Below are 112,379 nucleotides of genomic sequence, written 5' to 3' on the forward strand. Positions count from 1 at the left end.
AGCTGAGTGAGATCGGGTGCTTCGAAAGCCACCGAAGGATATGGCAAATCGGAGCCGACAGAGGGCTGCCGGCCGTGGTCGCTTTTGAGGATGATGTCCAACTGTCCGATGTGACGGCCGATGTCATTCAATCTCTGGTCCAGAACGCCGACAAATTCGACTACGTCAAGCTCGACTATTGGCCGCGCGTGCGCCGGTTCGGCCCCAGCAGGGACATTGGTGGCGTGGCGGTGCGCGAGATATTGGAGATGGTTGCCAGTGCGGCGGCATATGTCGTGTCGCAGCAAGGATGCCGCAAACTGCTGGAATGGTCCGAGGAATACTCGGACCATCTGGATGACTTTCTGACCATTCCGCGCCCGGATTGGGCCATGTATCAATGTTTTCCAGCCGTGTGTGTCCAGGCGGTTCAGTCGCAGTTGGACACTCAGGCCGTCATCAAGACTAGCGAACGCGAGCAGGACGTTCGCATCAACAGCGGGCTGGACAAGGGGCCGACCTGGTTCCGGGTGGCGCGCGAGCTGAAGGCTGCGGGCCGCAAGCTGTACTGGCGGGCAGGCGGACAGTCCCGGCTTTTGAAACGGGGCGGCTATGTCGGTCTGGTTCCGTGCGCGGACGATCTTGATGTCTGAACTCTTAAGGCCGGTCCGGGTCGTGCCTCTGAAAATTCGCTTGTTTTGCGTGCGCATAAACGGCTGTGTGCTCAATTTAGTTTGCAAAACTCTCGGAATGAGATTGCACTGCGAGGATGCTCGAGGTGGTATGAGGTCTCGCCGTGGCTCAGACGATTTTTGAAAAATACGGCGTGTTCAAAACGATAAGCTGGATCGTGATGTCGTTTTATGAAATGGCATTGAAGTCCGACGAGATCGGCGACTAGTTCGAAGACATCGACATGCCGCGCCTGATCGACCACCAGACTAAGTTCGTGTCCTCGTTGGTTGGAGGCTCGGCCTCGTTCAGCGATGACCGGATCGAGGTGGTCCACCGCCACCTGAGAATCAGTCATTCGGATTTCGACGCGATGGCGGCATTGTTCGGGCAGGCCCTGTCGATGCATGGCATGTCGTATGAAGATTTGGATGCTGCCCTTGCCGCCATTGAGAGCAAGCGGGGGGATCATCGTCGCCCGGCATGAGTATCCAGGCCATCAACGAGCAACTGTTGCGGGCCATCGGAGTCGGCGTTGCCGTATTGCGGGCGTCGGATCTGACCTTCATCTTCCACAACGGGCCTTTTGCCGAATGGTTCGGAACGCCGGCCGTCGGCCAGACCTTGCCGGACCTGCTGCCCGATCTGGACAGGCGCGAACTGGATAATGTCAAGCAATCATTACTGCGCTATTTGGCCGAGCTGAAAATCAAGCGCAACCGCCGGACGCCGGTTTTCGCCGTCTCGGTGTCGCTGGCCAACGGGATGGACGAGCAGATTCTGGTGGTCGAATGCCAGAACATCACCCGCATCCGCGAGCTGGAAAGCATGATCGACAGCTATTCGACTATGGTCGAGCGCAACACGCGCGAGTTGGAGTGCGCAAAGGAGCGGGTCGAGCGGTTGCTGCTGAACCTGATGCCGCGATCCGTCTACGAGGAGTTCAAGACCTTCGGCGTGGTGACACCGCAGCTGTTCGATCAGGTGTCGGTGGTGATGCTGGACTTCGTCGGGTTCACCGATTTTGCGGCCCGGACCGACCCCACGGTCACGTTGAGCGAGCTGAATGACATCTTCACCGCCTTTGACCGGATCGTCGAGCAATTCGGCTGCGAGCGGATCAAGACGATCGGCGATGCCTACCTGGCGCTGTCGGGAATGCCGGACGCAACGCCCGATAACGCGACGGCGGTGGCGCATTGCGCGGTGCGGTTTCTGCGATATCTCGACCGGCGCAACGAAAGCCACCCGCATAAATGTCAGGCGCGCATAGGCCTGGGCATCGGTCCGCCGGTCGGGTCGGTCGTGGGAGTGCAGAAATACGTCTAAGATGTCTTCGGGCCGGCGGTGAACATCGCATCACGGCTTCAGGTTTTTGCCAATCCCATGCACATCGTCGCGCCGGAAGAGATGAAATACGCCCTGATCGACGAATTCCAGATCGCCGATCTCGGGGCGGTCGAAATCAAGGGCATGGGGCGGATGGATCTGATCAATGTCAGTTCGCGGCTGAATGTATCCCGGTGCAGCCGGATGCCGTGATCATTCGTCCGGCGGCACCAGCCCTAGACCGCGCAGATAGATGCCAATCCCGGTTTCCAGAAGGTCCTCGGGCGGGAAGGGCGAGGACGCGCCCGTGTTGCGGGCATAGAGTTCGACCACGCCGTGGCTCATGGCCCAGATATGCGCGCTGAACATCGAGGCGGGTGGGCGTTTCTCGGGTGGGATGTGTTGTGACAGGTCGGCGGCTGACTGTTCAAGTACGGATTTCGCACGGTTTGCGGCCATCGCCAGCTCGGGCGTGCGGTTCAGGGATATGCCGCTTTCGAACATCGCGATGTAGTGACCGGGATGCTTGCGGGCAAAGGCCAGATAGGCCCGGCCGGTCGCCTCGAACGCGGCAAGCGCCGACGGCTGCCCCTTGTCATAGGCGTGTTGCATCAGGTCGGCGAACATCTCGAAGCCCTGGCGCGCGGCCTCGGCGATCAGGTCTTCGCGCCCGTGATAGTGGCGATAGACAGCGGCCGGCGTCACCCCGGCGGTCTTGGCGGCCTCGGACAGGGTAAAGCCGGTCGGGCCCTTTTCCTCGATCAGGGACAGGGCCGCCTCGATCAGCGCCTGCTTGAGGTTCCCGTGGTGATAGCCGCGCTTGGTCATACCGGCCTCGAATGCCTGTGTTTCTTTTGTCTTTTGCCTAATGGGTATATGGTGTCGATCGGCAGGAATCCACCGCTGCGGCATGGCCGCGCGGGTCGTCATGCATCCCAGATTTCCGGCCCCCCGCAGATCAGGGGGTCTGGGGTGCCGACGGTGTCGAGATCTTTTTCGTCATGGTCCAACCCCGCCAGAACCGTTCGGATCGCGGCCAGCCGGGCGCGCTTTTTGTCGTCCGCGCGGATGATGGTCCAGGGGCAGTGGTTGAAATGCGATCGGGTCAGAGTTTCGTGGATGGATTGGGTGTAGTCCTCCCACTTGCCAAGGCCGGCGATGTCGATGGGGCTGAGCTTCCAGTATTTCAGCGGGTCGTTTTCGCGGTCAAGAAAGCGCCTGAGTTGTTCGGCCCGACCAACGTTCAGCCAGAACTTGAATAGGCGGATGCCGTCGTTGACCAGACCTTCCTCCAACCCCGGAAGCTGTCTAAAGAAGCGCTCTCGCTCGTCCGGGGTGCAAAAGCCAAAGACGTTTTCGACCACGCCGCGGTTGTACCAGCTGCGGTCAAAAAAAACGAGCTCTCCGGCCGAGGGCAGGTGCGGAATGTAGCGCTGGAAATACCACTGGCTGCGTTCGGCATCCGACGGTTTGCTGAGCGCCACGACCCTTGCGCCGCGCGGATTGAGATTTTCGCGGAACCGTTTGATGGTTCCTCCCTTGCCCGCGGCGTCGCGCCCTTCGAAGATGATGGCGACACGTTGACCGGTTTCCTTGACCCAGGCCTGCAGCTTGACCAGTTCAATCTGCAGCGCGTCCATCTGCCGGTCATAGTCCTTACGCTTCATCTTCTGTCGGTAGGGGTAGGTTGGAGACAGGATGTCGCCGCGGCCAGCATTCTCGATCGCCTCGCGGACATCTTTGGGTGCGGACTTGCGGTAATAGTCGTTGATTGCCCCTTTTTGGGTTCCGGTCATGAAGCGCCTCGTAACACTGTTCACAGGTCACTATGGCTTGCTGGCCGGGCTAACGCAAACCGGCACGGTGCGCTGCCCGCTCGATGGCTGCGGCCACCTCGGACGCGGCGACGACCTGTGGCATGTGGCCGATGCCCTGCAGTTCGATCAACTCGGCGCCCGGTATCCGATCGCGCAGGCGCCGCGAGTGCCAGTCCAGCCCCACGGTGGTATCGGCAGTGCCGTGGACGATCTCGGTCGGGGCCGAAATTTCAGGATAGCGCGGTTCGAGTCTCGTGACTTCATCCAGCAAGTTGGCGCGCTGTTTGGCATTGGCGTGCATGGATGCGCGGCGCAATGTCAGACCGGGACCGAAATGCTGGGCATAGCCTGCAGGCGTTTTTTGTGGGGCAAACACGGTACCCAGCGCTTTTTCGACATACCACTCCGGCCCGAAAGCGGTAATCAAAGGCAGGAGCACTGCGCTGCCCCAGGCCGTCGATGAGACGCCATTGAACGAATCCAGCGGGGTTTCCCATGGCACCGCTGCCGGGGCGATCAGGACCAGAGCCAAAATATCTTCCGGTCGCGTCACCGCCCAGGCAAGGGCGACCGAACCGCCATAGCTTTGCCCCGCGACGATGGGTTTGTCAGCCCCCAACCGGGCCGCGGCCCTTTGCAGGATGTCCGCCTGTTCGACGATGGTTTCGCCGGCAGGATTGAAGCTTTGCGAATATCCAAGGCCGGGTCGGTCGAACACGATGACACGAAAAGACCTGGCCAGTATCGGTGCCAGCACAAAGGTCATGTCGCGGGTGTTGCCGCTGGAGCCATGTATCAGCACGACGTCAGGCCCCTGACCCATGACCACCGCATGGACGGCGATACCGTCGATGTCCAAGATTTGCCCCTCGGGCGGGAAGTCGGCCAGGGCTCGGGATTCCCGCTGGGCCGCAAGCCAGAGGGTCACCGCCGCCAGCGTTGCCGCGGCCGCGGTGAACAGTATCAGCGCCTTAACGGCCAATTTCGTTCATGTCGAACGGGGTGGTCTGGTAGATCTCGTTGATCCAGTTCCCGTACAGAAGATGCGCGTGGCTGCGCCAGCGGTTCTGCGGAGTCCGGCTGGGATCGTCGTCGGGGTAATAGTTGATCGGAACGTTGATCGGCGTGCCGTTGGCGACGTCGCGGTCATATTCCTGTTTCAGTGTGTCGCTGTCGTATTCGAAATGGTTGAAGATATACAGAGCCCTGTGTGCGGGGTCCTCGACCAGGCAGGGGCCGACCTCGTCACTGCCCAACAGGGTGGTCAGGCCGGGGGCGGCGTCGATCTCGCCCTGTCGCACCTCGGTCCAGCGGCTGACGGGGATCACGCAGTCATCCGAGAAGCCGCGCAGAAACGGCGAGGCAGGCGCAAGGTTGCGATGCCGGAAACAGCCGAAAGCCTTGGACGGAAGCATATGCTTTCGGACCCCGTGGAAGTGGTAGATCATCGCCATCCCGCCCCAGCAGACGCCAAATGTGGAATGCACGTTGGTCTGGGTCCAGTCGAACACCTCAGTCAGTTCATCCCAATAGGTTACGTCGGTGAAATCCAGATGTTCGATCGGGGCGCCGGTGATGATCAGCCCGTCGAATTTCTGGTCCTTGACCTCCTGGAAAGGGCGATAGAACTCTTCCATGTGCTCGGCGGCGGTGTTCTTGGTCTGATGTTCGGTCATCCGGATCAGCGACAGTTCGATCTGAAGCGGGGTTGCCCCGATCAGCCGCGCGAACTGGTTTTCCGTCTGGATCTTCTTCGGCATCAGGTTCAGCAGCCCGATCTTCAGCGGCCGGATGTCCTGCCGCATGGCCTGATCCTCGGCCATGACCATGACGCCTTCCTTGGTCAGGACGTCAAAGGCGGGCAGGTCAGAGGGGATCTTGATGGGCATGGCTCAAACTTCTGGTTGGTCCGGTGAGAGGCTCTAGTTAGGACGCGGCCCGGCGGGCCTCAAGGGTGCGTTCGATCAACTCGTCGAAATCACCGGCATCGCGTACCTGTCCGATCTGGTCGGCAGTGACGGCCACGCCCCAGTTTTCCGCCATCGCCCGATACCGCGGTTGGCGATGCGCAAGCGCCTGGGCATAGGTCCAGCGGATGAAGTCATCGGGGTTCACGTCAGCCTCGGCGCAGCCGTGCCGATCCAGGTAGTCCCGCCAGACGCGCGTTAGGAATTCGGCCTGGTAGGACATGGGCTTGGGGGCCTTGTCAAAGCGACGGATCAATTCGGCGGTGTGCGCGTCGTCGCCCTTGATCCAGATCATCAGCGTATGGTGCGACAGTTCCGACAGCACGCGATCCGCCGGGTCATCGGGATCGACCCATTCACAGATCGACCCGCCCGTATCGCAGATGAAATGCGGATAACCGTACAACCGCTGCGCGCGGTCGATGAAATATTCGGTGTCCAGCAGGGCGTGGATCTCGGCCAGCCGGAACTGTTCCTGCCGGCGCCGGTATTCGGGCATGGGCAGGCCGCCCAGGTCCGGGTTTCCGGGCTTGCCCAGATAGGCGGACACGGGGGTCAGATTCTCGAACGAGATATTCGAGCCGATATAGATGGAATCGGTCAGCAGCAGATCGCGCAGAAACGGCACCTTCATCGCCTCGGCCTTGGCGTTGTCGGTGATGTATTCTCCCATATAGCGTGTACCGATCCGGTAATCGATCGAGTAATGAAACCAATCGCCGGATTCGCGCAGGATATTCGAGACATAGGTCTTGCCCAGCCCCGACATCCCGAAAAACAGCACCTTCTTTCGTGCAGCCTCGCGCCATTCCCGTGCCGAGCCGTAGATCATGTTCCGCCGTCCCTTGTTTTGCCCTAGCTAGAACGCAGGGCGCGCGGCGTCAATCGCGCCGCCCGGATCGACTGAGGATCGTCAAGCCTAAGGCAAGAACGCCGAACCCCAGATAGGCGTTGGGCGGAAGGGCCTCGTTTCGGACCAGGGCGCCAAGCGTGATCGCCACCGGAGGGATGATGAGCGTCACCAGCAACAGATTGCCGCTGCCCGCCGCCGCGAGGATGCGGTAATACAGCAAATAGGCGCCGGCCGTTGCCACCACGGCGAAATAGCCGATGGCCAGCCACGTCTCGGCGGGCAGGAACAGGACGGGCGGGCCGTCAACGACCATCATGACTGGCAGCATGAAAACCGTAGAGGCGGTCAACATACCAGCAGCCGAGACTTGCGGCGGCAACCCGGACAGGTGAAGCCGCGCCCAGACCGCCGCCATCGCATAGGATACCGCGCCGGCCAGAATCGCCAGTTGCCCCATGCTCTGCAGGTCAAAGCGAAGCAGACTGCCGATGCCAATCGTGATGGAGACGCCGGCGAATCCGAGGATCACCCCGATCAGGCGGGTCGCCGAAACCCTCTCGTCGGGAAAGAACATCGCGGCGGCCAGAACTCCGAAGATGGCCGTGGCTGCGTTCAGAATTGAGGTCAGGCCGGTATCCACATGAAGCTGGCCCCAGGCCATCAGGGTGAAGGGTAGGGCATTATTCAGCAGCCCCATGACCAGGAATGCGCGCCAGACCCGCCAGCTGGTCGGCACGGGCAGCCGCTGGATCAGGACTACGGCCCAAAGAGCCAGCGCCGCCCAGAAAACCCGGTGAAACACGGCGGTGATTACCGGAACCGAATCCAGTGCGATTCGGATCGCAAGGAAGGACCCGCCCCAGATCAGGCCCAGCAGCACGAGTTCGGCCCCGGAGCTGGGTGAGAGTGTTTTTTGTCGTGTCATACCGGCATTTTCCACACTAGAGCCGGGCAAACGACCCGGATCATGCGAAAAACCCCGCCACTTGGGCGGGGTTCATGTTTTCAACCATTTGGCGGTCTTCAGTTCAGCGCATAGGTGATCTGGAAACCGACACTCCAGGCGCTGTTGCCTTCGAATGTGGCGCGCGCACCGGGGCCCGCGCCGTCGGCGATCGCATCACCCAGATCCGTATAGCGGACCCCGGCCGATATCTTGGCCTTCTCTATCGAGTAGGTGCCGCCCAAGCCGATGCTCCAGAACCCGTCGGTCGGGCCGAGGTTGGATACAGGCTCGTCAGTGGACGATTCATACCCAAGCGTCACGGCGCCCGAGAACTGCTCGTTGAACTGGTAGCCCAAGCCAAGCGAATAGGTCCAGGTCGGGTCGTCATAATCGACCAGTGGGTTCGCCGGCGGGTAGTTCGGCGGGTCATACACCGTCTGCGGCCAGTCCGCCCAGCGGACAGAACCAAACAGCAGGGTCTTTGGTGCAACACCGGTCTGGAAGTCCAGGTTAACCGACTGTGGCGAAACCACTTCGCTGGTGCTGTTTAGGCTTGCGACCGTGCCGGGCGGGATCGGCGGAACCGGGATCGGGTTCAACGACTCCGTTTGCGACAGATCATGCGAGATCTTCGAGTTGTAGGTCAGTGCGACACGCGCGGCGATTTCGGGTTTCTCCCACGCCACGCCGACCACGTAACCCAGTGCGGTATCGGCATCTGCGTCAACTTCGTATCCGGCTGCGGCCGGAACCGCGACATTGGCACTAAGGCGTTGAATCCGCAGGCCACCGATTGCACTGAATCCGCCGTCGAACTTGTACCGCAACAGAGCGGTGATCGCATCGGTATCCGCCTTCGCCCGTAGAACGTCGGTCCGGCCACCCGGGATCGGGTTCTGCGACAACGGATAACTAGCGCCATACGAGACATCCGCGGCAAACGGTTCGTCGTAGATCAACGCGAAGTCCAACCTTTCGTTGACCGCACGCTTATATGCCAAATGGGGCGTGAAGAAGTTGTTGGCCACCTCTCCCGAGTCCACCCCGAGCATCGTTCCGGTCACGCTGGGCGACGTGTAACCCAAGCGGAACTGGACCACCGATCCTTCTTCGAAGATGACGTTGATGCCTTGACCACTCCGGTCGATACCGCCTGCATGTACGGCTGTCGCTCCGACGCAAAGCGCGCACGCTTGTAGCATCGCTTTTTTCATGTGTTCCTCCCTTTTCACTATCCGGTGCCACGTCACTTTTGTGGTGAGTGCTTGTGGCGATGAATTCGATGAACCCTATTCACGCGGAGTTTAAAAAAACGTCAACCTATGACCGAACGTTAGTTGTTTTGTGTACCCCGATGCCGTGTTGCAGAATTGCTACGGCCTTCGGCTCGAACGTTTAGGAAAATACCGCCGAAAATCACGGCAGCTCCCAGCAGTGTCCAATGGTTGAGCGGTTCGCGATACAACAGCATCCCCACAACCGCGATCGTCGGCAGACGTGCAAAGTCGAACGGGACCACGACGCTGGCGGGCGCGATGGCCAGCGCGTTGGTGATGCAGAAATGCGCCAACAGCCCCGCCAGCCCGACCAGCAGCAGGAAGGGCGCTGTTTGCAGGGTCGGCGCCGCGATCTGCCCGTCGATACCCGATGCAGCAAGCCCCATGACCGCCTGCATGCTGGTCAACCAGAAGACGATGCAGCCAATGCTGGAAAACCGTGTCAGCTTTTTGGTCGAAATCGTTGTCAACGCAAAGAAAACAGCCGAGGCTGTCGCGGCCATCACTCCCGGCGAAATCGAGGTGGCGCCGGGGCGGGTCACGATCAGTACTCCGACAAACCCGATCACGGCCGACAGCGCGCGTGTCGGGGTCAGGCGCTCGCCTAGCAACAGGGGCGACAGCAGAATGACCCAGATCGGCTGCGTGAACTCCAGCGCGAAAACCTGCGCTAGAGGAATGACACTGACCGCGTAGAACCACAGGTTCTGGCCCGCGAAATGCACCGTGTTACGAACAAGATGCAGCCCGAACCGCCGGGTCGAAACTTGATGCCATTTTTGGGTCAGCGTCAGAATGGTGGCGACCACGATCACACCGACGACGCTGCGGTACATCATGATCTCGAACGTATCGTGGACGGCGCTCAGCTCGCGCCCCGCAACGGCCATAGAGGAAAACGACGCGATGGCGCCGGTCATCCACAGTGCCGTTTTGACCATCGTCCTTGCGTTCTCATTCATTCCGAATCCCTGCGCTATCGCCGGAGAAGCGAACCAGACACAGGCGGTTGGAACAACAACAAAAAAGCCGGGTCAGGGCCCGGCTCTTCGTGTCATTCCCATTCGATCGTGCCAGGAGGCTTGGATGTGATGTCATAGGTGCAGCGGTTGATGCCCTTGACCTCGTTGATGATCCGGGTGGCGGTTTCGCTTAGGAATTCGTGGCTGAACGGGTAGTAATCGGCCGTCATTCCATCGACAGATGTCACCGCCCGCAAGGCGCAGGCATAGTCATAGGTGCGCCCGTCGCCCATCACGCCGACCGTGCGCACCGGAAGGATCGCGACGAAGGCCTGCCAGATCTCGTCATACAGGCCATGTTTGCGGATCTGGTCGATATAGATCGCGTCGGCCTCGCGCAGGATTTGCAGCTTTTCGCGGGTGATCTCGCCCGGGCAGCGGATGGCCAGGCCCGGTCCGGGGAAGGGGTGGCGGCCGATGAAGCTGGGCGGCAGGCCCAGTTCACGGCCCAACGCGCGCACCTCGTCCTTGAACAGCTCGCGCAGCGGCTCGACCAGCTTCAGGCCCATCTTTTCGGGCAGGCCGCCGACGTTGTGATGCGATTTGATCGTGACTGACGGGCCACCGGAAAACGACACCGATTCAATGACATCTGGGTAGAGCGTGCCCTGGGCCAGAAACTCGGCGCCTTCGATTGTGTCGGCATGCTTCTGAAACACGTCGATGAACAGCTTGCCGATGATCTTGCGCTTCGTCTCGGGGTCCGAGACGCCCTCGAGCTCGCCCAGGAACAGCTCGCTTTCATCCGCGTGGATCAGTTGGATGTTGTAGTTGTCGCGGAACATCGAGACGACTTCCTGCGCCTCGTTCTTGCGCAGCAGACCGTGATCGACGAAAACGCAGGTCAGCTGGTCGCCGATCGCTTCGTGGATCAGAATCGCCGCGACCGAGCTGTCGACACCGCCCGATAGACCGCAGATCACCTTCTTGTCGCCGACCTGTTCGCGGATCTTGCGGATCATCTCGTCGCGATAGGCGCCCATGGTCCAGTCGCCCTTGAACCCGGCCAGTTTCACGAAATTCTCGTATAGTTTTGCGCCCTTGGGGGTGTGGTGCACCTCGGGGTGGAACTGAACGGCATAGAAATGGCGGTTGGTATCGGCGGTGATCGCAAAGGGCGCGTTGGGCGAGGTGCCGAACACCTCGAACCCCGGTGCGATTTGGCTGACATGGTCGCCGTGGCTCATCCAGACCTGTTCTTTGCCATCGGTGAACCAGCCCTCGAGCAGGTCGAGCTTGCCGCGCGGCGTCACGAAGGCCCGCCCGAACTCGGCGGTGCCGTGGCCGCTTTCGACCTTGCCTCCCAGCTGGTGCATCATGACCTGCTGGCCATAGCAGATGCCAAGGATCGGAACGCCATAGTCGAAGATCTCTTGCGGAACACGCGGCGAACCTTCGCGGGTTACGCTGTCCGGTCCGCCCGAAAAGATGATGGCGCGCGGGGCCATGTCACGCACGAAATCCATCGTGACGTTCTGGTAGGGGTGGATTTCGCAATAGACGTTCAACTCGCGCAGGCGGCGCGCGATCAGCTGCGTCACCTGGCTGCCGAAGTCGATGATCAGAAGGCGGTCATGGGATGTCTCGGTCATACCCGGCCTTTAGGTCGGAAGCCTTGCATGTGCAAGCGCCTTGACGTCATTTGGCGGGAAAGAGTGACGCGGAGCGCACCGAATGACCGAAATCACGCTTAGACCTGCTGTTGTGGGGGACACGGACTCCATTCGCGCATGTATCCGGGCCGCCTATGCGGACCAGGCGGCGCGGATTCCCGATCTGCCAGATGTCGCGGCCGGACTCGAGGACGACATTGCGCGGCATTCGGTCATCTTAGCGGTGGTGCAGGGCGAGATTTTGGGTGTGATCGTCTTCGGGCCCGTGGGGCAGGCGATGATGGTGTTCAACCTGGCGGTTTCGCCGGTTGCACAGGGGCAGGGGGTGGCTCGCAAGTTGCTGGCCCAGGCGGAAGCCCAGGCCATCAGGTCAGGGTGCGACCGGTTGAAGCTGACGACCCACCGCATGATGAAGGATACCTGCGCGATGTACCGGCATCTGGGCTGGAACGAGGTCGCCGCGCAGGGCAACAAGGTCTACTTTGGGAAACCCCTGTGATCCCCGAATGCGCCAGATTTGAGGGGTTGACCTGACGCACCATGTCGCTTTTTCCCCCAATGCGCCGGAAATCACATCTGATGGCGCGCTAGATTCCAGTAACACACATACCAACCTAAACAGTCACACGGGGTCATCTGATGGCAGAGGCAAACACCCGACGCAGAGCGCGCGGTGGCGGCGGCGCCGCCCGCCGGGCCGAACGCACGGCGGTTCGGATCGAAACGGCGAAATACATCGAGCGCAATATTCCGAACTTTGAGGTTCTGAACGACGAGGCGCTGGAGATCATCGAAACCAACGCGGAGACCGTGCTGGAAGAAGTCGGCGTCAATTTCGTCGACAACCCGGCGGCACTGGAACGCTGGCGCGACGCCGGGGCCGATGTGGACGGGGAACGGGTGCGCATCCCGCGGGGCCTTGCGCGCGAGTTGATCAAGACCGCGCCCAGCCAGTTCACGCAGCACGCCCGCAACCCCGAGAAATCGGTGGTGATCGGCGGGCGCAACCTGGTGTTGGCTCCGGTCTATGGACCGCCCTTCGTGCGCGATGCCAAAGGCGGGCGCCGCTATGCCACGATGGACGATTTCAACAAGTTCGTGAAACTGGCCTACATGTCCAAGTGGCTGCACCACTCGGGTGGCACCGTCTGCGAACCCACCGACATTCCGGTGAACAAGCGGCATCTCGACATGCTGATGGCGCATATGACGCTGTCCGACAAACCCTTCATGGGTTCGGTGACCGATCCCAGCCGGGCGCAGGATTCGGTTGAGATGTGCGAGATTCTGTTCGGCAAGGAGTTCGTGCAGGAAAACACCGTGATGACCTCGCTCACCAACATCAACTCGCCGATGACCTTCGACGACGTGATGATGGGGTCGCTGGAAGTCTATGCGCGCAACAACCAGGCCTGCATCATCTCGCCCTTCATCGTGGGCGGCGCGATGGCGCCGGTCTCGGTCGCGGGGACGCTGACCCAGGTGCTGGCCGAGGTTCTGGCCGGTGTGGCCTACAGCCAGATCATCCGTCCCGGCGCGCCTGCCATCTTTGGCGCTTTCGTGTCGTCGATCGACATGAACTCGGGCGCGCCGACCTTCGGCACTCCCGAAGCGTCGCTCATCACTTATGGTGCGGGCCAACTGGCGCGTCGTTTGAACCTTCCTTACCGCTCGGCCGGGTCGTTCTGCGGCTCGAAACTGCCGGACGCGCAGGCCGCATACGAAACCGCGAACTCGCTGAATACGGGCTTGCTGTCGGGCGTCAACTTCATGTTGCATGCCTGCGGCTGGCTGGAGGGCGGCCTGGTGGCGGATTTCGAGAAATTCGTGATGGATGCCGACCAGCTTGGCGTTCTGCACGCAATGGCCAAGGGCGTTGCATATGATGAGAACGCGCAGGCCATGGACGCAATCCGCGAGGTGGGGCCGGGCGGTCACTACTTGGGCTGTGCCCATACCCAGGCCAACTTCAAGGACGCGTTCTGGAAGACTGAGCTTCTGGACTACAAGCCCTTTGAAACCTGGGAAGAAGAGGGCGCGCGCGACACGCGCACTCTGGCCTCGGTCCGGGTCGAACATCTGCTGGCCCATTACCAGCAACCGCATCTCGACCCCGAGAAACTGGCCGCGCTGACCGCCTATGTCGAAGAAAAGAAAGCGTCGATGCCCGACGCCTTCTCCTGATTAGTGACAGGCCGGGGCGCGGCTGACCTGATATAGCTGCGCCTCGCCCGCCAGTGCGATCAAAATGTCCAGGTGACGGACCAGAGAATAGGCCGGATCGTTGATGCGCCGCCGTTCTTCCATCTCGCGCTCCAACTCCAACAGCCGTATCAGCGCCGCCCCCGAACCGGGCAGAGCGCCAAAACCCAGCACACGCTGCAAATGCCTGTTTCGGTCGTAATCCCGTGCCCCCAGTTTGGCCGCCCGAGCCAACAGGCGGGGACGGCGAAGGGATGTGATCATCGAGGTCAGGTCCTGCATCAGGCAATCCTTTGTTCTGTGTTGGATGCCTCACTGTTGCACAACCTAGGCGGGTGTTGCCTTGCTGGGGCTCTCTCCGAACGATGGTTTCACCACTGTTTATGATTTTGAATCAATTCTGGTTGGCGCCGTTGGTGGTTAACGAACGAGTAACGAAACCAACCCTAGTTAGATTTGGTTAACACTTTATCCAACGGCGGATACTGGCAGTTTGGTTTGTCGACGAGGGCGTACAACAATGGACAACATCATGGCTTCCACCGTTCCAACCTGGGTCCCCGAGGGCGCGCAGCGCTATCTGGCCCATACCGAAGCGGGGCGGTCGATCCGGGATCTTGCACGATCGGCCGGATGCCACGCGTCAACCATACTCAGGCAGATCCGACGCATCGAAATGCGGCGCGACGATCCGCTGGTCGATGCAGCATTGCAATCGCTTGCGCAAACCCATTTCGCCGACCAGAGTCGGCGGCAAGAGGCAGACGAAGAACCCACGCCGTGCGAATTGGCGGCCGAAGACGAGGAGTTCGACCGCGAGGCCCTTCGCGTGCTGCGCCGCCTGTGTGAAACCGGCGCTGTTCTGGCCGTTGCCGAGGACATGGACAAGGCCGTCGTGGTGCGCGATAGCGGGGCGGCCGGCGCGACCCGGACCGCCGTTGTCGATTGCAAGATCGCGCAGGCTCTGGCGTTGAAAGACTGGATCTCGTGCGACAATCCCGGACGGATCAGCCGCTATCGGATCACCCCGACAGGGCGAACGGCGCTGGGTCAGTTGATCGCGGATGCGGAAAACCGAGCCAGGGCAAGGGCGGAATTCGGCATGGCTGAGGCTCCGGCAGCGTTTCAGCATCGCAACGCGGCACGGCCGAGCCACGCCCCGCGCGCTCGTCGGATCCGCTACACTGCCGCCGAAAGCCCTCTGGTCGCTTTGGCGCGTCGGCGGGACCGGGATGGAAAGCCGTTTCTGGATGAAAGTCTGGTGCGCGCCGGCGAACGGCTGCGGGAAGATTTTGAGTTGGCTCAGTTGGGGCCACAGGTCACGCAGAACTGGGACAGGTTCCTGACCGGCGGCGGGCGCGTCGGGTTCGAGGGCGATGCGCCGGTTGCGCGGGGGTCCTCCGAGGCACGCGACCGCGTGGCCCGCGCGTTGTCGGATCTGGGGCCGGGGCTAAGCGATGTGGCCTTGCGCTGCTGCTGCTATCTGGAAGGGTTGGAACTGGCCGAGAAACGCATGGGCTGGTCGGCGCGCTCGGGCAAGATCGTGCTGCGGATCGCGCTCCAGCGGCTTAAGCGGCATTACGAAATGCAGGCGGAGAGCGACCGGCGGATCGGGTGATCTGCCGCGAACTTCATTGGTTTTGCTTGCGATAGCCGTCGTAGGTGATAGTCAGGGATTATGAATTTCACCCTCAGACAGCTGCAATACTTCCGCGCTGTGGCCGAGCAGCGCAACTTTGGCCGGGCTGCTCAGGTGTGTCACGTTTCTCAACCGGCACTATCGGTGCAGATCCGGGCGTTGGAAGACATCATGGGCGGGCCGCTATTTGAAAGGCGCGCCCGTGATGTTCTGCTGACGCCGTTGGGGCGCGATGCGCTTGAGCACGCACGGCGCATTTTGGGCGCGGCCGAACGGTTGGATCGGTTTGCGCGTGACAACTCCACCGGGCATCGCAGTCTGTCGGTCGGTTTGATCCCGACCGTCGCACCGTATCTGTTGCCGGGTGTCCTGGCTGGTCTGCGGTCAGCGGATGTGTCCCTGCGCGTGCAGGTGCGAGAGGCGCGCACCGAGCGGCTGCTGTCGATGCTGAAAGCGGGAGAGATCGACGTCGCCGTGCTGGCCCTGCCGGTGGGTTCGCGCGGCATGGACGAGGTGCCTCTGTTCGAGGATCGCTTTCTGCTTGCTGGCAGCGAGACACGCCTGAACAGCCTGACCGTCAGCCCCGACGCTCTGCGCCCGATCGACCTGAATGCAGCCCAGCTGATGCTTCTGGAAGACGGGCACTGCCTTACGGATCAGGCGCTTGAGGTGTGCGGTCAGGACCGGACCAGCGCCCATATCAACATGGGCGCATCGTCATTGGCCACGCTGTCGCGGTTGGTGGCCGAGGGGTTTGGCCTGACCCTGATCCCTGAGTTAGCGGCGCGTTCCGAGACCAAAGCCGTTCCGGGGCTGAAACTGCTGCGGTTCGGCGCCCCGGAGCCCGCTCGGCAGATCGGCCTTGTGCGGCGCGACTCGTCGGATGGGGCGGTGTGGTTCGATCAACTGGCCCAGGTGATCCGGCAGGTAGGCGAAAGCATCGTGTCAGAAACCCGGAACTAAAAAGGGCCCGCACTTGGCGAGCCCTTTGCATGGAGGCTGGTTGACGCCTCAGGCCATTTCGGGCTGCTGGGCTTTTTCCAGGTGCTTCATCAGGTTTTCGGGCGACGAAACGCCATAGGGGTCCTCGGGGCAGTTGTCCATCAGGCCGGGCTCTTCGAACCACGCCTCGACCACGCCATCTTTGATGATGGCGGCATAGCGCCACGACCGCATGCCAAAGCCCAGATTGGCCTTGTCGACCAGCATACCCATCTTGCGAGTGAACTCGCCCGACCCGTCGGGGATGACCTTGACGTTCTTCAGCCCCTGATCCTGTGCCCATTTGTTCATGACAAAGCTGTCATTGACTGACATGCAGTAGATCTCGTCGATGCCCTTGGCCTTGAACGCATCGTAGTTGTTCTCGAACCCAGGCAGTTGGTAGGTCGAGCAGGTGGGGGTGAACGCACCGGGCAGCGAGAACAGGATGACCCGCTTGCCTGCGAAGTAATCGGCCGTGGTCTTGTCTTCCCAGCGGAACGGGTTGGGCCCTTCGATCGAGTCGTCGCGCACGCGGGTGTGGAACGTCACGTCGGGTAGCTTGGCACCGGTTTTCATGGGCATCTCCTGTGATTCACATTTATTCGGCCCGTGGGTTAAAACGATTCCAAACCGGCTTCAACACGGGATGTGCTGCGTTTGCGAAAATCCTCTTGTATGCTGAAAACATGTCGAAATCAGCGTCGATCTCCTAGAAAATCGCGCTTGTATTCTGCATCTGCAAAACGCTGACGCATGGCAGCTATGCATGGCTGGCGTAATACATTCGACCGGTTTATGTTATGCACCAACCAAATTGACCTAAAGTCAGGAAACCGGCCCCGTGCGCGATCTGAAAATCCCTGAACAACGTCACCCGGAAAAGGCGCATAAGCCCGACAATGCGCAGCCGAAAAAGCCCAGCTGGATTCGGGTGAAAGCGCCCGGCGGCAAGGGCTATGCCGACACGCGCCGGATCATGCGCGACAACAACCTGGTCACCGTCTGCGAAGAGGCCGGATGCCCGAACGTGGGCGAATGCTGGAGCCAGGGCCATGCGACCATGATGATCATGGGCGAGATCTGCACCCGTGGCTGCACCTTCTGCAACATCGCCACCGGTCGCCCCGATGCGTTGGACGCGTTCGAACCGGGCCGGGTGGCACATGCGGTGGAAAAGCTGGGCCTGAACCATGTCGTCATCACCTCGGTTGACCGCGACGATCTGGCCGATGGTGGGGCCGAGCATTTCGCTCAGACCATCCGCGCGGTACGTCACCGCTCCCCCAAAACAACGATCGAAATCCTGACCCCGGATTTCCTGAAATGCGATCCGTCGGTTCTGGAAACCGTGGTCGCGGCCAAGCCGGACGTGTTCAACCACAATCTTGAAACCGTGCCGGGCCTGTACCCCGAGGTGCGCCCGGGCGCGCGCTATTTCCACTCACTGCGGCTGCTGCAGAGAGTCAAGGAATTGGACCCGTCGATCTTCACCAAGTCGGGTATCATGGTTGGTTTGGGCGAGAACGAACAGCAGGTGCGCCAGGTCATGGACGACATGCGCGCCGCCGACATAGATTTCCTGACCATCGGCCAGTATCTGCAGCCCACGCCGAAACACCACCGCGTGGACCGCTTTGTCACGCCCGAAGAGTTCGCGGCCTATGAAAAAGCCGCCTATGGCAAAGGGTTCCTGATGGTTTCGGCCACGCCGCTGACCCGCTCGTCGTACCATGCGGGCGATGATTTCGCGCGCCTGCGAGCAGCGCGACAGAAAAAGCTGGGGCAGGCGTGACGCCGCAAGCGCTGGCGCAACTGACTGCGCTGCGCCATGCGCTGCACCAACGGCCCGAGGTCTCGGGTGAAGAGTCTGAAACGGCCGCCTTCATCGCCGAGCAAATGCGTGGTGTGGGCGGCCGGCTTCTGACCGGAATCGGTGGGCACGGGGTCGCGGCCGTGTTCGACTCGGGCCAGCCGGGGCCGGCCGTGGGCATTCGATGTGAACTGGACGCGCTGCCGATTTTGGAGGTGCCGGGAAAACCCTATTGCTCGCAGATTCCGGGCAAAAGTCATCTGTGCGGCCATGACGGCCACATGGCCATGGTGCTGGGCGTAGCGCTGGACTTGGCGCAAACGCCGGTGTCGCGCGGTCGGGTCGTGCTGATCTTCCAGCCCGCCGAAGAGACCGGTCAGGGCGCACGCGATTTTCGGAACGACCCGCAATACGCTGAAATACAGCCCGATTTCCTGTTTTCCCTGCATAACCTGCCGGGGCTGGACCTGGGCGCGGTCGAACTGTGCTCTGGCCCGGCCAATTGCGCTTCACGCGGGATGCGGGTGCGGCTGACGGGCAAGACCTCGCACGCCGCGGCTCCGCAGGACGGCCTGTCGCCGGCCTCGGCCATGGCCGAGTTGATGCCGGCCTTGGCTGCCTTGGGGCCGGGCGGAGAGCTGACCGAGGATTACACGCTGACCACCGTTACCCACGCCCAACTAGGGGCCCCGACATTCGGCGTGGCGCCCGGCGAGGCCGAGATATGGGTGACGCTGCGCACCGTCTCGGACGCGCGCATGGCGCAACTGGTCGATCAGGCCGAGGCGCTGGTCCGCAACGCCGCCGCCGACGAGGGGCTGGGTGTTGAGATCACCTATGACGACGTGTTCGAGGCCTGCGTCAACCACCCGGAGGCCGTGCAGATCCTGGCTCAAGCCTGCGTACAGGCCGGGGTGCAACCGCGCCTGACCACCGCGCCGCAACGGTTCTCGGAGGATTTCGGGCAATTCGCCAAGGGGTCGAAAACCGGCATGTTCTGGCTGGGGGCCGGGGTTGACCATCCGCAACTGCACAACCCCGACTATGACTTCCCTGACGCGCTGATACCTGTCGGCGCGGGCATCTTTCTGGCGGCAATCCGTCAGGTGCTGGACGCGCCGGTCACGGGCTGAGCTTGCGCGGCTGGCTGGTTGCCCATTCGGGCCACCAGCCCATGTATTCGATAACCGCAATTAGCAGACACAACACGATTAGACCCAGTACCAGCTTGACCCGCTGGTCCGAGGGCGGATTGCGCGCCCAGCGGGACATTCGCAGAAGGTGGCGCAGGATCATGGGGCCTCGAATCCGCGGCGGGATCAGTCTTGGGTAAAGCGGACCTTGCCGATGAAGGGCAGGTTGCGGTTGCGTTGCGCATAGTCGATGCCATAGCCCACGACGAATTCGTCCGGGATCTCAAAGCCGATCCAATCGGCGCGGAAATCGACCTCGCGGCGGCTGGGTTTGTCCAGCAGGGCAATCGACTTGAGCCGTTTTGGCTGGCGGCTGCACAACAGGTTGGTGACGTGGTTCAGCGTGTGCCCCGTGTCGACGATATCTTCGACCACCAGCACGTCGCGTCCTTCAATTGCGCCGCGCAAGTCTTTGAGAATGCGCACTTCCCGGCTGCTTTCCATTGAATCGCCATAGGAGGACGCCTCAAGAAAATCGACCTCGATCGGCAGGTCCAGTTCGCGTACCAGGTCGGCGATGAACACGAAGCTGCCGCGTAGCAGGCCTACGACCACCAGCTTGTCGGTATCGCCGAATTCGCGAGTGATTTCGCGGCACAATTCCTCGATCCGTGCCGCGATGGCCTTGGCCGAGATCATCTCATCTATCACATATGCGCGCTGGCCCATGGCTGCCCCCTTGATCTTTGGCGCGCAACATACGACATGACGCGCCATTGTCACGTTTCAAATGCCCAGGTTGCCATGCCCACTCATTCGGAAACTCGCCACCTCCCATACAGCGCGCAGCAGGTGTATGATCTGGTCGCGGATGTGGCGAAATACCCCGAGTTTCTGCCTTGGTGTGCAGCCGCTCGGATCCGGAGGACCTATGCGGCGGGCGAGGCGCAGGTGATGGAGGCCGATCTGGTGATCTCGTTCAAGGTGTTCCGCGAACGGTTCGGCAGCCGGGTTACGCTGCACCCCGATCAAAGGAAGATCGACACCGAATACCTGGACGGCCCGTTCAAATACATGAAATCCGACTGGCATTTCGAGGACGCCCCCGAAGGCGGCTGCAACGTATCCTTCCACGTGGATTTCGAGTTCAAGAACGCCGTGTTGCAAGGCATCATCGGCGTGGTCTTCAACGAGGCGATGCACCGGATCGTGCGCGCCTTCGAACAACGCGCGGCCAGCCTCTACGGCTGAGGGTTTACCCGGCGCAGGCGTACGTTAGACTGCGCCGCATGACTGATTTCACAAGCGCTCTTTCCGAATTCGCCGCGGGTCCCGCGTCCACGACTGCGCAGGCTAGGATCGTCACGTCTTTGTCCGCGCTCGATTGGTTGGCGGTCGGGCGCGCAGGCGTCAACGAACCGGTCTCGCGCATCCTGCGGGAGATGGTGCTGGACGAAGGCGGGTCCGGACAGGCCACCCTGTTCGGCGGCGGGACCGCGCCGATGCGCGCTGTGGCTTTGGTCAACGGCACGGTGTCGCACGCGCTGGACTATGACGACACGCATTTCGCCCACATCGGCCACCCCTCGGTGGCGGTGTTTCCCGCCGCACTGGCCGTGGCCGAATGGCAGGACCAACCCATCGTCGATCTGCTGGAATCGGCCTTGGTGGGGATGGAGCTGTCCATCCGTGTCGGCCTTTGGCTGGGGCGCGGGCATTATCAGGTCGGGTTTCACCAGACCGCGACGGCGGGGGCGTTCGGAGCGGCCGTGGCAGCTGCCCGCCTGCTGGGATGCGATCCGGCGGCCATGCGCCGGATTCTGGGGCTGACCGCGACCCGGGCGGCGGGCCTCAAGGCGCAGTTTGGCACCATGGGCAAGCCTTACAATGCGGGGCAGGCTGCTTCGGTCGGGGTCGAGGCCGCGCTGCTGGTGCAGCGGGGGTTCGTTCCCAATCCCGACGCCCTGACCGGTCCGTTCGGGTTTGGCGCGACGCATCACGGTGCCGATGACACCGCTGCAGCTCTGTCGGGACTTGGGGATGAGTGGCTGATCGAAAGCGTCAGCCACAAGTTCCACGCCTGCTGCCACGGGCTGCACGCCGCGCTCGAGGCGGCGCGCGATCTGGACATCGCCGAACCCGAGGTGGCCGAGATCAAGATTCGCACCCATCCCCGTTGGATGAGCGTCTGCAATCAGACCGCGCCGACGACCGGGCTGGGCGCCAAATTCTCCTATCGGACGGTGATCGCGATGCAGGCGCTGGGATACGATACGGCCCTGCCTGAAAGTTACACGGACAAAGTCTGCGCCGATCCGCGCCTGCAATCGCTGCGCGACCGGATCACGGTCGAAGCGGATGAAACGCTGTCCGAGACTGAGGCCCGCTTGGCGCTGCTGCGGCGGGACGGGGCGCGGCGCGAGGCGACCCACGATCTGGCCGCGCCGATCTCGATTTCCGAACGCGAGGACCGGGTCCGTGACAAGGCCGCCAAACTGATCGGCGCGGACGAAGCGGATGCGATCTGGTCGATGCTGCGCACCGGCGGGCGCGCAGCGGATCTGGCAAAACGATTGGTTGACTAGACCACGCGCCAGTGCAGCGGGAAGCCGGGGTCGAACACGGTGACCGGGCCATCGCGCGTTTCGATCTTGTCGGGGTAGGTGATCGGTTCGCCCTTCTGCAGGGTGATGGTCTGATCGTTGACGGGCAGCCGGTAGAACCTGGGCCCGTTGACCGAGGTGAACCCTTCAAGCTTGTCCAGAGCACCCGCGCGGTCAAAGACCTCGGCCACCAGCGACATGGTGTTCGTGGCGGTGAAACACCCCGCGCAGCCGCAGGACGTCTCTTTGTTGGCGTCGGTATGCGGGGCGCTGTCAGTCCCCAGAAAGAACCGTTCGTCGCCCGAGGTCGCGGCATCGACCAGAGCCTTTCGGTGCTCTTCGCGTTTGGCGACGGGCAGGCAGTAGTAGTGCGGCTTGATCCCGCCCACAAGAATGTGGTTGCGGTTGATGATCAGGTGATGCGCGGTGATCGTTGCGCCAAGGTCGGTTTCGTTCGCGCGCACATACTCCACTCCGTCGCGGGTGGTGATATGCTCCATCACCACGCGCAGGCCCGGCGTGGCCTTGCGGATCGGGTCCAGAACGCGGTCGATGAACACCGCCTCGCGGTCGAAGATGTCAATCTCGGCATCGGTGACCTCGCCATGCACGCAGAGCGGCAGGCCGATCTCGGCCATCCGTTCCAGCACGGGGCGCACCCTGTCGAAATCCCGCACGCCCGAGGCCGAGTTGGTCGTGGCCCCTGCCGGGTACAGCTTGACCGCCTTGACCAGACCGCTGGCATGGGCCGCGGCCATGTCGTCGGGGTCGGTATCCTCGGTCAGGTACAGGGTCATCAACGGCTCAAAGCTCATGCCTTCGGGCAGGGCGGCCAGGATACGGTCGCGATAGGACGCGGCCTGAGCGCCGGTCACCACCGGGGGCACAAGATTGGGCATGATGATGGCCCGCGCGAAATGGCGGGCGGTTTCGGGCAGGACGGCCTGCAGCATGGCGCCATCGCGCAGATGCAGGTGCCAGTCATCGGGGCGGCGGAGCGTCAGAGTATCGGTCATGGCGCCGGGCTAGCACAGGTAGGCCGCACGGGAAAGTGACAACAAACCTTGCCAGACGACCAGATTGCCGCAAGTCCCGGAAAGATCACGGTCTTGACGCGCAGCGGCAGCCATGACCTGTTGTGCCAAGGGAGATAGAGACACATGAGCCAGCCAGATACCATCGACGCCGTTCAGAAGATGCTGGGCGAACAGGGCTATGTCTGTAGCCGCGCCCTGGCCACCGTGGTTTTCCTGTCGCTGAAACTGGGCCGGCCGCTGTTTCTGGAAGGTGAAGCGGGTGTCGGCAAGACCGAGATCGCTAAGGCCCTCGCCTCTGGACTTGGCCGCCGCCTGATCCGGCTGCAGTGCTATGAAGGGCTCGATGCGTCCTCGGCCGTCTATGAATGGAACTTTCCCGCGCAGATGGTGGCCATCCGCACCGCCGAGGCGGTCGGAGGGTCCGACCGGAAGGGTCTGCAGGAGGAACTGTTCAGCGGCGACTATCTGATCCGCCGCCCGCTGCTCGAGGCGATGGAGCCCGACCCGGCTGGCCCGCCGGTGCTGCTGATCGACGAGTTGGACCGCACCGACGAACCGTTCGAGGCCTTCCTGCTGGAGGCGCTGAGCGACTTCCAGGTAACCATCCCCGAGATCGGCACGATCAAGGCGCCCGAACCGCCCATCGTCATCGTCACGTCGAACCGCACGCGCGAGGTGCATGACGCGCTCAAGCGCCGCTGCCTGTACCACTGGGTCGACTACCCCGATTTCGACCGCGAGCTGGAGATCCTGCACGCCCGCGCGCCCGAGGCCGCCGAGGCGCTGAGCCGCGAAGTGGTGGCCTTTGTCCAGCACCTGCGCACCGAGGACCTGTTCAAGAAACCCGGCGTGGCCGAGACCATCGACTGGGCGAAATGCTTGCTGGCGCTGGACGTGATCAACCTCAGCCCCGAGGTGATCGGCGACACGCTGGGCGCGATCCTGAAATACCAGGACGACATCCAGAAACTGCAGGGCTCCGAGGCCAAGCGCATTCTGGATCAGGCCAAAGCCACGCTCGAACCGGTCTGATGTCGTCGCGGCGCCAAAACACTCCGGGGGCCTAGCGATGGCCGAACAGCTTCCGCTGGATATCCCGGTCGATCCGAAACTGGCGCAGAACATCACCCATTTCGCGCGCGCCTTGCGCAAAGCCGGGCTGCCGATCGGCCCGGGCCGCGTAGTCGACGCCATCCGCGCGGTGCAGGCGGCGGGCTTCACCCGCAAGCAGGATTTCTATTGGACCCTGCACGCCTGTTTCGTGAATCGGCCCGAGCATCGCACCGTGTTTGCCCAGATCTTCCGCCTGTACTGGCGCGATCCAAGGTATCTGGAGCATATGATGTCGATGATGCTGCCGGCCATTCGCGGAGTTCAGGAGGAACGCGCGGCCGAGGCCGGCGAAAAACGCGCGGCCGAGGCCTTGCTGGACGGTGTCGAACGGGACGAACCGAAAGGCGCGGAGCAAGAGGGCGAAAGCGAAATCGAGATTGACGCCACTCAGACCGCCTCGTCCGAGGAACGGCTGCGGTCGCTGGATTTCGAACAGATGAGCACCGCGGAAACCGCGCAGGCCAAGCGCATTCTGGCACGGTTGCAATTGCCTGTGGACCCGATCGCCTCGCGCCGTGGTCAAGCCAGCCATCTGGGTCGGCGGATCGACCGGGCGCGCACCTTGCGCGCGGCCATGCGCCAGGGCGGCGAACTGCGAGAGATCGCGCTGGTCCAACCGAAACCGCGCTGGCCCAACCTGATCGCGCTGTGTGACATCTCGGGGTCGATGAGCCAGTACAGCCGGATCATCCTGCACTTCCTGCACACGGTCTCGAACGCCAAGGGGGCCGGCTGGGCCAAGGTGCATGCGTTCACCTTCGGCACGCGGCTGACGAACATCACACGGCACCTGCATCAGCGCGACGTCGATGCGGCGCTGGCCGCCGCCGGGGCCGAGGCGCAGGATTGGGAGGGCGGCACGCGCATCGGCGAATGCCTGCACCAGTTCAACCGAGACTGGTCGCGCCGAGTTATGGGGCAGGGGGCCGTCGTGCTGCTGATCACAGACGGGCTGGAACGGGGTGACCCCGATCTGCTGGAAAAAGAGATCGAACGCCTGCACCTGTCGGCCCGTCGACTGATCTGGCTTAACCCGCTGCTGCGCTGGGACGGGTTCGCGCCCAAGGCGCAGGGCGTCGCCGCCATGCTGCCGCATGTGGACAGCTTCCGCGCCGGTCACTCTATTGCATCGCTCGAGGATCTGGCCGCCGTGATCTCAAGACCCGACGACCAGGGAGAAAAAGCGCGCCTGATGGCGGCTTTGTCATAGTAGTTACTGCATCAGTTTCTCATTGCATTCGCGTGCCATTTCCATGGCCTTGTAGGTGCCGGTCAGATCGACGGTGAAGCCAAAAGACTTCTCGGGGAAGACGATCATCACCTTCTGGCGCGCCAGATCATCGGCGAATTGCGGATCGTCCGACAGGACATAGCCGCCCGAATAGCCCTTGGTGATGTTGCCCTTCATGCCAGTTGCCTCGCCGACATAGAGGTTGTCGCCCAAAAGGATCGCTACCCCTTCCTTCTCGCCACGCTTGATGTCGGTTTCGGCCTTGGTAAAGACCCCGACATATCCCACGCCGCGATCTTCGGTCAGGCCCATCTGAACCACGTTTTCCACGTCGTCCACGGCCTCGATCAAGCAGGATTTCTTGTCGTTGTCGATGAAGACCTTCCAGCCCTCGACCTCTCCGTATTTTTCGAATGTGTCTGCCCAGGCGGGGGCTGCCGCGACAAGCGCCGCCAAGAAAGATGCGGAAATGTGTTTCAACATGTTCGTCTCCAAATCTCGAAAATCAGGGATACCGCAGACCGGCGCCGCGAGCGTAGAGCGGCGGCTCGCGTTAATCAACCGGAGGCTCCCGGGCCATTTGATCCAAATCATGCAGGAAACGGAATGCTTAAAATATAAGGGAAATGGAATGTGAGAATCTTCAGGAGGAAATGCCATGCCAATGACCTGGAAAGCGGGTGGAATTCTGCTCGGCCTTGTGTTCTTTTTGGCGATCTTGCTGGTCAAGCCGATCGGCGTGTCCACGCAGTTCGTCATTCTGGACGGCATCATCGCCGATGCCGTCAACCCGGATTTCGTGACCGCAACCGATGAGGGCTATACCTCGACCAACGCATATCTGGCGAAATCCGGGGGCAAATACGCGAAATCGGTTGCGAACCCGCTGAACTATTCCTTTGTCTTCGTCCTTGCGATGATGTTGGGCGGGTTCCTGTCGGCTAGGGCCCGGGGCGGTATCGAGGGCCAGGACCGCAAGGTTCCCGCATTGTGGCGGGCGAATTACGGCGACGACCCGTTGAAACGCTATCTGGTCGCCTTTCTGGGAGGTTTCATCGTTTTGTACGGGGCACGGCTGGCCGGGGGCTGCACGTCCGGACACATGATGTCGGGCATGATGCAGACGGCCGTCAGCGGGTACATTTTCGCCGCCGGAGCTTTTGCCGCCGCGATCACCGTTTCGATCCTGATGTTCAAGAAGGAGGCCTGAGCCATGATGTCCATCATACTTGCAATTGTCATCGGGGTCGCATTTGGCGCGGTCCTTGATCGGGCCGGCGCGTCGAACCCTTCGACCATCAACAAGATGCTGAACCTGACGGATCTGCGGTTGGCCAAGGCGATCATGCTGGCCATCGGTCTTGGTTCGGTTCTGATGTTCGGCGGTCAGATGATCGGGCTGGTCGATGTGGGCCACATGTCGATCAAGGCGGCCTATGCCGGCGTCTTCCTGGGCGGGCTGCTGCTGGGGGCCGGCTGGGCGATGGCCGGCTTTTGCCCCGGAACGGGCTTGGTGGCCGCGGCCTCGGGACGCAAGGACGCGCTGTTCTTCGTGGCGGGCGGATTGCTGGGCGCTGCGGCCTACATGATGACCTATCCGATGTGGAAGGCCAGCGGCCTGCTCGACCCGATCTGGGGCGGAAAGGTAACACTCGGTATCGTACCGGGGTCGGGCTATGATGCTGTAACAGGCCTGCCTGGCGACATTCTGGGCTTTGTTCTGGGCCTGGCGTTCATCGCCATTGCCTTTGCGCTGCCCGAACGGCTGTTGGGCCAACCCTCAGGGCAAGCGCATCCGGCCGAGTGACGGCCCGCTGCGCATATCCTTGAAAGCCCGGCGCGCGGTGACGTGCCGGGTTGCTTTTCATCCCGCAAAACCTGCTTATGTTGAAGCGGATCAGGCGGGAGGCTCCGATGGACAGATTTGACAACAGCCCGGAAACGGCTCTGGCGTGGTTCCGCAAAGGGCGTGGCGCCGCGTTGGCCACCGTCGTCGAAACCTGGGGCAGCGCGCCCCGGCGGGTGGGTGCCCAGCTGGTCATCGGCGGCGACGGCCGGATCGAAGGCTCGGTCTCGGGCGGATGTGTCGAAGGCGCGGTGATCGTCGAGGCGCTCGAGGCCATGCAGGAGGGCGAGGCGCGCCTGTTGGAATTCGGTGTCAGCGACGAGGATGCCTTTGCCGTCGGGCTGGCCTGCGGAGGCACGATCCGGGTTCTGGTCGAGCCGGTGGGCTCGGTCCTGCCAGAACCGATGCTGGCCGAACTGGTGGCGGCGCGGGCGCGGCGCGAGCCCATGGCCTATGAGGTCAACGTCGAGACCGGCCACCGCGCGCTGCCGCGCAACGCCTATGCAGACCGGCTGCGCATGGATCGCTCGGGGTTCGAAGAAGATGGTCAGACCTTCGTGGCCGTGCACAACCCGCCCTTGCGGCTGATCGTGGTGGGCGCGGTCCATATCGCGCAGGCACTGGTGCCGATGGTGCGGATCGCGGGTTATGACCCGATCATCATCGACCCGCGCGAGGCGTTTGCGTCCAAATCCCGTTTTCCCGGTGAAAAGCTGCTGACCGACTGGCCGGACGAGGCCGTGGCCAGCATCGGTCTGGATGCGCGCACGGCGATGGTTCTGCTGACCCACGACCCCAAGCTGGATGATCCGGCTCTGCAGGCTGCGCTGAACTCGGACGTGTTCTATATCGGCGCGCTGGGGTCGTCGCGCACCCATGCCAAACGGGTGCAGCGGATGACCGAGGCGGGATTCTCGGCAACGCAGTTGCAGCGCATTCATGGGCCGATCGGTCTGGATATCGGTGCGGCAGGACCGGCTGAGATTGCTGTTGCGATCATCGCGCAGATGACGGCCGTGCTGCGGGGCAAGGCATGAAGTTCGGCCCATTACCGGTTGCGGACGCGAAGGGTGCGATCCTTGCGCATTCGGTCATGGCTGGCACGAAAAAGCTGCGCAAGGGAATGATGCTAGGCGACGCGCATGTTGCCTTGTTGACCGAGGCGGGCGTGTCCGAGGTGGTCGTAGCGCGGCTGGAACCCGGCGACTGTCACGAGGACGAGGCCGCGCGCCAATTGGCCGCGGCGCTGACCCCGGATCCGAAGGGTGCCAACTTGCGCGTGACCGATCCGTTTACGGGCCGCGTCAACCTGATTGCGGATCAAGCTGGGGTTGCCGTTCTGGACGTTGAGGCTCTGCTTGCGTTCAATCAGGTCAACCCGATGATCACGGTGGCCACCGTTCCTCAGCATCAGCAGATGGGTGCGGGCGGCATGGTCGCCACGATCAAGGTCATTTCCTACGCGGTGCCGCTGGCGGACGTTCAGCGTGCGGCGAAGCTGGCCAAGGGAGCCATTCGCCTTGCCACGCCGAAGTTTGGCAGCGCCGGGCTGGTGGTGACCGACATCCCCGGCGGGCCGCCCAACGACAAGGGTATCGCCGCGATGCGCGGCCGGGTCGAGGCCCTGGGTCTGAGCCTGGACGACGTGCAGATCGTTCCGCACGCGATCGACGCTCTGGCGCAGGCATTGTCCCGGATGAACACCGATATCGTGATGATCCTGACCGGCTCGGCCACATCCGATGTCGAGGACGTCGCGCCGCAGGCTGTTCGGCGCGCGGGCGGACAGGTGGAGCGCTTCGGCATGCCGGTTGATCCGGGCAACCTGTTGTTTCTCGGGGCTTTGGGCAAGCGGCCGGTCATCGGTTTGCCGGGATGCGCACGCTCGCCCGCGTTGAACGGGGCCGACTGGGTGCTCTCGCGGGTGGCCTGCGGGATCCCGACGACGGGTGCCGATATCGCGGCGATGGGCGTCGGCGGTCTGCTCAAGGAAATCCCGACCCGTCCGCAACCCCGCGCGAAACGCAAAGTGACGTAACGGCAGTTTCGCTCCGCTGGCGACCTGCAATACATGTTGGCAATTGCCCCCCAACGGACGGGTTCGAAACGGCCAAGATTTTTGTTCTCAAACGACTTTTCCCGTGTTTAACTCGGGCCAAGGATAAATACGAAAATGGGAGGAACTTATGACACAGGTCTCAATGACCGTGAACGGCAAGACCGTGAGCGGTGATGTCGAGGGCCGGACGCTGCTGTCCAGCTTTCTGCGCGATCACCTGTCGCTGACCGGTACCCATGTGGGCTGTGACACGGCCCAATGCGGCGCCTGCGTGGTTCATGTGAACGGCGCGGCGGTGAAGTCCTGCAACATGCTGGCGCTCGAGGCGGACGGGGCCGAGGTCGGTACCATCGAGGGGCAGGCCAACCCGGACGGATCGCTGAACGTGATCCAGCAGGCGTTTCAGGATCATCACGGCCTGCAATGCGGTTTCTGCACGCCCGGTATGGTGATGTCGGCGGCGGCCCTGCTGAAGGAAAACCCACGCCCGACCGAGGCCGAAATCCGCAAATACCTGGAAGGCAACCTGTGCCGCTGCACCGGGTACCACAACATCGTCAAGGCGATCATGGCCGCGTCCGGCCAGGACGTCAGCCACATCGCTGCCGAGTGATGCCGCTGCGGGCGCAGGAGGAGGCGCCCGTGGGATGACAGGGATGCGCACAAGCATCCGTTTATGGGAGGAGAACAAGCTATGCCCAAAGACAGTGGCATCGGAGCCAGTTCCAAGCGCCGCGAGGACGTGCGCTTTTTGACCGGGGCGGGCAACTACACCGACGACATCAACATCCGCGGTCAGGCCTATGTGTATTTTCTGCGATCTGACATCGCACATGGCCGGATCAAAAGCATCGACACGTCCGCCGCCGAGGCCATGCCCGGCGTGGTTCGGGTGTTTACCGGCAAAGATTTCGAAGGCGTGGGCGGCATGCCCTGCGGCTGGGAGGTGACCGACAAGCATGGCGCGCCCATGCAGGAACCGCCGCACCCGATCCTGGCGCAAGGCAAGGTGCGCCATGTGGGCGACCCGATCGCGGCCGTCGTGGCCGACAGCCTGGAACAGGCCCGTGACGCGGCCGAAGCAATCGACGTGGATATCGAGGAATTGCCCGCCGTTCTGGACATGAAAGCCGCCGCTGAAGAGGGCGCGCCGCTGGTCCATGACGATCTGAAAAACAATATCTGTTATGACTGGCAGTTGGGCGAGGCCGACGATGACAAGGTGAACGAGGTGTTCGCCAATGCGGCGCATGTCACCACCTTGGAACTGGTGAACAACCGTCTGGTCGCCAACCCGATGGAGCCGCGCGTGGCCGTGGCGGAATACAGCCGGGGCACCGATGAATACACGCTCTATACCACCTCGCAGAACCCGCATGTGATCCGGTTGCTGATGTGTGCCTTCGTGCTGGGCCTGCCCGAGCACAAGGTCCGCGTCGTGGCGCCGGACGTGGGTGGCGGTTTCGGCACCAAGATCTTCCACTACGCAGAAGAGGCGTTCTGCACCTTCGCGGCCAAGGCGTGCAACCGCCCGGTCAAGTGGACGGCCAGCCGGTCCGAGGCGTTCATGTCGGATGCGCAGGGCCGCGACCATGTCAGCAAGATCGAGCTGGCGCTGGATGCCGACAACAATTTCGTCGGGCTGCGGACCCATACCTATGCCAATCTGGGGGCGTATCTGTCGACGTTTTCCAGTTCGGTGCCGACCTGGCTGCACGGGACGCTGATGGCGGGCAACTACAAGACGCCGGTCATTCAGGTGAACGTGCGGGCGATGTTCACCAACACCGTGCCGGTGGATGCCTATCGCGGCGCAGGCCGCCCCGAGGCGACCTATCAGCTGGAGCGCGTGATCGACAAGGCTGCGCGCGAGTTGGGCGTTGATCCGGTGGCGCTGCGCCGGCAGAACTTCATCACGCAGTTCCCCTATGACACGCCGGTGGCGCTGACCTATGATACCGGCGACTACAACGGCACCATGGACAAGCTGGAACAGGCCGCCGATTTCGCGGGCTTCCCGGCGCGACGCGCCGAAAGCGAGGCGCGGGGCAAGCTGCGCGGCCTGGGCGTGAACTGCTATATCGAGGCCTGCGGCATCGCGCCCTCGAACATCGTGGGGATGCTGGGGGCGCGTGCGGGCCTGTATGACGCGGCAACCGTGCGGGTGAACGCCACCGGCTCGATCAGCGTCATGGTCGGGGCGCACAGCCACGGGCAGGGGCACGAGACCGCCTTTCCGCAGGTCGTGGCCGACATGATCGGCATCGACGAGTCGATGGTCGAGATCGTGCACGGCGATACCTCGAAGATCCCGTTCGGCATGGGCACCTATGGCTCGCGCTCGCTGGCGGTTTGTGGATCGGCCATGGTCAAGGCGACCGAGAAGGTGATCGAAAAGGCCAAGAAGATCGCGGCGCATCTGCTGGAAGCCTCCGAGGCCGATATCGAGCTGAAAGACGGTCAGTTCACCGTGGCCGGCACCGATAAGTCGGTGGCCTGGGGCGATGTGACCCTGACGGCCTATGTTCCGCACAACTTTCCGCTGGAGGTCGAGCCGGGGCTGGAGGAGACCGCGTTCTATGATCCGGCCAACTTTACCTTCCCGGCCGGTGCCTATGCCTGCGAGGTCGAGGTTGACCCCGAGACCGGGCATGTGACCATCGAACGGTTCACCGCAGCAGATGATTTCGGCAACATCATCAACCCGATGATCGTTGATGGCCAGGTGCATGGCGGTATCGGACAGGGGATCGGTCAGGCCTTGCTCGAGAACTGCGTCTATGACGAGAACGGTCAGCTGCTGAGCGCGTCCTTCATGGACTATGCCATGCCGCGGGCCGATGACGTGCCGTTCTATACCGTGGATCATTCGAGCCAGACGCCGTGCACGCACAACCCGTTGGGTGTGAAGGGCTGCGGCGAGGCCGGGGCGATTGGATCGCCGCCTGCGGTGGTCAATGCCGTGATCGATGCGCTGAACTCGGGTGGCAAGGCGGTGGACCACATCGACATGCCGGTCAGCCCGTCGCGTGTTTGGGCGGCGATGAACAGCTGAGTGGAGAGGTTGGTGTGCGAGGGGGCAGCCCCTCGCGCTCCCCGGGATATTTACAGCCAGATGAAGGGCGGTTCCTCGCCTTTCGGAAAGGAAGAGCGAAATGTACAATTTCGAGTTCAAGAGTCCCTCGACCATTGCCGACGCGGTTGCGGCATTGGCAGGGGAGGATGCACAGGCGTTGGGGGGCGGGCAGACCCTGATCCCGACGATGAAACAGCGCCTTGCTGCGCCCACGACACTGGTGAGCCTGGGCGGCATTCCCGAATTGAAGGGGGTGTGTGTCGAGGATGACGGATCGATTGCCATCGGTGCAGCGACGACCCATGCGACCGTGGCGCGAGAGGTTGCCGACAAGTATCCGGCGCTGGCCGATCTTGCCGGACATATCGGAGACCCGGCCGTGCGCAATCGGGGAACGATCGGCGGGTCGCTGGCCAACAACGATCCGGCGGCGTGTTACCCGGCGGCGGTGTTGGGATCGGGTGCCGTGGTCGTGACCAATTCCCGTCAGATCGCTGCCGATGACTTCTTTCAGGGCATGTTCACCACGGCACTGGACGAGGGGGAGATCATCACTTCGGTTCGGTTCCCGGTGCCGCAGGCTGCGAGCTATCAGAAATTCCTGCAGCCGGCCTCGCGCTTTGCATTGGTTGCCGTGTTCCTCGCGCGCTTTGCCGGTGGGGTGAGGGTGGCCGTAACCGGGGCCAGCGAGGATGGTGTGTTCCGCTGGACCGAGGCCGAGCAGGCGCTGAACAAGGAGTTCCGGCCCGATGCCCTGATGGACCTGCGGGTCAACCCGATGAACATGATCGGAGATCTGCACGGCAGCAAGGAGTACCGCGCCCACCTGGTGGGCGTGATGACACGACGGGCCGTGCAGGCCTGCATCTGACATCGCAACCGCGAAAAGCCCCGGTGATGGGGCTTTTCATTTGGAGCGCAGGCGCGGCAGTTTGGCGGGTTGCCAATATGCGCCTGCGTCTTCGCGGGCTTGCTGGTATCGGCGGACCCGTTCTGCGGCGGCGTCACCGCTCTGCGCGAAAAGGTGACCCAGCAGAACTTCGATTGCGGCCATGGACCCGGAAAAGCTTGAAAACAGATGTCTCGACCGTGTGCTGACCGTCAGGGTCACGTCCGCGTCAATGCCCGGCGCGATTACGTCGCTGTCGGCCAGCAGGATCAGCCGAAGCCCCCGGTTACGGGCAAATCGCATGGCTTGGATCGTATCGGCGGAATAGGGGTGCACCGTCATGGCAAACAGGCAGTCACCATGATCGGCCTCGAGAAGATCGTCGATGGCTGATCCCATGTGGCGCGGGATAAGGTGCAGGCCGGGATGCGCCATTCGGCCCGCATAGTGGAAATAATAGGCCAGCGCGTAGCTGGCGCGCGTGGCGGTCACGAAGCACCTGCGCGCCGAAGTCATGAGTGTCACCGCGCGCTCCACCTTGGCCGGATCCAGCAGGCGCAAAGAGCGCGCCACCACGTTTAACTCGTTCCGGGCGAATCCCGCCTGGGCGGCGCCGAACTCTCCGCTTTCGGCCATGCGCGACAGCCAGCCTTGATTGAGCCGGTCTTCCCGGTCGGTTGTCAGGTCGTGGCGGAACGGTCTTCGAAAGTCCTCGAAACGCTCATAGCCCATGTACCGTGCAAGCCGGATGACCGCGTTCGTGCTGACGCCGATCTTGTCTGCCGTGGTGCGGATCGAATCCAACGCGAAATCGGCCGGGTGGTCGATGACATACTTGGCGGCGGCCTGAAGCTGGGCCGGCATACGGTCGATCTCGTGGCGCAGCCGGTCGATCAGTTGAGGGGTCGAGTTTTTCATGAGAGAAGAAAAACATATGTTATGAAAATTTCAATCACAAAACGGCGAGCTGAGGTATACATCTCGGGCAGAATGAACGGATGAGACCATGAGCGAAACTCAACGGCCAAAGATGCTTCCCTATGTGCTGGTCGCTCCGAATGGGGCGCGCCGTCAGTATTCGGACCACCCGGCGATCCCATTGACGATCGGCGAGATCGTGGCGGCGGCACGGGCCTGCCATGCGGCCGGTGCCGATGGTCTGCACCTGCATGTGCGTGAAGGTGACGGGACGCACTCGCTGGATGCGGGGAAATACCGCGAGACACTGGCCGAGTTGCGCCGCACCGTTCCCGCGCTGGACATCCAGATCACCACCGAGGCGGCAGGCATCTTTGATGTTGCAGCGCAATACGACTGCCTGCGTCTGGTTCAGCCCACATGGGCGTCGATCGCGGTGCGAGAGATGGCCCGCGCGCCCCAGCTGGCAGAGCGAGTTTATGCGCTGTGCGCCGAACAGGGCACGCGGGTTCAGCATATCCTGTATGATGCGGCCGATGCGGAGCTGTTGCGGGACTGGCAGGCGCGCGGTGTCGTGCGGGCCGGGCAGGAAGAACGCCTGCTTGTTTTAGGGCGTTATGCGACGGGCCAGGAATCCCTGCCCGCCGATCTGGACGCCTTTCCCGAAACCCACGCGCCATGGATGGTGTGTGCGTTCGGCCGGCGCGAACATGACTGTTTGCTTGCGGCTGCGTGTCGTGGCGCCGATGTGCGGGTCGGGTTCGAGAACAGCCTGACGGACGCCGATGGAAATATCTGGCCGGACAACGCAGCCTCGGTCGCGGCGCTTGTGGCCCGTTTGAAAGGACTTTGACATGAGCCATGTTTTTCCCCGCCACACCAAGGCCCAGTTGCCAACAGCCGCCAAGGGCGACGGGTGTTATCTGATCGATACTCTGGGCAAACGGTACCTGGATTGCGGCGACGCGGCGGTATCGTGCCTGGGGCATTCCGACCCAGAGGTGATCCGCGCGGTGCAGGAACAGGTTGAAAAGGTCGCTTTTGCCCATACCGGGTTCATGACGTCGGAACCGGCCGAGGCGCTGGCGGATCTGCTGATCGCACAGGCGCCGGGCGAGCTGGAGCGGGTCTATTTCGTTTCGGGCGGGTCCGAGGCGACCGAAGCGGCGATCAAGCTGGCGCGTCAGTATTTCCTGGAAGTCGGGCAGCCCGAGCGCTCGCGGGTCATCGCGCGCCGCCAGAGCTATCACGGCAACACGCTGGGGGCGCTGTCGGCCGGTGGCAATGCGTGGCGCCGGGCGCAGTTCGCGCCGATGTTGATCGATATGAGCCATATCGCGCCCTGCTATGAATATGCCGAGAAGCGGGACGGCGAGACCAGCTTTGACTATGGCCAGCGCGTCGCGGATGAGCTTGAGGCCGAAATCCTGCGGCTGGGGCCGGACACCGTGATGGCCTTCATTGCCGAGCCGGTGGTCGGGGCCACGCTGGGGGCGGTGCCGGCTGTCGAGGGCTATTTCAAGCGGATCCGCGAAATCTGTGACCGCTACGGCGTTCTGTTGATCTTGGACGAGGTCATGTGCGGCATGGGCCGCACCGGCCACCTGTTTGCGTGCGACCACGATGGGGTCGCGCCGGATATCCTGTGCATCGCCAAAGGGTTGGGGGCCGGGTACCAGCCCATCGGTGCGACCCTGTGTACTGGGGCAATCTACGAGGCGATCCGCGACGGGTCGGGGTTCTTCCAGCACGGGCATACCTATGTCGGTCATCCGGTCGCGACCGCGGCGGCGCTGGCCGTGGTGCAGAAGCTGACCGATCGCCACCTGCCCGAGCGGGCGCGGGCGATGGGAGATGCGCTGCACGAAAGGCTGCAGGCCGCTTTCGGCCAGCACCCCAATGTCGGCGACCTGCGTGGGCGCGGCCTGTTCCGCGGGATCGAGCTGGTGGCCGATCGTGACACGCGCGCGCCGTTCGATCCGGGCCTGGGCGTGGCAGCGAAGATCAAGAAGGCAGCGTTTGACGAAGGGCTGATCTGCTATCCCATGTCCGGCACCCGCGATGGCCGGAACGGCGACCATATCCTGCTGGCGCCGCCATTCATCATCGAAGAAGTGCAGCTGGACGAACTGGTCGAAAAGCTGGGCCGCGCGATGTCGCGGGTGATCTGAGCCGGCCAACGAAAAAGGCTCCCTCGATCCGAGGGAGCCTTGATGCCCTGAACAGGTGCTGGGTTACTTCTGTGGCAGCGGCCCGATCATCATGATCATCTGGCGGCCTTCCATCTTCGGCATGTTCTCGATCTTGCCGATTTCCTTGACGTCCTCGGCCACGCGCTCAAGCAGTTCGCGCCCCAGATTCTGGTGCGCCATCTCGCGGCCGCGGAAGCGCAGGGTCACCTTGACCTTGTCGCCCTTCTCAAGAAACTTGACCACGTTCCGCATCTTCACGTCATAGTCATGCGTGTCGGTGTTGGGCCGGAACTTGACCTCTTTCACCTCGATGATTTTCTGTTTCTTGCGGGCTTCGGCTTCGCGCTTCTGCGTTTCGTACTTGTACTTGCCGAAGTCCATGATCTTGCAGACCGGCGGATTCGCGTTGGGCGAAATCTCGACCAGGTCCAGGCCGGCGTCGGCGGCGAGTTGCATGGCTTTGGCGGGATGAACCACCCCGATATTTTCACCATCGGCGCCGATCAGGCGGATTTCGGGGGCACGGATCTTGTCATTGACGCGCGGGCCGGTGTCGCGTTGCGGCGGCGCGTTGTGAGGTCTGCGAGCTATGGGTTCATTCCTTTGATAATTGCAGAATTTCGAGCCGGGAATTTAAACTGAGACCCCGCGTCTTTCAAGCGGGATAAAGCAGGCGGCGCGCGAAATTCTTTGCCCCGACCGCGCCCGGGGCGGCGGCCGGCGCCTGGGGCACCGGCCATTTCCTACTTTAGCCGACAAAGGCCTTTTCGATCACGAACTCTTTCGGGTCGGAATTGGCGCCTTCGCGCAGGCCGAACTCTTCGAGAATGGCCTTGATGTCGTGGTTGAAGGCCAGCGACCCGCAGACCATGGCGCGGTCGGTTTCGGGCTTGATCCCGCCCTCGATGCCCAGATCCTTGAACACGGTGCCGTCCTTCAGCAGGTCGGTGATCCGGCCCATCTTGGGGCTCTGTTCGCGGGTGGTCGTCGGGTAATAGCGGATCTTGTCGGCAAAGCCTTCGCCGATCAGCTCGGCCAGCAACTCGTCCTGCTTGATCTTCTCAATCAGTTGGCGGCCGTATTCCAGATCGGCCACCTCGCGGCAGGTGTGGGTGATGATGACCTTGTCATAGTCCTCATATGTCTGCGGTTCGCGCAGCAGCGAGGCAAAGGGCGCAAACCCGGTGCCGGTTGCAAAGAACCAGATCCGTTTGCCCGGCAGCAGCGCGTCATGCACCAGCGTCCCCACCGGCTTGGGCCGCAGGATGATCTGGTCGCCCGGCTTGATGTGCTGCAGTTTCGAGGTCAGCGGGCCGTCCGGCACCTTGATCGAGTAGAATTCCAGCTCGTCATCCCAGGCTGGCGAAGCGATGGAATAGGCGCGCAGCAGCGGTTTGCCGTTGTCGCCCAGAAGGCCGATCATCACGAACTCGCCCGAGCGGAACCGCAGCGATTGCGGGCGCGTCACCTTGAACGAGAACAGACTGTCGGTCCAATGCTTCACTTCGGTGACGGTCTGAGCGTCAGGCAGGGTAGGGGCCTTCACGGCGGTTGCTTCGGTCACGGATTTCATCTCGGTCATCGTTTCACCTGCCGGTCTGCTAAACCGGCATCTCCGTTTAATCTTTGATCCATGTCAGGAAAAGGGGGCAGATTGCCCCGTTTGTCGCGTCAGCCGCGCAGGCGGGCCTGATAGTCGTGGCCCTGCCAGTTGGCGCGGGCCAGCCATTGGTCCTCGGGCTGGCGGGCGGCAAGCTCGGCGTCGATCTCGACCTCGTCGAATCCGCTGCGCCGGGCCATGGCGTATTGGTCGGCCAGCACGTGCCCCTTGGCGCGCAGGCGGCCAGTGTAGCCCTTCAGGCGCAGGACGCGCGCGATGGTGAAACCGCGCCCGTCGGCGAAAGAGGGGAAATCCACCCGCACCATCTGTGCATTGCCCAGCCGGTCGAACAGTTCGTCGGGGTCGGTGTCCGACGTCACGTCCAGCGCCACCACGTCATTGGCGGCATCGTCCAGCGAGACAAAGCCGTCGGTCCAGTCGTCGGGCGCAAAGCCCTGGTCGGTCACGATTACGTTCATGTTTTCTCTCCGCTGCGCACCATCTTGCCGTTCACGAAATGGATGCCGCATTCTTCCTTGTTCTGATCGCGCCAGCGCCCGGCGCGGGGGTCTTCGCCCTCCTTCACCGGCGAGGTGCAGGGCGCACAGCCGATCGAAGGGTATCCTTTGGCCACCAGCGGGTGCCGCGGCAGCCGATTTTCTTCCATATAGGCGCGCACGTCTTCGGGTGCCCAATGGGCCAGCGGGTTGACCTTGATCCGGCCGGTGCCGTCCTCGACCTCGAAAAACTCGAGTGCGGCGCGGGTGCCCGACTGGAACCGCTTGCGCCCGGTGATCCAGCCGTCATAACCCGCCAGCGCCCGCTGCAGCGGGATCGTCTTGCGAAGGGTGCAGCAGGCGTCCGGGTCCTTCAGCCGTAGCGCGCCATAGGGGTCGTCCCGCTGCAGGTCCTCTTCGTCGGCGCGGATGACCCGCACGTTCTTCAGCCCAAGGCGCTCGCTCACCTCCTGCTGATAGATCAGCGTCTCGGCGAACAGCATCTGGGTGTCCACGAACAGCACCGGGGTGTTCTTGTCGATCACCGCAGCCATGTGCAGCAACACCACAGACTCGGCACCAAAGCTGGAAACCAGAGCGATCTTGCCGGCATTTTCCAGCGCCCCATGCATCACGTCATGGGCGCTGTGATGCCGGTAGCGGGCGTTGAGCGACTCGACCTTTTCGGTCAGCGCCTGGCGCTCCTTGCCCAGCTCGGTCTGGATTTCGTCAAGCGGCATTGGCCCGGGCCTCGGGGTAGAGGGCCGCCTTGAACGGGACCATTCCAATCCGGCGATAGGTCTCCAGAAAGGTCTCCTCGGGGCTTTCGCGCTGGTCCAGATAGGTCTCGATGATCCGCTCGATGGCCGGAACGATCTCGTCATAGGCAAAGCCCGGACCGGTGCGGTCGCCGATGGCGGCCGTTTCGGTGGCGTCTCCGCCCAGCGTGATCTGGTAGTTCTCCACTCCGGCGCGATCCAGGCCCAGGATGCCGATATGGCCCACATGGTGGTGCCCGCAGGCGTTGATGCAGCCCGAAATCTTGATCTTCAGGTGGCCGATGTCGTGCTCCAGCTTCAGCTCGTCGAACCGGGTCGCGATCTGCTGCGCGACAGGGATCGAGCGGGCCGTCGCCAGCGCGCAATAGTCCATGCCGGGGCAGGCGATGATGTCGCTGATCAGGCCGATGTTCGCGGTGGCCAGACCGTGCTCTTTCAGCTTGGCGTGGATCGCGGGCAGGTCCGATTTGTGGACATGCGGCAGGATCACGTTCTGCTCGTGGCTGATGCGCAGCTCGTCATAGGCGTATTGCTCGGCCAGATCGGCCATCACGCGCATCTGCTCGGCGGTCGCGTCACCCGGCGTTGCCCCGTGCTTCTTGAGCGAGATCGTGACGATCGCGTGATCTGCCTGCTTGTGCGGTGCAATGTTGGTGTCGATCCACGACCGGAAGACCGGATCGTCGGAATAGGCGCTCTCGAACGCCGCGACCGAGCCTTCGCGGAAGGCGGGCGGCGCGAAATGCGCCTTGATCTGATCCAGCAGCGCCATGTCGGCGCCCTTGAACTGCGGGCGCACCTGCAGGAAGCGTTCGTTCACCTTGGCGCGGATCGCGTCGATGCCGTGTTCATGCACCGTGATCTTGATGCGCGCCTTGTACTTGTTGTCGCGCCGGCCGATCTGGTTCCAGACCGAAACGGTGGCCTCGAGATAGGCCAGCAGGTCGTCGAAGGCGACGAAATCAGACAGCTCCTTGCCGATCATCGGCGTACGGCCCAGACCACCGCCCACCAAAACGCGGGCACCCAGAACGCCGTCGCGCTCGACAAGTTGGAGGCCGATGTCATGGGCCTTGATCACGGCACGGTCGTGCTCGGACCCGGTGATGGCGATCTTGAACTTGCGCGGCATGAACTGGAATTCCGGGTGGTCTGTGGACCACTGGCGCAGCAGCTCGGCATAGGGGCGCGGGTCGGCGATCTCATCCGCGGCCGCTCCGGCGAAATGGTCGGCGGTCACGTTGCGGATGGTGTTGCCGCTGGTCTGGATCGCGTGCAGGCCGACCTCGGCCAGCGCGTCCAGCATGTCGGGCACGTCGCGCAGCTTGGGCCAGTTGTACTGGATGTTCTGGCGCGTGGTGAAATGGCCGTAACCCTTGTCCCACTTCTCGGCCAGCAGGGCCAGTTGGCGCATCTGGGCGCTGTTGAGCGTGCCATAGGGGATCGCCACCCGCAGCATGTAGGCGTGTAGTTGCAGATACAGGCCGTTCATCAGGCGCAGGGGCTTGAACTCGTCCTCGGTCAGCGAACCGTCGATGCGGCGCTCGACCTGGGCGCGGAACTGCTTGTTGCGTTCGGCCAGAAAGGCTTTGTCAAACTCGGAGTAGCGATACATGGTCTGGCTGTCCTTTTTGCAGCCCCGGAGCCCGGGGCCTTTTTACGGGGAGAGAGGGGCCTAAGGTCAGGCCCGGGGCTGCGGGGAAGTTTCCTGTTTGCCGTGGGCATAGTTGGACGGGCCAGTCCGACGGAAGTCTTCCCGGAAATGGGTGGGTTCGGGGCCGTTTTCCCCGGCGACGGCATCGGCCAGATAGGCGCCGACGATCTTGTCCACCTGCCGCTGCGCGTCCAGCAGGCGCAGCTGCGCGTGCGCTTCGTCGGTGATCAACTCGGCCTCGCGCAGATCGCGCGACCAGCGGTCATCGGCGGTCAGATAGATCACGTCGCCCTCCAGCAGATCGTTGGCGGTAACGACTTTCGGTGTAAAAGCGCGGGCCATCAGGCGTGCTCCTTCTTCAATTCGGTTGCGGCCCGGACCGCGGCGCGCGGGGCAAGGCCATAGAACATCAGCGCAGGGCCGGTCATGTCGGCTTGCGACAGGTCGGACGCCAACCGGTCTAGGGTGGTTTCCAAAATCCGCTGGTCGGGCCGCGAGGCGTTTTCGATCAGGGTAACGGGCGTGGCCCGGTCGGCGCCGTGCATGAGCAGGCGACCCTGGATGAAACGGGCGGATTTCTTGCCCATGTAGATCGCGGCCACCGACCCCGGACGCGCCAGCCCGGCCCAGTCGTGATCGGCAAAGCCTTGCATGTCGTGCCCGGTCAGGAACCGGACCGACGAATTGCGGCCTCGGCGCGTCAGGCTTTGCCCGATGCTGGCGGCCGCGGCCGAGGCGGCGGTGATTCCGGGAATGATGGCCCAGGAAATGCCCGCCGCATCCAGCGCTTCGATTTCTTCGTCCAGGCGGCCAAAGACGGTGGCGTCTCCGGATTTCAGGCGCACCACGCGCTGCCCTTCCAAGGCCAGCCGTACCAGAAGTGCGTCGATGTCCTCTTGCCGCCACGAGGGGCCGAAACCGGCCTTGCCCACGTCGATCAGCCGGGCCGAGCGACCGGCGATCTGCAGGATGGCGTCGCTGATCAACCGGTCGTGCAGCACCACGTCGGCCCTGTCGAACGCGGTCAGAGCCTTGACCGTCAGCAGGCCCGGATCACCGGGACCCGCGCCGACGAAATCGACATGGTAGGTCTTTTGGGCTGTGTGCGTTTGTTGCATCTGGGCGGTCCGCCGGTTGTTTGACTTGACCTGCAATATAGGAAATATTCCCCATTATGCGCCAGATTGCGCGACAAATAAGAACGAACGTTCCAATGGATCCACCATTCAGGACGTGAGTTTCGAAACGAAAGGAAAATTGGAATGTCGGTGCGCATTGACGACATGGATCGGAAAATTCTGGCCGAGCTGCAGCGCGACGCCAGCCAGTCGCTGGACGAAATCGCGGCCCGCGTCGGCAGTTCGAAGACGCCGGTCTGGAATCGCATCCGCAAGATGAAGGGAGCCGGGATCATCGGGCAGCAGACCGTTCTGCTGGATGCCGAGGCGCTGGGGTTCGAGGCCACGTTCTTCGTACTGATCCGTACCTCGGAACACGAGGCCGACTGGCAGCGCAAGTTCCTCAAGGCCCTGCGTGATCGTCCCGAAGTGCAGGAGGCGCACCGGCTGGCGGGCGATATCGATTACATCCTCAAGGTGCGGGTCAGGAACGCGCGGGCTTATGATGCGTTCTATCAGGCGCTGATTTCCGAGGTGCGGGTCTACAACGTGACCGCCCTGCTGTCGATGGAAGAGATCAAGTCGACCACCATGCTGCCCCTTAACGCGCTGGCCGAGGCCTGATCAGACCCGCACCATCAGCCGTCGCAACCCGTGGAAGTGGTAGCTGTTGGAATAGACCGGCGGTTCGGTCAGGTGCAGGCCGGGGCAGCGGTCGAACAGGATGGGCAGGGCGATGCGCATTTCCAGCCGCGCCAGCGGCGCGCCGACGCAGAAATGCAGGCCGCCGCCAAAGCTGGTGTTGGTCTGGATCTCGCGCGTCGGGTCGAACCGGTCGGGGGCGGCCCATACCGAAGGGTCGCGATTGGCCGCCCCCAGCAGCAGCGCCACCTGGTCGCCGCGGGCAAAGCTGTGACCGAATACCTCGGCCTCCTCGTAGGCGTACCGGGTGAACATGTGCAGTGGCGGGTCATAGCGCAGGATCTCCTCGACCGTGGCGTCGATGCGGTCGGCTGTCAGCGCCTCGGCCCCGGTTCCCGTCTCAAGCAGGGTTTTCACGCCGTTGCCGAGGGAATGCACCGTCGCCTCGTGACCGGCATTCAGCAGCAGGATGCAGGTGGCGATCAGTTCATCGCGCGAAAGTTTCTCGCCGTCCTCCTCGGCGGCGATCAGCCGGGTGATCAGGTCGTCGCGCGGGTCTGAGCGGCGCTGATCGACGTAGTCGTTCAGAAACGCGGTGAACGCGGCGGATGCACGGGCGGCATCGTCCTCGGTCTGGCGCGTGCGGCTGGCCTGATACATGGCCACCATCGCGTGCGACCAGTCTAGCAGTTGCGGCGCCATGGATTCGGGCACACCCAGCAGGCGGCAGATCGTGATTACCGGAACCTGGGTGCAATAGGCATCCAGCAGGTCGAAGCGCGCGTCCGGGAAGGCGTCGATCAGGTCATGGCACAAGCGTTCGATATCGGGCGCCAGCGCGGTGATCGCCCGCGAGGTGAAGGCGCGCAGCACCAGTGACCGCAAGCGGGTATGGCGGGGCGGTTCGGCCTCGAGCAGCGAATGCGCCTCGACAGCAAGCCAGGGCGACAGGTGGTCTGGGCCCGCGGTCGCCTGCTCGGGTGGCACCTCGCGCCCGAACCGCCGGTCGCGCAGCAGGGCCTGCACGGCGGCCAGCGACACTGCAGCGGGCATGTCATATTCGGGCCAGTACACCAGATCGCCGTGCTGTCGCGCGATGTGATAGAACGCATAGGGGTTCTGCACGAAGGTTTGGTCGGTGGGGGCTTGCGACAGAATGATCATGGCCGACAGACTTGCCATGAGCCTTCGTGAATGCAAGACCCTGTAACATGCAAAGGCTTCTTGTTCCGGTCGGTTTTCTGTTGGCGGTCGCGCTGTTGGCGGCCGGGGTGTGGTCTTACGGCTATCGTCAGGCCCTGTTTCAACTGAGCGAAAAGGCACAGGCCGATCTGGAACTGGCTTCGGACCGGCTGAGCTCGCAGTTGCAGGTGTATCAGGAGCTGGCGGTTCTGATGGCCGAGCATCCGGCGTTGCGCAACCTGGAGACCGAGGCCGACCGGGCCGCAGCCCGGACGCTGTTGCTGGAGGTCGCCGACAAGTCCTCGGCGGTGGATGTGATTTTTGCGGATACTTCGGGTCGCGTGCTGGCCGCGGCGCTGGACGTGGTGGGCGGCAACGTGGCCGGCCTCTCGGCGTTTCGGCGCGCGATGCAGGGCGCCCTGGGCAGCGCGCATGGCGTGCTGGGGGAAACTGGGAACCGGATCTATTCCTACGCCGCGCCGTCCTTTGCGCCCGACGGACGGGTCAGAGGCGTGTTGATGGTGATTGCCGATGTCGAAGATGTTGAACGCACCTGGCGCGGCAGCACCGAGGCGGTATTCTTCGTCGACCGGTCGGGGCAGGTCTTCATCACCAACCGGTCCGAGCTGCTGTTCTGGTCCCGACCACCCGGCGAGGTGGGCCTGCGGCCACCCGGTCAGCCGGCGGGGGATTTCCGGTCCACCCGGATCGGTCCGCATGAAGTGTGGACCATCGGCTGGGGCCCGTATCTGCCCCGGCGGGCCTTGCACCTGACCCGGGATCTGCCTGTGATCGGCATGACCGGAGAAGTGCTGATGGATGTCGCACCGGCCCGCCGGCTTGCCGCCTTGCAGGCGGCGGCGGTCGCGGCGATCTGCATGGCCTTCGGGGCCTTGCTATTTCTGGCCACTGAACGTCGGCGCACCCTGGCGCAGGCCAACGCGGTCCTGGAAAGCCGCGTGGCCCAGCGCACCCGCGCGCTGACGGCCGCGAACGCCGCCCTGCGCCGAGAGGTGGCCGAACGGCAGGAGGCCGAAGCCGCGCTGAAACGCGCGCAGGCTGATCTGGTCCAGGCGGGCAAGCTCAGCGCACTTGGCAAGATGTCGGCCGGCATCAGCCACGAATTGAATCAGCCGCTGATGGCAATCCGCCAATTCGCCGACAACGGCGCCGCCTTTCTGGCTCGGGACAACACCGAAAAAGCGCGCGAAAACCTGGGTCGTATCTCGGACATGGCCGCGCGGATGGCGCGTATCATCAAGAACTTGCGGGCCTTTGCGCGCAATGAGAGCGAGCCGATGGGCAAGGTCGATCTGGTGCAAGTGCTGAACACCGCCGTCGAACTGACCGAAAGCCGCCTGAAATCCGATGGCATCGCCGTGGACTGGCAACCGCCCAATACACCCGTTCCGGCCTGGGGCGGCGAGGTGCGGCTGGTGCAGGTTTTCGTGAATCTCATCAACAATGCCGCAGACGCCATGGAGGGCCGCGACCGGCGGCAGCTGACCATCACCCTTGACCGGGCCGAGCGCATCCGGGTCGGCATCCGCGACACCGGTCCCGGCATCGCCGACCCCGACCGCGTGTTCGAGCCGTTCTATACCACCAAGACGGTCGGCTCGTCCGAGGGCATGGGGTTGGGCCTGTCCATCTCGTACGGTCTGGTGCAAAGCTTCGGCGGCGAAATACGCGGCGCCAACACGGAGGATGGTGCCGTATTCACCGTCGAACTGGAACCGTTCGAAAAGGAAGTCGCCGCATGATCCGCTCGGTCCTGCTGGTAGATGATGACGCCGCCGTGCGCGAGGCCCTGGCCCAGACGCTGGAACTGGCCGAACTGACGGTCATTCCGGCGGGGTCGTTCGTGGCCGCCAAGGATCATATCCACGCCGGCTTTCCCGGCGTGATCCTGTCAGACATCCGCATGCCGGGGCGCGACGGGTTTCATCTGCTGTCGTATGCCCGGTCGGTCGATCCCGACCTGCCGGTAATCCTGCTGACGGGCGAGGGCGACATACCCATGGCGGTGCAGGCCATGGGGCGGGGAGCTTTCGACTTTCTTGAAAAACCCTGCGCGGCCGCGGATCTGTTGGCAGTGCTCGATCGGGCCTTCGCCAACCGGGCCGAGGTGCTGGCCGAACGCCGGGCAAAACGCGAGTTGGAAAAGGGCGACCCGGCCGCGCGGCTGCTGTTCGGACACTCCCCCCAGGCCGAGGACCTGCGCGCCCGCGTGCGCAGCGTGGCCCCGACCCAAGCCGAGGTTCTGGTGACCGGTCCGCCGGGTAGCGGCATCTCGAAGGTCGCCGAGGTGGTCCACCTGATGTCGCCGCGGGCGCAGGGACCGTTCGTCAAGCGCCCGGCGGCCGGGCTGACGGCGCAGGATCTGCGTCAGGTGGCTGGGGATGCGGCTGGTGGCTCTCTGTTTCTGGACGAGGTGTCGGCGATGCCCGAGGCCACACAATACGCCACGCTCGACCTGATAGAGGCGGGCGCAGGGGTGCGCATCATCGCCGGCACGACCGCGGATCTTGCCGCGCTGGTGGCCGAGGGTCAGTTCAACGCCGATCTGTTCTATCGGCTGGACGTGATGCGGGTTCGGGTGCCGTCCTTGGCGGAACGCCCCGAAGACATCCCCGTGATCTTTCGCCACTATGTGGCTCAGGCGGCAGAACAGGCCGGGATCGCCGCGCCCGAGGTCACGCCCGAACACCTGGCCAGCCTGATGGCGCGCGACTGGCCGGGCAACGCCCGGTCGCTGATGTCGGCGGCCATGCGCTTTGTCCTGGGTATGCCGGAGGAGGTGGCGACGGCGGCCGATCTGGGACTGGCCGAGCAGATGGCCCGGGTCGAGCGGTCGCTCTTGATCGCAGCGCTGGGGCGGCACAACGGCAAGGCCTCGGAGGCTGCTCGGTCGCTGAAGCTGCCGCGCAAAACCTTCTATGACAAGCTGGCGCGCTATGGCATCCGCCCGGAGGACTATCGCCGCTAGGCTGTTGGCGATTCGCAGGCGATTCGACAGGTGTGCGGTTTTTCGCACGGGTGGCCACCTTGGTGTGCGGATTTTCGCACATCGCGCCCCTGGCGGTCAGACAAGCATGTTGAATACGCTTTTTAACAATTAGATAATAAACAGAAAAAATCAAAATTCGCGCAAAATCTCCGAAACGTTGATTGGCTACCTCCGATTCGCTTCACTTCTTCGCATCTGGCGCCTTGGTCGGCGCCAACGGAGGTTTCAAAACGTCTGGGAGGACACCAACATGAAATTCCTTGCAACAGCTGCGACCGCTCTGGCCCTGTCCGTGACCGCTACGGCCGGCTTCGCCCAGTGCGATGAGGGCGAGATCGTCGTCAAATTCGCGCATGTGACCAACACCGACAAGCACCCCAAGGGCATCGCCGCCTCTCTGCTGGAAAAGCGCGTGAACGAGGAAATGAACGGCAAGATGTGCATGGAGGTCTATCCGAACTCTACGCTCTACAACGACGACAAGGTGCTGGAGGCGATGCTGCAGGGTGACGTGCAACTAGCCGCGCCCTCGCTGTCGAAATTCGAGAAGTTCACCAAGCAGTTCCGCCTGTTCGACCTGCCGTTCATGTTTAAGAACATCGACGCGGTGGATGCCTTCCAGGCCTCCGAGGCCGGTCAGGCGATGAAGGACAGCATGCAGCGCCGCGGCCTGCAGGGCCTGGCCTTCTGGCACAACGGCATGAAGCAGATGTCGGCCAATAAGCCGCTGACGCTGCCCAGTGACGCAAACGGACTGAAATTCCGCGTGCAGTCGTCTGACGTGCTGGTGGCACAGATGGAAGCCATCGGCGGCAGCCCGCAGAAAATGGCCTTCTCGGAAGTCTATGGCGCTCTGCAGCAGGGCGTTGTCGACGGGCAGGAGAACACCTGGTCGAACATCTACGGTAAGAAGTTCTTCGAGGTGCAGGACGGCACCACCGAAACCAACCACGGCATCATCGACTATCTGGTCGTGACCTCGGTGGACTGGCTTGACAGCCTGGAACCGGACGTGCGTGAGCAGTTCCTGACGATCCTTGCCGAGGTGACCGAGCAGCGAAACAAAGAGTCGTTCGCGGTCAACGAACAGGCCAAGCAGGCGATCATCGACGCCGGCGGCACCATCCGCCAGCTGACGCCAGAACAGCGTCAGGCCTGGGTCGACGCGATGAAGCCGGTCTGGGAGAAGTTCGCCGGCGACGTCGGTCAGGACAAGATCGACGCGGCGCAGGCCATCAACGCCGGGTTCTGATCCGGCCGCGCCCGACCCCTTGGCAACCTGCGCGTTGCCGAGGGACGGGCAGGGCGGGCCCGACGGCCCGCCACTAATTCTCTCAATGAAAAAAACGTGGGGACAGAAAGATGTCTGGTGCGAAATCCGGCCCGACCGGGCTGGTCGACCATATCGAAGAAACCCTGATCGCGGCGTTGCTTGGTTTGATGACCGTGGTGACCTTCGCCAACGTAATCGCGCGCTTCGTCTTCAATTCCAACATCCTGTGGGCGCTGGAACTGACCGTGTTCGCCTTTGGATGGCTGGTTCTGTTGGGAGCGTCGTACGCGGTCAAGAAGCACGCCCATCTGGGTGTGGATGCGATCCTGAACATGCTGGCGCCTGGGCCGCGCCGGATCATGGCGCTGGTATCCGTTGGCTTCTGTTTGATCTTCTCGCTGCTGATGCTGAAAGGGGCCTACGACTATTGGGCGGTGTTCGCCGACCTGCCGCCGACCTCGGGGCGCTGGTTCCCCACAGGCTTTGACTTTTCGGCCCGCAGCCAGAGTTTCTATGAGGTCGACGACATTCCCATGGTCGCGCCGCTGCGCTTCCTGGAAGACCTCATAAACTATGGCGAACATTACGAAAAACTTCCCAAAGTCGTGCCTTATCTGGTGCTGCCGGTTTCCATGCTGCTGTTGGTGATCCGCTTCGCCCAGGTGGGCGTGCAGATCTGGCGCGGTGAAACCGACCGTCTTGTAGCCAGTCACGAAGTCGAGGACGAAATCGAAGAAGTCCGGGCCCAGCAGGGAGAGCATGACTGATGGACGTTGTCTTTCTTTTCTCGATGGTCGTGGGGCTGCTGCTGATCGGCGTTCCGATCGCGGTGGCGCTCGGCCTCAGCTCGACCCTGTTCCTGCTGATCTATTCCGACAGCTCGCTGGCCTCGGTCGCCGCAACGCTGTTCGAAGCTTTCGAGGGGCATTTCACCCTGCTGGCGATCCCGTTCTTTATCCTGGCCTCGTCCTTCATGACGACGGGCGGGGTGGCGCGGCGGATCATCCGTTTTTCCATCGCCTGCGTCGGACACCTGCCGGGCGGTCTGGCGATTGCTGGCGTGTTTGCGTGTATGCTATTCGCGGCCTTGTCGGGTTCGTCGCCCGCAACAGTGGTTGCCATCGGGTCGATCGTGATCGCCGGGATGCGGCAGGTGGGCTATTCGAAAGAATTCGCCGCGGGGGTGATCTGCAACGCGGGTACGCTGGGCATCCTGATCCCGCCGTCGATCGTGATGGTCGTCTATGCCGCCGCCGTCGAAGTGTCGGTGGGCCGGATGTTCCTGGCCGGCGTGATCCCGGGCCTGATGGCAGGACTGATGCTGATGGTGACGATCTATGTTATGGCCAAGGTCAAGAACCTGCCCAAGGGCGACTGGCTAGGCTGGGGCGAGATCTTTGAATCGGCGCGCGAGGCGGCCTGGGGTCTGTTCCTGATCGTCATTATCCTGGGCGGTATCTACGGCGGCATCTTTACCCCGACCGAGGCCGCGGCGGTGGCGGCTGTCTACGCCTTCTTCATCGCCAGCTTCGTCTACAAGGACATGGGACCGCTACGCACGGCCGATGGCGAACAGAATATGTCGCTGCTGAAAAAGCCCCATGCCTTGATCACCGCGTTCTTCCATGCGGACACCAAGCACACGTTGTTCGAGGCCGGCAAGCTGACGGTGACGCTGCTGTTCGTGATCGCCAACGCACTGATCCTCAAGCATGTTCTGACCGACGAGCAGGTGCCGCAGCATATCGCCAACGCGATGTTGTCAGCGGGGCTGGGGCCGGTGACCTTCCTGATCGTGGTGAACGTGATCCTGCTGATCGGCGGTCAGTTTATGGAGCCCTCGGGGCTGCTGGTCATCGTGGCGCCCTTGGTGTTCCCGATCGCCATCGAACTGGGCATCGACCCGATTCACCTAGGGATCATCATGGTGGTCAACATGGAGATCGGGATGATTACGCCGCCCGTCGGTCTGAACCTGTTCGTCACCTCGGGCGTCGCAGGCATGCCGATGATGAGCGTGGTCCGCGCCGCGCTGCCCTTCTTGGCGGTGCTGTTCGTGTTCCTGATTATGGTCACCTACATCCCGTGGATCTCGACGGTGTTACCGAACACCTTCATGGGCCCCGAGATCATAACGAACTAGCGGAAAAGATCCGATCCGAACCGGTGCGCCGGTTCGGGTCCCTCAGGCCGGGTCGCCGTATTTCGCCAGATAGTCCGCGACCCACCGGATGCCCCCGTAGCCCCGCCGCCGCCGTGCGCCCCAAGATCCGATGTCATCGTTGACAAGTTCATCGGGATTGGGCCGGCCATTGAAGATCACGATCTTGGGGCGCCGGGGCAGGTTTCGGTAGGGTTTGTAGACCAGGCCGAACGGCCAGTAGGGCACCAGATGAATCAGTCCGATGCACCAGTTCTTGGGGAAACACCGACGCTTGTAGGCTAGGGCCGAGATATAGTTCTGGTCGTTTTCGTATTTCGGCAGATGGGTGTCGCCGTCGAAGTCGTCGAACAGGTGATATTGCTGGGACGGGACAAAGCCCACCACGGATGAATTGCCACGGGTGACCTTGTTCATCAGCCACGGCACAAGATCCCAGACACCAGCCGGAATCATCCGCCAGACGAAGCCGCGGAATTTGGGCATCAGATACAGCCCGCCCTTGTCCAGCGTGATCTGAAACAGCGGATCGAGATCGCCGGTGATCAGCAGGTCGAGGTCCAGAAACAGCGCCGCATCGTACTGGCCGACGATCCGGCGGTCGAACATCTGCAGCTTGGGCCATTTTCCATGCGTCCACAGCGGGCGGTCCAACTGGGGAAAGGAAAAGGGCTGCCGTTTAATGCCGGGCTCGAGCCCCGTGAAATCATCGGAAATGCAGATGAAGTCATGCTCGATCGACAGGTTGTCCTGAACCGACCGGTACAACAGGTTGACGTACTCGGGGCCATAGACATCGCCCCATTTCATGCAGATGACACAGACTTTCATGGTTCCGGTCCCGGGTTTCAGGTGATCGCACGGCCAGGCCGGCATCCATGTGGCAGTAGACGGGTCAGGCCTGTTCGAGCGCCGAGATGATGCCCGAGAAATCGCGGGCCTTCAGGCTGGCCCCGCCGACCAGCGCGCCATCCACGTTCGACACCCCGAAGATCTCGGCCGCATTGGCCGGTTTTACCGAGCCGCCGTACAGCAACCGTACCGACCGCCCCACGCCCTCGCCGAACCGCCGTTCAAGCCGGGCGCGGATGAAGTCGTGAACCTCGCCGATCTCGTCAAGCGTCGGGACCTTGCCGGTGCCGATGGCCCAGATCGGCTCGTAGGCGATCACCAGGTTTTCGCCGGTCGACTGGTCGGGCACGGATCCCGACAGTTGCCCGCCGATGATGTCCAGCGTATTGGCTGCCTCGCGCTGCTCGAGGCTTTCGCCGACGCAGATGATGGCGATCAGTCCGGCATCCATGGCCGCGCGGGCCTTGGCGCGCACGTCCTCGTCCTGCTCGCCATGGTCCTCGCGCCGCTCGGAATGCCCCAGTATTACATGGGTCGCACCCGCGTCCTTCAGCATCTCGGCGCTGATGTCGCCCGTATGCGCGCCAGAGCGTTCGGCATGGCAGTCCTGACCGCCGATGGCGATGCCACTCCCGACCGTCTGCGCCGCGCGGTGGATCAGGGTGGCCGGTGGGCAGATCAGGATGTCGACCGTGGGCGCGGGGTGGCTTTGCTTCAGCGTTTGCAACTCGGACAGCGCGGCCCCGGTTCCGTTCATCTTCCAGTTGCCTGCCGCCAGCTTGCGTCGCATGTCGGGTCCTCCGCGGTCGTTGATGCAAATATGGTCGCATCCCAGTTAGCACCGCTGGTCGGGCGTGACAATTCCGGTTGCAGAGCACCGGTTTCGCCGCCACTCTGCGGGGGCCAATTTGCCCTGTATGCCGATGATTGACGACCTGGATCTTGCGAAACTGGACCACCGCGCGCCCGAGGACCTGACGCGCCTTGCCGATGCTGCGCAGCGGGTCGGGTTTCTGACCGTCTCTAATACCGGATTGACCGCAGATCGCGTGCGTTCTGTCATCGAGACCTACCGCGTGTTCTTTCACCTGCCGCGCGCCGACAAGCGGGCCGTCGACATGGCGCGGACGGGCGCGAACCGCGGCTGGGGCGCGCCCGGGTCCGAGCAGGTCGACCCGGACGCCAACCCCGATTACAAGGAAGTGTTCGATTGCGGGTTCGAATTGCCGCCGGGAAACCCGTATCAGGGCCGGGGGCTGAGCGTCTATGCGCCGAACTTGTGGCCCACGCAGCCGCCCGAATTTCGCGCTGTCATCCAAGCCTATTACGCGGACGCCTGTGCCGTGGCGATGCGTATCCTTCGGGCCATTGCCTGCGCCCTGGGGCGGGATGAAAACAGCTTCGACCGAGCATTCGATACGCCGATGGCCTTGCTGCGCGGCAACTATTACCCCCAGCGCCCGGACTGGGCGGGTATCAAGGATTTCGGAATCGCCGCGCATAGCGACTATGGCTGTCTGACCCTTCTGGCCACCGACGGCCAGCCCGGGCTCGAGGTTCAGATGCCCGGGGGCGAATGGCAACCGGTGCAGGCTGACCCCGGCACCTTCATCATCAATTTCGGGGAAATGCTGGAATTCTGGACCGCCGGGCGCGTCAAGGCCACCATGCACCGCGTCAGGGGCGGCCGGGACGAGCGGATCTCGGTTCCGCTGTTCTTCAACCCCTCCTACGACACAAATGTCGCACCGCCCGGTTCAGGCCGGACGATCAGCGCCGGGGAACATCTGACCCGGCGCTTTCAGGAAACCTATCTGCACCTGAAACAGAAACCTTAGCCCTGCTGGGCCAGCGACTCGTCGAACTTGATCGATTCGCCGCAGCCGCAGGCATCGACCACGTTAGGATTCTTGAATTTAAACCCCGATTCCAGCAGCGAGGTTTCATAGTCGATTTCCGTGCCGAACAGGAACATCTGTGCCATGGGCGCAATCATTACCCGGGCGCCGTCCTGTTCGACGACCTCGTCATTCGGGTCGGCCTGATCGACATATTCCATTGTGTATTCCATGCCGGCGCATCCGCCCTTTTTGACGCCGATGCGCAGGCCGGCATGGCCGCCCGACTTCATCAGCCGAACGATCTGCTCGGCCGCTTTCGGGGTCATCGTCACGGCTTGCTTGCCGGGAATGCCAAACATCATGCTCTCCGTATTCGCGCGTTGTTCATAATCTAGGGTGGCCGAGGGCAAGGCTCAAGCCGGCCCAGTGGTTTCGTGTCTTTTTCTGCCGGGCGCGCCTCGCCCATGACCGAGATTGCCTGTGGCGAGCATCCCTATACGCTGAAGGTGGTTCGGTGTGATCGCGCCACCGCTTTTGGACAGGAGGCCTGGAAATGATACGATCCTCATTCAAACGGATCCTGTGCGGCGTGGTCGCTGCCCTGTCCGCCTCGCCGGCCATGGGTGATCCGGCCAAGCATCCGATCGATTGCACCACCGCCGAGGGCGATCTGAGAGCCATTTCCGTCGAACGGAAAAATGCCCGGGCGCAGCAGGTCTAAAGCATTCTGGTCATCACGCCGGCCGGCGCCTTGCTCGGGTTGGTCGCGGGGGCCGAGCAGAAAAGGCTGAAGATGTTGTCGGGCGAAGATGTCGATAAATTGGACGCCCGTGCGGCCGAGATCAAGACAACCTGTGACCTGAAATGAGCGCTGGCAAAGAGCGATCGCGATGCCGGGTGCCGGGACGACCCCGGACTTGCGGCGTTACATGAAGCCCAATTCCAGGCGGGCCTCGTCCGACATCATTTCCATGCCCCAAGGCGGCTCCCAGGTCAGTTCGACGTCCACCTCCTTGACCCCGGCCACCGGCTCGATCGCCTCGACTACCCAGCCCGGCATGTCGCCCGCCACGGGGCACCCCGGAGCGGTCAGTGTCATGATGACCTTGACCGCGTTGTCATCGCTGATCTCGATCGTGTAGATCAGACCCAGATCATAGATGTTCACGGGAATTTCAGGGTCATAGACGGTCCGGCAGGCCTCGACCACGGACTCGTACAGAGGGTGCTCGACCGTAGAAGGCGCGATCAAAGGGGTGCCTTCCAACTGTTCGCTTGGGTGGGTCATGGATGCCTCGGGTTGTTACCTGAGCGATTATATAGGGAAAGCCGCCGCCAGCGTCCAGAGGCGGATGGCGCCCGGGAAACGGGCGCCATCGTGGTCATTCGTTGATATCCTTGTCAAAGGTCTTCACCTGTCCGTGCGGCAGAGCGAACATGCGCCGCAGGATCAGCCACGCGATTAGCGACAGCACCGCAAAGATCAGCAGCAGCACGGCCAGGCCCGGCGCAATGCCGGGGATCGCCAGAAGCAGTCCCGTGATGGCGGCGCCGATCGCGAAACCTAGGAAGATGAAACCGGGCAGGGCGACTTCGAGGATGCCCAGAACCAGCGCCGCCGCCAGCCAGAGCCACCAGGTCAGCCAGAACGGGTCAGCCATCATTTCCCCCCTTTCAACATGTTGAAGGCATTGCCGAAGGCCTCGAGCGCATTGGCGGGCACCACGATCGTCTGGCTGCCACTGCCTTTGCCCAGGGCGTTCAGGGCTTCGACCTGTTTCAGGGCAACCTGGTACTGGGCCGCTTCCAGACCGTTGGCCTGAATCGCTTTGGCGACCACCTCGGTGGCAAAGGCCTCGGCTTCGGCCTGCACACGGCGCGCCTTGGCGGCCTGCTCGGCGGCATAAAGCTCGGCGTCGGCCTGCAGCTCAACGGCGCGCTTCTGGCCCTCGGCCTCGGTCACCTGGGCGCGACGGGCGCGCTCGGCGTTCAACTGCTGCAGCATGGCGTCGCGGGTGGCCTGGTCAAGGTTCACGTCCAGAATTTCGGCCCGGGTCACCTCTATGCCCCAGTCATCAACGGCGGTTTCCACGCTTTCCTGGATACGTTCGATCAGCTGCGCGCGGTTCGACTGAACCTCGTCCAGATCCATCTTGCCGATCTCGGCGCGCACGATGCCCGCCACAGTGGTGGCGATGGCGCCATCGACATCACGGATGCGGTACACGGTCTTTTCGGGTTCCAGAATGCGGTAGAAGACAGATGTGTCAATCTGCACCAGAACGTTGTCCTTGGTGATGGCGTCCTGCGTGGCGTTGGGAAGCTGGCGTTCCAGAATCGAGATCTTGTGGCGCGCTACGTCCAGGAATGGCACGATGAAATTGATGCCGGGGCCCAGCACCGAATGCAGGCGCCCGAACCGTTCGACCACATATTTTTCGGATTGCGGAACGATCTTGATGCCCTTCAGGATGACGACGACGACCAGAACGGCCGCCAGAAGGTAAATGATGTTGGATGAAAGCAGTCCGATAATCTGGTCTTCGGTCATATCTGTCCTCTTTTATTGTGTACAATTGTATACATTTGGGGATTGAGTCCCATGATTTCAACTCTGGTATGGCGGGAACGGCAGTGGAATCCCATGCTGGATATTCGCGGGGCAATGCTGAAATTCCGGTCTGTGACTGCTTTGCATCCGCAACTGATTGCGCTATCGGGGCGGGATGAAACTGATCATCGACACCGACCCGGGCATCGACGACGCGATGGCCATCGCCTATGCCGCCGCTGCGCCGGAATTCGACCTGGTGGGGTTGACCACGGTATTCGGCAACACGCATGTGGAACAATCCAGCCGCAACGCCCGCTATCTTGTGCACCGGCTGGGGTTGGACGTTCCGGTTGCCTCGGGGGCCGGCGTCGCGCGTGGCGCCGACGGTCATGTGCCATCGCGGCACGTTCACGGCAACGAGGGGTTTGGTGACCTGACCCAGATACCCGAGATCGGGCAAAACCACGATCTGCCGGCTGCCGAATTCTTGGTGGAGATGGCACGCCGGCACGGCAAGGACCTGACGGTCTGCGCGGTGGGGCCGTTGACCAACATTGCCGACGCGATGCGGCTAGACCCGGAATTTGCGGGCAATATCGGGCAGTTGGTCATCATGGGCGGGGCAGTGTTCTGCCCCGGCAACATCAATGCCCATGCCGAGGCCAACATCTTTCACGATCCGGTGGCGGCGGACGAGGTGTTCTCGACCCCAGCGCCGACGGTTCTGGTGGGGTTAGATGTCACGCTGAAAACGCTGTACCGCGCCGATGATTTCGAGACGCTGGCCCAATGCGCCCCGGAAACAGGTGGGTTCCTGCGCGACATTTCCCGGTTCTACCTGAACTTCTACCGCGAGGTGGCGGGGTTGGACGGTTGCGGCCTACACGACTCGACCGCCGTCATTGCCTGTTCGCACCGGTCGATGTTCAGCCTGCACGAAACCGGTTTGCGGGTCGCGCTGGATGGCGAGGCGCGGGGCGCGACCCGGCCCGAACCGTCGCGGCCGCCGGTACTGGTGTGCACCGACGTGAACGGCGATCAGGTCGTCGATCTGTTCACGCAAAGGGTTGCGGCATTGCCCTGACGGGTTGCATTGCGCGCGTCGATCGGGCAAAGCCTGCCCGGTTCAGCGACCCGAGGCGATGACATGACCGAGCGTTTTTCATTCGAACTGAAGGCCACCGACGGCAAGGCCCGCACCGGCGTGATCCACACGCCGCGGGGCGAGGTGCGCACGCCGGCCTTCATGCCCGTGGGCACGGCCGCGACGGTCAAGGCTATGATGCCCGAAAGCGTGCGGGCGACCGGCGCCGACATCCTGCTGGGCAACACCTATCACCTGATGCTGCGGCCCACGGCCGAACGGATCGACCGTTTGGGCGGCCTGCACAAGTTCATGAACTGGCACCGGCCGATTCTGACCGATTCGGGCGGGTTTCAGGTCATGTCGCTGGCCGGCCTGCGCAAGCTCACCGAAAAGGGCGTGACCTTCAAATCGCATATCGACGGATCGAAGCACGAGCTGACACCTGAGCGGTCGATGGAGATCCAGCGCCTGCTGGGGTCGGACATCGTCATGTGCTTTGACGAATGCCCCGCCTTGCCTGCCGACCGCGACCGGATCGCCGAGTCGATGCGCCTGTCGATGCGATGGGCCGAACGGTCCCGCGAGGCGTTCGGCGATCGGCCCGGCCACGCGCTGTTCGGCATCATGCAGGGCGGGTTGGAGCGGGACCTGCGCGAGGAAAGCGCCGAAGCCCTGAAGGCCATCGGGTTCGACGGCTATGCCGTTGGCGGCCTGGCCGTGGGCGAAGGGCAGGAGGCCATGTTCGGCTGTCTGGATTATGCGCCCGATTTCCTGCCCACCGACAAACCACGCTATCTGATGGGCGTGGGCAAGCCTGATGACATCGTGGGCGCCGTGGCTCGCGGGATCGACATGATGGATTGCGTGCTGCCGTCGCGCTCGGGGCGGACGGGCCAGGTGTTCACCCGCCGCGGCGTGGTAAACATCAAGAATGCCCGCCACGCCGACGATCCGCGCCCGCTGGATGAACAGTGTACATGCCCGGCCTGCTCGAATTATTCGCGTGCCTATCTGCACCATGTGTTCCGCGCCAACGAGATGATTTCGGGCATGTTGCTGACCTGGCACAACCTGCACTATTTTCAGGAAATCATGCAGGGCATGCGGGACGCCATCGCCGCCGGCACCTTCGGAGCCTGGCAGGCGGAGTTCCACGCGCAACGGGCGCAGGGCGACATCGAGCCGCTCTGATACGATCTGATGCACGTGCGACCAAAACTGCATCGGGCCTCAGCTGATGCCTTGCAGTCGCGTCAGCGTCAGGTCATTGTGTTCGGACAGGTACGGCGAAAAGGTTGAAACCGGGCGATCCGCGCCCCACCTTTATCGTCGAATGAAGGAGATGGCCAAGAGCTGCCTGCGACAGGGGTCAGCGTCATCTTGCCAATGATAAGGATAGAGCATGCAAGAGCCTCTTAATTCCTCATACCCCGTCCTGCCGCTGCGCGACATCGTTGTGTTTCCGCACATGATCGTGCCGCTGTTCGTGGGCCGTGAAAAATCGGTGCGCGCGCTGGAAGAGGTGATGCAGGACGACAAGCAGATTTTGCTGTCCAGCCAGATCGACCCAGCGGTCGATGATCCGGATACGGATGGAATCTATCGCACCGGTGTGCTGGCCAATGTGCTGCAGCTGTTGAAGCTGCCCGACGGAACCGTAAAGGTTCTGGTCGAAGGTCAGGCGCGAGTGCGGATCACCGAATTCGTGGACAACGTCGAGTTCTTCGAAGCCCGCGCCGAGTACCTGAATGAAATTCCTGGCGACGTGACCACGACCCAGGCACTGGTGCGCACCGTTTCGGATGAATTTGAGCGTTACGCCAAAGTCCGCAAGAACATCCCCGAAGAAGCCTTGACCGCGGTCAGCGACACCACCGACCCAGCCAAGCTGGCCGATCTGGTTTCGGGCCATCTGGGCATCGAGGTCGAACAGAAACAGGACCTGTTGGAAACGCTCAGCATCAGCGAGCGGCTCGAGAAGGTCTATGGCCTGATGCAGGGCGAGATGTCGGTTCTTCAAGTCGAGAAGAAGATCAAGACCCGCGTCAAGTCGCAGATGGAGAAGACCCAGCGCGAGTATTACCTGAATGAGCAGATGAAGGCCATTCAGAAAGAGTTGGGAGATGGCGAGGACGGCGCGAACGAGATCGCCGAACTGGAAGCCAAGATCGCCGAGACCAAGCTGTCGAAGGAAGCCCGCGAAAAGGCTGAGGCCGAGCTCAAGAAGCTGCGCAACATGAGCCCGATGTCGGCCGAAGCGACGGTGGTTCGGAACTATCTCGACTGGTTGCTGTCGCTGCCGTGGGGCACCAAGTCGCGGGTCAAGAAAGACCTCAGCCGCGCGCAAGAGATCTTGGACGCCGATCATTATGGCCTCGAAAAGGTCAAGGAGCGGATCGTCGAATATCTCGCGGTGCAACAACGTTCGAAGAAGCTGAAAGGCCCGATCATGTGCCTTGTCGGCCCTCCGGGCGTGGGTAAAACCTCGCTGGGCAAATCGGTCGCCAAGGCTACGGGGCGCGAGTTTATCCGCATCTCATTGGGTGGGGTGCGCGACGAATCCGAGATCCGCGGCCACCGTCGGACCTATATCGGCTCGATGCCCGGCAAGATCATCCAGGCGCTGAAAAAGGCGAAAACCACGAACCCGCTCATCCTGCTCGATGAAATCGACAAGATGGGGCAGGACTTCCGTGGTGATCCGGCCTCGGCCATGCTCGAGGTGCTGGACCCGGAACAGAACAGCACGTTCATGGACCACTACCTTGAGGTCGAATATGACCTGTCGAACGTGATGTTTCTGACCACGTCCAACAGCTACAACATGCCTGGGCCGCTGCTGGACCGGATGGAGATCATTCCGCTGGCCGGCTATACCGAGGACGAAAAGCGCGAGATCGCCAAGCGCCACCTGATCCCAAAGCAGGTCAAGAACCATGGCCTGAAGACCAAGGAATTCGAACTGACGGACGAGGCGCTGACTGCGATCATCCGGTTCTATACCCGCGAGGCGGGCGTGCGGAACCTGGAACGCGAAATCGCCAAGGTGGCGCGCAAAGCGCTGACCCGGATCATCAAGAAGGAATCCGAGTCCGTGACCGTGACCGCCGAAAACCTGCACGAATTCCTGGGCGTGCCCAAATACCGCTATGGTCTGGCTGAACAGGACGATCAGGTGGGCGTGGTGACCGGTCTGGCCTGGACCTCGGTCGGCGGCGATCTGCTGCATATCGAGGCGCTGAAGCTGCCAGGCAAGGGCCGCATGAAGACCACGGGCAAGCTGGGCGAAGTGATGAAGGAATCCATCGACGCCGCTTCGTCCTATGTGCGCTCGATCGCGCCCGAGATCGGTGTAAAGCCGCCGCAGTTCGACAAGATCGACATCCACGTGCACGTGCCTGACGGCGCGACGCCAAAGGACGGCCCCAGCGCCGGCCTGGCGATGGTGACCTCGATCGTGTCGGTCCTGACCGGCATTCCGGTCCGCAAGGATATCGCCATGACCGGCGAGGTTTCGCTGCGCGGCAACGCTATGCCGATCGGCGGGTTGAAGGAGAAACTGCTCGCGGCTCTGAGGGGTGGCATCAAGACGGTGCTGATTCCCGAAGAGAACGAGAAGGATCTGGCCGATATCCCGAACAACGTGAAGGAAGGGCTGGAGATCATCCCGGTCAAGCACGTGTCCGAGGTTCTGGAACGTGCGCTGGTGCGCAAACCCGAGCCGATCGAATGGGACGAGGCCGACGAAGAGGCCGCGGCAGCAGCAGCCAAGGCCGTTGATGGCGGCACCCCGGTCGCCACGGCGCACTGACCGGACAGCGCAAGAAATCTTGAAAGGGCGGGTTTCATCCCGCCCTTTTTTTCATGCCGCTCACCGACGGCAGTGTCGAACCATTGCGGCGCATGCCTGCTAGCAGGGTTCAGGCAGATGGTCTCACAAAAAGAGAGAGAATGGTGGGTGATAAGAGATTCGAACTCCTGACATCTTCGATGTGAACGAAGCGCTCTACCACTGAGCTAATCACCCGTCGGATCGCTCTCTACAGTGTCTGCGAACCGGCTTCAAGCCGGTTCGAGGAAAAATTTTCTGGTCTTCCCGAGCGGGGATAAAAGGTAAGAAGAGTCGGGCCCTCAAGCGGCCGACCCTCTGTCACCGGTGGCCGCGGGCAGGTCTTTAGGGCGTCACATCCACTGATGTTCCCGCAGGGCAAAGGGCGGCAAAACTGGCCCTCTGCCGTGCGGCGTGCGATCACAAAATAAAGTCGCCTGCGGTCAGATTGTGCAAGCCCGTCAGTTCGATCACCATTTCAGGCGCCCGGTCGCCATCGGTGTCAAGATAGACATAGGTGCGATCATTTGTGCTGCCGGGCGCGTTGACTTTCTCGAAATAGACCTCGCCTTGGTTCGACAGGCCGAACGGCTTTTGCCCCCGAAAGACAAACGCATCATCGCCGTCGAAAACTGTGCTGGCATCGATTGCGCTCAGGTCGATCTTGTCCTGCCCGGAGCGGAAATCCTTGATCTTGTCCGTGCGACGGGTCGATGCGGTACTTTCCCGCGCGGTCAGGAATACGAAGGTATCGGCTCCGGCGCCGCCGGTCATGATGTCCAACCCGGCGCCACCGAAGATCGCGTCGGCGCCGTTCCCGCCATTCAACGTGTCGCGTCCTCCGCCGCCGATCAGCGTGTCGTTGTGGTTGCCGCCGTTCAGCCGATCATTGCCGCCGAGCCCGGACAGAGAGTCGTTTCCGCTGCCACCATTCAGCACGTTGGCGCCGGCCGACCCGGTGAAGTCATCGGCGACCCCGGTGCCACTTGCGTTCTCGACATCTACGACCGTATCCATGCCATAGCCGGTATCCTGCCGCGTCGAATTCGACAGATTGACGGTTGCGCCAACGGATCCGACAAATCGGATCCAGTCCGAGTTGTTGCCGCCGTTGATCACGTCATCGCCGTCGCCCACCTTCGCCACGAAACTGTCGTTTCCGTTCCCACCGATCATGCGATCCGATCCATTGTCTCCCGACAGCGTGTCGTTCCCGTGCGAACCGAGCAGAACGTCGCTGCCGCCCCGTCCATAGAGAATGTCATTACCCGCTCGGCCTTCCAGGCGGTTGGCGGCTTCGTTGCCCAGAATTCGGTCGGATCTGTTGCCGCCGATCGCGTTTTCGATCACGACCGTGTTTGCAATGGTATACCCGCCGCGAATTCCGCCGGCATAAGACGGAACACCTCCGGCATCCGAGCCAGAAAGATCCGCATCATTCAGGTTGATGACGGTGTTCCGATTCAGACCGGCAGCCGAGATCGTGTCGACGCCGCCGGTATCCCAGATGCACGACCAATAGGTGCCGGCTCCGTTCACGTCGCGCAGGTCGTACACGTTGTTGCCGTTTTTGTGCGCGGTGGTGCCATAGATCGTCTGCAGTGCAGCGATGTCCAAAGCCATCGGCGTAGCGGTGCTACCGTAAGCATAGCTTTTCAACGGCAGCTTTTCCGCATACCCCGAATTGTAGGACATGATCGTATAAATGCCCTGATTTTGGCCGTGGTTGCCATAGTCATCGAACGCTGCGGTAACGCCGGGAAAAGTCGACGATCCTCCGCCGTTGTCATGCGGATGCGCAAGGCCAAGCCCGTGCAGGATCTCGTGCAGAATGGTCGCGAATCCTTCGCCTCCCTTCTTCAAGCCAGGTGCCGTGAAGATCGGCGAATCGAACCCGAAGGCACCGATCAGTGTGTTCAGCCCATAATTGGCAAGATACGGTGTCTCACCAGGTACTTCGTGAAAGCCGACGGCGCCGCCCAAGGTATCCACGCTGGTCAGGGCATAAATGACATTCACCTCGGCCACTTGCCCGACGGGGGTCAGGAACGGCCGTTCCAGAAAGGTGACGGGGATGATCTTCTCGATCGTATTGAAGGCCATGCGCACGGCGCTTTTCATGGCGCTGGTAAAGCTCCGGTCGCCGACAGTTCCATTGTCGAAGGAAAAGGTAATCGTGCTTCCGCCCCAGGATGAGCCCCAGATCAGGCTGTCGAGAAATGGATTCCCGGTCGGGTTCGTTCCGGGCGTGGTTGGTCTTGCAATTGCCATTGGTTTTATTGCTGCTTTCTGTTCCTAACAGTTTTGGTCTTTGGACGAATAATCAAGGACGCTCGGGGTTGGGACGAATATGGCAGCTCTGATCGCCCAGACCGGCTTGCCGACTGACTACAAATCATGAACGGTCAGATTAGTCGGAGCAAGGCAAAATCATGATTTTTTCAAGTGGGGCAACATTTTAGCCGCGTTTTCTAGAGCGTTCATTTCTTGCATTCATAACTATAATTTTGACCGTGAAATATGAACGTGATGTCGTAAACAACCCTCGCGAGCGCTAATTAGATACGTGTAGTTGGAGCGTATTGCGCGCGCTTGGCCCGTTCGATGCGGTGGATCGAACAAAATCGTTCGTTCTCGAAAAAAAACTTCAAAACCCCGCTTGACGACGCCGGGGCAGGGCCATAATACACCCCAACGTTCAGCACTGAACGGGCAGCGGGCGGTTGTAGCTCAGTTGGTTAGAGTACCGGCCTGTCACGCCGGGGGTCGCGGGTTCGAGCCCCGTCAACCGCGCCATCGCTGCCAGCCTTTGATCCGGGTAAACGGATCGACATAGACCCTAATGCGCGGTTGTAGCTCAGTTGGTTAGAGTACCGGCCTGTCACGCCGGGGGTCGCGGGTTCGAGCCCCGTCAACCGCGCCATTTCTTCAAGTGAAGTCGCAGGTATTTCCCCTGAAGCACAAACGGTTTTGGGTTTTGTCTTGCTGGCATGAATGCGGATATCGGAGAAAAGTCGCGCGTTCACACTTTGTTCTGATTTTTTGGTTGGAGACTCGGCATCGCTCGCCTATCTCTAGGGCACTTGTGTGTTGGGGGCCTGAATGGCTGAGCTGAAGAATATCGAGGTGCGCGGCGCGCGCGAGCACAACCTGAAAAACATCGACGTGGACATTCCGCGCGATCAGCTGGTTGTCATCACGGGTCTGTCTGGGTCGGGCAAGTCGTCTCTGGCGTTCGATACGATCTATGCCGAGGGCCAGCGCCGCTATGTCGAAAGCCTGTCGGCTTATGCGCGCCAGTTTCTGGACATGATGGAAAAGCCTGATGTGGATCACATCAGCGGCCTGTCCCCAGCGATCTCGATCGAGCAGAAGACCACGTCGAAGAACCCGCGATCGACCGTGGGAACCGTCACCGAAATATATGATTATCTGCGCCTGCTGTTCGCGCGCGCAGGAACGCCCTACAGCCCCGCCACCGGTTTGCCGATCGAGGCCCAGCAGGTGCAGGACATGGTCGACCGGATCATGGCGATGGAGGAGGGCACCCGCGGCTATCTGCTTGCGCCCATCGTTCGCGACCGCAAGGGCGAGTACAAGAAAGAGTTTCTGGAACTGCGCAAGCAGGGGTTCCAGCGCGTCAAGGTCGATGGCCAGTTCTACGAGCTGGACGAGCCGCCGACGCTGGACAAGAAGTTCCGCCATGACATCGACGTGGTCGTTGACCGCATCGTCGTGCGCGAGGGGATGGAGACCCGCCTGGCCGATAGCCTGCGCACCGCGTTGGATCTGGCCGATGGCATCGCGATTCTGGAGACCGCTCCGCGCGAGGGAGAGCCCGAGCGTATTACGTTTTCCGAAAACTTTGCCTGCCCGGTCAGTGGGTTCACCATCCCCGAGATCGAACCGCGCCTGTTTTCGTTCAACGCGCCCTTTGGTGCCTGCCCGGATTGCGACGGGCTGGGGGTCGAGCTGTTTTTTGACGAACGGCTTGTGGTGCCCGATCAGACGCTGAAACTGTATGACGGCGCGCTTGCCCCGTGGCGCAAGGGCAAATCGCCGTATTTCCTGCAGACGATCGAGGCGATCGCGCGCCACTACGAGTTCGACAAGAACACACCGTGGAAGGACCTTCCGGCGCATGTGCGGCAAGTGTTTCTGTATGGCTCGGGCGATGATGAAATCCAGTTTCGCTATGACGAGGGCGGACGGGTCTATCAGGTGACCCGCAGCTTTGAAGGCGTGATCCCGAACATGGAGCGCCGCTATCGCGAAACCGACAGCGCGTGGATCCGCGAGGAATTCGAACGGTATCAGAACAACCGGCCGTGCCACACATGCGAGGGCTACCGCTTGCGCCCCGAGGCGTTGGCCGTCAAGATCGCTGGTCTGCATGTCGGCCAGGTGGTCGAAATGTCGATCAAAGAAGCTCTGGCCTGGGTCGAGGACGCGCCTAACCATCTGAGCGCCCAGAAAAACGAGATTGCGCGCGCCATTTTGAAAGAAATCCGCGAACGGTTGGGATTCCTGAATAACGTTGGTTTGGAATACCTTACGCTGTCTCGTTCAAGTGGTACCCTGTCAGGCGGCGAAAGCCAGCGCATCCGGCTGGCCAGCCAGATCGGCTCGGGTTTGACCGGTGTGCTTTACGTATTGGACGAACCCTCTATCGGGTTGCATCAGCGCGACAATGACCGCCTTTTGGGCACGCTGAAGAACCTGCGCGATCAGGGCAACACCGTGATCGTCGTCGAACATGACGAGGAAGCCATCCGCGAAGCCGACTATGTGTTCGACATCGGCCCCGGTGCCGGCGTGCATGGCGGACAGGTGGTCAGTCACGGCACGCCCGAGCAGATTGCAGCGGATGCGGCCTCGATCACGGGGCAGTATTTGTCAGGGGTGCGTGAGATTCCGGTGCCCGCCGAGCGGCGCAAGGGGAACAAGAAAAAGGTAACGGTTGTAAAGGCTTCGGGTAACAACCTCAAAGACGTGACGGCCGAGTTTCCGCTGGGCAAGTTCGTCTGCGTGACCGGGGTGTCGGGCGGCGGCAAGTCTACCCTGACAATCGAGACGCTGTTCAAGACTGCCTCGATGCGTCTGAACGGCGCGCGTCAAACGCCTGCGCCCTGCGAAACGATCAAGGGGCTGGAACATCTGGACAAGGTGATCGACATCGACCAACGGCCTATCGGACGCACGCCACGGTCGAACCCGGCCACCTATACCGGCGCCTTCACCCCGATCCGCGACTGGTTCGCCGGTCTCCCCGAGGCCAAGGCGCGGGGCTACAAGCCCGGGCGGTTCAGCTTCAACGTCAAGGGCGGGCGCTGCGAGGCCTGCCAAGGCGACGGTGTCATCAAGATCGAGATGCATTTCCTGCCCGACGTCTATGTCACCTGTGAGACCTGCAAGGGCGCGCGCTACAACCGCGAGACGCTGGAGATCAAGTTCAAGGGCAAGTCCATCGCCGACGTGCTGGACATGACGGTCGAAGATGCTCAGGAGTTCTTCAAGGCGGTTCCGGCGATCCGCGACAAGATGGATGCTCTGGCGCGGGTCGGGCTGGGCTACATCAAGGTCGGCCAGCAGGCCACGACCCTGTCGGGCGGCGAGGCGCAGCGAGTCAAGCTGTCGAAGGAACTGTCCAAGCGATCCACCGGGCGCACGCTGTATATTCTGGACGAGCCCACCACCGGCCTGCATTTCGAAGACGTGCGCAAGCTGTTGGAAGTGCTGCATGAATTGGTCGACCAAGGCAACACGGTCGTGGTGATCGAACACAATCTGGACGTTGTGAAAACAGCCGACTGGATCATCGACATCGGCCCCGAGGGTGGCGATGGCGGCGGCGAGATCGTGGCCGTCGGCACCCCGGAAGAGGTCGCCGAATGCGAGCGCAGCCACACCGGGCGATACCTCAAACCGATGCTGAACCCCGAACGCGTGGCGGCCGAATAGGCTGCCTGCGCGTCAGTACAGAATATCCGCCAACGCGCCGATCAGGTTCAGCACTTTGCGCGTATCGGGGTCGATGCTGTAGACGTAGTCGCCCGCGCGAACGTAGTTGCCGCCGCGTTTCAGACCATAGCGGTACGGATCGTCGATCCAGACATAATCGCGGTCGATCCGATCGCCGACCTTGTACCGATTCTTGACCTGTCCGGGCGGGACGCAGGGCACGGCCTTCTTGGCGAGCCCGGGTGGACAATTGGCAACGGATTTTGCGCCCTTCTGCGGGGCCACGCGCTCGACCGAGAACGTGTCCTTGTTCTTTCCCTTGCCTTTGCCGTTGTCAGCCAGCGTCGCGACCGGGGTCAGTGACAGGCCGGCAAGCAGTGCAATATGCAACAGTGTCTTCATGGGCGGTTCCCCTCGGTTCGTCGCGCCGTCATGCCGCGTTTCCCAGTATTTTGGAATGCCCGCCCGAAGTGCAAGCCTCGGGCGGCGAAATGCCGCCCAAGCTCAGCTGCGGCCGCGCTTTTCGAACCGAGGCAGCATGGCCGAGAAATCCATGCCCTTGCCGTCTTCGGATTCGACGAACTGTTCGTACAGTGCAGTGGCGATCTGGCCCATCGGCGTGTCCGCATCGGCGCTTTCGGCGGCCTGCTGGCTGAGCCGCAGGTCCTTGAGCATCAGTTCGGCAGCGAAACCGGGCTTGTAGCCGTTGTCGGCGGGGCTTTGCGGCCCGACACCGGGAGCGGGGCAATAGGCGTTCATTGTCCAGCTGTAGCCCGACGAGGTGCTGACCACGTCGAACATCTTCTGCCGGTCCAGACCGAGCTTGTCGGCCAAGGCAAAGGCCTCGCAAGTGGCGATCATGGTGACGCCCAGGATCATGTTGTTGCAGATCTTGGCGGCCTGACCGGCGCCCGCCGCGCCGCAATGCACCGCCTTCTGGCCCATGATGTCGAACAGCGGGGCCGCCTTGGCAAAGGCCGCGTTCGAGCCGCCGGCCATGAAGGTCAGCGTGCCCGCGGCCGCGCCACCGATTCCGCCCGAAACCGGCGCGTCCACGGCCAGAAGCCCGGCCTGTTCGGCCTGATCCGCCACGGCGCGGGCGCTGTCCACATCGACGGTCGAGCAGTCGATGAAAACCGTCCCTTTTTCCATATGCGGAATGATCTGATCGGCCACCGCGCGCAGGATGTCGCCATTGGGCAGCATGGTGATGACCGCCTCGGCGCCGCGGACCGCATCAGTGGCCGTTTCGGCCTTGATCACGCCCTCGACCGACACGCCCGCGGTGTCGAACCCGGTCACGTCGTGACCGGCCTTGGCCAGATTGGCCGCCATCGGCGCACCCATGTTGCCCAGGCCAATGAATCCGATCTTCATGTTTCACTCCTCCTCGAATGTAAGCGTGTCCGCGCCCAGCGGCATCAGCATCCGTGATACCGCAGTGGCCGGCACGTTCATGTCCGCAAACTGCCATTTCGGGTTGCGGTCCTTGTCGATGATCTGCGCCCGGATGCCTTCGAGAAAGTCGCCATGCTCCATCGACCGGAAGGTAAAGCGGTATTCCAGCTCCAGCGCCTTGCGCATGGTCAGGGCAGGACCGCGCAGGCGGTGCAGCATCTCGATCGCACACGCCATCGACAGCGGCGAATTGCGGCCCATCGCCTCGAGCGCGCCGCGGGTGAATTCGGTGTCGCCATTGCGCAGGTCGGTCAGAACGTCGCCCAGGGTTTCACCGCCGAAGAAACGGTCGATCTCGTCCTGCGGCAAGGTGCGATCAGGGGCAGGGGCGGCGTGTTCGGCCAACAGGTCGGCCTGGCCCGAGGCCTCGAGCATCTCGATCATGTCGGGCCATTGCTCCTGCGGGATGAAGTGGTCGGCGAACCCGGCATAGATCGCGTCGCCTGGACCCATGCGCGCGCCGGTGACGCCTAGATATTCGCCCAGCCGCCCCGGCGCCAGCGCCAGCAGCAGCGACCCGCCCACATCCGGCACCAGCCCGATCGAGCATTCGGGCATCGCGATCTTCGAGCTTTCGCCGACGATCCGGTGCGTCCCGTGACAGCCGATGCCCACGCCGCCGCCCATGGTAAAGCCCTGAAGGAAGCTGACCACCGGCTTGGGATATTCGAAGATCATCGCGTTCAGGCGGTATTCATCGCGCCAGAACTTCTGCCCATAGGCATAGTCGCCCTTTGTGCCCGTTGCGTACAACTCGGCAATGTCTCCGCCCGCGCAAAAGGCCTTTTCGCCCTCGGTATCAAGGATGACCAGATCGACCTCGTCATCCTCGCGCCAATTGCGCAGGGCGGTGTCGATGGCCATGCACATCTCGTAGCTCAGCGCATTCAGGGCCTTGGGCCGGGTCAGGGTGATCCGGCCGGCACGGCCCGTGGTGCGGATGTCGATATCGGACATGGAAACCTCAGCGATGGGCGAGTAGTTGGCGGGCAACGATCACGCGCATGATCTCGTTCGTGCCTTCCAGAATTTGATGGACCCGCAGATCGCGCACAAGCTTTTCGATGCCGTAATCGGCCAGATAGCCGTAACCACCATGCAACTGCAGGCACTGATCGACCACTTTCGATCCGGTCTCGGTCACGAACTTCTTGGCCATCGCGCAGAATTTGGTGGCGTCGGGCGCGCCCTGATCCAGCTTCCATGCCGCCTGACGCAAGAAGGTGCGGGCCGCTTGCAGTTCGATCTCCATGTCCGCCAGCCGGAACTGCAGGGCCTGGAACTGGTCGATCGTCTGGCCGAAGGCCTTGCGTTCGGACATGTACTGCAGCGTCATGTCCAGCCCCGCCTGCGCCGCACCCAGCGAGCATGAGGCGATGTTCAGGCGCCCGCCGTCCAAGCCCATCATGGCGTATTTGAACCCGTCGCCCTCGGTCCCGACAAGGTTTTCGGCCGGGATCTTGCAGTCGTCGAACTGGACCTGCGCGGTGGGCTGGCTTTTCCAGCCCATCTTCTGTTCCAGCGCCCCAAAGCTGAGGCCTGGTGTGCCGTCCTCGACATAGACGGTCGAGATCCCCTTGGGCCCGTCGCCGCCGGTGCGGACCATGCAGACATAGGCATCGGAATAGCCGCCGCCCGAGATGAAGGCCTTGGTGCCGTTCAGCGTATAGCCCTCGTTTGTGCGCTCGGCCCGCGTCTTGAGCGCCGCCGCGTCCGAGCCCGAGCCCGGTTCGGTTAGACAATAGCTGAGAACCGTGTTCAGGCTTAGAACGTCGGGCATGATGCGCGATTTCAATTCGTCGCTGGCAAAGGTGTCCAACATCTTGGCGCACATGTTGTGGATCGACAAAAAGGCCGCGACCGAGGGGCAGGCCATCGACAGCGCCTCGAACACCAACGTGGCGTCCAGTCGGGTCAGTCCAGAGCCGCCGCTTTCCTCGGACACATACAGCCCGCCAAAGCCCAACTCGCCGACCTTGGGCCAAAGATCCTTGGGGATGGTGCCCTCGGCCTCCCACTGGCGGGCGAAAGGTGCGATCTGTTCTTGCCCGAACGCATAGGCCATATCGAAAATGGCTGTCTGTTCCTCGGTCAGCGCGAAATCCATGGCCGGTCTCCCCCTTGTGGCGACGTGAATTGAACGACTGTTTATTTATTGCGCAATCCTTACAGAATTTTTTCACGCGGGGCAAACCCCATGACGCGCTTGGACCTTTATTTGGGTCATGCGCCGAAGGCTGGTATGATGGGGTCTTTCATTCAGGAATTAATACGGAGCGTATTATGCCGAACTACAAGATGGCCGTTGTCGTCATTCACGGCATGGGCAGCCAGTACCGCAAGCCGCATCCGCCGTCCTCGGTGCCGACCTTTTCGAAGGACCTGCACCGCCGGGTGGCGCGTCGGGTCGGCGCGGACATGAACAAGGTTGCCTGGCACGAGGTGGTCTGGGCGCAGATCCTGCAGGAGCGTCAGAAAGACTATCTGCGCAAGATCAAGCGCAGCACCGGCTATGATCAACTCCGCGAGTTCGTGGTGTGCAACCTGTCGGACGCGGCCTCTTACCGGCAGACGCCGGATGCCAGCGACAAGACCTATGACGAGATCCACAAGAAGGTGGAACTGGTGATGCAGGTTCTGCGCCACCAGATCAGCGACCGGGCACCGGTTCTGATTCTGGCGCATTCGCTGGGCGGTCACATCATGTCGAACTACATCTATGACGCGCAGCGATACCTGCGCAACGGCGGCCCGCCCAAACATGCGACCCCGATCGAAAACATGGAAACCGTGGCCGGGTTGATCACCTTCGGCTGCAACATACCGATCTTTCTGTTCGCCTATCCCGAGGCAGGCATTTTTCCGATCCAGCCGCCCAATCGGGCCCTGCCTGCTGCGCTGCGGTTCCGTACCTGGTGGCACAATTATTTCGACAAGCACGATGTTCTTGGGTTTCCGCTGGGCAAGATCGCGCCCAGCTATGCCCAGTTGGTTCAGTCCAAGGCCATACGCGACCTGCCGATCAACGCGGGCAAGATCTTCACCTCGTGGAACCCGCTCTCGCACAACGGATACTGGAAAGACCGCGACCTTTACGAGCCGGTCGCCGCCCGCATCCAGAAGGTTCTGGCGGCGGTCTGACGGTCAGAGATCGGCGTGGAATTCCTCGATCAGGTGGCGCACGACCGCCTGGCCGGGGTCATCGCCCCTGGCCTGGGCTTCGGCGTGTACGCGCCGTTGACGTGTGGCCGACGTGCCCGTTTCGGCAATCTGGCGCAACTGCGCCAACTCCGCCATCGTGCCAAGGGCCTCGGCGTCTTCGGCCAGCATGCCCATCAGCTCACCCATCAGCTCGGGCATCGGCTTGATCGACCGGTCGCCGAAATCAATCAGACCTTCGCCCACGCCGTAGCGCTGCGCACGCCATCGGTTCTCGCCGATCAGGAACCGGTCATAGACCCGCCAGCGCAGGTTGCGGTCCTTCAGTCGGCACAGCATCCGGGTCAGCGCCTGCACCAGCGCCGCCAGTGACAGGGCGTGTTCCAACCGCGGCTGCACGTCCATGATCCGCGTTTCCAAAGTCGGATAGCTGTGCGAGGGGCGCAGGTCCCACCAGATCTTCGAGGTGTCCTCGATCACCCCCAGCTCGACCAGCACCCCAGTTGTGCGTTCATATTCTGCCCAACTGCCGAACACGGGCGGCAGGCCGGTGCGGGGCAGGTTGTCGAACACCGTCAACCGGTACGAGGACAGCCCGGTGTCGCGCCCGCTCCAATACGGGGACGAGGCGGACAGGGCCAGCAAGTGCGGCAGGAAATAGCTGAGCTGCGGCATCAGGTCGGCCCGCTGCGCCTTGTCCTCGACGCCCACATGAACGTGCATGCCGCAGATCAGCATCCGCCGCGCCACGCCGCCCAGGGCGTGCTGCAAGTTATCATAGCGTTCCTTGCGCGTGTGGTGCTGATCCTTCCAATCCGCGAACGGGTGGCAGGACACGGCGATCGGCGCCATGTTGTGTTCGGCGGCGCGCCGGGCCACGCAGGACCGGAGGCGTTTCAGATCCTCGCGCGCCGATTTGATCGTGGCATGGGGGCGGGTGCCGACCTCGATCTGGCATTGCAGGAATTCCGGGCTGACCTGGCCTTCGAAATCGGCCTGACATGCCTCCATCAGCGCGGCAGGCGCCTCGGTCAGTTGCAGGCTGTCGCGGTCGACCAGCAGGTATTCCTCTTCGATGCCGACGGTGAAATCCTGCTGCATGCGGGGCCTCCCTGTTCCCATTCGGGATCAGTGAATACGCAATTTCTTAATTTGCCAAGGGTTTGTGGTGATCCGCCTTGCGCTGACACCGCTTGCGGCGGTAAGCAGCCCGCAGCCAAATGCCAAGCCGGAGCCGCCACCGTGAAACCCAGGAAATTTCCCAAGCTGAACGCCGTTCTGGACCGGTTCGGTGTCAAGCTGATCGACAAGGCGCCGGAACGAGATGAGCGCGCGCGGCTCGAGTCCTTCGAGCGGGCCGGCGGGCTGGAGCGTCCGGCCTATGCCCTGTCTCCGGGGATGCAGGATTTCGACATCAGAACCTTGGTTGCCGAATACGCCGCGCACAAGGATGCGCTGGCGGCCCTGAAGGACCCGGCCCGCAACCAGACGGGATACCGCATCGGCAACGGTTATTATGACAGCCCGGACGCGGATGCGCTGTATCTGATGATCCGGCGGTTTCGCCCCGAACGGGTGATCGAGGTCGGCTGCGGCAACTCGACCCGTGTGACCCGGCAGGCGATCATCGACGGTGGGCTGGCCACGACACTCACGGCCATCGACCCCTATCCCCGCGCCGACATCGCCCATGTGGTCGACCGGTTCGAGCAGAAGCGGCTGGAGGACGTCGACCCGTCTCTGTTCGCCGAACTGAAGGCGGGCGACGTCTTGTTCATCGATTCCAGCCATGTTGTGCGTATGAGCAACGACGTGGCGCATCTGTTCTGCCGGATCATCCCTGCCCTGAAGCAGGGGGTGGTGATCCATGTGCACGATGTTTTTCTGCCCTACGAATACCCCAAGCGGTTCTTCTATGATTGCCCCGGATGGGGCGAGCAGTACATGCTGCACGCGCTGCTGCAATCGGGTGCGTTTTCAATGCTTTGGCCCGGGTATTTCCTGCAACGCGCCCGCCCCGACGCGGTCGAGGCGCTTCCGTTTCTTAAGGAAGGCAGGGCGCAGAGCATCTGGGTGCAACGGGCCGGGGCCTGAAATTTTTCGTGATCCGGATTCGCGGAAGCGCCGTACCCCTTTCCATAACACGCTGGAGAGGAGACATCAGCCATGTTCCGTCGCACTTTCATGGGCGCAGCCGCCGCCATCGCCTTGGCTCTGCCGATCAATGCCAAGGCCGCAGACATCGTGGATACCGCGGTTGCCGCCGGCTCGTTCAACACGCTGGTCGCAGCCGTACAGGCCGCCGGTCTGGTTGACACGCTGAAGGGCAAGGGCCCGTTCACCGTGTTCGCGCCTACGGACGAAGCATTTGCCGCTCTGCCCGAGGGCACTGTCGAGAGCCTGCTGCAACCCGAGAACAAGGATCAGCTGGTTGCGATCCTGACCTATCACGTCGTCCCGGCCAAGGTGATGTCCGGGGACATCGCCGGCAAGCGCGCGAAGGTGCTGACCGTTCAGGGCGACCGCCTGAGCGTGAACGCAAAGAACGGCGTCAAGGTTGACGGCGCAAATGTCGTGCAGGCCGACATCGAGGCCAGCAACGGCGTGATCCACGTGGTCGACAAGGTTCTGCTGCCTGAATAAAGCTACCACTCACCTAGGCAGACAAGCCCCGGTGCCTGCGCGGCCCGGGGCTTTTTCAATTCACAAAAGCCGCACCTGAGTGCCGATCTGGACCATCGGATACAGCTCCTCGACATGCTGGTTGTACAAGCCAATGCAGCCCGACGAGCTTTGACGCCCGATCTTGCGCGTATCATGTGTGCCGTGAACTAGATAGGCGGGCCATGACAGATACATGGCACGGGTGCCCAGCGGGTTGCCTGGGTCGCCGCCCTCGACGCGCTGCGGCAGGGTCGGGTCGCGCTCGCGCATAGACGAGGTCGGGGTCCAGCTGGGATTTTCCGCCTTGCGCACCACCTCGGTATAGCCGCGCTTGGTCAGTTCCTCGCTCATCGGAACCGAGCTGGGATAGAGCTTGTAGGTCCCGTCCGGCCCCCAGTAGTGCACCGCGCGGCTGGTGATGTCGGCCAGCAGGCAGCCGACGCCGATTTCGTCAAAATGGTCCTGCCAGTTTTGCTGCGAAAAGGACGAGATGTTCCGGCGCACGGGCGGCTGCACGCTGATCGCTTCCTCGGACTGCGGGAACGCATCCTGGCTTTGAGCGCGCAACACCGACGGAGCGGCCAGGGCAGACACGACGCCCAAAAGGGCCGAGCGGCGGGTGATCTTGCTGGTCAACGGAGCCTCCTGACGAATGACTGCTCTTTTGTTTCGGCCGGCAATCTATGACGTTGGCGGACGCTGGGCCAGAGGGCTTGGCTGAATTTTTCGTGAGAGTGGACCGTGCCGGCGCATCGTCGCCGAACGGAGGTTTCAGAAAAAGAAAAGGCCGCCAACGATTGGGCGGCCTTTTAATTTGTTTTTGGATAGTTAGTCCATTGCCTTGAAGTTGAACTCGCCACCTTCTTTGATGCCCGACGGCCAGCGCGACGTCACGGTCTTGGTGCGGGTGTAGAACTTGAAGCTGTCGGGGCCGTGCTGGTTCAGGTCGCCGAACATGGATTTCTTCCACCCGCCGAATGTGTGATAGGCCAGCGGGACCGGGATCGGGACGTTGATGCCGACCATGCCGATGTTGACCCGGTGGGCGAAATCACGGGCGGTGTCGCCGTCGCGGGTGAAGATCGCGGTGCCGTTGCCGTATTCATGGTCCATCGCCAGCTTCAGCGCCTCTTCGTAGGATCCGGCGCGGACGGTGGACAGGACGGGGCCGAAGATCTCCTGCTTGTAGATGTCCATGTCGGGGGTGACATGGTCGAACAGATGCGGGCCGACAAAGAAACCGTCTTCATAGCCTTGCAGCTTGAAGTCGCGGTTGTCGACCACCAGCTTCGCGCCTTGTTCAACGCCCGAGTTGATCAGGCCCAGGATGCGTTCTTTGGCAGCGGCGGTCACGACCGGCCCCATATCGACGTCATCGCCTGCGGTATAGGGCCCGACCTTCAGTTTTTCGATGCGCGGCACCAGCTTTTCAATCAGCGCGTCGGCGGTTTCCTCGCCCACCGGAACGGCCACCGAAACGGCCATGCAGCGTTCGCCGGCAGCGCCGAAACCGGCGCCCACCAGCGCGTCGGCGGCCTGGTCCAGGTCGGCGTCAGGCATGACGATCATGTGGTTCTTGGCCCCACCAAAGCACTGGGCGCGTTTGCCGTTCGCTGTGGCGCGGGCATAGATGTACTGCGCGATCGGGGTCGATCCGACGAAGGAAACACCCTGAATGATCTCGCTGTCCAGCAGGGTATCCACGGCTTCCTTGTCGCCGTTGACAACCTGGAACACGCCTTTGGGCAGACCGGCCTCGACGAAAAGTTCGGCCAGCATCAGCGGCACCGATGGATCACGTTCCGAGGGTTTCAGCACCACAGCGTTGCCGCAGGCCAGCGCCGGGCCGACATGCCACAGGGGCATCATGGCCGGGAAGTTGAACGGCATGATGGCGGCGACAACACCCAGCGGCTGGCGCATGGAATACATGTCGATGCCGGGGCCTGCGCTGTCGGTAAACTCACCCTTCAGCATCTGCGGGGCGCCGATGCAGTATTCGATCACCTCGAGCCCGCGCTGCAGATCGCCCTTGGCATCGGGCAGGGTCTTGCCGTGCTCGCGGCTCAGTGCTTCGGCCAGTTTGTCCATGTCGCGGTTCATCAGCTGAACCATCTGCATCATGACGCGGGCGCGCTTTTGCGGGTTGGTTGCACCCCAGGCAGGCTGGGCTGCGGCGGCGTGTTCGATGGCGGCCGTGGTCTCGGCGGCACTGGCCATCGGGCATCTGTACTGAACCTCGCCGGTGGCGGGGTTGTAGACATCATCGAACCGGCCCGAGGTGCCGGGGGTGTATTCGCCGTTGATGAAATGGGTCAGGTCTTGCATTGCAAACTCCTCCGCAGAATTTGGGCGCAGCATAGGCTTGCATAAATCACCTGAACAGGGGCAATGTCTCAAAAGAGTTTTGCAAAAATGCAAAGGTGAGGGATGACCCCCAATTGGGACGACATGCGCGTGTTTCTGGCCGTCGCGCGCGAGGAAAGCCTGTCGTCGGCAGGGCGGCGGCTGAAGATCGATCCGGCCACGGTGGGGCGCCGGATCGCGCGGCTGGAGACGGCGCTGAAGGCGCCGCTGTTCACCAAATCGCCCCAAGGCTATCTGTTGACCTCGGCCGGAGAGCGCCTGTTCGAACACGCCCAATCCGCCGAAGAGGCGATGCGCGCGGCAGCAGGGGCGATGGACGGGTCGACCAAGGCGCTGAGCGGTCAGGTCCGCATCGGCGCGCCCGATGGCAGTGCGAACTATCTGCTGCCGCAGGTCTGTGCCCGCATCAGCGATGCGAACCCGGATCTGGACATTCAGATTCTTGCCCTGCCGCGCATTATCAATTTGTCGCGGCGCGAGGCCGACATGGCGCTGACCGTCAGCGCGCCCACCGCCGGCAAGTTGCTGGTGCAGAAGGTCAGCGACTATCGCCTGCATATGGTCGCGACAGAGGATTACCTGGCGCGCCATGCCCCGATCCGCACTCTCGAGGATCTGCAGGGGCATCGCATGATTGGATACATCCCGGACATGATCTTCGATCGCGAGCTGGACTACCTCAACGACATCGGTATTGACCGTGTCGCGCTTGCATCGAATTCGGTCTCGGTCCAGTTGCGGCAGGCATCGCTGGGCACCGGGGTCTGCGTGGCCCATGACTTTACGCTTCCGTTCCATCCGGGGTTGCGGAAAATCCTGACGGATCAAGTCAGTCTGACCCGCAGCTTCTACCTGGTGCGCCATCAGGGCGATCAGCGCAATGAACGCCTCAACCGCTTTGCTGACGCGCTGAGTCGCGGCATCCGCGACGAGATTGCGCGGCTGGAAGCTGAAGCCCAAGCTTGACAGGGTCGAGTATTCCGGCAACGCTTTGGAAAACGGGAAGATTATTGTCGGAGGTTTTGCCCATGCTTGTTCAGGCCATTCTGAGTTCGAAGGCAACGGACGGGGTCGTGACGGTGGCGCCTTCGACGACCGTTTCCGACGCAGCCAAGATCCTGGCCGAAAAGCGCATCGGGACCGTCGTGGTCTCGGAGGACGGGGGCAAGACCGCCGTTGGGATTTTGTCGGAACGCGACATCGTGCGCGAGCTGGCCGCCAGCGGCAGCGGTTGCCTGACCCAGCCGGTCATCGCCTACATGACCAAAAAGCTGGTTACCGCCACCAAACAGGACAAGGTGCAGGACGTACTGGCCCGCATGACCGAAGGCCGTTTTCGTCACATGCCGATCGTCGAGGACGGCCAGTTGGTCGGCATCGTGACGCTGGGTGACGTGGTCAAGGCGCAATTGTCGGAACTGGCGATGGAAAAGGATGCCCTGCAGGGCATGATCATGGGCCACTAGCCCTACGCTAATGATGCGGCCTCTTGCAGCTGCGGAAAACTTGTGTTTGCTTGCGCAGAAATTTTCTTGCTCAGGAGGCCCAGATGCGGGTTGGATTGTATCCCGGAACCTTTGATCCGATCACCTTGGGTCATATCGACATCATCCGTCGGGCGGCGATGTTGGTCGACAAGCTGGTGATCGGCGTTGCAATAAACCGCGACAAGGGGCCCTTATTTTCTTTGGAGGAACGGGTGGCCATGATCGAGGCCGAATGCGCCCATCTGACCGCGCAGACCGGCACCGAGATCGTCGCGCATCCGTTCGAGAACCTGCTGATCGACTGCGCCCGGGACGTGGGCGCCCAGATCATTGTGCGTGGCCTGCGCGCGGTGGCGGATTTCGAGTATGAATTCCAGATGGTGGGGATGAACCGGGCGATGGATGATTCCATCGAGACCGTCTTTCTGATGGCCGAGGCCCGCCACCAGGCGATTGCCTCGAAGCTGGTCAAGGAAATCGCCCGGCTGGGAGGGGACGTGTCGAAATTCGTCACGCCCCAGGTCAATATCGCGCTGAAAGAGCGGTTAGGCTAGGGCGCCCATCGCGGCGGCCGTATCCAGCATCCGGTTCGAGAAACCCCACTCGTTGTCATACCAGGCCAGAACGCGGACCAGCGTGCCGTCGGTCACCTTGGTTTCGGCCAGCGACACGGTCGAGCTGTGGGAATCGTGGTTGAAGTCGATCGAGATCAACGGGCGGGTTTCCGCGGCCAGAACGGTCGGGATCTTTGCCGCTGCCTCGGTGAACAGGGCGTTGACCTCGTCTTCGGTGGTGGGGCGCGATACTTCGACCACCAGATCGACGACCGAGACGTTCGGGGTGGGAACCCGGATCGCCTGACCGGTCAGCTTGCCCTGCAGTTGAGGCAAAACCAGCCCCACGGCCGAGGCCGCGCCGGTGGTGGTCGGTATCATCGACAGGGCAGCCGCGCGCGACAGGTACGGGTCCTTGCCGGCGGTGTCATGCACTGGCTGGCTGGCAGTATAGGCATGCACCGTTGTCATGTTGCCGTGCACGATACCCAGGCCCGCATCCAATGCGGCAGCGACGGGCGACAGGCAGTTGGTGGTGCAGGATGCGTTTGAAACCACGGTGTCGGCGGCGGTCAGTTCGTGTTCGTTCACGCCGAACACCACGGTCTTCACCTCGCCATCCCCGCGCGCCGGCGCCGAGATCAGAACCTTTTTCGCGCCGTTCTTGAAATGACGCGACGCGGCTTCGCGCGTGCGGAATACGCCGGTGCATTCCAGAACGACGTCCACGTCCGACCAGTCCAGCGCCTCGGGGTCACGCTCGCTGGTCAGCCGGATCGGGCCGGCGCCCACGTCCAGCCCGGCCTCGGTCAGGGTGACCGGCTTGGCGTAGCGGCCATGCACGCTGTCAAACTCGAACAGATGCGCGTTCATTTCCGGCTTGGCCAGGTCGTTGATTGCCATGATCTGCACATCAGTGCGACCGCTTTCCATCAGGGCGCGCAGGACGCCGCGCCCGATCCGTCCAAATCCGTTGATTGCAAGTTTGAGTGTCATGTCGCGCTCCATCTGAATGGCCGCTAAGCCGCGATTGAAATTAGTTAGCGCTAACAAAGGCAGTCAGGCGAAAATGTCAAGCAAAACCTCTGTCAGCGCCAGAACGCGACCCAATCCAAAAGGTCGTAGAACTTCTTGCCGAGGAATAGGAGATGCTCGGTTCCGACAAGGGCATAATCCAGCATCAGTCCACCCAGAATGAGCACGCCAAGCCAGATCGCGATTTGGTTTGTCATTGCCGCTCCGAACGCAAACGCCCGCCCAGATAACCTGAGCGGGCGTTTTCGCGCAAGCTTACTTGGCGATGTCAGTTAAGGCGCCCCATGGCGACGGCCACATCGGCCATGCGCACCGAGAAGCCCCACTCGTTGTCGTACCAAGCCAGCACGCGGACCATGCGGCCATCGACGACACGGGTCTGGTCGGGTGCGAAGATCGAGCTTTCTTCGGTGTGGTTGAAATCGGTCGACACCAGCGGGGCAGGTTCATAGCCCAGAACGCGCTGCATCGGCCCCTTGGCGGCCTCGGCGACGATGGCGTTGACCTCATCAACGGTCACCTCGCGCGCGGCTCGGAAAGTCAGGTCAACGGCCGATACGTTCGGCGTGGGCACGCGGATGGCCGAGCCGTCCAGACGCCCCTTGAGGTTCGGCAGAACTTCGCCCAGGGCCTTGGCAGCGCCGGTGCTTGTGGGGATCATCGACATGGCGGCGGCGCGGGCGCGGTACAGGTCATTGTGACGGCGGTCCAGCGTCGGCTGGTCGCCGGTATAGGCATGGATCGTGGTCATGATGCCGTTTTCGATGCCGATACCTTCGTCCAGAACCTTGGCAAGCGGAGCAAGGCAGTTCGTGGTGCACGAGCCATTCGACACCATCCTATCGTTGGCGGTCAGGCTGTTGTGGTTGACGCCAAATACGATCGTCTTGTCCACGTTCTTGCCCGGGGCCGACAGCAGGACCTTCTGCGCGCCACGCTCAAGATGCGTTTTGGCCTTCAGCCCGTCGTTGAACTTGCCGGTGCATTCCAGAACGACGTCGCAGCCTTCCCAGTCCAGCTCGTTCATGTCGTAGGTCGAGAACATCTGCATCGGCCCGCGGCCCAGGTCCATCGTGTTGCCGCTGATCGAGATCTCGCGCGGAAAGCGGCCGTGGATGCTGTCGTATTTCAGCAGATGCGCTGAGGTTTCAAGCGGTCCGGTGGCGTTAACCTTGATCACTTCGATGTCGTTGCGGCCTGACGCGGCGATGTGCGACAGGGTACAGCGGCCGATGCGGCCAAAACCATTGATGCCGACCTTGATGGTCATGAGACGTCTCCAAATCCGCTTGTGTTCTGGGCGATATAGCGATGATCGGTCCATCAAAAAAGGTAGAAAATGTCATATTTGCAATGTGTTAGCGCAAACTTGGCGTGGTTGCGCTAACGCTTGCGCTAGCTGTCGGATCGGTTAGGGTCCAAAGTGCGACGGATGAACGGAAAGGATGCGGCATGAGCGGTTTGCTGGCCCTGTTGGACGATGTGGCGGGAATCGCCAAAGTGGCGGCGGCCTCGGTCGACGATGTGGCGGCGGCCGCCGGCAAGGCGGGGGCCAAGACCGCGGGCGTGATCATCGACGACGCGGCCGTCACGCCGAAATACGTCCAGGGCTTTGCCCCCGCGCGAGAGTTGCCGATCATCTGGCGCATCGCACGGGGGTCGATTTTCAACAAGGTAATTCTGCTGCTGCCGGTGGCCTTGCTGCTTGCGAATTTCGCACCATGGATGATCACGCCCTTGCTGATGATTGGTGGGTCATACCTGTGCTTCGAGGGGGCCGAGAAGATCTTCCACGTGCTATTCCCGCATGGCAGCCACGTCATCGAAGAAGACATGAACGTCCGTGATCCGGGTCATCTGGAGGAGCAGAAGATCAAGGGTGCCATCAAGACTGATTTCATCCTGTCGGCCGAAATCATGACCATCGCGCTTTCTGCCATTGAGGCGCCAAATGTCTGGATGCAGGCGGCGACGCTGGCGGTTGTGGGGATCGGTGTCACGGTGGCCGTCTATGGCTCGGTCGCATTGATCGTCAAAATGGACGATGTCGGGCTTTATCTGGCCAAGAACGCGCTGACGTCGGTCGGCCGCGGGTTGGGCCGCGGGCTGGTCAAGGCGATGCCAAAGGTCATGAAGACGCTGTCGGTCGTGGGTACGGCGGCGATGCTATGGGTTGGCGGCTCGATCATGATCCATGGGCTAGAGGTGCTGGGCTTTGGCTGGTTGGCACACCATATCCACGATTGGGCTTATGCGGCCGGTCATGCCGTGCCCGATCAATGGGCCGGTGCGGTGGAGTGGATCAGCAAGGCCGCGATGGATGGCGTGTTCGGGCTGGCCTGGGGGTTCGTTCTGATACCGTTGGCGACCAAGGTCATCGCGCCGCTGTGGCCCAATAAGCCAGAGCAGAAAGCGGACCATTGAAGCCCAAAAGAAAAGGGCGGCACGATGGCCGCCCCTTGAATGCTTGGTTCGGCTGGATCAGCCCAGCAATTCCTTGACCTTTGCAACCGTTGCCTCGGCGGTGATGCCGAAATGCTTGTACAGCTCGCCGGCGGGAGCAGACGCGCCAAAGCCCGACATACCGATGAAACCGGCCTTGGCCTCGCGGCCACGCTCGCCTAGCAGCCAGCGGTCCCAGCCGCCGGCACGGACGGCGGCCTCGATGCCGACGCGGACGGGCCCGGCAGGCAGGACCTTCTTGCGATAGGCTTCGTCCTGCTCGGCGAACAGCTCCATGCAGGGCATCGAAACGACCCGGGTACCGATCCCTTCGGCCTCGAGCATCGCTTTTGCCTCCATGGCCAGCGACACCTCGGACCCGGTGGCGATCAGGATCGCCTGACGCTTGCCCTCGGCCTCGGCCAGAACATAGGCGCCCTGGGCGGTCAGGTTCTTGGCCTTGTGCTGGGTGCGCACGGTCGGCACGCCCTGGCGGGTCAGCGACAGAACCGAGGGGCTGTCTTTGAAGGTCAGCGCCAGTTCCCAGGCCTCGGCAGTCTCGACGGTGTCGGCGGGGCGGAACACATAGGTGTTCGGCGTCGCGCGCGAGATCGCCAGATGCTCGACCGGCTGGTGCGTCGGGCCGTCTTCGCCCAGACCGATCGAGTCATGGGTCATCACGAAAACGCTGGGGATCTTCATCAACGCGGCCAGGCGCATCGACGGACGCGCATAGTCGGTGAAGGCCATGAATGTGCCGCCATAGGGGCGGATGCCACCATGCAGCGCCATGCCGTTCATCGCCGCGGCCATGCCGTGTTCACGGATGCCGTAGTGGATATAGCGGCCCTTGCGGTTTTCCGGCAGGAACACGCCCATATCGGCCGATTTGGTGTTGTTCGACCCGGTCAGGTCCGCCGAGCCGCCAACCGTCTCGGTCATGATCGGGTTCACGACGTTCAGCACCTTTTCCGACGAGGCGCGGGTGGCCAGCTTGGGCTGGTCTTCAGAGATCTGCTTTTTCAGTGCGCGGATCGCGCCGGCCAGCTTCTTCGGTACCTCGAACGCATAGGCACGGTTGAACTCGGCCTGCTTGCGCTCGGACAGTTGGGCGAAACGCTCTTCCCAGGCCGCGCGGTCCGCAGCGCCGCGAGCACCGATCGCTTCCCAGGCCGCTTTGACCTCGGCCGGGATTTCGAACGGACCGTAGGGCCAGCCATAGGCCTCTTTTGCGGCTTTCAGCTGTTCGGCATCGGTCAGAGCACCGTGACCTTTCGAGGTGTCCTGCGCGGCATGGCCCAAGGCGATATGGGTCTTGCAGGCGATCATCGACGGCTTTTTCGACGCCTTCGCCTCGGTGATGGCCGCGTCAATGGCCTCGGGATCGTGACCGTCGATCTCGATTACATTCCAGCCCGAGGCCGCAAACCGGCGCACCTGGTCGGTGCGGTCGGCGATGTCCACGGTGCCGTCGATGGTGATATTGTTGTTGTCCCAGAACACGATCAGCTTGCTTAGCTCGTGCCGACCGGCCAGGGTGATCGCCTCCTGGCTAACGCCTTCCATCAGGCAGCCGTCCCCGGCGATCACATAGGTATAGTGATCGACGACCTTCTTGCCGTAATGCGCGCGCTGGATCTCTTCGGCCATGGCGAAGCCCACGGCATTGGCGATCCCTTGCCCAAGCGGGCCGGTGGTGGTTTCAACGCCGTCTAAAAGGAAGTTTTCCGGGTGGCCGGCCGTCTTGGCGCCCAACTGGCGGAAGTTCTTGATCTCGTCCAGCGTGACTTGTTCGTAGCCCGTCAGATACAGCAGCGAATAGATCAGCATCGAGCCGTGGCCGGCCGACAGGATGAACCGGTCGCGGTCGGGCCATTTGGGGGCGGATGCGTCGAATTTCAGATGCTTTTCAAACAGAACGGTCGCGACATCGGCCATGCCCATGGGCATTCCCGAATGGCCGGAATTGGCGGCCGCGACGGCATCGAGGGTCAGGGTGCGGATGGCCGCAGCCTTGGCCCAGTGTTCAGGGTTGGCATTGCGCAGCGCTGTCAGGTCCACGGATGTTTTCCTTTGGGTTACGGGCAGATTGCGCGCTGAATACCATTCACCCCTCAAAGTGCAAGCGGAACTGGCCGTGGCGCCGGGGGCGCGGTTGAACTGTGTTGTCCAAGTGGTTGAAAGCAAACACTGGGTATTTTGGCGCACATTCCGCTAGACTATGAATGAGATCGGGACGGCTTGATTCGGCCGGTCAAAGAACAGAGCGAACCTTGGCAAAAGGGCAGCAGGGGCAATGAGTCAGATCGAAGACCTTCACAGACGCATCACCGCCGCGATGGACCGGATCGGTGCCGGGATCGAGGCGATGCAGGCCGGAGGGGATGGCGGCGACGGCAAATTGCGGGTCGCGCTGGACGAAGAGCGTCTGGCCAACGCGCAGTTGGAGGAACGCCTGAAATCCGTCAAGGAGCGCTATGAGCAGGAAATCGATGCCTTGCGCGGGCAACTGGGCGAGGCCAAGTCCCAGCTTGCGGCGGTCGAAGCCGCGCGGGCCGAACTGGCCGAGGCCAAGGCCGCGCTGGAAAACCAGGATGAACTGGCGGCGTTGAAATCCGAGATCGAGAGCCTGCGGACCCGCCCGGATGACAGCGAGGAACTTGCCCAGCTACGCGCCGAGGTCGAGCGCTTGAAGCCATCAGAAGAAAAGGTCGAGGTGATGCGGAGCGAGATCGCCCGGCTCAAGGCGGAATTGGCCGACGGCGAACGTGTGGCCGAGTTGAACGCCGAGCTCGAGATGCTGCGCGCCGAGCGGGTGAGCCACGGCGCGGCGATGTCGCGCCTCGATGACGATCTTCAGCGTCTGCGCAAGGCCAACGCGCAGTTGCAGGAAACCGTGGAAGAGCTGCGCAAAGCAGTCGCGGACGGGTTGCCCGATGCCGAGCTGCTGAACCGCGCGACCGAGGCCGAGCTTGAAGCAATCCGCGCCGCGCGGGCCACGGATGCGGCTGAGGCCCACGCGGTTCTGGCCCGGCTCGAGCCGCTGCTGACCCATGCCAACCTTGCCGAAGGAGAGGTGGAGTAATGCCGGAAGTGACCATTCATATCGGCGGGCGCGGTTTCGAAGTGTCGTGCCGGGACGGGGAAGAGCCGTTCCTGCATGCCGCAGCCAAGCTGTTGGATGACGAAGCGCAGGTTCTGACCGACCAGATCGGACGCATGCCGGAATCCCGCATGCTGTTGATGGCGGGGCTGATGCTGGCCGACAAGGCTGCGGCGTCCGATGACAGGATCAAGGCGCTGGAGGCGCAACTGGCCGAGGCGCAGGCGGAACTGGACAGTCTGCGCAACGCACCGCCGCCCGAACCCGAGCGGGTCGAAGTGGCCGTTGTGCCGCCCTCGGTGACGGACACGCTTGCCGAGTTGGCGGCGCGTGCCGAGTCACTGGCGGAAATGGTTGCCGAGAAGTCAGGGAAATGAAAATGGGCCGTCTGACTGTTTTGGCCGGTATGGCTACACTGTGCGCGCCCATGGCGCAGGCCCAGATCGACATCTTGCCGGTCACCTTCACCTGCGAAGGTGGGGTTGAGCTTGCGGTCACGTATTTCAACCCACCCGAGGGTGACGGGGCAGCGGCCATGGTGGTGGACGGTCAGTTGATCGCCTTGCGGCAGGTTCCGAGTGGATCGGGTATCCGATACGAGTCGGTCGGCGGGCAGGGGACCTATGTTCTGCGGTCCAAAGGCTGGGATGCTGTGGTCAGTTTCGCCGCGGCCGGGGCCGGCAGCGAAACCGATGTTCTGAAGGGCTGTACAAGCCGCTAAGCCGCAGGCTCAGGCGTTGGCTTCGCGGATCTTGTCGGCGGCTTCCTTGTTGTAAGCCACGCCGTTTTCATCGAAAAGGGTGTCCAACTCGCCCGAAAGGGTCATCTCGGTGACGATATCACAGCCGCCGACGAATTCGCCTTTGACATACAGCTGCGGAACGGTCGGCCAGTCTGAATAGTCCTTGATGCCCTGACGAATGTTCTCGTCGGCCAGAACGTTCACATCGATGTAATCCACGCCCATGTAGTTCAGAACGCCTGCCACGCGCGAGGAGAACCCACACTGCGGCATCTCCTTGGTGCCCTTCATGTACAGCACCACGTCGTTGTTCTTGACGGTTTCATCGATCTGGGTCTTCACGTCGGTCATTTCGCGTTTCCTAGGCTGGGCCCGCCGCGGCGGCGGGCAGTCATTTTACGTGGTGGTCGCTCCACCGTTTGTCGGCTTTCAGGTTCTTGACGGGCTCCCGGTTCGGTTCATTGGCTTTCGTCATTTCGCACGATTCCCGGGAAGGTTTCTCGATACTTTTTGCATCAGACCAGTCGACGGGTCTTGTTGCGTTTGCTCCGGGTTACTCCGGTGCGCGCGTGGTCAGGGCCAGCGCGTGAAGTTCTCCGTCAGGGCCATCCATCTTGCCCTTAAGCGCCGCATAGACGGCGCGCTGCTGCTGCACCCGGTTCTTGCCGCGAAAGCTCTCGTCCACGACCATCGCGGACATGTGCACGCCGTCACTTCCCCCGACCTTGATGTCCGCGTTCGGAAAGGCCTCGCGCAGCAGGGTTTCGATTTCATGAGCGCTCATCGGCATGTAGGTTCTCCTGAAGGTCTTTCCCAAGATGTAGAGCGATGCCAAAGCCCGTGCAAGGGGGCGCGGGCAAAGGCGAAACAAGCACCCTGCGCCAGTTCGGCAGGCGCAGGGTTCGGAGCGTAAAGGGTGTGAACGAGGCTCAGGCTACGGCCTCGGCAAAGCTGGTGCGATAGATCGTCGACAACTCGGCCAGAGGGGCCTCGGACGAGCCGATGCGCACGGTGTCGCCGGTAAAGCGGCCGACGCTGGTGATGGGCACACCGGCCTGGCCTGCGGCGATCATCAGAGCTTCGGCCTGATCGAAATTGCAGGCCACAAGGTACCGGCCCTGATCCTCTCCAAACAGGAATTCTGTCGAAGCGTCCTCAAGATGCACGCCGACGCCGGACCCTTCGGCCAGTTCGAAAGCGGCAAGCGCCAGCCCGCCGTCGCTGAGGTCGGTGCAGGCCTTGATCAGGTGACGGTTGGCGCGGATGAAATCTCCGTTGCGTTTCTCGGCGTCCAGATCCACATGCGGGGCGTCGCCGTCTTCGCGGTTGAAGACTACGGCCAGTAGGGCGGATTGGCCAAGATGCCCCTTGGTTTCACCGATCACCAGCGCCACATGCCCTTCGCGAACCTCGGTGCCGATGATCTCGTCGGCGTGCTCCAAAAGGCCGACTGCACCGATGGTCGGCGTGGGCAGAATAGCCTGGCCATCGGTTTCGTTGTACAGCGACACGTTGCCCGAAACGATCGGCATCTCGAGCGCCGAACAGGCCGCGCCGATGCCTTTGATAGCGCCAACGAACTGGCCCATGATCTCGGGCTTTTCGGGGTTGCCGAAATTCAGGTTGTCGGTGGTGGCCAGCGGCTTGGCGCCCACGGCGGTCAGGTTGCGATAGGCTTCGGCCACTGCCTGCTTGCCGCCTTCCTCGGGGTTGGCGCGCACGTATCGAGGGGTCACGTCCGAGGTGAAGGCCAGCACCTTGTCCGTGCCGTGCACGCGGACCATGCCGGCGCCCAGGCCAGGGGTTCGGGCGGTATCGGCCATGACCATGGTGTCGTATTGCTCATAGACCCACTGTTTGGCCGCGTAGTTGGGCGAGGAGATGAGTGCGCGCAACCCGTCAATCGGGTCGATCTGCGGTACTTCGGCCATCTCTTCGGCGACAGGGGTCGGAACCCATGGACGGTCGTATTCCGGCGCACGGCCCGACAGCGGCGAAAGCGGCAGGTCGGCTTTGACCTCGTTTCCGTGCATAATCAGGAAACGGTCCTCGGCGATTGTTTCGCCAACGATGGCAAAATCCAGGTCCCATTTCTCGAATACGGCCCGAGCCTCGGCCTCGAGCTCGGGCTTCAGCACCATCAGCATGCGTTCCTGGGACTCGGACAGCATCATCTCGTAGGCGGTCATGTTCTCTTCGCGCTGGGGCACGCGGTCGAGGTCGAGCTTGATGCCCAGCTTGCCCTTGTCGCCCATTTCCACCGCGGAACAGGTCAGGCCAGCCGCGCCCATGTCCTGAATCGAAATCACGGCACCGGTCTGCATCAGTTCGAGGCAGGCCTCCATCAGGCGTTTCTCGGTGAAGGGGTCGCCGACCTGAACGGTGGGGCGTTTCTCTTCGATCGTGTCGTCGAACTCGGCAGAAGCCATCGTAGCGCCGCCGACGCCATCGCGGCCAGTTTTGGCGCCCAGATAGACAACGGGCATGCCCACGCCCGACGCGGCCGAGTAGAAGATCTTGTCGGCATCGGCCAGCCCGGCGGCAAAGGCGTTCACGAGGCAGTTGCCGTTATAGGCCGGGTGGAACCGCACCTCGCCGCCTACGGTCGGTACGCCGAAACAGTTGCCGTAGCCACCGATGCCTTCCACCACGCCGTTGACCAACTGGCGGGTCTTGGGGTGGTCAGGTTCGCCGAAGGACAGCGCGTTCATCGCCGCGATGGGCCGTGCGCCCATGGTGAACACGTCGCGCAGGATGCCGCCCACGCCGGTTGCCGCGCCTTGATAGGGTTCGATGTAGGAGGGGTGGTTATGGCTTTCCATCTTGAAGACCACGGCCTGCCCGTCGCCGATATCGACCACACCGGCGTTTTCACCCGGGCCGCAGATCACCTGGGGGCCCGAGGTAGGGAGGGTGCGTAGCCATTTCTTCGAGGACTTGTAGGAACAGTGCTCGTTCCACATGGCCGAGAAAATCCCCAGCTCGGTAAAGGTCGGCTCGCGCCCGATAATCTCGAGGATCATGTCGTATTCTTCGGGCTTCAACCCGTGCGCGGCAATCAGTTCCGGTGTGATGGCGGGCTCTTGCATTGTCTGTCCTGTCCCCAAGCTGGCCGATATTGCGCGCCTTTTAGGGCAAGGGCGCGCCGGGGGAAAGGGCCAAGAACGCGCAGCCGTGTCAGAACCGCTGTCCGACATAGATGTAGAGGTTGTCCTCCTGCTGGTCGTTGCGGCTTACATCTATCGAGAAATCGAGCGGAAATTTCTTGGAAACCCGGTAACGCGCGCCGATCCCGTAGGCCGAATTGGTGCCGTTGTCGCTCAGATCGCTGAAACTCTGGCCGGTTTGTCCCACGCCAGCAAAGGCGATGAGGCCGATGCGCTGGCCCACCCGCTGGCGAAGCTCGACCTGCAGAGAAGCCGAGCGCAGATCGAGAAGCTGGGTTGCCGAAAACCCTCGGAAGGCATCCACCGTTCCGATGCCGCATTGATCGAAGAACGGTGTCTCGGACGAAGCGGCGCACACAGATAGCCGGCTGGCGATGACACCGTCGGCCCAGGGGCTCAGGTAAAACGTGTAATTGAGGTAGGACTTGGAATAATCCTGCACCAGCCCGCTGAGCCCGTAGCCCTGTGATGCTTCGAAATGCAGGACTTGGCCGCTGGTCGGGTAAATCGTGTCATCCCGTGTATCCCAGTCGGACACCAGGCCCAAATTCCCAACCTCGACATTCAGAAACTGGTCGAAGGGAGGTGGGATCGGCGGCAGTCCCGCAAAGGCGGGGGTGATGGTCGTGTCGAGATACCGGAAGGTCACGCCGAAGGACAGGTCAGGCGTTACCCCATAGGACAGCCCGAGCCTACCCAGAAAACCGTCCTGACGGATGGGGATCACACCAACCCCGGTGAAAAGGTCGTATTGGACGTCTGCTGTCCCGTAGAGTGCCTCGATGATCCAACGGTTGTTGTCCATATTGAGTTTGAATGCACCGGCTGCGGCCATGCTGCCATTGCCGGAGCGCAATCCACCGGCACCTATCACCGAAGGGTTGGATCCTTCGTCCATCTGGAAAAGATACCCAGCGCCCAGAATGAGGCCGGAACCGATTGTAGGGTTCGAAAAAGGAATCGGGGCGACGACGATCGATCCTCGCTGAAATCCGACGATTTCGTCTTCGGTGTAGTCGTCCAGAACTCCGAGGTTCTTTTCGAGGACACTATTGGCGTCCTGCGCCGCCGCTGCACTTGCCAAGGCGACGCCTGCGCTTGCGAGAAGCGGCCTGACTAGCGATCGCAACACGCGGACACCACTGTCTTTGCGCTTGGGCACACAGTCCTATTTCTTTCCCTGCTGTTGCTGCTCGGCCTGTTGTTCGGCCTGCTGAGTTGCGATTTCACCGGCAGCCGCACTGATGGCCGCTTTCTGTTCATCTGAAAGATGTTCCGTCTCCTCCAGGCCCGGGATCGCAACGCGGACCTCGCGGCGGGCGAACTCGATGCCGTTTTCGTTGAAGGCGGCCTTCACCCGGTTGAAGATCTCCTTGCGCAGGGTGAACTGCTTGCCTGGCTTGGCCATGAACTTGCCGCGGATGATCATGCCGACATCGTCGAAATCGAACACGCCCTGCGATTTGAAGGGCTGCAGGAAACCGTCCTTGTGGACCGGGTCCTCCATCATCTCGGCACCGATCTTCTTGAAGATCTTCTTGACCTTGTTCGGATCGGTGTCGAAGGGCACCGTGAACTTCAGCTTCATGATGACCCAGTCGCGGCTGTAGTTCGTTAGTTTCTGGATCTCGCCATAGGGAATGGTGTGCACCGGGCCGCGATGGTGGCGCAGTTGCATCGAGCGGATCGAGATCTTTTCGACCGTGCCGGTGGTGCCGCCCACATCGACGTATTCACCGACTCGGAAAGCATCGTCGATCAGGAAAAAGATGCCGCCCACGATGTCCGAAACCAGTTTCTGCGCGCCAAAGCCGATAGCCAGACCCAGGATACCGGCACCAGCCAGAAGCGGCGTGATGTCCAAGCCCAGCGCGCCCAGCGCCAGCAGGGCGAAGATCACCGAGATCGCGACCTGAGCTGTCACGCGCAGCAAAGGCAGAACCGTGGCCAGGCGCGAGCCGCCGGCACCGCCGCCTTCGCCGGCTTCCTCGTCGGGGCTCTGCTCCGAGGCTGTCTGCTCCTTGGCCAGGCGGCGGTTGATCCAGAGCGAGACCACCTCGTTCAAGATGTAGCCGACCGCGATGATGATGAAGAACTGAACCAGCTTGCTGCCCGTTTCAGAATCTCCGCCCGCGATTTCCTGCAGGTCCAGATCCCATGCGTTGGCGATCATCAGGACGACCAAAACGCCGGCCAGAACGCGCCCGATGCGGATATAGCTGCGCTTGGTTGCCCTGTAGGCGCGTTCAGCGACCGGCCCGTCACCGATCATCGGCGGCAACAGATGGCGGGTCAGTCCGCGGATAAAGGTATCGAGCGCCGGCGCGATCAGCAGCCAGAACATGGTGACGTAATGCGCGCCCCCCGCCAGCAGGGCGAAAACCCGCGGGTCGCGTTGCGCGGCGAGGAATTCGACCAGCAGCCAGGTGCCGATGGAAACGGCAATGGCGAAATAGGGATAGTAACGCGCCACCTCTTCGTCGAACTGTGTGCGATCTGGGTCCGAGCCGCGCATCATTTCGGTCAGCCCTTCGCGGGCCGTCCAGGCCATTACGGCGATGTAGATGTGGATCGAGGTGTTCAGCCAGAACCCCAGCCGCGACTCGCCCGGCTGCACGCCGTTCATCATGTTGAAATCCAGGATGAACATGGTGAAGCCGATCAGCAGAAATAGACCGATCAGGTTGCGATGCAGGTACTTGGCCCATTTGTCGTCGATACTGACCAGCCGCAGCCGGGGCTGCTGTGGGGCAAGGATGAACCGCGAGATCGCCGCCCCCAGCCGCGGGAACCAGATCAGATAGAACACGAAGGGCCCCGCCTGTTCGATTTGCGCATCGTCCAGAAATCGGCGGCCAACGAAAACCAGCGTGTAGTAAAAGACCAGCAGGCCCAAAAACTCGCCGCAGAAGCGTTTGAACAGGTAAAGCACTGCGCCCTTGAGGTCCGAGGACGCGTCTTCGGGGATCAGCCGGATCCAGCGGCGGGTCCACAGGCCGAACAGCTTTTCAGCCGCATACCCGATCGCAAGCGCCAGAAAGGTGAACCCGAACAGGGTCATGAGGCCGTTTGCGCCGAATTTGTTGCCGAAATTGGAGAAGGCCTCGACCTGGGCCGATATCAGAACCGGGACCTTGCGGATCACGTCCATCCATGATGCCGCCATCTGGCTGGCTGAGTCCGAAATGGTCTGAATCAGGCCGCGCTTTGTGCTCTGCTGTTCGGCTTGCTGCCTTGCGACCGCGTCCAACCGTTCCAGCAGGATGGCGCGCACCTGGTCGTCGGACATGCGGGCGACCAAGTCATCGACTTGTTCGGGAGTCAGATCTTCGGGAATCGACACCGGGGCGGCGGAACTGCCGGTCTCTTGGGCCGCTGCGGGTAGGGTCAGCATGAGGGCCGAAACCGCCGCCATCAGAATACGCAAGAAATGTGTTGCCATTATTCCCTCGATCACAAAATGATTGTTTTTCGCGATCATAGGCAGCGCAGAGCGCATTTTACAAACAAAACGCGACCGGATGCGGTGTTGATGAAAAAAAAGGCCGAGCACTAAGCTCGGCCGTAGTCCAACAGGGAGGTATGAAGATGATGAGCGTTTCAGCATCATCGCCTTCGAGTGGTCATTTAGGGATCAGTTTGTGAACGATCAAGAATTTTTTGCGCGTGAACCCTCATGGCCGCTATGCGATTCGTGCATGGCTAAAGCTTTCCCAGCTCTTTCAGATGCTTGCGGTGCGCGATGATCTCCTCCTGCACGAAGTCGCGGAAAGCCGCGACCCGTTTCGAGTGACGTAGTTCCTCGGGATACGCCAGATAGACAGGCACCTCGGCGGTTTCGATATCCGACAGAATTGGAACCAAGTTGGGAAAATCTTCGGTTACGTAGTCAGGCAAAACACCAATGCCTAGGTTGTTCAGCACACCTTGAAGGACGCCGAAATAGTTGTTTACGGTCAGCAGCGAGCTGGGCTCATACGTCATAAGATGGCTGACCATCGTGGCTCCGACGCCAACTTGCGGGGCCGAGGGTGTCTGGCAAATCAGACGGTGCTTGGAAATGTCTTCCAGCGTTTGTGGCGCTCCGCCGTGCATCTCGAGGTATTCAGGCGTTGCATAGAGCATCATCCGAACGGTCATCAGGCGTTTGCGCACCAGATCGGCCTGGCTGGGTTCCTTCATGCGGATCGCGACATCGGCCTCGCGCATGGGCAGGTCGAGGACGCGCTCTTCCAGCATCAAATCGATGTTGAGATCGGGGTATTGTTCGTACAGTTTCGGCAGGCGTGGGGCGAGCCACAGCGTGCCGAAGCCGAATGTGGTGGTGACGCGCAGGACGCCAAACACCTCTTCTTCGCTGTCGCGGATGCGGGCGGCGGCAGTTTCCAGCCGCTTGGACATGGCGGTGGTGGCATCGAACAGAAGCTCGCCCTGTTCGGTCAGAATCAGGCCGCGCGCGTGGCGATGAAACAGCGTGGCGCCCAACGCCTCTTCCAAGGCACGAATCTGGCGGCTGACGGCGGATTGGGACAGGTTCAGCTTGTCGCCGGCATGCGTGAGGCTGCCGGCATCCGCCACCGCGTGAAAGATTCTGAGCTTGTCCCAATTCATCGTCGCAACTTTCGTTATGTTTTCGCAGAACTATATGAAAGAGGTAGCAAGTTCCACATTCAAAGGCGGAAATCGTTACGCTGCAGGGGGATTTTCCTATACAGGTCAGAAATTGTGACCTAAAATGACGGCAAATGCAGCACACTGTTCCGACGTGGGGAGGCGTCTGATGAGTCAGCCAAAGATTTCGCTCAACGACCGTTTCGATCTGACCAAAAGCCCGGTTCTGCTGAACGGCACGCAGGCGCTGGTGCGCCTGATGCTGATGCAGAAGGAACGCGACCGGGCGGCGGGCCTCAATACTGCCGGTCTGGTCACTGGTTACCGGGGTTCGCCTTTGGGGGCGGTCGACCTGCAGATGTCGCGTGCGCAGAAGCAGCTGGCCGAAAACGACGTGGTGTTCCAGTACGGCCTGAACGAGGACCTGGCCGCGACGGCGCTGTGGGGCAGCCAGCAGGCGGGTCTGCGCGGCGATGGAAAGTATGACGGCGTGTTTGGCCTGTGGTACGGCAAGGGGCCGGGTGTGGACCGGTCGGGCGACGTCATGCGTCACGCCAACATGGCCGGAACCGCCAAACACGGCGGCGTTCTGATGGCGATGGGCGACGACCACACCGGCGAAAGCTCGACCGTGCTGCACCAATCTGAATGGTCGATGGTCGACATGTACATGCCCGTGGTCAGCCCGGCCGGGGTGCAGGAAATCCTCGACTATGGAATCTACGGCTTTGCGCTCAGCCGGTTTGCCGGGGTCTGGGTTGGGCTCAAGACGATGAAGGATACGATCGAGGTGACCTCGGTCGTGGATGGCCGGCCCAACCGGATGCAGCTGGTGACGCCGGAATTCGCCATGCCCGAGGGCGGGCTGAACATCCGTCTGGGCGACACGCCGCACCTGCAGGAGGCGCGGATCATCGACTACAAGCGGTTCGCGGCCGAAGTGTTCTCGCACGCCAACCGGATGGACCGGCGGGTCTGGGGCAAGCCCGGGGCCAAGATCGGCATTGCCGCGGCGGGCAAGAACTGGCTGGACCTGGTGCACGCCATGTCGCTGCTGAACATCGACGAGGCCGAGGCCGAACGGCTGGGTATCACCACCTACAAGATCGGCCAGACCTTCCCGCTGGACATGAAGGGGTTCCATGATTGGGCCGAGGGCCTGGACCTGATCATCATCGTCGAGGAAAAGCGCAAGCTGATAGAGGTGCAGGTCAAAGAGGCGATCTTTGATGACCGTCGCGGACGTCGCGTGTACGGCTGGTACAAGGGCGGGGCAGGCACGCTGCACCGCGAAGAGCTGTTCCCGACCCGTGGCGCGCTTGATCCGATCATGATCGCCGAGAAGCTGGGCGAGATCCTAATCGAGGAAGGTCGCGAAACCGACGGAATCCGCGCAGGGCTGGCCAGCCTGCACGAGGCCCGCCGCAACGACAACGCGCAGGAGATCGCGACGCGGCTGCCCTATTTCTGCTCGGGCTGTCCGCACAATAGCTCGACCAAGGTGCCCGAAGGTAGCCGGGCCTACGCCGGGATCGGCTGTCACTACATGGTGCAGTGGATGGATCGAGAGACCACCGGCTTTACCCAGATGGGCGGCGAAGGCGCCAACTGGATCGGTGAGGCGCCGTTCTCGACTACGAAACACGTGTTCCAGAACCTGGGCGATGGCACTTACAACCATTCGGGCGTTCAGGCGATCCGGGCGGCGCTGGCGGCCGGAACCAACATCACCTTCAAGATCCTGTTCAACGATGCGGTCGCCATGACCGGCGGGCAGGAGAACGAGGGCCATTTGACCGCCGAGCGCATTGTGCGCGAGGTCAAGGCCATGGGCGTCCAGTATGTGGCCGTCGTCTATGACGAGAAGGAAGACGTGAACTTCAAGGCGCTGCCCGGCGACGTGGAAATCCACGAACGGGCCGAGCTGATGGCGGTTCAGAACAAGTTCCGCGAGATCGAAGGCGTGTCGGTCATCGTCTACGTCCAGACCTGCGCCGCCGAGAAACGCCGCCGCCGCAAGCGCGGCACCTTCCCGGACCCGGACAAGCGCGTCTTCATCAACTCGGACATCTGCGAAGGCTGCGGCGATTGCGGGGTGCAGTCGAACTGTGTCTCGATCGTGCCCAAGGAAACCGAGCTGGGACGCAAGCGGGCGATCGACCAGTCCAGCTGCAATAAGGATTTCTCGTGCCTCAACGGGTTCTGTCCGTCCTTCGTCACGCTGGAAGGTGCCAAGATCCGCAAGGAAGCCACCACCGAAATCGACATCCCCCATCTGCCGCAGCCGGTTCTGCCGCAGATCGAGGGCACGCATAACGTGGTCATCACGGGCGTCGGCGGCACCGGAGTCGTGACCATCGGGGCGGTTCTGGCGCAGGCCGCGCAGATCGACGGCAAAGGCGCGGGCATGATGGAAATGGCCGGGTTGGCGCAGAAGGGGGGCGCGGTGCATATCCACTGTCGCCTGGCCAGCAAGCCCGAGGACATCAGCGCCATTCGCGTGGCCACCGGCGAGGCGCATGCGCTGATCGGCGGTGACCTCGTGGTGTCAGCCGGGGCCAAGACGCTGGGGCTGACGCGCACTGGTCAGACCGGCGCAGTGGTCAACAGCCACGAGATCATCACCGGCGATTTCACCCGCAACACCGAGTTCCACATTCCGGTCGACCGGCTGGAACTGGCGCTCGAGGCGCGGCTGAAGGACGGGCTCGCCCTGTTCGACGCGACCGAGCTGGCACGCGCGGTGATGGGCGACTCGATCTATTCCAACATGATGGTGTTCGGGGCGGCGTGGCAGCGCGGTCTGCTGCCGGTCAGCCATGAGGCGATCATGACCGCGATCGAGCTGAACGGCGCCGCGGTCGAGCGCAACAAGCGCGCCTTCGAAGTCGGCCGATGGGCGGTTCTTCACCCCGAGGAAGTGGCGCGCATCGTGGCCCCCACGGTGACCGAGTTGCCCAAGACGCCCGATCAGGCCATCGCCTTCCGCGCCGATCATCTGGTGGCCTATCAGGGCAAACGGTTGTCCAGGCGCTATCTCAAGCTGGTCGAGTCGATCGAAGACCCGAAGGTCCGGGATGCCGTCGCGCGTGGCTATCACAAGCTATTGTCCTACAAGGATGAATATGAAGTGGCCCGCCTGCTGCTGGACAGCCGCGACAAGGCCGCCGCCGAATTTGACGGCGATTTCAAGATGACCTTCCACCTGGCGCCGCCGATTCTGGGTGGCAAAGGGTCGGACGGGCGTCCGCGCAAACGGCAATTCGGCGAATGGCTGCTGGGGCCGATGAAGGTTCTGGCCAAGCTGAAGGGGCTACGTGGCACGCCGCTGGACATCTTCGGTTATACCGCCGAGCGCCGGATGGAGCGGGCCTTGATCCGTCAGTACGAGAAGGACATGAAAGAGGTCCTGCCCAAGCTGGATGACAACACCCGCGATGCGATTGTCGCGCTGGCGCGGTTGCCGCTGGACATCCGCGGTTTCGGTCCGGTATTGGCCGCCAACGAAGCCAAGGCCGCCAAGCGGCGTGAGGAGCTTCTGGCCGTAATCCGGCAAGGTGGTACCGAGACGCGGGCTGCGGCAGAGTAACGTCATATCGGTGTCATGGAGGCGCGGTAGAGTTCCCGTCCGCGCCGTCCCGTGACGGCCACACCGGAGACCCGTGATGAAATCACGTCGCCAAGTCGCTCGGGATATTTCCTACGCCCATTCTGCTGAAACGCGGGGTGGGCGCATGGTCATCAAACTGATGGAGAACACGACCGGTCGGCTGCGCCTGATCCGGCGCGCGGATGGTTACGAGCGAGAGGTCGCCAATGGCCGCGATTTCTGGTCGGTCATGGTCGAACGTTACGGGCTGAGCCTGAATGTGGTGGGCGGGGCGCTGTCCAACATCCCCAAGGACGGCCCGCTGATCTTGATCGCCAACCATCCTTACGGGATCCTGGATGGATTGATGATGGGGCATGTGCTGTCCCAGACCCGTGGAGATTTCCGGATTCTGGCCAATCATGTGTTCCACAAGGCCGAGGACCTGAACCGCATTATCCTGCCGATATCCTTCGATCAGAGCAAAGAGGCGATGCGGCTGAACCTGCGGACTCGCAAAACCGCCTTGGATTATCTGGGACAGGGTGGCGCAATCGGGATTTTTCCCGGCGGTACGGTCAGCACGGCAGCCCGGCCGTTCGCGCATCCGATGGATCCGGGGTGGCGCGGCTTCACTGCGCGGATGGTGGCCAAGTCGAACGCCAACGTGGTGCCTTTGTTCTTTGATGGCCACACGTCGCGCCTGTTCCAGATCGCCAGCCATTTGCATGTCACGTTGCGCATGGGGTTGCTGATCAAAGAGTTCAAAAAGCGCGTCGATACCCCGGTGGATGTGGTCGTGGGGCAGCCCATCGGCCGCGACGTTCTGGACCCATTGGCCGGCGATACGCGCAAGATGATGGATTTCTTGCGCAAAGCCACGTATGAGCTGTCTCCGAAGCCGCTGAAGTCGTATGACTATGGCTATGAATTCGAGGAACGGCATCGCGCCTGAAGGGGCAAATGGCAGTAGGCATCTTTGATTCCGGATTGGGCGGGCTGACCGTCCTGAACGCCGCGCAGACACGTCTGCCGGATGTGGATTTCCTGTATTTCGCGGACAGCGCGCATGCGCCTTATGGCGTGCGCGACGCCGAGGATATCTACAAACTGACCCGAAACGCGGTGCAGGACCTGTGGTCGCGCGGCTGCGATCTGGTGATTCTGGCCTGCAACACGGCAAGCGCCGCGGCGCTGCGGCGGATGCAGGAAGAGGGCGTGCCCCAGGGCAAGCGCGTTCTGGGTGTGTTCGTCCCGCTGATCGAGGCGCTGACCGAGCGCCAGTGGGGCGACAACAGCCCCCCGCGCGAAGTGGCGGTCAAGCACGTGGCCCTGTTCGCCACGCCGGCGACCGTGGCCAGCCGTGCGTTCCAGCGTGAACTTGCGTTCCGCGCCATCGGCGTGGATGTCGAGGCGCAGGCCTGTGGTGGCGTGGTCGATGCCATCGAAGAAGGCGACATGATCCTGGCCGAGGCCCTGGTGCGGAGCCATGTGGACGCGCTGAAGCGAAAGATGCCCCATCCGCAGGCTGCGATTCTGGGCTGCACGCACTACCCGCTGATGGCCGAGGCCTTTCAGGCGGCCTTGGGGCCGGACGTGCAGGTGTTCAGCCAGGGTGACCTGGTTGCCGAAAGCCTTGCCGACTATCTGAAGCGGCACCCCGGCATGCTGGGCACCGGTGAGGCCGGGTTCCTGACCACGGGCGATCCCAAGAAGGTCAGCGACCGGGCAACGCAGTTTCTGCGACGACAAATCACCTTTCAGGCCGCCTGACTTCGGTCAAGGACCGGGCCGGCGCGCGGATTTATTCGGGGGAACCGTCCATGCGATGGTTGCCAGTCGTGACACATTAAGGAACGAGGTCTGACATGACCCACAAAATCGCAATCCTGGGCGCTTCGGGCTATACCGGTGCCGAACTGGTGCGGCTGATCGCCGAACACCCGAACATGGAAATCACCGCTCTGGCGGCCGAGCGCAAGGCCGGGCAGACCATGGCCGAGGTGTTTCCGCATCTGCGCCATCTGGACCTGCCGCGCCTGTGCAAGATCTCGGAAATAGACTTTGGCCAGATCGACCTGTGCTTTTGCGCGCTGCCGCACAAGACCAGCCAGGAAGTGATCCGCGAGTTGCCCTCTGACCTGAAAGTCGTTGATTTGTCGGCGGATTTCCGGCTGAGCGATCCGGCGGAATACGAGAAATGGTATGGCAACCCGCATGTCGCGTTGGAACAGCAGGCCGAGGCTGTCTACGGCCTGACAGAGTTCTACCGCGACGAGATCCGCACCGCCCGGCTGGTTGCAGGCACCGGGTGCAACGCGGCGACGGGGCAATATGTGCTGCGGCCGCTGATCTCGGCCGGGGTGATCGATTTGGATGACATCATTCTTGATCTGAAATGCGCTGTCTCAGGGGCAGGGCGGGCGTTGAAAGAGAACATTCTGCACGCCGAGCTGAGCGAAGGCACCAACGCCTATGCCGTCGGCGGGACCCACAGGCATCTGGGCGAGTTCGATCAGGAGTTCTCGAAGCTGGCCGGCCGTGCGGTTCACATCCAGTTTACGCCGCACCTGATCCCCGCGAACCGGGGCATTCTGGCGACCTCGTATGTAAAGGGCGACCCGCAGAGCGTATATGAAACGCTGTGTGCGACTTATGCGGACGAGCCCTTCATCCACATGCTGCCTTTTGGCGAGACGCCTTCGACCCACCATGTGCGCGGGTCGAACTTCTGTCACATAGGCGTCGTTGCTGACAGGATCGAACGCCGTGCCATCGTGATCGCGGCGCTGGATAACCTGACAAAAGGTAGCAGTGGGCAGGCCTTGCAGAACGCAAACCTGATGTTAGGTGAACCTGAAACGACGGGGCTGATGATGGCCCCACTGTTCCCATGAGGGCGAGATGAAGACGCTGAAGAAACGTCGTCGTGTACAGATCATTCTGTTGGCTTTCGTCGCCTTGGCCCTGGCGACGGGCCTGATCGGTTATGCAATGCGAGACGGGATCAACTATTTCCGCTCGCCCAGCCAGGTGATCGCCGAACCGCCGGCGCCGAACGAGGTGTTCCGCATCGGCGGGCTGGTCGAAGAAGGGTCAATCGTGCGCGGGCAGGGCGAGACGGTGCGCTTTGTCGTGACCGATGGCGGTGAAAGCGTTCCGGTGTCGTTCACCGGTGTGCTGCCTGACCTGTTCTCCGAGGGCCAGGGCATGGTCGGCACCGGCAGCTATGTCGACGGCGTTTTCCAGGCTACCGAAATCCTCGCGAAACACGACGAGACTTACATGCCCAAAGAGGTCATGGACGCCCTGAAAGAGCAGGGTCTATACAAGGAGGCCGGCGAGAGCTGATCTTGGCTCTGCCGCAGGGTGGTTGATTTAGGCGGGCGTTGCGCGGTCGGGCCGGGCAGCGCCCGCTGTCGTTTCGAGCCATTAAATCTTTTGGCCGAGTTTTGGCTGCACGAGAACACAGAGGTGCAGCATGCAGACGGTTCGGCAGATCGCGTGGGAGATCGTGGCCCGCGAAGGTGGGTTCGTCGATGACCCGGATGACCCGGGCGGGGCCACGAAACACGGCGTCACCATCCACACGATGCGCCGCCTTGGGGTCGACCTGACGGATGATGGCGTGGTTGACCGGCGCGACGTGATGGCGCTGAGCCGGGAACAGGCGGTCGAGATATTCATCGCGCATTTTTTCCGGAAACCCCGGCTTGGGCTTGCCCCCGAGGCGCTACAGCCGTCGCTGTTCGACATGTATGTCAACGCTGGGGCCCAGTCCGTACGCATTCTGCAGCGCCTGCTGGTGCAGATGGGGTTCGCGGTGATCGTTGACGGGGTGATGGGGCTACAGACCGCCGCGGCTTGCGCGCAGGCCGCCGTACCCGATCCGATGGCGCTGCGCGATGCCTACGGGGTGGCGCGGCGGAACTATTATTTCCGTTTGGCCGACCGGCGACCGGCCTCGCGCAAATATGTGCGTAGCCGGACCGGCGGCAAGGGCGGATGGATCCGTCGGGCCGAGGCGTTTCTGTCTCCGTCCTACCATCTGAGTGAATCGGAGTTTCACGAAAGGGTCGCAGTATGGGGTTGATTGCGGGAATTTTCGATCTGCTGTTCGGGGGCGGACGCAACGTGGTGCGCGAAACAGCCGAAGTTTTCCGAGAAAATGCCGAGGCCGGCGCCGTGCGCGACGTCGAGATGCGCGGGCAGGCCATGAGCCAGTTCGGCGCCGAATTTGCGGTGCCGCGCAAAGGCGGATTCGACCGGTTCATGGACGGGCTGAACCGGCTTCCACGCCCGGCGCTGGCCCTGGGCACGCTAGGGCTGTTCGTGGCGGCGATGGTCGATCCGCTGTGGTTTGCGGCGCGGATGCAGGGCATCGCGCTGGTGCCCGAGCCGCTGTGGTGGCTGCTGGGCGTGATCGTGTCCTTCTATTTCGGGGCGCGGCATCAGGCCAAGGTGCAGGATCTGCAACGCGACATCTCGGTCACGATGATGCGCGCGCCGCAGGTGATGGCCAACCTTCAGACGCTGCGCCAGATGCGGGCGGACAGCCCCGGCGCAGCCGACCCGGGCACGGATGCGGAACTGACTGCCCAACTGACCGCCCCGGACCCCAACCCGGCGCTGGACGACTGGCGGCGTCTGCGGGCCTGAGGCGCGACACTATGTGCGCGTAAGGGCGGCGAAAGTGATTGGCGCTCGGCACGGGGCGAGGGTATACCGGGCGCATGATTACCGAGCTTGGACATTTCGCCCTTATACTCGCCTTTCTGGTGGCCATTGCGCAAAGTGTCGTGCCGTTGATCGGCGCGGCAAAGCGGTGGCCTTCGTGGATGTTTTTCGCCGAACCGGCCGCGGTGTCGCAATTTCTGCTGACCGGGTTCGCCTTCGGCGCGTTGGTCTGGGCCTTCGCGACGTCGGACTTTTCATTGCGGATCGTGGTCGAGAACAGCCATTCGGCCAAACCGATGCTGTACAAACTCAGCGGCACTTGGGGCAACCATGAGGGCTCGATGCTGTTGTGGGTGCTGATCGTTGCGATCTTTGGCGCCATGGCGGCCTTTTTCGGCGGCGGCCTGCCGCCTACGCTGAAGGCGCGGGTGTTGGCGGTGCAGGGGGCCATCGGCGTGGCATTCTATGCCTTCATCCTGTTCACTTCGAACCCGTTCGACCGGCTGCCCGTGGCCCCGTTTGACGGGCGCGACCTGAACCCGCTGCTGCAGGATCCGGGGTTGGCCTTCCATCCGCCATTCCTGTACTTGGGCTATGTGGGGCTAAGCATGGCGTTCAGCTTTGCGGTCGCGGCCCTGATCGAGGGGCGCATCGACGCCGCGTGGGGCCGTTGGGTGCGGCCGTGGACGCTGGCGGCGTGGATCTTCCTGACCATTGGCATCGCGCTGGGGTCCTGGTGGGCCTATTACGAGTTGGGTTGGGGCGGTTTCTGGTTCTGGGACCCGGTCGAGAATGCCTCGTTCATGCCCTGGCTGCTGGCCGCCGCGCTGCTGCATTCGGCTATCGTGGTCGAAAAGCGCGAGGCGCTGAAAAGCTGGACCATCCTGCTGGCCATCATCGCCTTTGGTTTCTCGCTTATCGGAACCTTCATCGTGCGCTCGGGCCTTCTGACGTCGGTCCATGCCTTCGCCAATGACCCCGAGCGCGGGGTGTTCATCCTCTTGATCCTTGTGGTCTTCGTCGGCGGCGCGCTGACCTTGTTCGCCGCGCGGGCGCAGGCGATGGAGGCCAAAGGGGTGTTCGGCATGGTCAGCCGCGAAAGCGCGCTGGTGCTGAACAACATCCTGCTGGCCGTTAGCAGCTTTGTCGTGTTCGTTGGCACCATGTGGCCGATGCTGGCCGAGATGATGTTCGATCGTAAACTGTCGGTGGGGCCGCCGTTCTTTGACGCCGCGTTCACGCCGTTCATGGTGGTATTGGGGATCGTGCTGCCCCTGGGCGCTATGCTGCCGTGGAAGCGGGGCAAGCTGGGCCGGGTTGCGTGGCAGTTGCGCTATGCCTTCGTTCTGGCTGTGTCGCTGGCGATCATCGTCTGGGTGGTACAGACGGGGCGCAGCGCGCTGGGGCCTGTGGGGCTGTTCCTGGGCGCCTGGATCACCTTTGGCGCCATCGTTGACCTGTGGAGCCGAACGGGCCGCAAGGGCAGCGTGGCGCGCCTGATGCGTCTACCGGGGGCAGATTGGGGCAAGGCTGTGGCCCACACCGGGCTGGGCATCACGATGTTCGCCATCGCCGGCCTGACCGCTTGGGAGGTCGAAGACATCCGCGTCGCCCGTGTGGGCGAGACATTCGAGGTCGGAGGGTTTGCCTTCACCCTGCAGGGGGTGCGCGAGGTCGAGGGCCCGAACTATTTCTCGACCATGGCGGATGTCCTCGTGGAAAAAGATGGCCGAACCGTCGCAACCCTGAACCCCGAAAAACGCACTTATCCGGTGGCGGCGATGCCCACCACTGAAGCGGCGATCGACTACCGCTTTCTGCGTGACGTCTATGTTGTGATCGGCGACCAGCAGGATGACGGCGGCTGGGTCATTCGGACGTATATCAAGCCTCTGGCAAATTGGATCTGGGGGGGCTGCATCCTGATGGCCTTGGGTGGGCTGCTCAGCCTGTCCGACCGCCGGTTCCGCGTGGCGGCGGGGGCGCGCAAAAACATGCCCGTAGGAGTTGCAGCGGAATGAAACGCCTGATCCTTGTTCTGATGTTGCTGGCCTCGCCCGTGCTGGCGGTGCAGCCGGACGAAGTGCTGGACGACCCGGTTCTGGAACAGCGCGCGCGTGAGATCAGCGCCGGGCTGCGATGTCTGGTCTGCCGCAACGAAAGCATCGACGAAAGCAACGCCGACCTGGCGCGCGACCTGCGCCTGCTGGTTCGGGAACGATTGGTGGCCGGCGATACGGACGAAGAGGCGGTTGACTTCATCGTGGACCGCTATGGCGAATATGTTCTGCTCAAGCCCAAGACCACGGGGGTGAACCTGCTGCTGTGGCTGGCCGGGCCGATCATGTTGCTGATCGCGGCGATCATGGGGTGGAGTTTCCTGCGCGGTCGCGCCCGCAGCGCCGCAACGGCCGAAACCGACGCTCTGAGCGAGGAAGAGCAGGAGCGGCTGCGCCGTATTCTGGAAGACTGACGCGTGGTTTGACTTTCCCTTGCCGGGCAATTGCGTCAGGGTTCGGGAAAATCTGTGCCAGGTGAGGACTTCATGGAATACGAAACGGTGCTTTTGAACATCACGGACGGTCTGGCGGTGCTGACGCTGAACCGGCCCGACAAGATGAACGCGCTGACAACCCAGATGCGGGCCGAGATCACCCACGCGATGAAACAGGCCGCCCATGACGCGCGGGCCGTGGTCGTGACCGGGGCGGGGCAGGCCTTTTGTTCCGGCCAGGATCTGGGCGATGCCTCGAGCACCGGCAAGATCGACCTGGAAGGCACGCTGCGGGACGAATACGAGCCGATGCTGAAGGCAATCTGGGATTGCCCGGTCCCGACGATCGCCGCCGTCAACGGTCCGGCTGCCGGGGCCGGGGCCAACCTGGCGCTGTGTGCCGATGTGACGATCGCGACCGAAAGCGCTTATTTTCTGCAGGCATTCGCCAAGATCGGCCTGTTGCCCGATGCCTGCGGTACCTGGTTCATGCCGCGCCAGATGGGGATGGCCAAAGCGATGGGGGCGGCACTGTTCGCTGACAAGATCAGCGCCCGTCAGGCCGATGACTGGGGCCTGATCTACGAAGCCGTGGCAGATGACGCATTCGAGGCCCATTGGCGCAAGCGCGCCGAGTATCTGGCCAAGGGTCCGACCGCAGGTTTCGGCGCGATCAAAAAGGCGATCCGCGGCACGTGGGAAAATTCGCTGGAACAGCAGCTGCAGGTCGAGGCCCATCTGCAGGGCGAATGCGGGCGCACACGGGACTTTGCCGAAGGCGTGGTGGCTTTTCTGGAAAAACGCGTCCCCCGGTTCGAGGGACGCTGACCTTCAGGCCCGGCGGCGCCGGCGTGTGCGCCGTTCGGGCGTCGCCTCGTCGCCGGTTCCGTCACTTGCGGACGAGAACGGTCCCAGCGCATCGGTGATCTGGTCCAGTGTCGGACGCGCGCCGCTTGGCGTGGTGTCCAGCGCCTTACGCATTTCGCGCAGGTGTTCGGGCATGGTCCCGCAGCAGCCGCCAATGATGGTAGCCCCGGCGTCGCGCGCCATGGCGGCGTAACGGCCCATCAGCTCGGGCGTGCCGTCATAGTGGATGTGGCCATCGACATATTTCGGAATGCCCGCATTGCCCTTGGAGATCAGGGGGCGTTCGGTTCCCTGAGCAACAAAACCCAAAACCGTGCGTAGAATGTCTGAAGCGCCGGTTCCGCAGTTTGCGCCAAAGGCGATCGGCGGGTTGGGCAAGGTTTCGACCAGCTGCGCCAGATCGGCCGAGGTGACGCCCATCATGGTGCGCCCGGCGGTGTCAAAGCTCATGGTGCCGCACCAGGGCATGTCGGCCAGGGCAAAGGCCTCGGCCGCGGCGCGGAATTCCTCCGGCGCGCTGATCGTCTCTACCCAAAGCACGTCGACGCCGCCGGCTTTCAGCGCCTCGGCCTGTTCGTGGAACATCTCAACCGCCTCGGCATGGGTCAGGCTGCCCACTGGTTCCAGGATTTCGCCGGTCGGGCCGACCGATCCTGCAACCACGACCGGACGCCCGGCGGAATCCGCCACCTCGCGCGCCAGTTCGGCGCCGATGCGGTTCAGCTCGGCCACGCGGGTATGCGCATCATGCAATTTCAGACGTGCAGCGGTTCCGCCGAATGTATTGGTCAGGAACAGGTCACTGCCTGCATCCACCGACCCCTGATACAGGGCGCGGATCTTGTCGGGCTGGTCGGTGTTCCACAGCTCGGGCGCGTCACCCGATTGCAGCCCTATGTTGAACAGGTTCGTTCCGGTGGCGCCGTCAGCAAGAATGGCGTCCTTCGTTTCCAGCAGTCTGGTCAGCGCATTGGTCATTGGAGATGTCCGGAGTTGTGGCCCCGAGGGCCAAAAATTTAGACGCCCCGTGTCGCATGACCGGGACGTCAAATCAAATTCATAATACTCATGAAGATCATGAGGTGGGCGGCGTGCCTCAGTTGGCTTCGCTCATCACCTGAGCTTTGGCCACTGGCAGCAGTTCCGCCATCTTGGCGCGGATTTCCTCGGGGCTGGACAGATCGCCCAGATCGGCGGCGACTTTGCGCACCACGTCTTCGTGGCCGGCTTCTTCGAAATCGGCTATTACCACGGATTTTGCGTACTCGGCGGCCTCGTCGCCACTTTTGCCCAGTTTTTCCGCAGCCCACAGGCCCAGCAACTTGTTGCAACGGGCTTGCGCCTTGAACTGCATTTCTTCGTCATGGGCGAATTTTGCTTCAAAGGCGTTTTCGCGGTCGTCGAACGTGGTCATCGGTGTCGGGCCTCTTCGGGTAGTGTTGCGTTTGATGATGATATGACCATACGCGCGGTCGGGTGCAAGGTATTTGCGCTGCATCAAAGCCTCTCGGATGCATGAACTTGCGGGAAAGGGGGGCTTGCACTATGAGAGCGCCAGAGCGCAGGGACTCATTCCCTCGCCCCACGCTGGAAAGGTCGCACATGGCGCGTCGCAAGAAGATTTACGAAGGCAAGGCCAAAATCCTGTATGAAGGCCCCGAACCGGGCACGATCGTGCAGTATTTCAAGGATGATGCCACCGCGTTCAACGCCGAAAAGAAGGACGTGATCGACGGCAAAGGGGTCCTGAACAACCGCCTGAGCGAATTCTTCATGTCCGGCCTGAACCAGATCGGCGTGCCGACCCACTTTATCCGCCGCCTGAACATGCGCGAACAACTGGTGCGCAGCTGCGAGATCATCCCGCTGGAGGTGATCGTCCGCAACTATGCCGCCGGGTCGTTGTCGAAAAGGCTGGGTATTGCCGAGGGCACGCAGCTGCCGCGTCCGATCGTCGAGTATTGCTACAAGGACGATTCGCTGGGTGATCCGCTGGTGACCGAGGAACACATCGCCGCCTTTGGCTGGGCCAGCCAGCAGGACATGGACGACATTCTCAGCCTGGCGCTGCGGGTGAACGACTTCATGAGCGGCGTGATGCTGGCCGTGGGCATCCGACTGGTCGACTTCAAGATCGAGATCGGTCGTGTCTACGAGGGTGACTTCCAGCGCCTGATCGTCGCGGATGAGATCAGCCCCGACAGCTGCCGCCTGTGGGACATCGAGACAGGGCAAAAGCTGGACAAGGACGTGTTCCGCCGCGATCTGGGCAGCCTGACCGACGCCTATTCAGAAGTTGCGCGGCGGCTGGGCGTTCTGCCCAAAAGCAACGTGACAAAACCCACGCTGATCAACTGACGCCGGGGCCCAACCAGGGGCAGCGGCAACAAGGATTTGGAAATGGCGAGGCCACACGGTTTCGCAAGTGAACCAGAGGACGACCTGAGATGAAGGCACGAGTGCACGTTATGCTGAAGAACGGGGTTCTGGACCCGCAGGGCGAGGCCGTGCGCCATGCCCTGGGCGCCCTGGGGTTCGACAAGGTCGAAGGCGTGCGTCAGGGCAAGGTGATCGACCTTGAACTGGCCGAGGGCGCAACCGAGGCCGACGTGGCCGAGATGTGCGAAAAGCTGTTGGCCAACACGGTCATCGAACGTTACGAGATCGAACTGGTCTGAGTTTTCCAGCCGTTTCCCCAAGGAGGGTTTGCCATGCGCGCTGCCGTTGTCGTGTTTCCCGGGTCCAACTGTGACCGGGATCTTGCCGTTGCCTTCGAACAGGTCGGGTTTCAGGTCGACATGGTCTGGCACAAGGATGCCCAACTGCCGCAGGGCGTGGACATCGTGGGCGTTCCGGGCGGTTTTTCCTATGGCGACTACCTGCGCTGCGGCGCGATCGCCGCGCAATCGCCGATCTGCAAGGCCGTGGTCGAACATACCGAACGCGGCGGCTATGCCGTCGGCATCTGCAACGGGTTCCAGATTCTGACCGAGACCGGCATTCTGCCAGGCGCGCTGCTGCGAAATGCCGGGTTGAAATACATCTGCCGCACGGTGGAATTGAAGGTCGAGACCGCCGACAGCGCCTTTACTCAGGGCTATGACGCCGGCGACGTGATCCGCATTCCGATCGCGCATCACGACGGCAACTATTTTGCCGATGACGACACCATCAGCCGCCTGCGAGACGAGGACCGAATCGCGTTCACCTATGTCGACAACCCGAACGGCTCGCGCGGTGATATTGCCGGTATCCTGTCGCACAACCGGCGCGTGCTGGGTATGATGCCCCATCCCGAAAGGGCGGCGGATCCTGCGCATGGCGGCACCGACGGGGTGGCGCTCTTCCGCGCATTGTCGGGGGTGCTGACGCCTGCGTGACTTGAGGTCAGGTGCATCGGCGCGTAGCCTCGGCTCATGACATCCGACGCGCAAAAAGGCTGGAAATCGATCTTCGGCAGCGTCGCCCCGCTGGGGTGGCGGTTGCGGCTGGCGGTATTCGGCCTGTTGCTGGCCGCGGCCGCGACCGTGTGGGTCACCAACAGCCTGCTGACCGACCGGTTCACCGAATCCACCCGCAATCGGGCTGAACTGCGGCTGACGCTGTATTCCGGCAACCTGCTGAGCGAGCTGCGCCGCAACGCCATCGTGCCGCAGTTGCTGGCGCGGGATCCGACGTTGATCTCGGCCTTGCAGTCGGGCGATTTCTCGTTGTCGACGCAACGCCTGCTGTCCTTCGTCGAGGAAATCGGCGCGGCGTCGCTGATGCTGTTGGACCGCGACGGCCGGGCGGTCGCCGCGACCGACCGCAACCGGTTGGGCGAAGGGCACCGCAGCGCGGCCTATTTCGTGGAGGCGATCCGGTCCAATTCAACGATTTTCTCGGTCATCCCGCGTGAGGCCGGGGGCTATCACTTCGTTTATTCGCGGCGGCTTGAAGCCGGCGCCGAGATTCTGGGCGTGATCGTCGTCGAGGTGGACCTGCAGAAATTCGAAAGCGCGTGGGCCGGGATTTCGGATGCCGTGATGGTGACCGACAGCACTGGCACGATCATCCTGTCGACCGAACCTCAGTGGCGTGGGTTGAACGAGCAGGAGGCGCTGTTGCGGCAGCACCCGCAGGGGGCCATCGAGCGCGCCATACGGGCCACCGCCGACTGGACGGCACTGCCGCCCGACGCCTACCTGCAGGGCGAAGCGGTCATGCGAATGGAGACGCGGATTCCGTTCCGCGGCTGGAAGATGACCTCGTTCACGACCTATTCCTCGATCCGCGAAAAAGTGAACAGCGTTCTGGCGCTCGAGATCATGGGCTTTGCGATTCTGCTGGCGCTGGCCTTCTATGCGCTTAGCCGCAGGGCGACTTTTCGCATGGCGCTGTTCCAGCGCGAGTCGGCGGAGCTTCGCGCATTGAATGCCCGCCTGCAGCGCGAAATCGCCGAGCGGGAACGGGTTGAAAAGACGCTGGAAGTGGCGGAACAGACGCTGGCGCAAAGCTCGAAGCTGGCCGCTTTGGGCGAGATGTCGGCGGCGGTGAGTCACGAGCTGAACCAGCCGCTGGCGGCGATGAAGACCTATTTGGCGGGCGCACGGCTGCTGCTGCGCCGCAACCGCCCAGAAGAGGCGTTGGCCAGCTTTGGCCGCATCGACGGTCTGATCGAGCGGATGGGTGCGATCACGCGGCAGCTCAAGTCTTACGCTCGCAAAGGGGCGGATGCGTTTTCGCCCGTGAATCTTGGCGAGGCGCTGGCTTCGTCGCTGTCGATGATGGAGCCGCAACTGCGTCAGCGCCACGTCAAGATCAGCCAGATCCTGCCTGAAGAGCCGGTGATCGTGATGGGCGATCGGATGCGGCTGGAGCAGGTCATGGTGAACCTCTTGCGCAATGCGCTGGACGCCACCAAATCAGTGGTGGAGCCCGAGGTGGAGATCATACTGGCCGCGGGCGAAACCGCCGTGCTGGCGGTACGCGACAACGGTCATGGGATCGAGAATATCGAGAACCTGTTCGAACCCTTCTACACCACGAAACGCGCCGGTGACGGGGTCGGCTTGGGGCTTGCCATCTCGTCGGGTATCGTGAACGACCATGGCGGACGGCTGACCGCGCGCAACGGCCAGAACGGCGGCGCGGTGTTCGAGATGCAACTGCCCATCTTGGGGCAAGACGGCCTGGAGGCCGCAGAATGACGAGGATCTAGCTATGGCACAGGCCATGAAGATTGCCATCGTGGATGACGAACAGGACATGCGCCAGTCGATCAGCCAGTGGTTGGCGCTGTCCGGGTACGACACCGAGACCTTCGCCAGCGCCGAAGATGCGTTGAAGGTTCTGGGGCCGGATTATCCGGGGATCGTGATCTCGGACATCAAGATGCCCGGCATGGATGGCATTCAGCTGTTGAAAAAGCTGATGGGCGCCGACAGCACCTTGCCGGTGATCATGATTACCGGGCACGGGGATGTGCCGATGGCCGTCGAGGCGATGCGGGTGGGGGCGTTCGACTTTCTGGAAAAGCCGTTCAACCCCGATCGGATGTCGGAACTGGCCAAACGCGCCAGTAACGCGCGACGGCTGACGCTGGACAACCGGGCGCTGCGGCGCGAGCTGTCGGGCGGCACCCAGATCATGAACAAGCTGATCGGCGCCAGCCCGGTGATGGAGCGCCTGCGCGAGGATATTCTGGACCTGGGCCAGGCCGACGGGCATGTGCTGATCGACGGCGAAACCGGCACCGGCAAGACCCTCGTGGCGCACGCGCTGCATGCAGTGGGAAGCCGGGCGGGCAAGAAATTCGTTCTGGTCTCCTGTGCCGCGCTCGAGGAAGAGGCGCTGGCCAAGCGGCTGTTCGGACCCATGATGCCCGAGGACACGCAACTGCCCGCCATCGAGGAAGCCCGGGGCGGCACTCTGGTGCTGGAGGATATAGAGGCGCTGAGCGACACGCTGCAGGCGCGGTTGCTGAGCGTGATGAACGAGCAGGGAACACCGGCCGAAACCCGGATCGTTGCGATCTCGAACCTGCAGGAAGCGGGCAAGACCAGCGAGGACGTGCTGCGGCCCGATCTGTTCTATCGTCTGGCGGCGCTGCGGATCACCATGCCGCCGCTGCGGCAGCGGGGCGAGGATATCCTGACCCTGTTCACCCGGCTAAGCGAGCAGTTTGCCGAAGAATACGGTTGTGAGGCGCCGCAAGTCAGCGCCCAGGAGGCCGCGCAGCTGTTGCAGGCCCCATGGCCGGGCAACGTGCGCCAGTTGATCAACATCGCCGAACGCGCGGTTCTGCAGTCGCGGCGCGGTTCGGGCACCATCGCGTCGTTGTTGATGTCCGATCATGAAGAGATGCAGCCGGTAATGACCACCGAGGGCAAGCCGCTGAAGGAATACGTTGAGGCGTTCGAACGGATGCTGATCGACAACACCATGCGGCGGCACAAGGGGTCGATCGCCTCGGTGATGGAGGAATTGTGCCTGCCGCGCCGGACGCTGAACGAGAAGATGGCCAAATACGGGCTGCAACGGGCAGATTATTTGTGAGGAAGGGGGCCAGCCCCCCTCTTGGCCTTTATGGCCAATTCTCCCCCGGGATATTTGCGGCCAGATGAAGATCAGGCGACAATTGAACATGGGCCGTGCAGTTTGCCCATTGTGTTTTCCACAGGACTGCTTTTAATGTGTCAGGACGGACCCGGCCTGAATTGGGGCTGACGTGTCCCGGATCATTGAGTTTCGCTGCTTGGCCGCGGATGGTGACCCATCTCTCCGGGTGAAGCATGCAGATTGTGCCCAGCAATGGGCAGTAGAGCACCTGAGCCCTTTCATCGGGCAAAAGGAATAATGGGCAGGCAGCGGCATGGTCGCGCCTGTCGGAGAAGAACCGCGATGACGCGCGCGCAACGATTGAGTGTACGAGCAGGGTGGCGAGTTGCCGATCCCTGCCGCGCGCCGTCCGAAATCGCCCAGACAAGACACCACCCCAGATGCGCCTGTCCGCCTGGACAGGTCAGGACAGCGCGTTTGGTGCGGTGCATCAAGGACACATGGCAAAGAAAATGCTTATCGATGCCACCCACGCGGAAGAGACCCGCGTCGTGGTGGTGGACGGAAACAAGGTCGAGGAATTTGATTTTGAGTCCGAGAACAAACGCCAGCTTGCCGGCAATATCTATCTAGCAAAAGTCACGCGCGTCGAGCCTTCGCTGCAGGCGGCCTTCGTGGATTATGGCGGAAACCGCCACGGATTCTTGGCGTTTTCCGAGATCCACCCGGATTACTACCAGATCCCGGTCGCCGACCGCGAAGCGCTGATGGAAGAGGAACGGGCCTATGTCGAGGCGCTGAAGGCGCGTGACGAGGCGGATGAAAGCGGTCCGAAGAAACGCCGTTCGCGGTCGCGGTCCAAGGCGGCGTCTGCCAAGTCGGATGACCCGGTGGAAACCCTTGAGGTTTCCAGCGAGCCGACCGGCATGGAAACCATCGACCTCGACGTGGATGGGAGCATTGCGGACCTGCCTGTGCCCGAGGGCACCTCGCCGATGGAGACGGTGGCAGAGACGCCCGTTGAGGAGCCGGATGAACCTGCGGTGGATGAACCCGTCGCGGTTGGTGACACAGAAGCCGAGACCGACGCGCCTGCGATTCAGGTGGAAGCTGACGATGGTGAGAACGGCGCGGATGACGAAGCGCCCGCCAAGCCTGACGCAGCCGCCAAGGACG

General features: G+C 62.3%; 108 protein-coding genes, 3 tRNA genes and 2 pseudogenes (1 of these 113 running past the window's edge). 62 read left to right on the forward strand and 51 right to left on the reverse strand.

Going from position 1 to position 112,379, the window contains the following annotated elements:
• The 3 genes and pseudogenes from AC2FMN_RS11075 to AC2FMN_RS11085 all read left to right on the forward strand — a co-directional run.
• The coding region (locus tag AC2FMN_RS11075; protein WP_496688198.1) for a glycosyltransferase family 25 protein at positions 1–632 on the forward strand (632 nt) is incomplete at its 5' end.
• Positions 633–895: 263 nt separating this feature from the next.
• On the forward strand, positions 896–1,138 hold the full coding sequence (locus AC2FMN_RS11080) for a globin domain-containing protein (RefSeq protein WP_496688200.1): 243 nt from the start codon (positions 896–898) through the stop codon (positions 1,136–1,138).
• A gap of 278 nt (positions 1,139–1,416) precedes the next feature.
• Positions 1,417–2,193 (forward strand): annotated as a pseudogene (locus tag AC2FMN_RS11085) (adenylate/guanylate cyclase domain-containing protein).
• On the opposite strand, the gene AC2FMN_RS11090 reads toward AC2FMN_RS11085, so the two are convergent.
• The 9 genes from AC2FMN_RS11090 to guaA form a co-directional block, all read right to left on the reverse strand.
• Positions 2,194–2,808, reverse strand: a complete 615-nt coding sequence (locus tag AC2FMN_RS11090; RefSeq protein ID WP_496688202.1) for a TetR/AcrR family transcriptional regulator — start codon at positions 2,806–2,808, stop codon at positions 2,194–2,196. It abuts the pseudogene before it with no gap.
• Positions 2,809–2,906: 98 nt separating this feature from the next.
• On the reverse strand, positions 2,907–3,776 hold the full coding sequence (gene ppk2, locus AC2FMN_RS11095) for a polyphosphate kinase 2 (protein ID WP_496688204.1): 870 nt from the start codon (positions 3,774–3,776) through the stop codon (positions 2,907–2,909).
• Between the two features lie 49 nt (positions 3,777–3,825).
• Complete coding sequence (locus AC2FMN_RS11100) at positions 3,826–4,779, reverse strand: alpha/beta fold hydrolase (RefSeq protein WP_496688206.1); 954 nt, start codon at positions 4,777–4,779, stop codon at positions 3,826–3,828.
• Positions 4,769–5,686, reverse strand: a complete 918-nt coding sequence (gene metA, locus AC2FMN_RS11105; RefSeq protein ID WP_496688208.1) for a homoserine O-acetyltransferase MetA — start codon at positions 5,684–5,686, stop codon at positions 4,769–4,771. The genes AC2FMN_RS11100 and metA overlap by 11 nt, the downstream gene beginning before the upstream one ends.
• Positions 5,687–5,723: 37 nt before the next feature.
• Positions 5,724–6,596 (reverse strand): ATPase, encoded by an 873-nt coding sequence (locus AC2FMN_RS11110; protein ID WP_496688210.1) that lies wholly within the window; start codon positions 6,594–6,596, stop codon positions 5,724–5,726.
• Positions 6,597–6,645: 49 nt separating this feature from the next.
• On the reverse strand, positions 6,646–7,542 hold the full coding sequence (locus AC2FMN_RS11115; protein WP_496688212.1) for a DMT family transporter: 897 nt from the start codon (positions 7,540–7,542) through the stop codon (positions 6,646–6,648).
• Between the two features lie 98 nt (positions 7,543–7,640).
• Positions 7,641–8,777 (reverse strand): OmpP1/FadL family transporter, encoded by a 1,137-nt coding sequence (locus AC2FMN_RS11120; protein ID WP_496688214.1) that lies wholly within the window; start codon positions 8,775–8,777, stop codon positions 7,641–7,643.
• 119 nt (positions 8,778–8,896) lie between these two features.
• A complete protein-coding gene (locus AC2FMN_RS11125; protein WP_496688216.1) occupies positions 8,897–9,802 on the reverse strand; it encodes a DMT family transporter in 906 nt (301 codons plus the stop codon).
• A gap of 92 nt (positions 9,803–9,894) precedes the next feature.
• Complete coding sequence (gene guaA, locus AC2FMN_RS11130; protein WP_496680807.1) at positions 9,895–11,454, reverse strand: glutamine-hydrolyzing GMP synthase; 1,560 nt, start codon at positions 11,452–11,454, stop codon at positions 9,895–9,897.
• A gap of 82 nt (positions 11,455–11,536) precedes the next feature.
• Here guaA and AC2FMN_RS11135 point away from each other — a divergent pair, with 82 nt between their 5' ends.
• Both AC2FMN_RS11135 and AC2FMN_RS11140 read left to right on the forward strand, forming a co-directional pair.
• Positions 11,537–11,974 (forward strand): GNAT family N-acetyltransferase, encoded by a 438-nt coding sequence (locus AC2FMN_RS11135; protein WP_496688218.1) that lies wholly within the window; start codon positions 11,537–11,539, stop codon positions 11,972–11,974.
• Positions 11,975–12,114: 140 nt separating this feature from the next.
• Positions 12,115–13,659, forward strand: a complete 1,545-nt coding sequence (locus tag AC2FMN_RS11140) for a trimethylamine methyltransferase family protein (RefSeq protein WP_496680803.1) — start codon at positions 12,115–12,117, stop codon at positions 13,657–13,659.
• Here the strand turns inward: AC2FMN_RS11140 and AC2FMN_RS11145 are convergent, their stop codons facing one another.
• Positions 13,660–13,959: a DUF6477 family protein gene (locus tag AC2FMN_RS11145; RefSeq protein ID WP_496688220.1), complete on the reverse strand. Its 300-nt coding sequence runs from the start codon at positions 13,957–13,959 to the stop codon at positions 13,660–13,662.
• A gap of 238 nt (positions 13,960–14,197) precedes the next feature.
• Between AC2FMN_RS11145 and AC2FMN_RS11150 the strand changes: the two genes are divergently transcribed.
• Together AC2FMN_RS11150 and AC2FMN_RS11155 are read left to right on the forward strand one after the other, a co-directional pair.
• Complete coding sequence (locus tag AC2FMN_RS11150; RefSeq protein ID WP_496688222.1) at positions 14,198–15,295, forward strand: DUF6456 domain-containing protein; 1,098 nt, start codon at positions 14,198–14,200, stop codon at positions 15,293–15,295.
• A gap of 60 nt (positions 15,296–15,355) precedes the next feature.
• Complete coding sequence (locus AC2FMN_RS11155) at positions 15,356–16,279, forward strand: LysR substrate-binding domain-containing protein (RefSeq protein WP_496688223.1); 924 nt, start codon at positions 15,356–15,358, stop codon at positions 16,277–16,279.
• A 48-nt stretch (positions 16,280–16,327) separates the two neighbouring features.
• On the opposite strand, the gene AC2FMN_RS11160 is transcribed toward AC2FMN_RS11155, so the two are convergent.
• Positions 16,328–16,876, reverse strand: coding sequence for a peroxiredoxin (locus AC2FMN_RS11160; protein WP_496688224.1), 549 nt, complete (start codon positions 16,874–16,876; stop codon positions 16,328–16,330).
• A gap of 265 nt (positions 16,877–17,141) precedes the next feature.
• Here AC2FMN_RS11160 and lipA point away from each other — a divergent pair, with 265 nt between their 5' ends.
• Positions 17,142–18,092: a lipoyl synthase gene (gene lipA, locus AC2FMN_RS11165; protein WP_170419103.1), complete on the forward strand. Its 951-nt coding sequence runs from the start codon at positions 17,142–17,144 to the stop codon at positions 18,090–18,092.
• Entirely contained in the window at positions 18,089–19,243 is a 1,155-nt protein-coding gene (locus AC2FMN_RS11170; protein WP_496688225.1) for an amidohydrolase, read from the forward strand. Before lipA ends, AC2FMN_RS11170 begins: the two co-directional genes overlap by 4 nt.
• Here AC2FMN_RS11170 and AC2FMN_RS11175 read toward each other — a convergent pair.
• Together AC2FMN_RS11175 and hpt are read right to left on the reverse strand one after the other, a co-directional pair.
• Positions 19,233–19,382, reverse strand: coding sequence for a hypothetical protein (locus AC2FMN_RS11175; protein ID WP_496680788.1), 150 nt, complete (start codon positions 19,380–19,382; stop codon positions 19,233–19,235). The two genes, AC2FMN_RS11170 and AC2FMN_RS11175, sit on opposite strands and share 11 nt — an antisense overlap.
• Positions 19,383–19,429: 47 nt before the next feature.
• Positions 19,430–19,972, reverse strand: coding sequence for a hypoxanthine phosphoribosyltransferase (hpt, locus tag AC2FMN_RS11180; RefSeq protein ID WP_496688226.1), 543 nt, complete (start codon positions 19,970–19,972; stop codon positions 19,430–19,432).
• A gap of 75 nt (positions 19,973–20,047) precedes the next feature.
• Between hpt and AC2FMN_RS11185 the strand changes: the two genes are divergently transcribed.
• Positions 20,048–20,494, forward strand: a complete 447-nt coding sequence (locus AC2FMN_RS11185; RefSeq protein WP_496688227.1) for a type II toxin-antitoxin system RatA family toxin — start codon at positions 20,048–20,050, stop codon at positions 20,492–20,494.
• Positions 20,495–20,532: 38 nt separating this feature from the next.
• The gene (locus AC2FMN_RS11190) at positions 20,533–21,828 is read left to right on the forward strand and encodes an MmgE/PrpD family protein (RefSeq protein WP_496688228.1); all 1,296 of its coding nucleotides are present in this window, start codon (positions 20,533–20,535) and stop codon (positions 21,826–21,828) included.
• Here AC2FMN_RS11190 and pyrC read toward each other — a convergent pair.
• The gene (gene pyrC / locus AC2FMN_RS11195) at positions 21,825–22,862 is read right to left on the reverse strand and encodes a dihydroorotase (protein WP_496688229.1); all 1,038 of its coding nucleotides are present in this window, start codon (positions 22,860–22,862) and stop codon (positions 21,825–21,827) included. The genes AC2FMN_RS11190 and pyrC overlap by 4 nt on opposite strands.
• 144 nt (positions 22,863–23,006) lie before the next feature.
• On the opposite strand from pyrC, the gene AC2FMN_RS11200 reads away from it, so the two are divergent.
• Positions 23,007–23,915: an AAA family ATPase gene (locus tag AC2FMN_RS11200; protein WP_496688230.1), complete on the forward strand. Its 909-nt coding sequence runs from the start codon at positions 23,007–23,009 to the stop codon at positions 23,913–23,915.
• Between the two features lie 37 nt (positions 23,916–23,952).
• Positions 23,953–25,206, forward strand: a complete 1,254-nt coding sequence (locus AC2FMN_RS11205; protein WP_496688231.1) for a vWA domain-containing protein — start codon at positions 23,953–23,955, stop codon at positions 25,204–25,206.
• A gap of 3 nt (positions 25,207–25,209) precedes the next feature.
• Here the strand turns inward: AC2FMN_RS11205 and AC2FMN_RS11210 are convergent, their stop codons facing one another.
• Entirely contained in the window at positions 25,210–25,710 is a 501-nt protein-coding gene (locus AC2FMN_RS11210; RefSeq protein ID WP_496679754.1) for a hypothetical protein, read from the reverse strand.
• A 175-nt stretch (positions 25,711–25,885) separates the two neighbouring features.
• On the opposite strand from AC2FMN_RS11210, the gene AC2FMN_RS11215 reads away from it, so the two are divergent.
• The 7 genes from AC2FMN_RS11215 to AC2FMN_RS11245 all read left to right on the forward strand — a co-directional run bounded on the left by AC2FMN_RS11215 (position 25,886) and on the right by AC2FMN_RS11245 (position 33,079).
• Positions 25,886–26,437 (forward strand): YeeE/YedE thiosulfate transporter family protein, encoded by a 552-nt coding sequence (locus AC2FMN_RS11215; protein WP_496688233.1) that lies wholly within the window; start codon positions 25,886–25,888, stop codon positions 26,435–26,437.
• A 3-nt stretch (positions 26,438–26,440) separates the two neighbouring features.
• A complete protein-coding gene (locus tag AC2FMN_RS11220; RefSeq protein WP_496688235.1) occupies positions 26,441–27,034 on the forward strand; it encodes a DUF6691 family protein in 594 nt (197 codons plus the stop codon).
• A 107-nt stretch (positions 27,035–27,141) separates the two neighbouring features.
• Complete coding sequence (locus tag AC2FMN_RS11225; protein WP_496688237.1) at positions 27,142–28,110, forward strand: XdhC family protein; 969 nt, start codon at positions 27,142–27,144, stop codon at positions 28,108–28,110.
• The gene (locus tag AC2FMN_RS11230) at positions 28,107–29,111 is read left to right on the forward strand and encodes a molybdopterin-binding protein (RefSeq protein ID WP_496688238.1); all 1,005 of its coding nucleotides are present in this window, start codon (positions 28,107–28,109) and stop codon (positions 29,109–29,111) included. Before AC2FMN_RS11225 ends, AC2FMN_RS11230 begins: the two co-directional genes overlap by 4 nt.
• Before the next feature lie 148 nt (positions 29,112–29,259).
• Positions 29,260–29,745, forward strand: a complete 486-nt coding sequence (locus tag AC2FMN_RS11235; RefSeq protein WP_073279505.1) for a (2Fe-2S)-binding protein — start codon at positions 29,260–29,262, stop codon at positions 29,743–29,745.
• Positions 29,746–29,826: 81 nt separating this feature from the next.
• Positions 29,827–32,187 carry a xanthine dehydrogenase family protein molybdopterin-binding subunit gene (locus AC2FMN_RS11240; protein ID WP_496688240.1) on the forward strand — a complete coding sequence of 787 codons (2,361 nt, stop codon included), beginning with the start codon at positions 29,827–29,829 and terminating at the stop codon, positions 32,185–32,187.
• 100 nt (positions 32,188–32,287) lie between these two features.
• On the forward strand, positions 32,288–33,079 hold the full coding sequence (locus tag AC2FMN_RS11245) for an FAD binding domain-containing protein (protein ID WP_496688242.1): 792 nt from the start codon (positions 32,288–32,290) through the stop codon (positions 33,077–33,079).
• Between the two features lie 36 nt (positions 33,080–33,115).
• On the opposite strand, the gene AC2FMN_RS11250 is transcribed toward AC2FMN_RS11245, so the two are convergent.
• Positions 33,116–34,015 (reverse strand): MurR/RpiR family transcriptional regulator, encoded by a 900-nt coding sequence (locus AC2FMN_RS11250; RefSeq protein WP_496688244.1) that lies wholly within the window; start codon positions 34,013–34,015, stop codon positions 33,116–33,118.
• 88 nt (positions 34,016–34,103) lie between these two features.
• Between AC2FMN_RS11250 and AC2FMN_RS11255 the strand changes: the two genes are divergently transcribed.
• Positions 34,104–34,868 (forward strand): beta-keto acid cleavage family enzyme, encoded by a 765-nt coding sequence (locus AC2FMN_RS11255; RefSeq protein WP_496688245.1) that lies wholly within the window; start codon positions 34,104–34,106, stop codon positions 34,866–34,868.
• Between the two features lies 1 nt (position 34,869).
• Positions 34,870–36,186 (forward strand): aspartate aminotransferase family protein, encoded by a 1,317-nt coding sequence (locus AC2FMN_RS11260; RefSeq protein ID WP_496688247.1) that lies wholly within the window; start codon positions 34,870–34,872, stop codon positions 36,184–36,186.
• Between the two features lie 63 nt (positions 36,187–36,249).
• On the opposite strand, the gene infC is transcribed toward AC2FMN_RS11260, so the two are convergent.
• The 7 genes and pseudogenes from infC to cobA all read right to left on the reverse strand — a co-directional run.
• Positions 36,250–36,840, reverse strand: coding sequence for a translation initiation factor IF-3 (gene infC / locus AC2FMN_RS11265; protein WP_490360621.1), 591 nt, complete (start codon positions 36,838–36,840; stop codon positions 36,250–36,252).
• 115 nt (positions 36,841–36,955) lie between these two features.
• Positions 36,956–37,789 carry a ferredoxin--NADP reductase gene (locus AC2FMN_RS11270; RefSeq protein WP_496688249.1) on the reverse strand — a complete coding sequence of 278 codons (834 nt, stop codon included), beginning with the start codon at positions 37,787–37,789 and terminating at the stop codon, positions 36,956–36,958.
• 89 nt (positions 37,790–37,878) lie between these two features.
• Positions 37,879–38,286 carry a DUF934 domain-containing protein gene (locus AC2FMN_RS11275; protein ID WP_496688250.1) on the reverse strand — a complete coding sequence of 136 codons (408 nt, stop codon included), beginning with the start codon at positions 38,284–38,286 and terminating at the stop codon, positions 37,879–37,881.
• The gene (locus tag AC2FMN_RS11280) at positions 38,283–39,044 is read right to left on the reverse strand and encodes a phosphoadenylyl-sulfate reductase (RefSeq protein WP_496688252.1); all 762 of its coding nucleotides are present in this window, start codon (positions 39,042–39,044) and stop codon (positions 38,283–38,285) included. Before AC2FMN_RS11280 ends, AC2FMN_RS11275 begins: the two co-directional genes overlap by 4 nt.
• Entirely contained in the window at positions 39,034–40,698 is a 1,665-nt protein-coding gene (locus AC2FMN_RS11285) for a nitrite/sulfite reductase (RefSeq protein ID WP_496688254.1), read from the reverse strand. The genes AC2FMN_RS11280 and AC2FMN_RS11285 overlap by 11 nt, the downstream gene beginning before the upstream one ends.
• A 66-nt stretch (positions 40,699–40,764) precedes the next feature.
• Positions 40,765–41,079: a DUF2849 domain-containing protein gene (locus AC2FMN_RS11290; protein WP_005983495.1), complete on the reverse strand. Its 315-nt coding sequence runs from the start codon at positions 41,077–41,079 to the stop codon at positions 40,765–40,767.
• A pseudogene (cobA, locus tag AC2FMN_RS11295) lies at positions 41,079–41,837 on the reverse strand (uroporphyrinogen-III C-methyltransferase); the annotation flags it as partial. The pseudogene cobA and the gene AC2FMN_RS11290, both read right to left, overlap by 1 nt.
• Before the next feature lie 162 nt (positions 41,838–41,999).
• Here cobA and AC2FMN_RS11300 point away from each other — a divergent pair.
• Positions 42,000–42,479 (forward strand): Lrp/AsnC family transcriptional regulator, encoded by a 480-nt coding sequence (locus AC2FMN_RS11300; RefSeq protein ID WP_149775231.1) that lies wholly within the window; start codon positions 42,000–42,002, stop codon positions 42,477–42,479.
• Here the strand turns inward: AC2FMN_RS11300 and AC2FMN_RS11305 are convergent, their stop codons facing one another.
• Positions 42,480–43,661, reverse strand: coding sequence for a cytochrome P450 (locus tag AC2FMN_RS11305; protein ID WP_496688361.1), 1,182 nt, complete (start codon positions 43,659–43,661; stop codon positions 42,480–42,482).
• A gap of 47 nt (positions 43,662–43,708) precedes the next feature.
• On the opposite strand from AC2FMN_RS11305, the gene AC2FMN_RS11310 reads away from it, so the two are divergent.
• From AC2FMN_RS11310 to AC2FMN_RS11330, 5 genes are all read left to right on the forward strand, one after another.
• Positions 43,709–45,442: a sensor histidine kinase gene (locus tag AC2FMN_RS11310; protein WP_496688256.1), complete on the forward strand. Its 1,734-nt coding sequence runs from the start codon at positions 43,709–43,711 to the stop codon at positions 45,440–45,442.
• The gene (locus tag AC2FMN_RS11315; RefSeq protein WP_496688258.1) at positions 45,439–46,668 is read left to right on the forward strand and encodes a sigma-54-dependent transcriptional regulator; all 1,230 of its coding nucleotides are present in this window, start codon (positions 45,439–45,441) and stop codon (positions 46,666–46,668) included. Before AC2FMN_RS11310 ends, AC2FMN_RS11315 begins: the two co-directional genes overlap by 4 nt.
• Positions 46,669–46,939: 271 nt before the next feature.
• Positions 46,940–47,941, forward strand: coding sequence for a DctP family TRAP transporter solute-binding subunit (locus AC2FMN_RS11320; RefSeq protein ID WP_496679791.1), 1,002 nt, complete (start codon positions 46,940–46,942; stop codon positions 47,939–47,941).
• A 110-nt stretch (positions 47,942–48,051) separates the two neighbouring features.
• Positions 48,052–48,729 carry a TRAP transporter small permease gene (locus tag AC2FMN_RS11325; RefSeq protein ID WP_496679794.1) on the forward strand — a complete coding sequence of 226 codons (678 nt, stop codon included), beginning with the start codon at positions 48,052–48,054 and terminating at the stop codon, positions 48,727–48,729.
• On the forward strand, positions 48,729–50,105 hold the full coding sequence (locus AC2FMN_RS11330; RefSeq protein WP_496688260.1) for a TRAP transporter large permease: 1,377 nt from the start codon (positions 48,729–48,731) through the stop codon (positions 50,103–50,105). The genes AC2FMN_RS11325 and AC2FMN_RS11330 overlap by 1 nt, the downstream gene beginning before the upstream one ends.
• A gap of 42 nt (positions 50,106–50,147) precedes the next feature.
• Here the strand turns inward: AC2FMN_RS11330 and AC2FMN_RS11335 are convergent, their stop codons facing one another.
• Complete coding sequence (locus AC2FMN_RS11335; RefSeq protein WP_496688262.1) at positions 50,148–50,954, reverse strand: hypothetical protein; 807 nt, start codon at positions 50,952–50,954, stop codon at positions 50,148–50,150.
• 64 nt (positions 50,955–51,018) lie between these two features.
• A complete protein-coding gene (tpiA, locus tag AC2FMN_RS11340; RefSeq protein ID WP_496688264.1) occupies positions 51,019–51,765 on the reverse strand; it encodes a triose-phosphate isomerase in 747 nt (248 codons plus the stop codon).
• A gap of 133 nt (positions 51,766–51,898) precedes the next feature.
• Here tpiA and AC2FMN_RS11345 point away from each other — a divergent pair, with 133 nt between their 5' ends.
• Positions 51,899–52,813, forward strand: coding sequence for an isopenicillin N synthase family dioxygenase (locus AC2FMN_RS11345; RefSeq protein WP_496688363.1), 915 nt, complete (start codon positions 51,899–51,901; stop codon positions 52,811–52,813).
• On the opposite strand, the gene AC2FMN_RS11350 is transcribed toward AC2FMN_RS11345, so the two are convergent.
• The gene (locus AC2FMN_RS11350) at positions 52,810–53,175 is read right to left on the reverse strand and encodes a HesB/IscA family protein (protein ID WP_149775221.1); all 366 of its coding nucleotides are present in this window, start codon (positions 53,173–53,175) and stop codon (positions 52,810–52,812) included. The two genes, AC2FMN_RS11345 and AC2FMN_RS11350, sit on opposite strands and share 4 nt — an antisense overlap.
• 194 nt (positions 53,176–53,369) lie before the next feature.
• Between AC2FMN_RS11350 and AC2FMN_RS11355 the strand changes: the two genes are divergently transcribed.
• Positions 53,370–53,537 (forward strand): hypothetical protein, encoded by a 168-nt coding sequence (locus AC2FMN_RS11355; protein ID WP_496688266.1) that lies wholly within the window; start codon positions 53,370–53,372, stop codon positions 53,535–53,537.
• A gap of 204 nt (positions 53,538–53,741) precedes the next feature.
• Here AC2FMN_RS11355 and AC2FMN_RS11360 read toward each other — a convergent pair whose 3' ends face one another.
• The 3 genes from AC2FMN_RS11360 to AC2FMN_RS11370 form a co-directional block, all read right to left on the reverse strand.
• On the reverse strand, positions 53,742–54,104 hold the full coding sequence (locus AC2FMN_RS11360; protein ID WP_005983465.1) for an SUF system Fe-S cluster assembly protein: 363 nt from the start codon (positions 54,102–54,104) through the stop codon (positions 53,742–53,744).
• Positions 54,105–54,198: 94 nt separating this feature from the next.
• Positions 54,199–54,477 (reverse strand): NfeD family protein, encoded by a 279-nt coding sequence (locus AC2FMN_RS11365; protein WP_496688267.1) that lies wholly within the window; start codon positions 54,475–54,477, stop codon positions 54,199–54,201.
• Positions 54,477–55,367 (reverse strand): SPFH domain-containing protein, encoded by an 891-nt coding sequence (locus tag AC2FMN_RS11370; RefSeq protein ID WP_496679807.1) that lies wholly within the window; start codon positions 55,365–55,367, stop codon positions 54,477–54,479. The genes AC2FMN_RS11365 and AC2FMN_RS11370 overlap by 1 nt, the downstream gene beginning before the upstream one ends.
• A gap of 175 nt (positions 55,368–55,542) precedes the next feature.
• Between AC2FMN_RS11370 and AC2FMN_RS11375 the strand changes: the two genes are divergently transcribed.
• The 3 genes from AC2FMN_RS11375 (at position 55,543) to lon (ending at position 60,268) form a co-directional block, all read left to right on the forward strand.
• Positions 55,543–56,454: a nucleoside hydrolase gene (locus AC2FMN_RS11375; RefSeq protein WP_496688269.1), complete on the forward strand. Its 912-nt coding sequence runs from the start codon at positions 55,543–55,545 to the stop codon at positions 56,452–56,454.
• Between the two features lie 63 nt (positions 56,455–56,517).
• Positions 56,518–57,648, forward strand: coding sequence for a tRNA guanosine(34) transglycosylase Tgt (gene tgt, locus AC2FMN_RS11380; protein WP_496688270.1), 1,131 nt, complete (start codon positions 56,518–56,520; stop codon positions 57,646–57,648).
• A 211-nt stretch (positions 57,649–57,859) separates the two neighbouring features.
• The gene (gene lon, locus AC2FMN_RS11385) at positions 57,860–60,268 is read left to right on the forward strand and encodes an endopeptidase La (RefSeq protein ID WP_496679814.1); all 2,409 of its coding nucleotides are present in this window, start codon (positions 57,860–57,862) and stop codon (positions 60,266–60,268) included.
• A 141-nt stretch (positions 60,269–60,409) separates the two neighbouring features.
• Here the strand turns inward: lon and AC2FMN_RS11390 are convergent.
• Both AC2FMN_RS11390 and AC2FMN_RS11395 read right to left on the reverse strand, forming a co-directional pair.
• Positions 60,410–60,484: transfer RNA gene (locus AC2FMN_RS11390), tRNA-Val, on the reverse strand.
• Positions 60,485–60,706: 222 nt separating this feature from the next.
• Entirely contained in the window at positions 60,707–62,407 is a 1,701-nt protein-coding gene (locus AC2FMN_RS11395; RefSeq protein ID WP_496688271.1) for a M10 family metallopeptidase C-terminal domain-containing protein, read from the reverse strand.
• 598 nt (positions 62,408–63,005) lie between these two features.
• On the opposite strand from AC2FMN_RS11395, the gene AC2FMN_RS11400 reads away from it, so the two are divergent.
• From AC2FMN_RS11400 to uvrA, 3 genes are all read left to right on the forward strand, one after another.
• A tRNA-Asp gene (locus AC2FMN_RS11400) sits at positions 63,006–63,082 on the forward strand.
• 50 nt (positions 63,083–63,132) lie between these two features.
• A tRNA-Asp gene (locus tag AC2FMN_RS11405) sits at positions 63,133–63,209 on the forward strand.
• Positions 63,210–63,388: 179 nt separating this feature from the next.
• Complete coding sequence (gene uvrA, locus AC2FMN_RS11410; RefSeq protein WP_496688273.1) at positions 63,389–66,247, forward strand: excinuclease ABC subunit UvrA; 2,859 nt, start codon at positions 63,389–63,391, stop codon at positions 66,245–66,247.
• Positions 66,248–66,259: 12 nt separating this feature from the next.
• On the opposite strand, the gene AC2FMN_RS11415 is transcribed toward uvrA, so the two are convergent.
• The 4 genes from AC2FMN_RS11415 to AC2FMN_RS11430 all read right to left on the reverse strand — a co-directional run bounded on the left by AC2FMN_RS11415 (position 66,260) and on the right by AC2FMN_RS11430 (position 69,812).
• Positions 66,260–66,649, reverse strand: coding sequence for a hypothetical protein (locus AC2FMN_RS11415; protein ID WP_496688275.1), 390 nt, complete (start codon positions 66,647–66,649; stop codon positions 66,260–66,262).
• A gap of 102 nt (positions 66,650–66,751) precedes the next feature.
• A complete protein-coding gene (gene mmsB / locus AC2FMN_RS11420) occupies positions 66,752–67,624 on the reverse strand; it encodes a 3-hydroxyisobutyrate dehydrogenase (RefSeq protein ID WP_496688276.1) in 873 nt (290 codons plus the stop codon).
• A gap of 3 nt (positions 67,625–67,627) precedes the next feature.
• Positions 67,628–68,662 (reverse strand): enoyl-CoA hydratase/isomerase family protein, encoded by a 1,035-nt coding sequence (locus AC2FMN_RS11425; protein ID WP_496688278.1) that lies wholly within the window; start codon positions 68,660–68,662, stop codon positions 67,628–67,630.
• A 7-nt stretch (positions 68,663–68,669) separates the two neighbouring features.
• Complete coding sequence (locus AC2FMN_RS11430; RefSeq protein ID WP_496679827.1) at positions 68,670–69,812, reverse strand: acyl-CoA dehydrogenase family protein; 1,143 nt, start codon at positions 69,810–69,812, stop codon at positions 68,670–68,672.
• A gap of 176 nt (positions 69,813–69,988) precedes the next feature.
• Here AC2FMN_RS11430 and AC2FMN_RS11435 point away from each other — a divergent pair, with 176 nt between their 5' ends.
• Complete coding sequence (locus AC2FMN_RS11435; protein ID WP_496679829.1) at positions 69,989–70,846, forward strand: hypothetical protein; 858 nt, start codon at positions 69,989–69,991, stop codon at positions 70,844–70,846.
• A 3-nt stretch (positions 70,847–70,849) separates the two neighbouring features.
• On the opposite strand, the gene AC2FMN_RS11440 is transcribed toward AC2FMN_RS11435, so the two are convergent.
• Positions 70,850–71,965, reverse strand: a complete 1,116-nt coding sequence (locus tag AC2FMN_RS11440) for a carboxylate-amine ligase (protein ID WP_149775208.1) — start codon at positions 71,963–71,965, stop codon at positions 70,850–70,852.
• Between the two features lie 141 nt (positions 71,966–72,106).
• Between AC2FMN_RS11440 and AC2FMN_RS11445 the strand changes: the two genes are divergently transcribed.
• Together AC2FMN_RS11445 and AC2FMN_RS11450 are read left to right on the forward strand one after the other, a co-directional pair.
• Positions 72,107–72,958 (forward strand): class I SAM-dependent methyltransferase, encoded by an 852-nt coding sequence (locus AC2FMN_RS11445; protein ID WP_496688279.1) that lies wholly within the window; start codon positions 72,107–72,109, stop codon positions 72,956–72,958.
• A gap of 72 nt (positions 72,959–73,030) precedes the next feature.
• Positions 73,031–73,507 carry a fasciclin domain-containing protein gene (locus AC2FMN_RS11450; protein WP_490360983.1) on the forward strand — a complete coding sequence of 159 codons (477 nt, stop codon included), beginning with the start codon at positions 73,031–73,033 and terminating at the stop codon, positions 73,505–73,507.
• A gap of 60 nt (positions 73,508–73,567) precedes the next feature.
• On the opposite strand, the gene AC2FMN_RS11455 is transcribed toward AC2FMN_RS11450, so the two are convergent.
• Positions 73,568–74,164 (reverse strand): L,D-transpeptidase, encoded by a 597-nt coding sequence (locus tag AC2FMN_RS11455; protein ID WP_496679835.1) that lies wholly within the window; start codon positions 74,162–74,164, stop codon positions 73,568–73,570.
• 192 nt (positions 74,165–74,356) lie between these two features.
• A complete protein-coding gene (locus AC2FMN_RS11460; protein ID WP_496688280.1) occupies positions 74,357–75,856 on the reverse strand; it encodes a CoA-acylating methylmalonate-semialdehyde dehydrogenase in 1,500 nt (499 codons plus the stop codon).
• Positions 75,857–75,958: 102 nt separating this feature from the next.
• On the opposite strand from AC2FMN_RS11460, the gene AC2FMN_RS11465 reads away from it, so the two are divergent.
• The 3 genes from AC2FMN_RS11465 (at position 75,959) to coaD (ending at position 77,936) form a co-directional block, all read left to right on the forward strand.
• On the forward strand, positions 75,959–76,861 hold the full coding sequence (locus AC2FMN_RS11465; protein WP_496688282.1) for a LysR family transcriptional regulator: 903 nt from the start codon (positions 75,959–75,961) through the stop codon (positions 76,859–76,861).
• A gap of 62 nt (positions 76,862–76,923) precedes the next feature.
• Complete coding sequence (locus AC2FMN_RS11470; protein WP_496679841.1) at positions 76,924–77,361, forward strand: CBS domain-containing protein; 438 nt, start codon at positions 76,924–76,926, stop codon at positions 77,359–77,361.
• Between the two features lie 83 nt (positions 77,362–77,444).
• A complete protein-coding gene (coaD, locus tag AC2FMN_RS11475; RefSeq protein WP_496679842.1) occupies positions 77,445–77,936 on the forward strand; it encodes a pantetheine-phosphate adenylyltransferase in 492 nt (163 codons plus the stop codon).
• On the opposite strand, the gene gap (AC2FMN_RS11480) is transcribed toward coaD, so the two are convergent.
• The 3 genes from gap (AC2FMN_RS11480) to gap (AC2FMN_RS11490) form a co-directional block, all read right to left on the reverse strand.
• On the reverse strand, positions 77,928–78,932 hold the full coding sequence (gap, locus tag AC2FMN_RS11480; protein WP_496688284.1) for a type I glyceraldehyde-3-phosphate dehydrogenase: 1,005 nt from the start codon (positions 78,930–78,932) through the stop codon (positions 77,928–77,930). The two genes, coaD and gap (AC2FMN_RS11480), sit on opposite strands and share 9 nt — an antisense overlap.
• A gap of 92 nt (positions 78,933–79,024) precedes the next feature.
• Positions 79,025–79,168, reverse strand: coding sequence for a hypothetical protein (locus AC2FMN_RS11485; RefSeq protein WP_005983416.1), 144 nt, complete (start codon positions 79,166–79,168; stop codon positions 79,025–79,027).
• 71 nt (positions 79,169–79,239) lie between these two features.
• Positions 79,240–80,241 carry a type I glyceraldehyde-3-phosphate dehydrogenase gene (gap, locus tag AC2FMN_RS11490; RefSeq protein WP_496679847.1) on the reverse strand — a complete coding sequence of 334 codons (1,002 nt, stop codon included), beginning with the start codon at positions 80,239–80,241 and terminating at the stop codon, positions 79,240–79,242.
• Positions 80,242–80,423: 182 nt separating this feature from the next.
• Here gap (AC2FMN_RS11490) and AC2FMN_RS11495 point away from each other — a divergent pair, with 182 nt between their 5' ends.
• Entirely contained in the window at positions 80,424–81,395 is a 972-nt protein-coding gene (locus tag AC2FMN_RS11495; RefSeq protein ID WP_496679849.1) for a DUF808 domain-containing protein, read from the forward strand.
• A 57-nt stretch (positions 81,396–81,452) separates the two neighbouring features.
• Here AC2FMN_RS11495 and tkt read toward each other — a convergent pair whose 3' ends face one another.
• Positions 81,453–83,474 (reverse strand): transketolase, encoded by a 2,022-nt coding sequence (gene tkt / locus AC2FMN_RS11500; RefSeq protein ID WP_496679851.1) that lies wholly within the window; start codon positions 83,472–83,474, stop codon positions 81,453–81,455.
• 235 nt (positions 83,475–83,709) lie between these two features.
• On the opposite strand from tkt, the gene AC2FMN_RS11505 reads away from it, so the two are divergent.
• The 3 genes from AC2FMN_RS11505 to AC2FMN_RS11515 are packed head-to-tail and all read left to right on the forward strand — an operon-like array spanning position 83,710 to position 85,237.
• Positions 83,710–84,498, forward strand: a complete 789-nt coding sequence (locus AC2FMN_RS11505; RefSeq protein ID WP_496688286.1) for a hypothetical protein — start codon at positions 83,710–83,712, stop codon at positions 84,496–84,498.
• The gene (locus tag AC2FMN_RS11510; RefSeq protein ID WP_496679855.1) at positions 84,498–84,893 is read left to right on the forward strand and encodes a cell division protein ZapA; all 396 of its coding nucleotides are present in this window, start codon (positions 84,498–84,500) and stop codon (positions 84,891–84,893) included. The genes AC2FMN_RS11505 and AC2FMN_RS11510 overlap by 1 nt, the downstream gene beginning before the upstream one ends.
• A gap of 2 nt (positions 84,894–84,895) precedes the next feature.
• Complete coding sequence (locus AC2FMN_RS11515; protein WP_496688287.1) at positions 84,896–85,237, forward strand: MliC family protein; 342 nt, start codon at positions 84,896–84,898, stop codon at positions 85,235–85,237.
• Positions 85,238–85,246: 9 nt separating this feature from the next.
• On the opposite strand, the gene grxD is transcribed toward AC2FMN_RS11515, so the two are convergent.
• The 6 genes from grxD to AC2FMN_RS11545 form a co-directional block, all read right to left on the reverse strand.
• Complete coding sequence (grxD, locus tag AC2FMN_RS11520) at positions 85,247–85,609, reverse strand: Grx4 family monothiol glutaredoxin (RefSeq protein ID WP_496679859.1); 363 nt, start codon at positions 85,607–85,609, stop codon at positions 85,247–85,249.
• A 202-nt stretch (positions 85,610–85,811) separates the two neighbouring features.
• On the reverse strand, positions 85,812–86,048 hold the full coding sequence (locus AC2FMN_RS11525; RefSeq protein WP_149775191.1) for a BolA/IbaG family iron-sulfur metabolism protein: 237 nt from the start codon (positions 86,046–86,048) through the stop codon (positions 85,812–85,814).
• A 139-nt stretch (positions 86,049–86,187) separates the two neighbouring features.
• Positions 86,188–88,347: a phosphoribosylformylglycinamidine synthase subunit PurL gene (purL, locus tag AC2FMN_RS11530; protein ID WP_496688289.1), complete on the reverse strand. Its 2,160-nt coding sequence runs from the start codon at positions 88,345–88,347 to the stop codon at positions 86,188–86,190.
• An 88-nt stretch (positions 88,348–88,435) separates the two neighbouring features.
• Positions 88,436–89,509 carry a BamA/TamA family outer membrane protein gene (locus AC2FMN_RS11535; protein ID WP_496688291.1) on the reverse strand — a complete coding sequence of 358 codons (1,074 nt, stop codon included), beginning with the start codon at positions 89,507–89,509 and terminating at the stop codon, positions 88,436–88,438.
• Between the two features lie 84 nt (positions 89,510–89,593).
• Complete coding sequence (locus tag AC2FMN_RS11540) at positions 89,594–91,867, reverse strand: mechanosensitive ion channel domain-containing protein (RefSeq protein WP_496679867.1); 2,274 nt, start codon at positions 91,865–91,867, stop codon at positions 89,594–89,596.
• A 260-nt stretch (positions 91,868–92,127) separates the two neighbouring features.
• Complete coding sequence (locus AC2FMN_RS11545) at positions 92,128–93,036, reverse strand: LysR family transcriptional regulator (RefSeq protein WP_496679870.1); 909 nt, start codon at positions 93,034–93,036, stop codon at positions 92,128–92,130.
• A 169-nt stretch (positions 93,037–93,205) separates the two neighbouring features.
• On the opposite strand from AC2FMN_RS11545, the gene AC2FMN_RS11550 reads away from it, so the two are divergent.
• From AC2FMN_RS11550 to AC2FMN_RS11595, 10 genes are all read left to right on the forward strand, one after another.
• Positions 93,206–96,625, forward strand: coding sequence for an indolepyruvate ferredoxin oxidoreductase family protein (locus tag AC2FMN_RS11550; RefSeq protein WP_496688293.1), 3,420 nt, complete (start codon positions 93,206–93,208; stop codon positions 96,623–96,625).
• Positions 96,626–96,701: 76 nt separating this feature from the next.
• Positions 96,702–97,580 (forward strand): lysophospholipid acyltransferase family protein, encoded by an 879-nt coding sequence (locus AC2FMN_RS11555; protein ID WP_496688295.1) that lies wholly within the window; start codon positions 96,702–96,704, stop codon positions 97,578–97,580.
• Positions 97,581–97,588: 8 nt separating this feature from the next.
• A complete protein-coding gene (locus AC2FMN_RS11560) occupies positions 97,589–98,398 on the forward strand; it encodes a glutamate racemase (RefSeq protein ID WP_496688296.1) in 810 nt (269 codons plus the stop codon).
• Positions 98,399–98,493: 95 nt separating this feature from the next.
• Positions 98,494–99,522: an N-acetyl-gamma-glutamyl-phosphate reductase gene (argC, locus tag AC2FMN_RS11565; RefSeq protein ID WP_496679879.1), complete on the forward strand. Its 1,029-nt coding sequence runs from the start codon at positions 98,494–98,496 to the stop codon at positions 99,520–99,522.
• 7 nt (positions 99,523–99,529) lie between these two features.
• Entirely contained in the window at positions 99,530–99,976 is a 447-nt protein-coding gene (ccmE, locus tag AC2FMN_RS11570; protein ID WP_496688298.1) for a cytochrome c maturation protein CcmE, read from the forward strand.
• A gap of 130 nt (positions 99,977–100,106) precedes the next feature.
• The gene (locus AC2FMN_RS11575; RefSeq protein ID WP_496688299.1) at positions 100,107–100,718 is read left to right on the forward strand and encodes a holin-associated N-acetylmuramidase; all 612 of its coding nucleotides are present in this window, start codon (positions 100,107–100,109) and stop codon (positions 100,716–100,718) included.
• The gene (locus AC2FMN_RS11580; RefSeq protein ID WP_496688301.1) at positions 100,709–101,284 is read left to right on the forward strand and encodes a holin family protein; all 576 of its coding nucleotides are present in this window, start codon (positions 100,709–100,711) and stop codon (positions 101,282–101,284) included. The genes AC2FMN_RS11575 and AC2FMN_RS11580 overlap by 10 nt, the downstream gene beginning before the upstream one ends.
• Positions 101,285–101,358: 74 nt before the next feature.
• Positions 101,359–103,323: a heme lyase CcmF/NrfE family subunit gene (locus AC2FMN_RS11585; protein ID WP_496688302.1), complete on the forward strand. Its 1,965-nt coding sequence runs from the start codon at positions 101,359–101,361 to the stop codon at positions 103,321–103,323.
• Positions 103,320–103,775 (forward strand): cytochrome c-type biogenesis protein, encoded by a 456-nt coding sequence (locus AC2FMN_RS11590; RefSeq protein ID WP_496688303.1) that lies wholly within the window; start codon positions 103,320–103,322, stop codon positions 103,773–103,775. Before AC2FMN_RS11585 ends, AC2FMN_RS11590 begins: the two co-directional genes overlap by 4 nt.
• Before the next feature lie 72 nt (positions 103,776–103,847).
• A complete protein-coding gene (locus AC2FMN_RS11595) occupies positions 103,848–104,624 on the forward strand; it encodes an enoyl-CoA hydratase-related protein (protein ID WP_496688305.1) in 777 nt (258 codons plus the stop codon).
• Positions 104,625–104,627: 3 nt separating this feature from the next.
• Here the strand turns inward: AC2FMN_RS11595 and bmt are convergent, their stop codons facing one another.
• Both bmt and AC2FMN_RS11605 read right to left on the reverse strand, forming a co-directional pair.
• On the reverse strand, positions 104,628–105,641 hold the full coding sequence (bmt, locus tag AC2FMN_RS11600; RefSeq protein WP_496688306.1) for a betaine--homocysteine S-methyltransferase: 1,014 nt from the start codon (positions 105,639–105,641) through the stop codon (positions 104,628–104,630).
• 118 nt (positions 105,642–105,759) lie between these two features.
• Positions 105,760–106,077: a DUF1476 domain-containing protein gene (locus tag AC2FMN_RS11605; protein ID WP_496679965.1), complete on the reverse strand. Its 318-nt coding sequence runs from the start codon at positions 106,075–106,077 to the stop codon at positions 105,760–105,762.
• A gap of 188 nt (positions 106,078–106,265) precedes the next feature.
• On the opposite strand from AC2FMN_RS11605, the gene purC reads away from it, so the two are divergent.
• The 6 genes from purC to AC2FMN_RS11635 all read left to right on the forward strand — a co-directional run.
• Positions 106,266–107,021 (forward strand): phosphoribosylaminoimidazolesuccinocarboxamide synthase, encoded by a 756-nt coding sequence (purC, locus tag AC2FMN_RS11610; protein WP_496679897.1) that lies wholly within the window; start codon positions 106,266–106,268, stop codon positions 107,019–107,021.
• An 89-nt stretch (positions 107,022–107,110) separates the two neighbouring features.
• The gene (purS, locus tag AC2FMN_RS11615) at positions 107,111–107,341 is read left to right on the forward strand and encodes a phosphoribosylformylglycinamidine synthase subunit PurS (protein ID WP_149775174.1); all 231 of its coding nucleotides are present in this window, start codon (positions 107,111–107,113) and stop codon (positions 107,339–107,341) included.
• 33 nt (positions 107,342–107,374) lie between these two features.
• Entirely contained in the window at positions 107,375–108,043 is a 669-nt protein-coding gene (gene purQ, locus AC2FMN_RS11620) for a phosphoribosylformylglycinamidine synthase subunit PurQ (protein ID WP_496688308.1), read from the forward strand.
• 36 nt (positions 108,044–108,079) lie between these two features.
• On the forward strand, positions 108,080–109,852 hold the full coding sequence (locus AC2FMN_RS11625) for a sensor histidine kinase (protein WP_496688310.1): 1,773 nt from the start codon (positions 108,080–108,082) through the stop codon (positions 109,850–109,852).
• 13 nt (positions 109,853–109,865) lie between these two features.
• A complete protein-coding gene (locus AC2FMN_RS11630) occupies positions 109,866–111,200 on the forward strand; it encodes a sigma-54-dependent transcriptional regulator (RefSeq protein WP_093961984.1) in 1,335 nt (444 codons plus the stop codon).
• Positions 111,201–111,703: 503 nt separating this feature from the next.
• Positions 111,704–112,379, forward strand: the beginning of a protein-coding gene (locus AC2FMN_RS11635; protein ID WP_496688312.1) for an Rne/Rng family ribonuclease. Its footprint extends 2,081 nt past the window's final position; the window shows 676 of its 2,757 coding nt (coding positions 1–676); its start codon is at positions 111,704–111,706; its stop codon lies beyond the right edge, outside the window.

This window comes from Ruegeria sp. BHSC037, from assembly GCF_059613045.1.

Coding starts and splice junctions, on each gene's coding strand:
- AC2FMN_RS11555 (WP_496688295.1), top strand. CDS start 96,702: ATGAAATCACGTCGCCAAGTCGCTCGGGATATTTCCTACGCCCATTCT.
- purS (WP_149775174.1), top strand. CDS start 107,111: ATGAAGGCACGAGTGCACGTTATGCTGAAGAACGGGGTTCTGGACCCG.
- gap (WP_496688284.1), bottom strand. CDS start 78,932: ATGACACTCAAACTTGCAATCAACGGATTTGGACGGATCGGGCGCGGC.
- pyrC (WP_496688229.1), bottom strand. CDS start 22,862: ATGACCGATACTCTGACGCTCCGCCGCCCCGATGACTGGCACCTGCAT.
- AC2FMN_RS11470 (WP_496679841.1), top strand. CDS start 76,924: ATGCTTGTTCAGGCCATTCTGAGTTCGAAGGCAACGGACGGGGTCGTG.
- AC2FMN_RS11305 (WP_496688361.1), bottom strand. CDS start 43,661: ATGATCATTCTGTCGCAAGCCCCCACCGACCAAACCTTCGTGCAGAAC.
- purQ (WP_496688308.1), top strand. CDS start 107,375: ATGCGCGCTGCCGTTGTCGTGTTTCCCGGGTCCAACTGTGACCGGGAT.
- lon (WP_496679814.1), top strand. CDS start 57,860: ATGCAAGAGCCTCTTAATTCCTCATACCCCGTCCTGCCGCTGCGCGAC.
- AC2FMN_RS11230 (WP_496688238.1), top strand. CDS start 28,107: ATGAAGTTCGGCCCATTACCGGTTGCGGACGCGAAGGGTGCGATCCTT.
- AC2FMN_RS11425 (WP_496688278.1), bottom strand. CDS start 68,662: ATGTCCGATATCGACATCCGCACCACGGGCCGTGCCGGCCGGATCACC.
- AC2FMN_RS11345 (WP_496688363.1), top strand. CDS start 51,899: ATGATTGACGACCTGGATCTTGCGAAACTGGACCACCGCGCGCCCGAG.
- AC2FMN_RS11440 (WP_149775208.1), bottom strand. CDS start 71,965: ATGCAGCAGGATTTCACCGTCGGCATCGAAGAGGAATACCTGCTGGTC.
- AC2FMN_RS11460 (WP_496688280.1), bottom strand. CDS start 75,856: ATGCAAGACCTGACCCATTTCATCAACGGCGAATACACCCCCGGCACC.
- AC2FMN_RS11300 (WP_149775231.1), top strand. CDS start 42,000: ATGTCGGTGCGCATTGACGACATGGATCGGAAAATTCTGGCCGAGCTG.
- guaA (WP_496680807.1), bottom strand. CDS start 11,454: ATGACCGAGACATCCCATGACCGCCTTCTGATCATCGACTTCGGCAGC.
- tpiA (WP_496688264.1), bottom strand. CDS start 51,765: ATGCGACGCAAGCTGGCGGCAGGCAACTGGAAGATGAACGGAACCGGG.
- AC2FMN_RS11285 (WP_496688254.1), bottom strand. CDS start 40,698: ATGTATCGCTACTCCGAGTTTGACAAAGCCTTTCTGGCCGAACGCAAC.
- AC2FMN_RS11575 (WP_496688299.1), top strand. CDS start 100,107: ATGCAGACGGTTCGGCAGATCGCGTGGGAGATCGTGGCCCGCGAAGGT.
- AC2FMN_RS11485 (WP_005983416.1), bottom strand. CDS start 79,168: ATGACAAACCAAATCGCGATCTGGCTTGGCGTGCTCATTCTGGGTGGA.
- ccmE (WP_496688298.1), top strand. CDS start 99,530: ATGAAGACGCTGAAGAAACGTCGTCGTGTACAGATCATTCTGTTGGCT.
- AC2FMN_RS11325 (WP_496679794.1), top strand. CDS start 48,052: ATGTCTGGTGCGAAATCCGGCCCGACCGGGCTGGTCGACCATATCGAA.
- argC (WP_496679879.1), top strand. CDS start 98,494: ATGACCCACAAAATCGCAATCCTGGGCGCTTCGGGCTATACCGGTGCC.
- AC2FMN_RS11140 (WP_496680803.1), top strand. CDS start 12,115: ATGGCAGAGGCAAACACCCGACGCAGAGCGCGCGGTGGCGGCGGCGCC.
- AC2FMN_RS11210 (WP_496679754.1), bottom strand. CDS start 25,710: ATGTTGAAACACATTTCCGCATCTTTCTTGGCGGCGCTTGTCGCGGCA.
- AC2FMN_RS11205 (WP_496688231.1), top strand. CDS start 23,953: ATGGCCGAACAGCTTCCGCTGGATATCCCGGTCGATCCGAAACTGGCG.
- AC2FMN_RS11155 (WP_496688223.1), top strand. CDS start 15,356: ATGAATTTCACCCTCAGACAGCTGCAATACTTCCGCGCTGTGGCCGAG.
- AC2FMN_RS11550 (WP_496688293.1), top strand. CDS start 93,206: ATGAGTCAGCCAAAGATTTCGCTCAACGACCGTTTCGATCTGACCAAA.
- AC2FMN_RS11235 (WP_073279505.1), top strand. CDS start 29,260: ATGACACAGGTCTCAATGACCGTGAACGGCAAGACCGTGAGCGGTGAT.
- AC2FMN_RS11190 (WP_496688228.1), top strand. CDS start 20,533: ATGACTGATTTCACAAGCGCTCTTTCCGAATTCGCCGCGGGTCCCGCG.
- AC2FMN_RS11150 (WP_496688222.1), top strand. CDS start 14,198: ATGGACAACATCATGGCTTCCACCGTTCCAACCTGGGTCCCCGAGGGC.
- AC2FMN_RS11275 (WP_496688250.1), bottom strand. CDS start 38,286: ATGAACGTAATCGTGACCGACCAGGGCTTTGCGCCCGACGACTGGACC.
- AC2FMN_RS11135 (WP_496688218.1), top strand. CDS start 11,537: ATGACCGAAATCACGCTTAGACCTGCTGTTGTGGGGGACACGGACTCC.
- AC2FMN_RS11505 (WP_496688286.1), top strand. CDS start 83,710: ATGAGTCAGATCGAAGACCTTCACAGACGCATCACCGCCGCGATGGAC.
- AC2FMN_RS11220 (WP_496688235.1), top strand. CDS start 26,441: ATGATGTCCATCATACTTGCAATTGTCATCGGGGTCGCATTTGGCGCG.
- AC2FMN_RS11125 (WP_496688216.1), bottom strand. CDS start 9,802: ATGAATGAGAACGCAAGGACGATGGTCAAAACGGCACTGTGGATGACC.
- AC2FMN_RS11580 (WP_496688301.1), top strand. CDS start 100,709: ATGGGGTTGATTGCGGGAATTTTCGATCTGCTGTTCGGGGGCGGACGC.
- AC2FMN_RS11365 (WP_496688267.1), bottom strand. CDS start 54,477: ATGGCTGACCCGTTCTGGCTGACCTGGTGGCTCTGGCTGGCGGCGGCG.
- AC2FMN_RS11430 (WP_496679827.1), bottom strand. CDS start 69,812: ATGGATTTCGCGCTGACCGAGGAACAGACAGCCATTTTCGATATGGCC.
- AC2FMN_RS11250 (WP_496688244.1), bottom strand. CDS start 34,015: ATGAAAAACTCGACCCCTCAACTGATCGACCGGCTGCGCCACGAGATC.
- AC2FMN_RS11415 (WP_496688275.1), bottom strand. CDS start 66,649: ATGAAGACACTGTTGCATATTGCACTGCTTGCCGGCCTGTCACTGACC.
- grxD (WP_496679859.1), bottom strand. CDS start 85,609: ATGACCGACGTGAAGACCCAGATCGATGAAACCGTCAAGAACAACGAC.
- bmt (WP_496688306.1), bottom strand. CDS start 105,641: ATGACCAATGCGCTGACCAGACTGCTGGAAACGAAGGACGCCATTCTT.
- AC2FMN_RS11625 (WP_496688310.1), top strand. CDS start 108,080: ATGACATCCGACGCGCAAAAAGGCTGGAAATCGATCTTCGGCAGCGTC.
- AC2FMN_RS11495 (WP_496679849.1), top strand. CDS start 80,424: ATGAGCGGTTTGCTGGCCCTGTTGGACGATGTGGCGGGAATCGCCAAA.
- AC2FMN_RS11370 (WP_496679807.1), bottom strand. CDS start 55,367: ATGACCGAAGACCAGATTATCGGACTGCTTTCATCCAACATCATTTAC.
- AC2FMN_RS11395 (WP_496688271.1), bottom strand. CDS start 62,407: ATGAAAAGCGCCGTGCGCATGGCCTTCAATACGATCGAGAAGATCATC.
- AC2FMN_RS11465 (WP_496688282.1), top strand. CDS start 75,959: ATGACCCCCAATTGGGACGACATGCGCGTGTTTCTGGCCGTCGCGCGC.
- AC2FMN_RS11240 (WP_496688240.1), top strand. CDS start 29,827: ATGCCCAAAGACAGTGGCATCGGAGCCAGTTCCAAGCGCCGCGAGGAC.
- AC2FMN_RS11525 (WP_149775191.1), bottom strand. CDS start 86,048: ATGCCGATGAGCGCTCATGAAATCGAAACCCTGCTGCGCGAGGCCTTT.
- AC2FMN_RS11200 (WP_496688230.1), top strand. CDS start 23,007: ATGAGCCAGCCAGATACCATCGACGCCGTTCAGAAGATGCTGGGCGAA.
- AC2FMN_RS11360 (WP_005983465.1), bottom strand. CDS start 54,104: ATGACCCACCCAAGCGAACAGTTGGAAGGCACCCCTTTGATCGCGCCT.
- AC2FMN_RS11255 (WP_496688245.1), top strand. CDS start 34,104: ATGAGCGAAACTCAACGGCCAAAGATGCTTCCCTATGTGCTGGTCGCT.
- AC2FMN_RS11540 (WP_496679867.1), bottom strand. CDS start 91,867: ATGGCAACACATTTCTTGCGTATTCTGATGGCGGCGGTTTCGGCCCTC.
- AC2FMN_RS11595 (WP_496688305.1), top strand. CDS start 103,848: ATGGAATACGAAACGGTGCTTTTGAACATCACGGACGGTCTGGCGGTG.
- AC2FMN_RS11290 (WP_005983495.1), bottom strand. CDS start 41,079: ATGGCCCGCGCTTTTACACCGAAAGTCGTTACCGCCAACGATCTGCTG.
- AC2FMN_RS11630 (WP_093961984.1), top strand. CDS start 109,866: ATGGCACAGGCCATGAAGATTGCCATCGTGGATGACGAACAGGACATG.
- purC (WP_496679897.1), top strand. CDS start 106,266: ATGGCGCGTCGCAAGAAGATTTACGAAGGCAAGGCCAAAATCCTGTAT.
- AC2FMN_RS11080 (WP_496688200.1), top strand. CDS start 896: ATGCCGCGCCTGATCGACCACCAGACTAAGTTCGTGTCCTCGTTGGTT.
- metA (WP_496688208.1), bottom strand. CDS start 5,686: ATGCCCATCAAGATCCCCTCTGACCTGCCCGCCTTTGACGTCCTGACC.
- ppk2 (WP_496688204.1), bottom strand. CDS start 3,776: ATGACCGGAACCCAAAAAGGGGCAATCAACGACTATTACCGCAAGTCC.
- AC2FMN_RS11310 (WP_496688256.1), top strand. CDS start 43,709: ATGCAAAGGCTTCTTGTTCCGGTCGGTTTTCTGTTGGCGGTCGCGCTG.
- AC2FMN_RS11320 (WP_496679791.1), top strand. CDS start 46,940: ATGAAATTCCTTGCAACAGCTGCGACCGCTCTGGCCCTGTCCGTGACC.
- AC2FMN_RS11585 (WP_496688302.1), top strand. CDS start 101,359: ATGATTACCGAGCTTGGACATTTCGCCCTTATACTCGCCTTTCTGGTG.
- AC2FMN_RS11145 (WP_496688220.1), bottom strand. CDS start 13,959: ATGCAGGACCTGACCTCGATGATCACATCCCTTCGCCGTCCCCGCCTG.
- AC2FMN_RS11355 (WP_496688266.1), top strand. CDS start 53,370: ATGATACGATCCTCATTCAAACGGATCCTGTGCGGCGTGGTCGCTGCC.
- AC2FMN_RS11225 (WP_496688237.1), top strand. CDS start 27,142: ATGGACAGATTTGACAACAGCCCGGAAACGGCTCTGGCGTGGTTCCGC.
- mmsB (WP_496688276.1), bottom strand. CDS start 67,624: ATGAAGATCGGATTCATTGGCCTGGGCAACATGGGTGCGCCGATGGCG.
- AC2FMN_RS11175 (WP_496680788.1), bottom strand. CDS start 19,382: ATGTCCCGCTGGGCGCGCAATCCGCCCTCGGACCAGCGGGTCAAGCTG.
- AC2FMN_RS11260 (WP_496688247.1), top strand. CDS start 34,870: ATGAGCCATGTTTTTCCCCGCCACACCAAGGCCCAGTTGCCAACAGCC.
- AC2FMN_RS11110 (WP_496688210.1), bottom strand. CDS start 6,596: ATGATCTACGGCTCGGCACGGGAATGGCGCGAGGCTGCACGAAAGAAG.
- AC2FMN_RS11185 (WP_496688227.1), top strand. CDS start 20,048: ATGCCCACTCATTCGGAAACTCGCCACCTCCCATACAGCGCGCAGCAG.
- AC2FMN_RS11510 (WP_496679855.1), top strand. CDS start 84,498: ATGCCGGAAGTGACCATTCATATCGGCGGGCGCGGTTTCGAAGTGTCG.
- AC2FMN_RS11315 (WP_496688258.1), top strand. CDS start 45,439: ATGATCCGCTCGGTCCTGCTGGTAGATGATGACGCCGCCGTGCGCGAG.
- AC2FMN_RS11545 (WP_496679870.1), bottom strand. CDS start 93,036: ATGAATTGGGACAAGCTCAGAATCTTTCACGCGGTGGCGGATGCCGGC.
- hpt (WP_496688226.1), bottom strand. CDS start 19,972: ATGGGCCAGCGCGCATATGTGATAGATGAGATGATCTCGGCCAAGGCC.
- AC2FMN_RS11560 (WP_496688296.1), top strand. CDS start 97,589: ATGGCAGTAGGCATCTTTGATTCCGGATTGGGCGGGCTGACCGTCCTG.
- AC2FMN_RS11245 (WP_496688242.1), top strand. CDS start 32,288: ATGTACAATTTCGAGTTCAAGAGTCCCTCGACCATTGCCGACGCGGTT.
- uvrA (WP_496688273.1), top strand. CDS start 63,389: ATGGCTGAGCTGAAGAATATCGAGGTGCGCGGCGCGCGCGAGCACAAC.
- AC2FMN_RS11450 (WP_490360983.1), top strand. CDS start 73,031: ATGTTCCGTCGCACTTTCATGGGCGCAGCCGCCGCCATCGCCTTGGCT.
- AC2FMN_RS11515 (WP_496688287.1), top strand. CDS start 84,896: ATGGGCCGTCTGACTGTTTTGGCCGGTATGGCTACACTGTGCGCGCCC.
- gap (WP_496679847.1), bottom strand. CDS start 80,241: ATGACCATCAAGGTCGGCATCAATGGTTTTGGCCGCATCGGCCGCTGT.
- AC2FMN_RS11435 (WP_496679829.1), top strand. CDS start 69,989: ATGCCGAACTACAAGATGGCCGTTGTCGTCATTCACGGCATGGGCAGC.
- AC2FMN_RS11270 (WP_496688249.1), bottom strand. CDS start 37,789: ATGACCGAGATGAAATCCGTGACCGAAGCAACCGCCGTGAAGGCCCCT.
- AC2FMN_RS11115 (WP_496688212.1), bottom strand. CDS start 7,542: ATGACACGACAAAAAACACTCTCACCCAGCTCCGGGGCCGAACTCGTG.
- purL (WP_496688289.1), bottom strand. CDS start 88,347: ATGCAAGAGCCCGCCATCACACCGGAACTGATTGCCGCGCACGGGTTG.
- AC2FMN_RS11590 (WP_496688303.1), top strand. CDS start 103,320: ATGAAACGCCTGATCCTTGTTCTGATGTTGCTGGCCTCGCCCGTGCTG.
- AC2FMN_RS11605 (WP_496679965.1), bottom strand. CDS start 106,077: ATGACCACGTTCGACGACCGCGAAAACGCCTTTGAAGCAAAATTCGCC.
- coaD (WP_496679842.1), top strand. CDS start 77,445: ATGCGGGTTGGATTGTATCCCGGAACCTTTGATCCGATCACCTTGGGT.
- tgt (WP_496688270.1), top strand. CDS start 56,518: ATGACCGAGCGTTTTTCATTCGAACTGAAGGCCACCGACGGCAAGGCC.
- AC2FMN_RS11375 (WP_496688269.1), top strand. CDS start 55,543: ATGAAACTGATCATCGACACCGACCCGGGCATCGACGACGCGATGGCC.
- AC2FMN_RS11335 (WP_496688262.1), bottom strand. CDS start 50,954: ATGAAAGTCTGTGTCATCTGCATGAAATGGGGCGATGTCTATGGCCCC.
- AC2FMN_RS11350 (WP_149775221.1), bottom strand. CDS start 53,175: ATGTTTGGCATTCCCGGCAAGCAAGCCGTGACGATGACCCCGAAAGCG.
- AC2FMN_RS11215 (WP_496688233.1), top strand. CDS start 25,886: ATGCCAATGACCTGGAAAGCGGGTGGAATTCTGCTCGGCCTTGTGTTC.
- AC2FMN_RS11090 (WP_496688202.1), bottom strand. CDS start 2,808: ATGACCAAGCGCGGCTATCACCACGGGAACCTCAAGCAGGCGCTGATC.
- AC2FMN_RS11330 (WP_496688260.1), top strand. CDS start 48,729: ATGGACGTTGTCTTTCTTTTCTCGATGGTCGTGGGGCTGCTGCTGATC.
- AC2FMN_RS11280 (WP_496688252.1), bottom strand. CDS start 39,044: ATGCCGCTTGACGAAATCCAGACCGAGCTGGGCAAGGAGCGCCAGGCG.
- AC2FMN_RS11160 (WP_496688224.1), bottom strand. CDS start 16,876: ATGAAAACCGGTGCCAAGCTACCCGACGTGACGTTCCACACCCGCGTG.
- AC2FMN_RS11120 (WP_496688214.1), bottom strand. CDS start 8,777: ATGAAAAAAGCGATGCTACAAGCGTGCGCGCTTTGCGTCGGAGCGACA.